This is a genomic window from Methylobacterium sp. XJLW (genome assembly GCF_003254375.1).
Classification (GTDB): Bacteria; Pseudomonadota; Alphaproteobacteria; order Rhizobiales; family Beijerinckiaceae; genus Methylobacterium; species Methylobacterium fujisawaense.
Genome location: NZ_CP016429.1, coordinates 5,193,284 through 5,306,425, shown reverse-complemented (window position 1 = coordinate 5,306,425; position 113,142 = coordinate 5,193,284). Strand labels below are relative to the sequence as shown.

Sequence of the window (113,142 nt, the reverse complement as noted above, 5' to 3'; positions counted from 1 at the left end):
CCATGACGCTGCCCCTCGCCCGGGAACTCGCCCGGCACGGCATCCGGGTGGTGACCATCGCGCCGGGCATCTTCGAGACCCCGATGATGGCGGGGCTGCCCCAGGACGTGCAGGACACCCTCGGCCAGAGCGTGCCCTTCCCGCCGCGCCTCGGCCGCCCGTCGGAATACGCGGACCTCGTCCGCCACATCTGCGAGAACCCGATGCTGAACGGCGAGACGATCCGGCTCGACGGGGCGCTGCGGATGCCGCCGCGCTGACGGCTCAGCCGATCGACACGCTGGTCAGAACCGCGGCGGCCCGGCGGACCTCGGCGGCGATCATCTCCTCGCTCGGACCGTCGATCGGCATATCCGACAGGATCGCCGCCACGTCGCGCTTCACGTCCTCGCGGATCTCCGGGTTCTCCTCGGAGAGCCGCCCGATCAGGACGCCGAGCACGATCTCCAGGGCGGACAGCTTGGCGTGCAGGCGCGTGAAATCGTCCAGCGGCTCGGGCTCGTGCGCGGTCATGGCCTGCTCCATCCGTGAGGGCTCCGCCGTCGCCGAGGGGCACGCCGGATCGTCAGCGTCTCATACAGGGGCCCCGGCCGCCCGTCTCGCGGGGCGCCCGGCCGCGCTCCGGGGCGACGGCGGCAGAATTTTTTCCGGGCGCGGGCAACCGGATTTCCGGACCCGACGTTTCACGCTCCCGTGAACGAGCCCGCAAAGGGACTACCCGCCATGATCACCCGCCTCACCGCTGCCGCTGGCCTGCTCGCTCTCTCCGCCAGCTTCGCCGTGGCCCAGACCCCCACCGCGACCCCCGCCGAACCCGCCACCAAGGCCGACAGCAACCTGAAGGAGTGGCAGGTTGCCAAGGTCGCCAAGGTCGGCCTCGCCCAGGCGCTCGCCACCGCCGAGTCGCAGGGCGACGAGAAGGGCGGCCGCGCCATCGACGCCGACTTCGAGAAGGCCGACAGCAAGGATCCGGCCCACTACGCGATCAAGGTCGTCTACCCGAGCGGCAAGCTGGTCGAATACGGCATCAACGCCGATACCGGTGCCCTCTACAAGACCGAGAACCAGCCGATCGAGCGCTACTTCACCCGGCTGAAGGCCTCCGACTTCCAGAACGCCAAGACCTCGCTGAAGGACGCGCTGGCCATCGCCGAGCAGAAGGCCGGCGGCGGCAAGGCCTACGAGGCCGAGGTCGAGAAGGACGGTTCCGCGGTTCAGTACGAGATCAAGGTCGCCGGCGCCGACAAGGAGCAGGAGATCAAGGTCGGGCCGGACGGCAAGGTCCTGAACTGAGGCGCCGGGCTGCGGCGCAGGCCGCCGCAGCCGGCCCCGTCCTCGCGCGGGGCGCGCGCAATCCGGGGGACGCCCGGCCGATCCAGGCCGCGCTGCCCCGAAGCGCTTCATGCGCGAGGACGGCTCGGCCGGAGCGGCCGCTGCAACCTGTCGCCCCGCGGCGAGCGGACCCGAACCACCGTCTCGTCCATTCCCTTCGTAAGCGGCGGCCGGAGCGGCCGCGGACGGGAAGGGCAGGATGGACGCACGCGCGCTGGACGAGGGTCATCTCGGACGGGCCCATACCCGGGTCGAGGGCCCCGACAAGGTCACGGGCCGGGCCCTCTACAGCTCCGACCGCATTGGCCCGGAGACCGCCACGGCCCACGCCGCCCTGGTGACCAGCAGCATCGCCCGGGGCCGCATCACCGGCTTCGACCTCGAAGCCGCCGGGCGGGTGCCGGGTCTCCTGGGGATCTTCACCCACCGGGATTTCGCGGGCGCGGTGGCGCCGGTGAAGCACCTGATGGCCGGCGGCTTCGCCAACAGCTCGCACCGCCCCCTCGACTCCGAGGCGATCGCCTATGCCGGCCAGATCGTGGCGCTGGTCGTGGCGGAGACGCAGGAAGCGGCCGCGGCGGCGGCGGGCGCGGTCCGGGTCGCCTACGCGGCCGAGCCCGCCGCCGGCGGCTTCGATGCGCCCGGCGCCGAGACCGTGCGGCTGGCTGACCTGAAGCCCCATCACGAGGACATCGCCCGCGGTGATGCCGAAGCCGCCCTGCATACGGCGGCCGTCCGGATCGAGGCGCGCTACGAGACCCCGGTCCAGCACCACAACCCGATCGAGCTGTTCACCACCCGGGCCGCCTGGGACGGCGACAGGCTCACGGTGCACGAGCCGACCCGCTACGTCGGCGCAGTCCAGCACGGACTCGCCACGCAGCTCGGCCTCGATCCCGCGCAGGTGCGGGTGGTGGCGGGCCTGATCGGCGGCCATTTCGGCTCGAAATTCGCGCTGTCGCAGCACACGGCGCTCGTCGCCCTGGCGGCCAAGCGCCTCGGCCGGCCGGTTTCCCTGGTCCCGAGCCGGCGGCAATGCTTCACCATCGCCAATTACCGGCCGGAATCCCGCCACCGCATCCGGCTCGGCGCCGACCGGACGGGCCGCTTCACCGCCCTGGTCCACGAAGCCGACACCGTGACCTCGCGCTTCGATCCCTTCGTCATGGAGGGCGCGGAGGTGACCGCGAGCCTCTACGCCTGCCCGAACATCCGGACCGAGGAGCGGGCCGTGCGGGTCGACCGCAACACGCCGGGGCCGATGCGGGCGCCCCCGGAGGTCCCGTTCCTGTTCGCCCTGGAGAGCGCCGTCGACGAGATGGCGGCCGCGCTCGGCATGGACCCGATCGAGTTGCGCCGGCTCAACGACACGGCGATCGATCCGGTCTCGGGAAAACCGTTCTCGACCCGGCCGCTGATGGCCTGCTTCGATGCGGGCGCCAAGGCCTTCGGCTGGTCGCGCCGGGTGCCGCGTCCGGGTTCGATGCGCGACGGTCCCTGGCGGGTGGGTCTCGGCTGCGCCACCTCGGTGCGGCCGGTGAAGACCGCCGCCGCGACGATGCGGGTCCGGCTGGGCCCGGACGGGTCCGCGGAGGTGGCCTGCGCGCATCACGAGATCGGCAACGGCATCACCACGCTGCTCGCCATGGGTGCCGCGGACGGGCTCGGGGTGCCGGTTGAGCGGGTCACGGTCCGGCTCGGCGACACGGAGCTGCCGGCCGCGGGCATCTCGGGCGGATCGAGCACGACCACCAGCCTGATGAACGCCCTGGCATTGGGCTGCGGGCAGATCCGCGAGACCCTCGCGCAGGCCGCGACCGGGCAGGGCGGCCGCCTCGCCGGCCATGATCCGGGGACGCTGCGCCTCGCGGACGGGCGGCTCGTGGCCCCGGACGGGGCCGGGATCGCGCTGGCCGAGGCGGTCGGACCGGCGGGCGTGGAGACCGTCGCGGCGTTCGTGCCCGAAGGCGGCGACCACGAGACGGCGCTCGCGGGCCTGCGGCAGGGCCATATCGGGCTCAGCCTCGGCGGGGGCGGGAAAGCCGTCTCCTGGGGCTTCGGCGCGCAGTTCGCGGAGATCCACGTCCATGCCGAGACCGGGGAGATCCGGGTGGCCCGGCTCACCGGCGCGTTCGCGGCGGGGCGCATCCTCAACCCGCTGACCGCGCGGAGCCAGCTCACGGGCGGGATGATCTGGGGCCTCGGCTCGGCGCTGCTCGAAGAGACAGTGCTCGACGGTGCCGCCTACCGCAACCCGGATCTCGCCGAATACCTCGTCCCCACGGCGGCCGACGCGCCGGAGGTCGAGGCGCTGCTGGTACCCGATCCCGACGACCGGGTGGACGCGCTGGGCCTGAAGGGTCTGGGCGAACTCGGCATCATCGGGGTGAACGCCGCCATCGCCAATGCCGTCCACCACGCCACCGGCCGCCGCATCCGCAGCCTGCCGATCCGGCTGGAGGACGTGGCGTAACGCCGGCCGCTTCTCCCTCCCCCTCTGCGGGGGAGGGAGGGCGCGCCTTTCTGCGACCCGCTCTACTCCATCGTCGGCGCGAGCTTCTTCACGCTTGCCACATCCTCGCCCAGCCATGCCGCGTTCTTGGCCGTGCCGTCGAAGGTCGCGCTCGTCTTGAACAGCTCGTACTTGCCCTCCAGCGCGTAGGGCTTCGACCGCGACAGCAGCTCGGCCACCGCCGCCTTGTCCATCGGCTTGAAGGTCTTCACCGCCTCGAAGGCCTGGTCGAGGTCGCGCTGGTTCTGGATGCCGGTGATCACCACCGAGACCGGCAGGTTCAACGAGAAGTGCAGGTACTCGATCGGCTTGATCGGCGCGTCCGCCTTCAGGATCACCCCGTCGCCAAAAGTCTTCATGGCGAGCGGCGCGATGCCGTTCTGCACGAGATAGGGCAGGACGAGGTGGCTGAACGAGCGGAAATGCGCGTCCATCACGTTGACGGGCATCTGCACGGAATCGAAGTGGAAGCCGCGCTCGGCGGCGACCTCCAGCATCTGCAGGTGGATGCGCGGGTCCTTGTGGCCGGTGAAGCCGATGTAGCGCAGCTTGCCGGCCTTCTTGGCCTCCAGGAAGCCTTCCATCGCCCCGCCCTCGGCGAAGACCCGGTCCGGGTCGTCGAAGCGCAGGATCTCGTGGTGCTGGACGAGGTCGATCCGGTCGGTGCGCAGGCGCAGGAGCGACTGGTCGATCTGCTTGATCGCCTCCTCCTTGGTCCGCCCGTCCATCTTGGACATCAGGAAGACCTTGTCGCGATAGCCGCCCTGGGCGAGGGCCGCGCCCATGCGCAGCTCGGAGCGCCCGTCGTTGTAGTCCCAGCAATTGTCCATGAAGGTGATGCCGCGATCGATCCCGGCATGGATCAGCCGCGTCGCCTCGTCGTCGGTCACGGCCTTCTTGCCGAGGTGGAACCCGCCCATGCCGATCGCCGAGATCTTTTCCGACGTCTTCCCGAAGGTCCGGTAGAGCATCTCGCCCCGGCGCTCGCCGGGATCGATGACGAAGGGCAGGTCCGCCGGGTCCTGCGGGCGGTTGCCCGGGAGCACGGGGGCGTTCACGGCCGCACCTGCGCTGCCGGCGCCCGCGAGGCTTGCGCCCGAAAGTCCTGCGCCGAGCACGGCGCCCTGGAGGAAGCTGCGGCGTTCCATCGGCTGTCTCCGTTCGAGGATGTGGGGATCGGTGCCGGCAGGCCCCGTGTCGGGGCTGCTGCCGTCGAAAAAGGCGGCGCGTGTCGCCTCTCCCGTGCGGGGGAGGGGGCTCGTCGCGCTGCCTGCCGTGTGGCGTGGGATAACGGTTCGCGCCGGCTCATCGTTCGGTCTCCGCGGCGAGGCGTCCTGCCGCGTGGAGCAGGCGCAGGGCGGCGCAGGCGGCGCCGTAGCCGTTGTCGATGTTGACCACCGTGATGCCGGGGGCGCAGCTCGCCAGCACGGCGTCGAGGGCGGCGCGGCCGCCCGCGGCGACGCCGTAGCCCACGGAGGTCGGGACCGCGATCACCGCGCCGGCCACGAGGCCGCCGACGACGCTGGGCAGCGCCGCATCCATGCCGGCGGCGACGATCACCACCGGATGCGCGCGGATCTCCTCGATCCGCGTGGTCAGCCGCCACAGGCCGGCGACGCCGACATCGGCGAAGAGCGCGGCAGCCCGGCCGGCATAGGCCAGCACCCGCAGGGCCTCGCGGGCGACGGGCACGTCCGAGGTGCCGGCCGCCACCACGGCGACCCGGGCCGGGCCCGTGATCCGGGGCGCCTCGCCGAACACCGCCGTCCGGGAGACCGGGCAATAGTCGAGGCGGGCCGCCGCATCGAGCCGGTCGCGCTTCTCCGGATCGAGGCGGGTGAGGAGGAGCGAGGCGCCCCGGGCGCGAGCGGCCTCCAGGATCGCGTCGATCTGCTCAGGGCTCTTGCCGGCGCAGAAGATCGCCTCCTCCAGCCCGATCCGCTCCGACCGGGCGAAGTCGAGGGTGAATTCTTCAGCGACGCTCACGAACGGGCCTCCCCCTGCTGCACCAGGAAGGCGCTGCCGACCCGGTAGGGCGCGAACCGGACCGGGCCGGCGAGACGCGCCGGCGCGATCTCCCGGATCCCGGCCCCGAGTTCGGCGCGGCTGTCCGCGTCGAGGGCCGCCAGGCTCCCGGGATCGAGTTCCACCACCACGCCCTCGGCGCGCACCCGGCAGCGGACCGCCCGCTTGGCGCCGGTCCCCGTAGCGAGGGCGCCCCCCACCAGCCGCTCGACGGCGTGGATGAAGCCCAGCGTCTCCGGCTCGATCGGGATGCCGGTCTCGACCCGGCTCGACAGGCACGGGGCCGCCGGCAGCTCCGCCACGGCGCCGAGGCCGAGGTCGCGGGCGAGCGCCCGCACGGAAGCCTTGTCGAACCCCGCCTCCACGTAGGGGTGGCGCACGCCGTGCTCCCGGGCGGCGTCGAGGCCGGGGCGGTACTCGCCGAGGTCGTCGCGGTTGGCGCCCGAGAGGATCTGCCGGTCGGTGACGGCCCGGACCGCCCCGTACAGGTTGGTCTTGCAGAAGAAACAGCGGTTGACCGGGTTGGCCCGGTAGGCCGGGTCGGCGAACTCGCCGGCCTCGATCACCCGCAGGGCCCAGCCCTCGCGGGCGCCCTCGGCGCGGACCCGCGCGGTCGCCTCCTCCGGCACGGCCGGCGAGACCGCGTGCACCACCAGGGTCGTGCCCGGCGCCAGCCGGTGGGCGAGGGTGGCGAGGGTCAGGCTGTCGACCCCGCCGCTCACCGCCACGGCGACGGGGCCGAGTCCCGCCAGGACGGCTTCGAGTTTCTGGCGCGTCACCGCTCCTCCTCCGGCACAGTCAGGGCGAGGCGCTCGGCCTCGCGGCGCAAGCGCGCCCGTGCGGCGTGACCCGCGTGGTCGCGGGCATCGTCGGCCTCGGCCTTGGCGGTGCGCCCGCCGGGGCGGTCCACGACCTTCACCCGGACGGGTCGGCCCGCATGATCCACCGTGCGGGCCTCGCGGTCGAGCACCGCCCCCTCGACCCGATGGTAGCGCAGGCCGATCGTGGTGGTCTCCCGGAAGCAGGCCGCGATCGCCGCCTCCAGGCTCTCCGGGCGGACCAGAACCTGGATCCGGGCCATCATCCGGCCCTTCTTGCCGAGGACCGGCGCCTGCACGACGTCCAGGATTCCGGGCTCACCCCGCAGCCGGTCGAGGCCCATGGCGAGATCCTCGCCGGACTGGTCGTCGATCTCGAAGGCGATCACCGCGAGGTCCCGCCGGCCGGGACGGGCGGCCGCCTCATCCAGCACCAGGACGCGCAGGCAGTTGCTCAGGCCCGGCAGGACCTTGGTGCCGAACCCGATGCCGGTGCGCCCGAGAATGCCCCGCGGACGGCCCCGCCCGGGGTCTTCGCCGCAGAGATGGCGCAGGATCGCCGCGCCGGTGGGGGTGACGCGCTCGCCGGGCACGCCGTCGTCGAGGGTCGAGAAGCCCTCGAGGAGCAGCGTCGTGGCGGGGGCCGGGACGGGGAGGGGACCATGCTGGGTCCGCACCCGGCCGGAGCCCAGCGGCAGGGCCGAAACGCTCCAGCTCCGCGCCCCCAGCGCGGCGATCAGGTGGGCGGCGGCGACGATGTCGGCGATGGAATCGAAGGCGCCGACCTCGTGGAACGCCACCGCCTCGACCGCGATGCCGTGGACCCGGGCCTCGGCCGCGGCGAGGTGGCCGAAGATGGCGAGGGCCTGCGCCCGGACCGCCGGCGCGAGATCCGCCGCCTCCAGCGCGGCGCGGATCTCCGACCAGGGCCGGTGTCCGTGACCGTGACCCTGATCGTGGCCATCGCCGTGACCGTGGCCGTCATCATGGGCGTGATCGTGGGCGTGATCGTGGGCGTGATCGTGGGGATGCGGATGGTCGTGGCGTGCCGGGTGGTCGTGTCGGTGCGGCGCGGGTCCGGGCTCCACCCCGGGGGCCGAAACGGCGAAGCGCGCGCCGCTGAGGATCCCGTCATTGTGCGCCCGGACCGCGCAGGCGATGCGCCCGTCGACCGCCCGGATGCTGGCGGAGACGCCGGCCTGATGCTCGGGGAAGGCGTCCAGCAGGGCGGCGGCGAACATGTCGCCGGCCACGCCGCCGAGCGCGTCGAGGTGGATGTGCATCGTGTGTCGCGCGGGCCCGTGCCGGGAGGGAGGTCCGCCTCAGATCGGCCGCGGCGGTTCCGCGGCAAGGTTCGGCCGGCCTGCGGGGCCGCGGCGTATCGCCCGCGCCGGTCAGGAGAGCTGCAGATAGGCCGGATCGAACAGCCCCCGCTCCATCAGCCCGTCGAGGTCGCGGATCGTCAGGCGCCGGCTGCGCAGGGCGACGAGGCCGCTGATGCGCAGCTCCTTCAGGGTGCGGTTGATGTGCACGCTCGTCTGGCCGAGGGCATCGGCGAGGTCGGGCTGGGTCACCGGCATCGGCAGCGTCATCCCGTCCGCGAGGCCGACGCGTGTCAGTCGCAGGTGCAGCTCGCAGAACAGGTGCGCCAGCCGCTCGATCGCCGAGCGCCGGCCGACGCTGGCGATCCACTCCCGGTGGAGGGCCGTGGTGGCGAGCATCTCCCGCCACAGGCATTCCTCCACGGCCGGCCGGCCGCGGATCGCGTCGCCGAGCTGGTCCGGCGCGATCCGGGCGACGGTGACGGAGGTCAGCGCACCGATGGCGTGGTCCATGTGCGCCCGGCGGAAGACGAACGGATCGCACAGGTCGCCCGGCAGGAGCAGCGCGACGATCGCCCGCCGCCCGTCCGGAAACTGCTTGTACCGGCAGGCCCAGCCGTCGAGGATGAGGTGCGTGTGGGACGGGTCGCTCTGCTGCCCTTCGATATCCTGACGGGCCGCGACATGGCGGACGTGCTGGCGCCCCAGCCCGTCGAGGACCGCGCGGTCCTCGGGTGCGAGCCGGACGTGCCGCTCCATCTTCCGCACGAACGGGTTCTCCACGTCCCCCTCCGGTCAGATCACCGCGACACCGGCGTGTCGGCGACCCTCGGGAGGGAGACGGGCCCGACCGGAGATTCGGCCGCGTCGCGGCCGGGTACACGGGACCGGGGGACGTCGCGCGCGTCCGAAGCGTCCCGCACGACGGTGCCGCCGGGGGTATCGGTGAAATAATGGGACAAGGATATTTCTATCGGCAGGGACCAAACCGTCATCCGAACATCGAAATCCGGATCATCTTGATCGGCTTGTGCCTGCAGCAGAAAAACGTGCGCCAACCTGTGTTAAGTCGTCGTTCCCGGGCTTGAGGATGGGGGACGCGTCGATCCGGTGCGCCCGCGCAGGTTGTTCGCGCAGATCGTACGCGCGGGTCGCTCGGAAAGGCCGTTCGCGCCGGACCGGGTGCGGCGCTAGTCCGCGGCGGCGCCCACCGTATCGGCCATGCGTGCCCGGCGCGTGCCCAGGGGCTGGGGCGCGCCGACGGTGGTGTCCTCGGCGGTCTGATGCTCCATCTCGGCGTTCACCTGGGCGCCGGCCAGCATGATCATGGTCGAGAGCCAGATCCACGTCATGAACCCGACCGCCGCACCGAGGGAGCCGTAGGTCTTGTTGTAGCTGCCGAAATGGGCGACGTACCAAGAGAACAGCACCGATGCGCCGAGCCACAGCACGGCCGCCAGGGCACCCCCGGGCGTGACCCAGCGCCAGCGCGGCGCGTCCCGGCTCGGCCCGTAGCGGTAGAGCAGGGCGAGCCCGAGCAGGACTGCCAGGAGCAGAACCGGCCACCGCAGCAGCGACAGCCACCACGCATCCGCGCCGAGCCCGAGAGACGCGAGAATCACCGGCACCGCCACCACCGCGGCCAACGCCAGGACGAGGAACAGCAGCGCGCCCGCCGTGAAGGCGAGGGAGACCAAGTTGAGCACGAAGAAGTTGCGCTTCTCGCGCTCGTTGTAGACGAGGTTGAGGGCGTCGAAGACGTGCTTCACCCCGCCATTGGCGCTCCACACCGACAGGACGACGCCGAACACCAGGCTGAGCCCGAGGGTGCTGTTGCCCTCCGCGTTCAGCCGCTTCACCTGGTCGCCGACGATCTCCAGGGCGCCCTGGGGCAGGATACCCTGGAGGCTGGCGAGCTGGTCGTTGATGGTCGCCGCATCCGCCACGAGGCCGTAGCAGGAGACCAGGGCCGCCACCGCGGGAAAGATCGCCAGGAGCGTGAAGAAGGTGACGCCGGCCGCGATCAGCGACAGGCGGTTCTCGCCGATGTCGTGATAGGCCCGCAGCGCGATGTCCTTCCAACCCTTGGCGGGGATCTCGGCCGGCGTCGAGGCCCCTCGCCCGCGATCGGCCTGGGTCCGGGCGACGGCCTGCGCCTCCTGGCCCGCGTGCGAGGGCGATGTCCGGCACGCCCCGTCCCGCCCGGCGGAGCGGTCTCCGGAGCGGTCGGCGGGGCGTGGGGCCGGCGGCCCCGTCCGGCGCGGAAGGGCGACGAGGCCGATCAGCGCGGTGGCGAGGGCGAGCGTCCAGACCGTCGAGGCGCTCCCCTCCGGAGCGGAACCTGCGGTGCGGGCTGGATCGGGGGCTGGCATCGGTGACCTCGGCGGGGTTCGGGCGGACGTGTCGGCGCAGGCCAGTCGGCCGCGCATGACGGCGCACCCGACCGGCTGCAGCTGCGAAGGCAAACACCGCGGCGCGGGCAAGGGTTCGCCGTCCAGTTGCAATACGACGGCAACGCGGGACGCAGGGACTGATCGGCGCGCCTGAGCGGCGGGTCGGCGGTCGTGACCGGCACCTCGGGCGGCATCGGCCGGCCCGTCCCGACGGCGCTGCGCGCCGGCGCGGCCCCGCGGCCGAGCCCCCTTCGGGAAAAGCGCTAACCCATGTTGCGGCATGGGCGGCCCGGGCACGCCACAAACAGTCCCATGGGCGCAACCGGCCCACTCGCCGACGACCGGACCGTATGCCCGACACCGAAGGCTCATCGCTCCTCGATCCCGTGACGGATCGTGCAGAGGAGGCCGGGGCGGAGACCCGCCACGGCCTGCCGGAGGCCGTGCGGGCCCATCTCGGCACCCTGCTCGGCCGCGCCTACGACCGGATCGGCCTCGGGTCGGAGCCCGCCTCGGACCCCTTCGCCGACCTGCTGGCGCGCCTGGAGACGGCCCTCGCGCAGGCCGAGGGCGAGCGGGACAAGCTGTTCCGGGCGGGTCTGCTGGAGGTGGTGCCGGCGCTGCACCGATTCGCGGTCTCGCTGACCCGCGACCCGGCTGCGGCGGACGATCTCGTGCAGGACACCCTGCTGCGCGGCTGGCGCGGCCGCGGCGGCTTCACCCCCGGCACCAATCTGGAGGCGTGGCTGTTCACGATCCTCCGGAACGTCTTCTACAGCCAGCACCGCAAGCAGGGCCGCGAGGTCGCCGACACCGACGGCACCTATGCCGAGCGGCTGACCAGCATTCCCGAGCAGGGGGGCCATCTCGATCTTCAGGACGTGCGCGCCGCCCTCGACCGCCTCGCCCCGGTGATGCGGGAGGCGCTGGTTCTCGTGGCGATCGAGAACCTGAGCTATGACGAGGCCGCCGCCGTGATGAACTGCCGGATCGGGACCGTGAAGAGCCGCGTCTGGCGCGCCCGCGAACAGCTCGCGCGGATGCTCGGATACAGTGGAGCCGAGATCGGCAGCGACGGGGTCATGCTGTCGGTGACCGGCAGCTCGGCCTGATCGGGACGATTCTCCAGGTCGAATAAGCCAATTCGACACTCAGACCGCCGTATTCGGCAGGAAATTTGACTTAGGTGAAAGCGTCCGGGCCGGCGCCTGGGCGATATGAAGCGGGTTGGGTCGATCCGTCGACTCGGCTCGGCTCCCATCGGTGTGACATCCCCCCGATCCACCGATGGGGGCCTCTTCCCGCATCTCCGGCGGATGTGCCGGGCAGAGGTGGGGCCCAGCCCAGACCTCAGTTCGAACCGCCGCCCCGGTCCGTGTCGAGCTGCTGCAGCAGCTCCGCCAGTCGGGGATCCAGAGCCTCGTCGATCACCGGATCGTACATCGCCCGCATCTGGTGGCCGAGGCGCAGGCGCGTCTGCGCGTCAAGAACCGGGCCGCCCGAGAGGGGAACCACGCGCAGGGCGGAGGGCGCCGGGCCGGGGCCATAGCGTTCGGTCGGTCTCGGGGCGGCGCGCCGGCGTTCGGGATAAGGCATGCCTTTTACATCGGCCCGCACCCCCGCGACGGCAACCACCTGCCGGCGCGAAGGCGCGCCCGGGTCGTCCGCCTCACGCATCGTCCTCCGGCGCGAACACCTCGCCCCGCTCGGCGAGCACGGTGTTCGCGGCGTCCTGGGCCAGTTCATCCTGGGCCAGCTCGTCCCGGGCCACCGCCGGATCGGGGCGGCCGAGGGCGCGCGCCAGGGCGCCCTCCCAACCGGCCGGAGGCGCGTGACCTTGGCCGGCGAGGATCTCGCCGGCCCGTCGGCAGAGCCGAGTCCAGTCCGGCGCGGCGAGGGCGGCCCAATCGGTGCCGAGACCCAGTTCGGCCGCGGCCTGCGTCGCGGCGGCGGTCCAGCCCGACGGCGGGGCGGGGATGTCGGTCATGGCGATGCGGCCTCCTGCCGGGATCTCGCGTCTCCGGCGGACGATAGCGCGCGCCGGCGGCCTGTCATCAGCGCAGGCCGTGGGCCGCGAGTTCCTCCGGCACGCCCGAGGCCGCCTCCTGGCGGATCAGGATGGCGTCGAGGGTGACCGGACGGTCGTTCCAGGCATCCACGCCGACATCGCAGGAGCGCGTGGTGTCGGCGAGGCAGCCGTGGCTGTGCCCATAGAGGTGGCGCGTCTCCCGCCACAGCCCCGGCCAGGCCCGATGCGCATAGTGCGACAGGAACAGGCGGTGCGGCCGCCCCTGCGCGTCCGCGACGGAGAGGCGGGCGCTCTCAACCGGCGGCTCCGCCCAGGGCAGGTCGAGAACGCGGTTCGAATCGTGATTGCCCCGGACCAGGCGCTTCGTGCCGTTCAGCCGCGCGAAGATCGCCGCGCAATGGGCGGGGCTCGCATGGGCGGCGAAGTCGCCGAGATGCCAGACGGCATCCTCCGGGCCGACCACGGCGTTCCACCCGGCGACCAGGGCCTCGTCGTGGGCCTCGAGGCTGCCGAACCGCGCCCCGCGGTGGCGGAGGATGTGCGGGTCGCCGAAATGCGTGTCCGCGGTGAAGAAGATCGCCATGCCGTCGAGACCTGGGCCGCCATCGCGTTCCGTCCAGACCGGCCGGAGAGGCCCGGACAAGATGGCGCTGCGCGGCATCCCGTCTGCCGGACTGGAAACGGGGCCGCGGCTCGGATACGGGTGCGGCGCGCGAGGCCGGCCGGCTCCCCGAGGGGCGGAGCGCCGTGCGGGCCGGATGGGCTGAGGCGATGCTCGATCCCGCGATCTACGCCCATCTCCTGGACGCGGCGCGCGCCCATCCGGCGCTGCAGGCCGCCCTCGTTCAGGCCGGTCCGATCCGGATCGAGCCGCCGGCGCATCCGCGCGTCGCCGACCGCCTGTTCGTCGAGGTGGTCAACCAGCAGCTTTCCACCCGGGCGGCCGGGGCGATCTGGGCCCGGATCGAGGCGGCCGCCGCGGCGGCGGATTCGAGCCCCCGGGGCCTGTTCGAGGCCGGCGACGCGGACCTGCTGCGGGCCTGCGGGATCTCGGGCAACAAGGTGCGGGCCCTCCAGGCGATCGTGGCGGCCGAGGCGGCGGGCCTGCTCGGCCCCGGCCTCGCCGGCCTGCCGCATCCCGAGCGGGCGGCGATCCTGTGCGGCATACGCGGCGTCGGCCCCTGGACGGCCGACATGGTCGGCATCTTCCATTTCCACGACCCCGACATCTGGCCCGCGGGCGACGTGGCGGCGGTGGGGTGCCTGCGCCGCCTCACCGGGCAGGCCGATGCCGGCGCGGTGGCGTCGGCCTTCGCACCGTACCGCTCGATCCTGGCGCGCTACCTGTGGCGCATCAAGGACGGGGCGCCCCTGCCGGGGGACGAATCAGCCCGTCAGGCCCCGGCCCCCCGGACCCGGCGCCTGCGCGGGGCGGCGAAATCCGGGTGACGGACGGCCGGGGATCGGCTATCCGTCGGCGCCTCCCGGGCCCGTAGCTCAATGGTTAGAGCCGGCCGCTCATAACGGTCTGGTTGCAGGTTCGAGTCCTGCCGGGCCCACCAGGCTGGCCGCGGGCAGCCGCACCACCCTCGCCGGCCCCCCGTATCCCGCATTCACGCGGTTCCGCCGACCCACAGGGGCCGAGCCCGGATCGGTCCCTCGCCCAGGAGCCGCTCACGACGGCGAGGCCGAACGCGCCCTGTGGCACGGCCGCGACACCGCCCGACACCGTGATGTGGACGGTGCGCATTGATCCCGATCGATCAAGCGCGAACGGGCAGTCTGCGACGCACCGAATCAGACCGAGTCTTCGCCGCGTTCGTCGCTCTCTCGCCTTCCTCCCCTGCCATCGCGTCGGTCGCACCGCGCCCGCCGCCACGCTCTCTCCCGCCGACAGCCCATGCTTCCGCACTACCGCTGGCTCTGGGCCCTGACCCTCCTCCTCGCCTGCGGCGGGGCGGGCCTCCTCTACAATGTGCTCTTCGTCGGCGGGGCCTCGATGCTCGCCGGCCTCGTCTACGCCCTGGCAGTGGGCGGGACGGTGCTGGCCTTCGTCCCCGCCCTGACCCTGTCGGGTCTCCAGCCGCGGATCCGCCGCCTGCCGGCGCTGGTCTACATGCTCGCGGCCGAGTTGCTCTACGTGGTGCTGATCACCCTCGGCTGCGCCCTCGGCGGCCTGGTCGTCTGGGGGTTCGGCCTCACCGGCGACAGCCTGTCCACGGCCGTGCGTATCACGCCGCGGTTTCTCGCCTACTCCCTGGCCGTGTCGGCCCTCCTCGTCTTCGCCATGCGGATGCGCGACCTGATCGGCGGCGCCGTGTTCGTGAACTTCATGATCGGCCGCTACCACAAGCCGGTTCAGGAGGAGCGGATCTTCCTGTTCCTCGACGTCGTCGGCTCCACCGCCTTCGCCGAGACCCACGGCGATCTGCGCGCCCAGGAGTATCTCGGGGCCGTGTTCGCGACGCTGGCCGAGCCGGTGCGGCGCAACGGCGGCTCCGTGGACGATTATGTCGGCGATCTCGCCATGATCACCTGGCCGATGAGGCGCGGCCTCAAGGACGCGCGCTGCGTCACCGGCCTGTTCGCGGTGCTCGACCGGATCGAGGCGGATGCCGCGGCCTGGACCGCCCGGTTCGGGACGGTCCCGCGGCTGCGGGCGGCGCTGCATGGCGGCCCGGTGGTCACGGCCGAGGTCGGAGTCGACCGCCACAAGATCGCGTATTTCGGCGACGCCGTGAACGTGACGGCGCGGATCGAGGCCCTGTGCCGCCCGCTCGGCGTCGGCATCCTGATCTCGCAGGATCTCCTCGGACGGCTGGACCCGCTGCCCGACGGCGTCCGCGCCCGCCCCCTGGGCCTGCACGCCCTGCGCGGCCGGGGGGCGCCCCTGGCGGTCGCCACCCTCGAACGCGGAGCCGCGGTGGCGGAGAGGCCGATCCCGGGGCGGAGGCCGGATCCGAGGGCGCCGGATCGCCCGGAGGTCGTCGCGGAACGGCGCTAGGAGGTCGCATGCCGCGCATCCCGGCCGGCGCCCGGCGCGGCGGCGTGGCCGGTCCGGGATCGCGTCTCAGCCGCGGCGGAAGCAGCGGTTCCAGAGGCGCCGCCCCCAGGCGACCGGCGCGCGCCGGGGGGCCGCCGCCTGGCTCGGCCCGTCGAACGCCGCAGCCAGCGCCGCCGGCAGGGTGTCGATGATCGCCGCCGGCCCCTCGATGTCCCAGCCGATCACGCAGCAGCCGCAGCCGGTGCTGCGCACGCAGGTGAGCCGGCCGGCATGGGCCAGCATCCAGCGCTCCGCTGCGGCGACGTCGTCCGCCTCGTCCACCTCCACGCACAGGCAGGCGCGCCTGAGGCCCGGGGCAGGGGGACCGGCCGGCCACGGATCGCTCCGCCCGTAGAGGGCCCGCAGGGCCTCGGGATCCTCCCCCGCCTCGCCGGACCTCACGGCGCGTCGTCCGCGCTGTCCGGCGGCGCGTCCATCTCGGCCACCTGCCGCTTGGCGAAGGCGCAGGCCGCGAAGTCCGGGTTGATCGCGCAGGCCATGTCGAACGCCGCCCGGGCGCGGGACGCCTCGGCGGGGACGCCCTCGCCCAGGCGGTAGGCCTGGCCGAGCAGGGCGCAGCCCCAGGCGCCGCGCCGGTCGCAATCGAGGCGGAAGCTCCGGGCGAGGCAGGCGTCCGTGTCCGCGCGCGGCGCATCGCGGAAGGGATCGGCCGCGTAACCGCCGTTGCGGATCCCGGCGGCCCGGTTGGTGCAGCCCGCCGGAAACCCGCCCGCGCAGGCGAGGGCGTAGAGGCGCTCCTTGTCGAGGATATCCGGGACGTCGAGGGAATGGTGCTCGAAGGCGAGGGCGAGGTCGAAGCAGGCCGGCGCGTTCGACCACCGGGTGCAGAGCACGAAGCAGGCCGCGGGTTCGCGCGCGCAGCGGCGCTCGGTGGGCCGCCGGGGCGCGAAGGCCCGCCGCCAGACCGGGCGCTCCCGCGCGAAGGTGTCGGCCGGGCAGGCCGGGAAGCTGCGCAGCAGCGCCGGGTCCTGCCGCAGCGGCTCCCCGATCCCCGCGGCCTCCGCCTTGTTGAAGATGATTGCGCCGGGCGCCTCCTCGGCCCGGGCCGCCGGTCCGCGCGCGAGGGCGAGGGCCGCAGCGAGGCTGGCCAGGATTCGCCCGGCCAGACGGCGCCGGGGCGGGCTCACCGGCGCCGGCGCCAGCGGCGCAGCAGGCGTCGGAGGCCGAGCACCAGGGCGACCACGAGGACGAGCAGCCCGAGCGCCGGATGCAGCAGGGCGCCCGCCTGGAACAGGACGAAGACCCCGAGGACCACCTTCCAGGGCTTCATGGGGGCGTCGTCGGCCTCCGCGACCGTGCCGGGCGCGGCCTGCGCGGGGGCGACCGGCTCGGGTGTACCGAACCGCGGGCGCCCGGAGGCCGGCACGCCGCTGCGGCCCGGCACCGGCGCGGCCGCGCGGGCCGCAGCCTCGGCGACCGCCCGCGCGGCAGCCGCCTCGGCCTCGGCCAGGATCGGGTCCGGCTCGGGCGCGGGACGGGGGGCCGGCGCCCACCAGCGGGCCAGGGGCATTGCTCCCCGCGCGGACCGGGCGCGGAAGTCCGGCTGCGGCCGCACCGCAGGCCGCAGCCCGTGGCGGTCCGCGAGGGCGCGGGCCTGCGCCACCAGCGGCGCACCGGTCTCCGGCGTGACCATCCGGACGAACTGCGCGAAGCCGACCGCGGCGCGGAGCACGTCGCCCTCGCCGGCCGCGCCCCAGCGCCGCCCGGCCGGCCCGTGCCGATCGAGCCCGTGCAGCAGCGCGCGGAAGCGGCGCAGGGTCTCCCGGGGCACGCCGACGCGCTCGTTGACGGTCAGCCCGGTCACCTCCTGGTGCCGGCCGCGGCGCATCACCCGGGTCTTGTCCGGATGGACGGTGAAGCCCTCCCCGGCGACGATGGCGTGGACGTATTTGAGCAGCGCGCCGACTTTCCCGGCGGCCGCGCCGGAGGCCGAGAAGGTCAGGTCGTCGGCGTAGCGCGTGTAGGTGAAGCCGAGGCTGGCGGCGAGGCCGGTGAGCCGGGCGTCGAGCCGGGTGCAGACGAGGTTGGTGAGCGCGGGGCTCGTCGGCGCGCCCTGCGGCAGCCGGCGGGGGCCCCGGGCGGCGTAGAGGCGCGCGCCGTCGATCTCGACCGCGTCCACGTCCGGCTCGGTGCAGAGCAGCGCCAGCACGGTGGCCACCGGCTCGGCGTAGCCCAGGCCCCGGAACTTCCCCTTGATCCGCCGGTAGTCGAGGCTCGGGAAGAAGTCCTTGAGGTCGAGATTGACCACCACGTCCCGCCCGACATGGGCGGCGGCGTTGGTGACGATCGAGCGGCCGGGCACGAAGCCGTGGGCCGCCCCATGCACGGGAACGTGGGCGAGGAGCGCGTCGAGGATCCAGTACTGCGCCCGCTTCAGCCGCGGCATCGGCGCCGAGATGCGGCGCAGGCCGCCCGCCTTCTTGGGGATGGTGAAGCACCGGTAATGGCTCACCGCACTGAGCGCCCGGTCGTAGGCGAGGAAGCGCAGCTCGCCGAGGCCGATCCCCATGGCCTCCGCCAGCGCCTTCGGGCTCGCCAGGGCGGGAAGACCGGGGGCGGGCCCCCGCGCGGGCGCATCCGCGTTCGCGAGGCCGGCCGAGACGCCACCGCCGAGATGGAGGATCTCCGCCTCCCGGCGGGCGTGCCACGCCTGCGCCCGGGCGTGGCGGTCGCGGGCGTTGCGCAGCTTCGTCTCGCGCCGCCGCTCCAGCGCCGCCGTCTTGCGGCGGCGATGCATCTCCTTGAGGGCGGCCTCGGGGTCGCGCCACGCCGCCTCCCGCCGGTGCAGATCGGCGAGGGCGCGGGCGATCTCGCCGCGGCGGCGGATCAGGTCCTCCGGCGGGTTGGGCTGCTCTGCCCCGTCCGGCCAGAATCCGAGCCGGATCATCTCCTCGAGGATGACCTCGTCCTTCGAGCTCTCGCGGATCCGGTCGTAGAGCTGCTGGCGGGTCAGGCTGCCGGGCTGCGGGCTCATCGGCGGCCTCCGGCGCGGGCGGCGGGAGGCGTGACGGGGGGAAGCGTGACGGGGGACGTCGGCCAGGATGCCTTCGTCAAGTCTCGGGACTGGCCCGGTCCACTCGACGCCGGCACGACCACCGGTGCGCGTTTGGGTTCAGCGAACCCAAACCGCGAACGCGCACCGGTGGTCAGTGCCGGCCCAGTGAAGAGCGGGCCAGTGACGCTTTGCCGGGCAGGGTGCAGGGACGGCGAATCGCCGCCCGAAAAGCAAGGTCCGCCCCGGCCGACGCCCCTCGTCACGGTCAGGATAGGCCAGGCTTGCGGCCGCATCAATCGGGTCTGCCTCACGCCTGCCACCGCGCCGGCTTGCCCTCGACCTGGGCGTGGAAGAAGCGGCGCACGGCCAGCATGTGCGCGCAGGGGCCGCGGGTGAGCCGGCTGTGGGTGTAGAAGCCGCACTGGCAGGTGCCGCCGACCATGCGGTCGTCGGAATCGAGCTCCACCGCGGGCGTCAGGCTCCGGCCGTCATCCAGCACGGTCCCGCTCAGGCGCCGCCGGTCCCCCGCCTGCTCGACGGGCCCGAGGGTGACGAGCCCGGCCGCCAGGAACCGGTCGGCCTTGGCCTCCTGCTCGGAGGCGAAGCGCAGGGCGCCCGGCGCTAGTGGCTCCCGGGTCAGCTCCCGCAGGCGGTAGACCCGCTTGTTGAGGTCGAACATGGCGCGGCCCGCCTGCACGTAGCCGCCGAGCGCCGCCTCCACGGTCGACCGGTCGAGGCCGGTCTCGGCGGCGAGTTGCCCGGTCCCGGCGGCGTGGTGGCGCCGGAGCGCCGCGAAGACGCGGGCGGCGGTGTCGGCCTCGACCTCCCCCCGGGGGGCGAGCAGGTCGAACTGCCCGGCCCGGGACCAGTCGTTGGCGGTCCAGCCCGACAGGCCGAGGGTGAAGCGCAGGCCGCCGAAATCCACCACCGCGAAGCTCGGCAGGCCGGTGCCGAGGAGGTGCAGCCGCACCGACCGGGCGAGCGGCAGGGTCCGGGCCAGGATGGCGAGGCGCCGCCGGCCCCACAGGCGGATCTCCGCGGCCTCGCCGCCGCGGTAGATCGAGCGCCGGAAGGTCAGCCGCTCGTTCCAGGGCTCGATCAGCACGCTGACCGGCCGGCCGGGCTCGAGCAGGAACCGCAGGGCGCGCGGGCCGTGGCGCTCCCGGCGCGCGGCGAGGCGGGTCAGGATCGCGTGCATGTCGACCGGGTGCAGGTCCACCACGTGGGCGGGCTGCGCCATGGCGCTCGACACCTGCAGGAAGCCCCGCATCCAGGAATCCGGCAGCTCGATCTTGTCCTCGCGATAGGCGGCCTCGCCGGAGGTCTGGACCGCGAAGCCGGTCGGGTCGATCGCCAGCTCGGTATCGCGGTAGCTGCGGATCTTCTGGAACTCGTCGTAGAGCGCGTGGCTGTAGTCGATGTTGGTCGTGCCGCAGGCCATGTCGCCGATCCGCGCGAAGGTGTCGTGGTCGCAGGACAGGCGCCCGTAGCTCGATTCGTCGAGGCTGAACGCTTCGAAGAAGACCTCGTCCGGATGGACGGTGATGACCGGGTCGAGGACGATCCAGGCGTCGAAATTCTCCCGGTAGAGGTAGTCGAAGTACCGCTTCCGTGCGTCGTAGAACGGCCGCATCACCGCGTCGGAGCGGGCCGCGATGTCCCGGTGTTCGGCGCGCAGCGCCTCGATCTCGGCGCGCAGGCTGTCCTTCTCGGCGAGGGCCTCGGCCAGGAGTTCCTGCTCGTGGGCCTGGAGCCACGCGAAATAGGCAGTGCGGTCCTTCGGCTTGAAGCGCAGGTCCGACACGACGACGTGGTGCAGGGCCGAGATCGCCTCCCGGAACGGCAGGTGCCGCGCCACCGTCCCGGCGAAGTAGGTCGGCTCGCGCAACGTGTCGGGGACGAAGCCGAGCCGGGTCGCGTCCGCATCCGAGACGGCCCGGCTCTCGCCGAGGTAGCGATGGACGAAGTTCATCGAGCCCCTTCCGAGACGGGTGCCGAGGGAGAGATGGGCCCCCGCGCCTCCGGCGGCCGCCGGACGAGGGGCACGGCGAGGCCGGGATGGGCCTCGGCGATGTCGCGCAGCGCCAGGATCGCGGCGCTGCGGTCCCGGGCCGTGCCGCTCAGGGTGAGATCGGCGAAGAGCGGCAGCAGCGCCTCGGCGCGGGCGCGGCTACGCAGGGCCTCGGCCCGGAGGAAGGCGGCCATCCGATCCTTGGCGACCCGGCCCCGCAGCACCTGCAGCATCACGATGCGGGCGAGGGGGATCAGCCGCGCGAAGGCCGCCTCGCTCGCCACGGCCTGCTCGGTCAGGAGTTCGGTGAGCAGGAGATGCATGGACGGAGCGGGGTGCTCCAGCAGGCGCAGCACCTGCCCCTCCGCATCCTCGGGCCGGAGCCGGCTGCGCAGGAGATGGCGGGCGAAGGCCAGAACCTCCGGCTTGACGCTGTCGGTGACCACGGCGAGCGCGCCGGGCGTCCAGGCAGCCTCCGGCCACGTTTCAAAAAAGCTGCGGGCGAAGGCGAGGGTGTCGGGCCAGTCGCTCTCCACGAGGAGCACGGCCTCGGCCGCCGCGGCCTGGAACCGGGCCGGGTCGGCCGCGAAGGCCGCCATCGCCCAGTCCCGCACCGCCCGGTACGGGTGGCCGCCGAGCCGGGCGATCTGGCGGACGCTGAAGGCCGCGGGGTGGCGGTCGGGCAGGAGGGCGGCGCCGAGGCGGCGGGCGCCGTCGGCGCGGGCCTGCAGCAGGCGCCACAGGGTGCCGTCGTCGAGGGCGGCGCATTCCCCCGGCAGGGCCTCGCGCAGCAGGGCCACGACGTCGGCGGCGTAGGCGTCGTCGGGGGCCGCGCGGAACAGGCTGCCGATCAGCTCCCGGGCGAGGCGGGGAGCGAGACCCGGATCCGCCGCCGCGAGGCGCGCCACCAGGGGCCGGGCGGCCTGCCGGACGGCGCTGCCGGGCCCGCTGGCGAAGGCGACGATCCGCTCGGCGTAGGGTCCGAGCCGCGCGTCGTCGAGACGCGCCAGCAGGACCAGGGCGGCAATCCGGATGTCCTCGGAGCCCGTGCCGATCAGCGCGTCCCAGCTTTCCGGGGGCAGGCCGTCGGCTCCGGCAGGAGACTGCGCCAGGAGCGCGAGTCCGGCCGATCGGACGGCAGCGGCCGGGTGCGCGATCAGGGCGGCGGCAGTCTCGGGCTGCACCGGCAGGTCGTGGCCCGGCCACAGGAGGGGCAGGGCGGCGCGCAGGCCCCGGATCGCGGCCGTCGCGGCGGCGTCGGGCTCCGGCGGCATCGCCCGCAGCCACGCCACCAGCCGCGCGACCAGGGGCGCCGCGAGCCCTGGGGGCAGCGCCCGGGCGAGCCCCGGGACCGCCGCCTGGACATCCGGCTCCGGGCTCGTGAGCAGCGCGGCGGCGAGGTCCGGATCCGACCAGACGACCGGCACCCCGGCCTCGAGGCGCCGCAGGGCAAGCGCCCGCGCCTCCGGCAGGGCTGCGGCCAGCAGCGCCGCCACCAGGGCGGCGAGGTCGGCGGAATCGGCGATCCCGGCGGCGAGGCGCGCCTGGGCGATCTGGAAGGCGAAGATCCGCACGGCGTCGTGCGGGGCCGCCAGAAGGCGCCCGATCGCAGCGGCGTCCAGAGCCGCGCAGGCCTCCGGGCCCGCGCGCAGCACCCGCAGGCCCAGCCGCGCCACCGGCTCGATCCGCCCCTCCGCGGCGAGGCGGAGCGCCAGGTCCGGACGGGCGCTCCAGAGATCCGGGAAGGCCTCGTCGCGCCGGTCGGGATCGACGGCGCCGGTCTCCAGGAAGGTCAGCGATCCCGTCCGCGGCCGGGCCTCCGGGGCGTGGCGGTACAGGAGCTGGCTCGCCGTCCAGTTGCGGCCGAGCGGTCCCCGTGCCCGCGCCTGCCGCCCCCAGGTCCCGTCCGGCTTGCGCCCCCAGGCGGTCCAGCGGGTCGGGGGGTCGAGATCCTCCGGCCCGAGGGCCAGCAGGAAGCCCGTCGCCAGCGCGGTGAAGGCCGGGTCCCCGACGGCGCCGCGCTTGCGCAGGGCGCGCCAGATCCGCCGCTTCATGTAGGCGCGGGTGGCCGTGGACAGGCCGAGCCGCGCCTCCGGGCCGTGGCGCGCCGCGTCCACCGCGACGTAGCGCCGGAGGTCGGGGACGTAGGCGTGGCTCCGGCCGGCCTGGTACATCGCCTGCGCGGTCTCGAAGCGCTGGGCGGCGGCGCCGAACAGGGCGGCATCGTCGGCCATCTCGGCGTGCTTGAACAGGCGCCGCAGGCCGATCAGGTAGGGCGGCCGCGCCGGCAGCCGGAGGAGGGCGGCGCAGAGCGTCGCGTGCAGCGCGGGCCGCCCCTGGGCAAGCCGGCCCAGCGCCACCAGGGCCGGCCCGACCCGGCCGGGATCATGCCGGGCGAGGCCGTCCAGCGCCCCGCACAGGCCGTCGACGTCGCCCGCCTCGGCCGGCCGGGCGACCATGCCGGGCAGGTCCGGCTCGGCCTCCGGCGGGCGATACGCCCCGGTGAGCGGGGCGGCCAGGGCGAAGCGGGCGAGGTCCCGGACGACGCTTCCGGGGGCGTCGGCGGCGATCGCGTCCAGGATCGGGCCCGCCTCCGCGCCGGCCGCCCGGGCGAGCGCCCAGACCAGAGCGTAGCTCGCCTGCGCCGGACCGAGGGCCCGCGCCAGGGCGATCAGGTCCGGGGCGGCCGCGGCCAGCCGCAGCTCGCCGATGCGCCAGAGCAGGCGGTCGCGCTCCCGCTCGGGCCAGCGCTGGTGCAGGCAGGCGGAGAGCCGCGCCCGCAGCACGGCCGCGCGCCCGTCGGCCGACGGCTCCGACGCGGCGGAGGGCTCCGGGCCGTCGATCCGCCGGTAGCCGCCGTTGATCTTCGCGACGATCACGCTGTCGAACACCCGGGCCGCCGCCTCGGCGGTGAGGGGCTGGGGTGTCTTCGAGCCCTCGCGCAGGGTCGCGCCGCGCCGGCCGTAGCGTGTGTTGACGAAGTAGCGCTCGGGCGTCCCGAGGGCCTCGTTCTCGATCAGATCGACGTTGTAGACCTTGTCGGAGGTGGCGTCCCGCAGGTGGAGGCGCGCCGCGCGGACGACCCTCATGCCACCGCGTGGGCGTGCGGGCCGCGCGCCGGACGAACGGGATGGCCCAGGCCTGGGCGACGATCGACGGATCCGCGCATTCGGGCTCCTCACGCAACGATCGGGACGGGACGGCCGGCGAATCACGGCGCCCGAAACCGCGGCAAGCTGCCCCAGGGCGCCGGATGGGGCAACCGCGTCCCCACGATTCCGTGATCAGCCCTCCGCCGGCCCGGGATCATCCCGCATGGCGGCGACCCAGAGGGCAGCCCGGGCGAAGGGATCGGGCTCCGCGCCCGGGGGGGCCAGGGCGGCGGCGAGGAAGGCCGAGAGCCGCGCGGCGGTGGCGGGATGCCCCGCCGCCGCGAGGCGCGCCACGAGGTCGGCCCCGCCGGCGCGGGCGTTCGCCGCGAAGGCCCGCCGCCCGGCATGGAGGGCGTTCGCCAGGAGTGCCGCCGCCTCGTCGAGGAGCGTGGCCGGCCCCAGGTCCGGTGCCGGCGGGATCGGGTGGCCGGCGCCGTCCGGGGCGGCGAGGTCGGGCACGACGAGCCGGTCGACCGACACCGACCAGGGATCGCAGACCAGGGACCCATCGGCGATCCGCACCGGGCCGGCGACCTGCCGCACCGGTCCCCAGCGCCCCGAGCAGGCGCCCGCGAGGGCGTCCAGGGCGTGCGGCGCGGCGGGGTCGTAGGCGCGGGCGAGATGCAGCGTGCCGCCCGCCTCCGGCAGTTCGACGGCGGCCTGCCACGTCTGGGCGCCCGGTGCCCAGGCCTGTCCCAGGACCGCGTCGACGGGGAAGACGTGGAAGGCCTCCAGCCGGTCGCGCGGCCGCAGGAAGGCCGGCGGCCGCTCGGCCAGACGGCGCAGGATCGACGGGACGTCCCGCGCCGCCAGGGGGGCCGGCACGGTCACGCGGGCGTCCCGCGGCAGCAGGGCCGTGCGGCCCTGCGCGCCCCGGCCGAGGGCGAGGAGCCCGTCCGCCCGGCGCCGGGCGACGCTGGTCAGGATCTGGCCCTGGCCGGTGCCCGAGACGGACAGGCCCGATCCCAGGAGCCGCCCGGGCAGGCTGCCGACGAAATCCACCTCGGCCTCGCCCGGCGCGAAATCGCGCTCCAGGGCCAGGAGCGCGCCGGTATCGGTGTCGGCCAGGGCCACCCGGGCGCTGGCGCCGCGCCCGCGGGCGAGGAGCCGGGCGCCCAGGGAAACGAGGCGCGTCCTGCCCATGGCGGTCTCGTAGGGCTGGCCGACGCCGAGGGCGGCCTCCCCGCCCCGGACGCGGCCGAGGAGTTCCGTGGCGAGCGCCAGGACCACGGCCGCGTCGTAGGCGGCGTGACGCCCGGCATAGGCCGCGAGTTGCCCGGCCAGGTCCGCCTCGGCCAGCAGGATCTGCGTGGCGCCCCGCCTCTCGGCCGCCCGCCGCAGCCGGACGAGGGCGGCGTCGTGGGCTTCCGGACCGGATACCACCCCGGCCTCCAGCAGGCCGGCGACCACCCGGTCGGCGGCCTCCGCGAGGCCCTCCTCCGCCGGCCCCGCCTCCGCTCCGGCCGGCGCCGCCCCGCCCAGGCGAATCTCGGCGGCGCCCCCGGCCGCCCGGAAGGCGCGGATCGCCAGGGCGACGTGGGCGCAGCCGCCCCCCGCCGCGCAGTCGCAGCGGGCGTAGCCGACCGCGTCGGGCACGAGGAAGCGCACGGTCGCGGTCGGGAGCCGCGCGGCCGGGACGGCGCCGCGCTCCAGCCCGACCGTGATCCCACCCGCCAGGAGGCGCCGCAGCTCCGCCGCCGCCGCGCCGCCGAGCCCCGCCTCGAAGGCGGCGCCGTCGAGGCTGCCGGGATCCCAGGCGACCGCCGCGGGTGCGGCTGGCTGCGCCGGTCCATCCGCGACCGCCGCGGCCCGGTAGGCGACGACGAGGGCGACCCGGTGGCGGCACATCCCGCTCGCCGGGCAGGTGCAGCTGGCCTCGCCCGGGGGCCGGCCGGGGCCGAGCCGCGTGACCGTGCCGTCGGCGAAGCGCGCCTCGACGGTGCCGTCCTCGGCCTCCGCGAGGGCGGGCCCCTGGCCGGCGGCCACCTCGCGCTGCGCGCGCTTCACCAGGCCGGCATTGGCGAGCTGGACGAGGCCGTCATCCGTGAGGGCGCGGAGGTCGGGGCGGGCCATCGCCGCGGCTCAGCTCCGGATCGCGGCGGCGAGCCAGCCGGCGAGTTCGCCGGGCGTCATCGCGGCGATCTCGGCACCGGCCGCCACGAGCCGCTGGGCCATCGCCCGGTCGTAGGCGGGCCGGGCCGCCGAATCGAGGGCCGCGAGCCCGAGCACGCGGGTGCGCTGGCCGGAGAGCGCCCGCACCTGAGCGACCAGGGCGGCCTCGCTCGCGCCCTCGTAGAAGTCGGAGACCAAGACCACGATCGCTCGCTCCGGCGCCGCGATCAGGCCGGCCGCGTAGCGCAGGGCCCCGCCGATATCGGTGCCGCCGCCGAGCTGGATCTTCATGAGCAGCTCGCAGGCGTCGTCGCAATCGCGGGTCAGGTCCACCACCGCCGTGTCGAAGGCGACGAGATGGGTGCGGATGCCGGGGAGCTTCCACAGGCAGGCGGCCATCACCGAGGCGTGGATCACCGAATCGAGCATCGACCCGCTCTGGTCGACGAGCAGGATCACCTGCCAGGGCCGCATCTGCCGCCGGTTCCGAGCGAAGAAGTGCAGCCGCTCGACGGTGATCCGCCGGCTCTCGGGATCGTAGTGGCGCAGGTTGTCGCGGATCGTCCGGTTCAGGTCGAGGTCGCGGGCGCCGGGCAGGCGCGTGTGCCGCCGCCGGTCGAGCACCCCCGAGAACGCCACCGCGAGGTCCCGGGCCAGCCGCTCCATCAGCTGCCGCACCACCTCCTGGACGAGCTTGCGGGCCATCACCAGCACGTCGGGCGCCATCAGGTGCTTGGTGCGCAGGACCGCCTTCAGCAGCGTCTCGTTCGGCGCGACCCGGGCCAGCACCTCGGGGTTCGTGACCACGTCGTCGATGGCGTAGAGCTCGATCGCGTCGCGCTCCAGCCGCTCGATGGTCTCGCGGGGGAAGAGCGTGTGGACCGCGTTGATCCAGCCCGGCACCGTCAGGGTCGAGCCCTCGCGGCCGCCCTGGCGCCGCTCCCCCCGCGCCGTCCCCTCGGCGTCGCGGCCGTAGAGCCAGTCGAGGGCCTGATCCATGGCGGCGGCCTCCCCCGACAGGGCGCAGCCGGCCCCCGCGCAGGCGGACTCCGCCGCCTCGCCCAGGATGAGCCGCCAGCGCGTGACGGGGTCGAGGCTCACCGCAGCCGCGTCCCGGCGAGGAGGCTCGGTCCGCGCAGGAGCTCGCTCGCCGTCACCGGCGCGAGCGCGCCGAAGGTCCGCTGGCCCGGCTCCGTCCGGTTGCTCCAGGGCGAGCCGAGGGTCAGGTCGCCGAGGGTCTGCTCCCGGTCCTCGAACTCCACCGCGCCGGTGAACAGGCCCTCCGAGAAGATCAGCGAGGCCTGGCCGGCGGCGCCCCCCGGGAAGGTGACGGCGCGCTCGATCCACCAGACCACACCGCCATCCTGCGGTGACCCGAGGGGCCAGCCCTTCGCGGCCATGCCGCGCAGGCGGTTGGCCTCCACCACTGTCCCGGCGAAGCGGCTCGTGGTCGATGCGGCCGCCTCGGCCTCCGTGAAGGCGTAGGTCTCGCGGGCGAGCTGCGGGAAGGGCTGGACGATCTCGTAGTCGCCGAACAGCGCCCCCCAGGCGGCCAGGGCCCCGGGGTCGAGTTGCAGGGGATGGACGAGGCCGATCAGGCCCGGGGCCGCCCCGGTCAGGTCGAGGTCGAGCGGCGCGTCGTCGGCATCCGTGAAGGTCAGGTCCTCGGCCACCCGGAAGGTCAGGCCCGGGCCGGTCCGCGGGTCGGCATCCGCGAAGGTGGCCCAGACGAGGCGCTGGGCGAGGTGGCGCACGAGCGGGTGGGCGGCGAAGCAGGGGCCGAACACCGTCGGCTGGACCCGGCGGGCGCCGGCGAGCATCGCCTCCAAGCGGGCCACCTGCAGGCTCGCCACGGCCCGCGCGTCCTTCTTCAGGGCACCCCAGCGGGCCACCGCCGCCGCGGCCTTGCCGGCATCGTCGGCCTTGGCGGGCTTGGGCAGGTCCTTGAGCCTCTGGCCGGCGGCGTCCCGGACCCAGGGCTTCAGGGTCTCGTCGAACCCGACCCGGAAGCCGCGGGGGCCGAAATCGAGGTCGAGGCCGCCGCGCTCGTCGAGGTCGAGGTCGGGGGCGAGCCGGTCGGCCAGCTCCTCGGGGGTGAGGCCGCGGGCCTCGGCGAGCTGGGCGATCTTCTGCCGGGCCTTCTCCTGGAGCCCCTTGAACTTCAGCTTCTCGGCGATGCCGTTGAGGTTCATCAGCGCGACGTCGGTGCCGATATCGACCAGCACGTCGAGTCCGGTGACCGCGCGGGCGTGGGCGGCCTCGCCGGGCCAGCGGCGGATCAGGCGGGTCAGGTCGCGGGCCGTGGCGTCGGTGCCGAACCAGCCCAGCGCGCGCAGGGCCCAGCCGTCCTTCGAGGGCGTCCCGGCGGCGATCCAGGCGGAGAACAGGTCCCACGCGAAGGCCGCGAGGCTCGCCTCGGTGCAGGCCTCGCGGACCATCGGCACGCCGGCATAGACGGCGTCCGGGTTGGTGAAGGACAGCATCTCGCAGAGGGTCAGGATCGCCGCGTCCGGCAGGGCGGTCCCGTCCCGCAGACGCGGGCGGGTCAGCATGGACGGCACGACCCAGGCGGGCGGCTTGCCGACCTTGGCGGGGACGCGGGCGAGGGGATCGCGGTCGAGCACCTGCGCGACCGCCTCCGTCACGTCCGGTGCCTGGTCCGCGTAGCGCGCAGCCACGGAAGTGATGATGGCGCGGCCGTCCGCCCGGTCCTGCGCCAGCACGCGCAGGGCGTGCTCGCCAGCGTCGCGCAGCGCCCCGGGCCGGCCCACGGCGTCGGGCAGCAGGCGGATGAGGGCGGTCTCGGGATGGCGGCGCAGCCACGCCAGGGCCGGCTCGCGGGCCTTCTTGAGCTTCGTGAGGGCGCGGGCGGCAGGCACGGCGAGACGGCCATCGTCCACCGCCAGGACCGCCGGCAGGAGCCCGACCGGATCGGCCTCGACCAGCCCGACGAGACCCGGCATCGCCCGCTCGCCGAACCGCGAAAGCATCTCCCACACGATCTCCGGCCATTGCGAGACGTGGAAGCATCCCGCAACGACGCGCGACTGGGCCCAGAGGGCGAGCGCCAGGGGTTCGGGCTGCCGCTCCAGGCTGCCGACCAGTTGGCGATAGGGCGAGTTCGCCCAGTAGCGGCAGGCCTCGTCGATCTGGGCGACGCGGGCGGCGACCCAGGCGATCAGGGCCGGCGGGTCGTCGCGCGGCGGCTCGGAGAGCGGGGGCGGGATCCGGCTCCAGCCCTGCGTCGGATGGGCCAGCTCGGCGGCCGTGACGAAGGCCGGCAGGGCCTCCAGGCCATTGAGGGTCACGGCATTCCGCTCCCGCCAGTAGCTCGGCGCCACCTCCGGCACCGCATGCGCGAACGGCGTCGGCAGCGGCGTGAGGGCGAGGACGAGGTCGTCCCGGGTCCGGGCCTTGGCCCGCCAGGGCGGGTCACGCAGCACCCGCGGCCAGGCGGCGGGCTCCGCGAGGGGCACGGCGCGGGCCTCCGCCAGGGCATCGAGGATCCCCCCTCCACGCCCGCCCGACGCCGCGAGCCAGCCGCGGACCCGGTCGATCCCGTGGATATCGAGCGCCCGGTTCACCCGGGCGCGCAGGGCCGGCTCCGATCGGCCGCCCGCGAGGGCGGCGAGGCAGCGGGGCAGGATCGCGGCGGGATCGGCCTCCAGTGCCGCGTCGAGGGCCGCCGCGACGGGCTTCTCGTGGAGATGGGGCAGCAGGGCCGGCAGCGCGCCGGCCTCCCCCGTCGACAGGATCGCCAGGGCGACCGTCCGGCGCTGGTCGTCGGTGGCGTAGTGCAGCAGCCAGTCGAGGGGCGGCAGGGCCGGCTGCCCGGCGGCGCGGGCCACCGCCAGCAGGGTCGCGGCCGCCTCGGCCGCGTCGACGGCGCAGTAGACGAAGTAGAAATGGTAGCTGCGCTTGGTCCGCCAGGGCGCCACCGCGTCCGGCGGCGCATCGGCGAGCAGCGGCACGAAGGCCGTATCGGCCGTCACGTCGATCCCCGCGGAAGCGGCGGCTTCGAGCACGGCGCGGGGCTGGAGCGGGTGCGGGGCGGGCCGGTCGTCGGCCAGGATGAACGCGCAGGCGCAGGCCGCCGGCCAGTCGTGATCCTCGGCGATCCGCGCATTCAGGAACGCGACCGCGGCGTCGTAATCGGCCTCCGGGGCGTGCACCAGGGCGGCCCGCAGGGCGAGGTGGAGCGGCTCCGCCCAGGACAGGCGCTGGTAGGGGCGCGGCGTCTTCGGGGTCGGGCGGCGCCGGTCGGCCAGCCGGGCGACGGCCTCCGTCCCGCCCCGGGCCACGGCGTAGCGTAGGATCGCCTCCAGCGCCCGCCGCAGGATGGCGTCGCCGGTGGCGGCCCGGGACGGATTTCCCTGTCGGCGCGCCTCCGCGGCGTCGACGATCGCGTCCAGCCAAGCGGCGAGGCCGTCCCGGTCCGGCGGCGCCCCGGCGAGGCGCGCGGCCTCGGCATCGCCGAGCGCGGCCGCCAACGGCGCCGCGATCGCCCGCCAAGCCTCCGCCGCGTCCGGGCGCGGACCGGGGCGCAGGCGGGTCGGCAGCGGCACCGCCTCGAAGACCGCGGCCGGGTCGGGGGCGGGACGGGCTCCGCCGGGGCAGCCGGCGGGGGCTCGGCGGGCGGCGGGGCGGCCGGCTCCGCGGCCCGCTCCGCGGCTGGCTCGACAACCGTCTCGCCGGCCGGCCCGGACGCCTGCGCCGGGGCGGGCTTCCTGGCGGCGGCGGTCGGTGCCGGGGCGGACGCCGCGGCCGGGGCGGGCGCCGCTCCGTCGGCGCGGACGTAGCCCTTGGCGGTCTTTTCGCGGACGAGCTTGTCCTTTTCCTTCACGGCCGCGGCCGCATCGGCGCAGGTCTTGTCCTTGCTCTGGCCCTGGGTGCCGAGGCGCCCGAAGCGGACGGTGAGCGTCGGGCCGGAGACACCGACCTCCCAAAATTTGGCCGCGCTGCCCTCGACCAGCTCGTAGCGTTCCATGGGCTGTCTCCCTCTCACGCGTCGCCGGCGGCGGCGAGCAGGCTCGGCGTGCGCAGGACCTCGCTGGCGGTCACCGGATCGAGGTCGCCGAACCGGTGGGTCGCCGCGGCGCGCCAGCCGGTCTCGGACAGGGTCAGGGTCCGCAGCGTCTGGATCCCGTCGCCCTCCGGGCCGGGCCGGTGCCAGAACCCGTCCTCGAAGCGCAGGACCGCGACGAGGCGGGTTCCGTCGGGCAGCGCGACCGGCCGCTGCACCGCATGGACGTGCTCGCCACCGGTGTCGGTCGACCAGCCCTGGGGCCGCAGGCCGCGCAGGCGGCGGCCGCCCACCCGGATTCCGTCGAAGCGCAGGGTCTCGGCGCCGCCCCGCTCGGCCTCGGTGAACGCGAAGGTCTCGCGGGCGAGTTGCGGGAAGGGCTGGGCGATCTCGTAATCGGCGAACAAGCCGCTCCAGGCCGCCAGCGCTTCCGGGTCGAGGTGCAGGGGATGGACGAGGCCGACCACGCCCTCGGCCGCCGCGACGTCGAGGGCGAGGGCGTCGTCCGCGGCGTCGGTCGGCGAGAGATCCTCCGCGAGGCGGAAGACGTGCCCCGGCGGCGTCGCGGGCGCACCGTCCGGATAGAACCCCCAGACGAGGCGCCCGGCGAGGTGGCGGATCAGCGGGTGGGCGGCGAAGAACGGCCAGAACACCCCGGGGGCGACGCGGCGCTGGGACGCCAGCATGGCCTCGAGCCGGGTGACCTGCAGGCCGGCGGCGGCTTCCGCGTCCTTGCGCAGGGCCGCCCAGTGCCGGGACGCCGCCTTGGCGGCCTCGGGATCGTCCGCCTTGGTCGGGCGGGGCAGGGCGGCGAGCCGCCGGCCCTCGGCGTCGCGCAGGACGGGCTTCAGCGTCTCGTCGAAGCCGACCCGGAACCGGCGCTCCCCGAAGGACAGGTCGAGCCCGCCCCGGGCGTCGAGGCCGAGATCGGGGGAGAGCCGGTCGGCGAGGTCGACCTCGTCGAGGCCGCGCGCCTCGGCGGCGTCGACGATGGCGGCGCGGGCAGCCTCGCGCAGTTGCAGCAGCGGGCTCTTCTCGGCGATGGCGCTGAGGTTCATCAGCGCCACGTCGGTGCCGATCCCGGCGAGCACGGCGATGCCGGCCCGGCCGCGGGGCTTCAGGCCGGCCTGCCCCCAGGCGCGGATCTGACGGGTGAGGTCGCGGGCGGCGTGGTCGCCGCCGATCAGGGCCAGCGCCTGCAGGGCCCATTCCCCCGTCGCCTTGGCGCCGGCGGCGATCCAGGACTGGAACAGCGCGACCGCGAAGGCGTCGAGGCTCTCCGGCGTGCAGGCGGCGCGGACCTGCGCGACGCCCGCGTAGGGCGTCAGTGGGTCCGAGAAGGCGAGCATCTCGCACAGGGCGGTGACGGCGGCGTCGGGCAGGGCGCCCCCGCTCCGCAGGACCGGGCGGGGCAGGGCGGCGGGGACCACCCAGTCGGGGAGCTTCGGCGGCTTGGCCGGCACCTGCTCCAGCGGGTCGCTGTCGACCCCGGCGGCCACCGCCTCGGTCACGCCGGGATCCCGCTCCGCATAGGCCGCGACGGCGGCGTCGAGGGCGGCGCGCCCCGCGGGCTCGGCGGCGAGGAAGCGCAGGGCCGCGTCGGCGGCGTCGCGGTCCGGGCCGGCGGGCCCGAGGGTCTCGGGCAGGAGCCGCAGCGCCGCGGTGCGGGGATGGGCGCGCAGCCACGCGGCCGCGGCCGGCCGGAGCTTGCGGGTGCGGTGGAAGACCCGGGCGGCGACCGGGGCGAGGTCGGCGGCGTCCACCGGCTCGACCTCCGGCAGGAGCTGCGCCGGATCCGCCGCGACGAGGCGGACGAGGCCGGGCACGGCCCGCTCGCCGAAGCGGGACAGCATCACCGCGATGGTGCGCCGCCACGCCACGTAATGGGCGCGCTGCGGCCCGGTCTTCTCCCACAGCATCAGCGCCAGGGGCTCGGGCTGCCACCCGACCATCCGGAACCAGGGCCCGTAGTTGAAGTAGAAGAAGCCTGTGAACTGCTCGCGGGTGAGGTCGAGCCGGCGGTCGAGCCAGGCCAGGGCCGCCGCGGGATCCGCGTCAGCGGCGGGCACGGGCTCGGCCGGCGGCGGGATCGGCATGTCGTAGAGGGCCTCCGCCTCGGTGGCGCGGATCCGCGCCGCGAGGTCCGTCATGGCCTCCACAAGCGTTCCGGCCTGGAAGTAGAAGGTGCTGCGGTCGAGGGCCTGCTCGGGGTCGAAGCCGTGCGCGAAGGGCGTCGGGATCGGCGCCACCACCCGTTCCGGCCGGGCGCGCGCGGCCCCGCGCCGCCGCCAGGGCGGGTCCCGGAGCACGGGCGGCAGGGCCTCCGGCGCCGCCTGCGGCCCGCTGCCGGCGGCGAGCAACCGGTCCAGGCGCCCCGCGCCCCGGCCCCCGTCGGCCGCCGCCCAGGCGCGGGCGGTCTCATGTCCGTGGCGCTCGGCGAGCGTGACGACCCGCGGGCCGAAGGCGGGCTCCCCCTTGCCATGGAGCGCCCCGAGATAGGCCCGCAGCATCCAGTCGGGGAAGGCCGCGTCTGCGGCGTCGAGGGCGTCGCGGACCAGCTTGGTGCCCACGAAGGGCAGGAGGGCGTCGAGGGCGTCGGCGGCCCGGGTCTCCAGGAGCGCCCGGGCGATGAGCGTGCGCTCGGGGCCGACCGCTCCCTCCAGGAGCCAGACGAGGGCGGGGGTGGCCGGCTCGCCGGCCGCGTCGGCGACGGCGATCACCGTGGCGGCGGCCTCCTCGGCCCCGACATCGCAGGTCGCCAGGGTCGCCCGGTGGAACGGCGCGGCGTACCAGGGCGCGGCCTGGCTCGGCGGCAGGTCGACGATCAGCGGCAGGGCGGCGTGGGAATTGCCGTAGGCCTTGGGATCCGGCGGGTCGCAGCGCGCGAGCACCGCGCGGGCGCAGAGGGCATGGTCGGCGCCGGGCCGGTCATCCGCGAAGACCGCCGCGAGCCAGCGGGCGAGGGTCGGCTCCGGCTCCGCGGCGGCGAGCCGGAGGGCTGCCTCCAGGGCCTCCGCGTATTCCGCCTCGGGGGCGGCGGCCAGGGCGGCCCGGATGCCGAAGGCGGTGGGCATGTCCCAGGCCGAGACCGGCAGGGAGCCGTACCGGCCGGAGGGGCGGGGCTGCAGCCGGTCGAACAGGGCCACGAGCGTCCCGGTGCCGGAGCGGGCCACGAGCCAGCGGGCGAAATGGGTGAACGCCGCCCGGGCCGCCGGCCCCTGCGGTCCGGGCTTGGCACCCCAGAGGCGCTGGTTCAGCGCCGGGCAGGCCGCCTCGAGCTGCTCCAGCCAGTGCCGGGCCTCGGCGTGGTCGGGGGCCGGCGGCGCGCCGTCGAGCCGGGAGGCGAGGGCCTCGGCCGGCGCGCGGGCCTCGTCGGGAGCGGTTTCCAGCAGCGGGCGGATCCGCGCCGCGAAGGCCGCCCAGTCGGCGGCGGCGTCGAGGGGCGGGCCGGGGCGGGTGCGCGTGGGCAGGGGCGTGCCGGAGAAGATCGGGGCGCCGCCGGTTGCCGGGGTGCAGCGCGCCTCCGCCCGGGCGGCGGGGGCGGGCGAGGCCTCGGCGGTTTCGGAATCGGCGGCCCGGGCAACCGTGGCCTGGGCAACCGTGGCCTGGGCTGTCGCCCCGGCGGCCGAAGCCGGTGCGGCGTCGCCGGCCGGGCGATAGCCCTTGGCGGTCTTCTCCCGCACCAGCCGGTCGAGCTCGACCCGAGCCGCCTGCGCGCTCGCGAAGCTCTTGGTCTTGGACTGCCCCTGCGTGCCGAGCCGGCCGAATCTCACGATGAGAACGCTGTCCTCGGTCCCGGCCTCCCAGAACTTCGCCGATGATCCCGCCGTCAGCTCGTAACGCTGCATGCAGTCCTCTCCCCCGTGGCGCGGCGGTAAAATTTTCCTTGTCGCGTCTCAGGTCAACCCGTAGCGGGCGAGCCGCGCGGCGACCCGCGCCTCGCGGGACAGGGCCTCGGCCTGATCGGCCGGGCGGGCGCGCTGGCGCATCCAGGCCAGGGCCTCGACCTCGGCCCGTGCCTCGCCGAGGCCGCTCCGGCGCAGGATCGCCACGGCGATGCGCTCACGCTCCCGGGGCGGGAACCACGCGAAGGCCATCCGCAGGGACGGCAGCGCCCGCAGGAAATCCTCATCGCCCCAGGCGGCCACCAGCCCCTCGACGGAGGCCAGGGTGGCGTCGGCGGCGATCTCCTCGCGGGCGAGGGCGAACAGGCCGGCGAGGAAGTCGCCCAGCGTCGCGGGCAGGCCGAAGCGGCGCAGCCGGGACAGGGCGGCCTCCGGGTCCGAGCCGGCCGCGCCGCAGGCGACCCGGAAGCCGAGGGCCGCCCCCGCGAGGGCCGGGGGCGTCTCCGGGTCGGCGAGGCGCCGGCCGAGCATGGCGGCGAAGGGCCCGCGCAGCTCGTCGAGGCCCGCAACCTCGGCGCCGACCTCGCGGAACAGGTCGCGGCAGGCGAGGAGCAGCGGGATGGCGCCGAGCCCCGCGCGGGGCTCCCGGATGCCTTCGACGACGAAGAGCGCCCGGGCCGCCAGAGCGGCGCAGAGGCGGGCGAGGGCGGGCCGCGAAGGCGCGAAGGCGTCGCCGAACCGATACAGCCGCACGATCCCGGCCCCGGCGGCGCCCAAAGCGGCCACGTCGTGTGCCGCCGCGATGCCGGCGCTCAAGCGGGCCAGCAGATCGCCCTCCAGGGTCAGCCCGGCGAACAGCGCGTCGGACAGGGCCCCGGTGAGAACGGCGAGGGAATCCGGCGCCGCCTCGACCCGGGCGGAGATCCGGGCGGCGGCGGCCATCTCCAGGGTGCCGCCCCAGAGCGAGGCCTCGATCAGGGCGCCGAGCCAGTGCGGGTGGCGCACGAGCGTGAAGCGCTCCCGCGGCAGGCCGGGCTCGGCGCGGTCCGGCCCCTCGCGGGCGATCCCCGGCAGCCCGAGCAGCGCCAGCCGGTGCAGCAGGTGCGCCCGCGCCCGGTCGCCCGGCTCGGCCCAGTCGAGGTCGATGCTGCGGCGCGCCGGCCCCGGCTCCAGATCGGCGGCGCGCAGACGCTCGGCGACGTCGGCCACCAGGGGCGGCTGCCGGGTGCCGGGAGCGAGGCGTCCCTCGCGCCGGCCGGTGAGCGCCCGCAGCATCGCGGCGAGCGCGGGGTGGCCGGGCGCGGCGCCGCCGGCCGCCCAGGCGGGCGGGCGGTCGAGGGCGTCCTTCACCAGGGCGGCGAGGGCCGCGTCGATCAGGTCGGCGCGCAGGATCGCCGGATGGGCGCGCAGCCGGGCGAGGGCCTCGGCATGGACCCGCCAGGCGATGCGGTCGGCGGTGGAGACGACCTGCCCGGCCTCGCGCAGGGCCGCGGTGATCGCCGTCATCGCCCAGTCGGCCGCGGGGGCGAGGCCCGCCTCGGCCACGCGCTCGTAATAGCCCGGCGCCGGCATGCCGGCCGCGTAGCCCGAGAACCGGTCGAGCCGGAGATAGGCGTAGGGCACCACGTAGCTGCCGGTGCGCAGGTCCGGCTCCGGCGGCACCGGCTCGGGCCGGGTCCCGTCCGCCTGCGCGGCGTGGCGCCGGACGGCGTCCGCGTGCCAGCCGCCGCAGACGAGGACCACCGGCCGGTCGCCGGCCGCCCGCAGGGCGTGGGCCGCGTAGGCGCCCATGAAGCGCTCGCGGGCCGCCTCGGCGGGATCGTCCGTGCCCGGCGGGCGCAGCAGGGCGAAGTAGCGGTCGAGCCGGGCCGGCAGCTCCGCCTCGGAGGCCGCCTCGGCGAGGACGTCCCAGAGGGCGTCCTGGTCGGCGACGCCGAGGGCGGCGGCCAGCGCCCGCTCGGCGGCCTCGGCGCGGGCCCCGTGCGGGTCGGCGTAACGGTTGGCGCGGCGTCCGAAGGCCGGGTCCCAGGCCGGCAGGTCGCAGAACAGCGTCTGCGCACCCACCGCCCGGCCCGCCTCCAGCGCCTGCCATTCCGGCGAGAAGGCGCAGAACGGCGTGTAGGAGGCGGCGCTGCCGGTCGCATCCGACCGGAACGAGAAGATCGCCACCGGCAGGTCGTGGCCGAGGGCGAGGTCGGGCAGGTGCGGGTTGAAGTCCACCGGACCCTCGATCAGCACGAAGGCCGGCCGCAACGCCGCGATCCTGCGCCGGACGAGCCCGGCGCAGGCCGGGGAATGGTGGCGTACGCCGATGACGGTCAGGCGGCCGGAATCCGGCGCGGGACCGCTCATTGCGGGGTGAGGAGGTGCCGCGCCGCGTAGAGCTGGCGCCACGCCGCGCCGGAGCGGCGGCTGACGCGCTGGTCGAGATAGCGGCGCAGGCGGGCGAGATCCTCCGCGTCGTCCTTGGCGGCGGTGCCGGCGAGGCAGGCGACGATGTCCTCCGGCTGGCCGGCATCGCCCCGCAGGAAATGGCCCTTCACCCCGATGGCGTGGGCGACGCTGACCGCCTCCGCGGTGCTCATCACGGAGGAGAGCCGCTCCATGCCGGTGCCCTCCGTATCCACGGCCTCGCGCAGCTCCCGGAAGCAGGTCACGAGGAGTTCGAGCACCTCCGGATCCGGGCTGCGGGGCACGCCGGAGCGGGCCAGAAGCGCGGTGGCCTCGCGCTGCACCAGGGCGAGTTCGGCCTCAAGATCGGCGATCGGGAACACGGTCTCGAAGCCGAACCGGCGCTTGAGGGCCGCCGACATCTCGTTCACGCCCCGGTCGCGGGTGTTGGCGGTGGCGATGAGGTTGAAGCCGTCGCGCGCGTAGACCATCCCGTCCGCGTCGGTGAGTTCCGGCACGGCGAGCACCCGGTCGGACAGGACCGAGAGCAGGCTGTCCTGCACCTCCAGCGGGCAGCGGGTCAGCTCCTCGAAGCGGACGATCCGCCCCGCGCTGAGGCCGGTATGGAGGGCGCCCGGCACCAGGGCGCGGGGGCTCGGCCCCTCGGCGACGAGCAGCGCGTAGTTCCAGCCGTAGCGGATCTGGTCCTCGGTCAGCGACGCACCGCCCTGGATCGTCAGGGTCGAGCACCCGCTGATCGCGGCGGCGAGGAGTTCCGAGAGCAGGCTCTTGGCGGTCCCGGGCTCCCCGATCAGCAGGAGGGCGCGCGAGGTCGCCAGGGTGACCATGGCCCGCTCCACCAGCGCGGGCGCGCAGACCACCTTGGCGGGGGTCGCGCCGTCACCGCAGATGAAGCGCCGCACGGCCTGGAGCGAGAGCTGCCAGCCGGGCGGCCGCGGCGCCGAATCCTCGGCCCGCAGGCGGGCGAGTTCCGCAGCGTGGACGTCCTCGGCCGGGGGTCTCTGACGCGCCTCGCGATCGCCGCCCGCCCGCACCGCCTTCGCCATGCACCCGTCCCCTGCCGTCGCGCCGATCCTGTCGGCGTGTCCTGCGATCGGCAGAGCATGCCCCGGCACGGGCATGTCTCTCAAGCGCCTCCGAGCATCTCCAAGCATTGGTGGCCCAGCGCATGCGTACGGCCGGCCCGCACGGCACCGGACGGGCCAGAACGGATGTCTTTCCGAGAGCGTCTACATCGACACCAAGCACAACGTCAGGATCGCGATCTCGAAGACGATCCAGCCACCGAAGACGACGACCAGCTCCCAGTCGGTTCTCTCTTTGGTCTTGGCCAAAGCGTACATGTTCGACCTCCTCGCGCAGCCCGAGAGGCCACAAGCGAATTCAGTCACCACGATAGGACGCGACGTATACGAATATTCAATCAGATTTTGCCGTGGATTGCAATTGTTCGAACCCGCCCAAGCCCGAAGATAAATCAATACATCACTCCGCGAAACGCGCGCCGCGCCTTCTCGGACGCGGAAATATTGCATCGCAGCAAGTATTTCCCCGCAGGCCCGGCGCTCGCGCAACCCCGATCCCGGGAACGTGAACGGGATCCGTCCGGCCGCGTTGCTCCCGACAGGCCCGGTAGAGGCAGCCTGGGGAAGCGTTCCGAGGATTCGCACATGAAGACGTTGATCAGCCTGACCGTCGCGGGCCTCCTGGCGACGGGCGCGGCCGCCACGGCCGCGGAGAATACCGGCCCCCGCATGCAGGGCTCGCCCAATGCGGCCGGCTATACGGGCAAGGACGAGACGGGGAAGGGCGCAACGACGGGGACGACGACCGGATCACCGGGCTCGGAGATGCCGCAACAGGACGGCCGGATGAAGGGACCGCCGAATGCGGCCGGCTTCCAGCCGGGCGGCGACAAGGCCGGCGGCGCGGCCGGAGCCCCGGACCGTCGCTGATTCGCCTCATGCCGGGGCGGGATCCGGCCCACGATCCCGCCCCTGAAGCCGGAGCCCCAGCCGCGACAGGCGGGGGCGGCAACCGGACGGGCCGCGCAATGCGGCGGCCCCATGGAGCACGGCGCGCGCAACGATATCCCCGCCACGGCGACGGCGATCGAAGGGCGGGGCCGCGATGGCCCAGGTCGAGGCGGAGCCGGTCGCAGGGCCCTGACGAAGGCCGTCGACCTGCCGGAGACGCCGGGATTCGAGGACGGCGGCGCCGTCCCCCTGCGCGCCCGGGCAGCGAACGTTCTGCTCGTGAAGCCGTCGCGGCACCGCGGCGGCGCACCGCGGCGGCATCGCGGCGGCATCGCGGCAGCATCGCGGCAGCAGCATAGCCGGGACCTGTGCCGCTGCGGCGGCCCCGTCATCCAGCCGTCATCGGGCCGGCCTAGGGCGGCGCCTCCCGCCCACCCGACCGGCTGTACTCACCTGATGGATTGGTCCGACCTGCCCGAAGACATCCCCCCGTCGTCGGCCGCCGACGCGAGCCGGATGCGGCTGTACATCACCGTCGGGCTGATCGGCATGGGGGCGCTCGGCATGGTCGGCGGGATGCTGCACATCCTCCCGGCCTGAGCGAGACCGCCGCCGCCCCGGCCCGGCCCGTTCGGTCGCCGCCCGGATCGCGGCGATCCGGCCGCCGATCTCGTCCGTCGTCCGGGCGGTCTGTCCGGCGGTCACCTTCACCGCCGCGGCGACCACGGCGAAGCCACGGCCCGCCTCACCGGCGCGGGCGGCCTCGATCGGGGCGACGCCGCATCATTCAGCGAACCAGGATCGATCCCACGCACCAGACCGGCGCCCCCCTGCCGCAGGAACCGGAAGGTCCCGGCGGGCGGTGCGTCGCAGCGCGGCTCCATCGGCTGGACGACGCTGCCGCCGGGCCGGCGGCAGGCTACCGGACGGGATCGGGCAAGGCTGAAGCCGCAGCGCCGGGGAGGCGATCCCGGCTGCTTCCATGCGGATCGCCCGATGGCAGCGCCACGGGAGGTGCCCTGAGAGGCCGGGATCGACACCCGCGGGTGCCGCTGCCGAATCCCGGAGGTCATCGCGGCTCCAGAGCGCCCGCCGGAGCCGGGGCACGCGGTTCGGAGCCCGAATCCGCTCAGGCCGCCAGCTTGAGAACCCAATCGTAGAAGTCGGTCCAGGTCTCCGACGGGGCCGCCGGCTCTGTGCCCGACGATTTCCCGGGTTCGATCGCGACCTGCGCGCGGACATCCCGAGGGGCGCAGCCGAACTCTGCGCGGAAGGCCTGGGTAAAATGTGCGGGGCTCTCGAACCGCCAGCGATACGCCACATCGGAGATGCGGGCGAAGCGCCCGTCGCCGGCGGCGAGGTCCCGATAGGCGCGGGCGAGCCGGCGCTGCCGGATATAGCCGGACACGCCCCCGAGGGGGACGAACAGCCGGTACAGGGCGCTGCGCGAGACGCCGAACCGCTGCCCGATCGCCTCGGCGGTCAGGTCCGTGGACGCAAGCTCGGCCTCGATGAAGCGCCGGATGGCGACGAGCAGGGGGGCCCGCTCGAGTGGCTGGACGCCCCCATCCTCCTGCGTCAGGCCCAAGGCCGCCACACCGAGAAGCGCCGCCGTGGCCTCAGCTGCCGCAGCGGCCTCCGGCTCCGAGAACCCGGTCGCGTGCGTGCTGAGGGAGCGCAGGTGGTCGGTGAGCATCCGGCCGAACGGCGTCGCACCCCGGATCACCGCCCCGTGCAGGGTGTCGAGCGCGCTTTGCCGGACGCCGAAGAGCGGCCGCGGCAGGACGACCGTGATCGCCTCGTAATCCGTGGAGGCGGCGGAGAGGGGCCGCGACAGGTCGAACAGGCAGATGTCCCCCGGCGCGCAGTCCTGCTCCCTGCCGCTGACCGCCACCCTCGATTGTCCGGAGACACGCATGTGGGCGACGATGTGATCGACGCCCATCCGGGCCACCAGGCCACGCTCGCGCACGAACCGGAGCCCGGAGGCGCGGGCGCTGCAGACGATCGCGGTGCCGAGGTGCCGAACCCGCGACTGACCGCGGAAATCGGACAGATCTTCCTTGCGGATCGTGAAGTCCCAGAACGGCGCGACGGCGTCGCGCCAGTCGTCGGCTTGACGATGACCGGGGCTCTCACCCGTGAGCAGCAGGATCGGTTTTGGTCGCATCGCCCGTGTTGTGGTCCGGACCGCGCACATGGCATCGGCCCCGCCGCCAGTATGGCGATTCCTGCTGCTTAGAAAAGTGGCACTCCGTTCCAAACACCGGACTCTGCGCTCCGGGCTCGTCCTGTCCTGCGGGATCCGGTGCCGGATGCGGAACGTCCCGCAGGCCGGTCGGCCGCGGGACGGGACGGGACACGGTTGTGAGGATCGCGGACTGCGATCCTGATGGTCGAGCCCCGTTACCGTCCGCTCGGGGCTGCGCCGCTGCCGGTGGCACCGTTGCCGGTGCTGTTGTCGCCCGCAGGGGCGCCGGGGGACGAGGTGTTGCCGTTGGGCGTGCTCTGCGCGGCGGCTATCCCGGCGCTGCCGGCGACGAGGGCGAGAGCGAGCAGGGCGGATTGAACGGTTCGGCTGGTCATGGCTCTCCTGGATCCCGATCGGATTCTCGACGTGCCGGCCCATGCCGGCTTGCCTTCGAGAACCGCCCCCGGCCCGCCCTGTTCCCGCCCGGACGGGAGCGGCGCGAATCGGCCGCGGACCTCGGGCATGCCCGTGCAAGCATCCAGACCCGGAATGCGGCCGCGCTGCCCGGCTCGTGGATCGGGCAGCCGTTGTGCTCGGCCCGGAAGCCGGCCGAGCGGGGATAGACCACCCGGCGCGCGCATGAGGGCGCCGAGCGGACGATGGGCGGCGAGGCCGTGCCAAGGACTGAGGACGAGGCCGTCATCGCGAGCCCGCGCCTTCGCGTCGCTCCAGGCCTCCTGACGCGGCACGGTGATGCGCGCCACAGGGCGATAGGGGCTCTCGGCCTCGGGCCAGGGGACCGAAGCGTCCTCGACCGGCATCGTCTCGCGATTGGTGAGGAGTTGAGCCCGGATTTCCCAGACGCCCGCCTGCGCGGCGAAGAAGGCCGCGACCGCCTCGCGCAGGCCGTTCGGCTTGCCGTTGACGTTCAGGGCGGCGCCCGTGAGCGCGGTCAGTTCGGGCGAGACCGGCGCCACCGCGACCTTCGCGACGTAATCGCCCCAGCGCAGGGGCGCCTGGCTGTAGAAGGTCTCGCCCAGGATGTGGGTTTCGGGATGACCGCCGAGGGCGATGACTGTCGGGCTCTTCGTGCCGAGTCCCTCAAGCACCGCCTCGACGCCGCGCAGCAGGGCCGAGAAGCCCTTCTTGAACACCTGCGGGGTGTCGGTGGCGCTCGCCGGCAACGCCGAGATTCCTGATGGCGAGGCCCCGGGGTGTCGACACGCTGTCGTCGAGGATGTCGCCGGGATTGGTCGAGAAGCGCAAAACCACATCGTGGCGCCCCGGCGCCGCGAAGGCGCCCTGGGCGAACGCGGGGGACAGTCCGGGCAGCACCTCCAGGGAGCCGACCAGCAGGCCGTGCGCCTTGGCATGAACCCCGCGCACCGCGTGGCCGTCATCCTTCAGGGTGGTGCCCTGGATCTTGGCGAATTGCTCGACCATGCCCGCATGGACCGCCGCCTCATCGGGCTGCGGAGCCTCCAGGTCGGGCGTGTAGCGAATGAAGTCGGTCATGGGCCTCGGGGAAGACTCGGGGGCGCCGGGCAGCGGATCCGAGCCGCAAACCGTTCGGATGCAGGCCGTTCCGGGCATTTAGGGCGGCGGGAGCTGCGGGCCGCGCCGTTTCCGCCGGGAACACCCGGCAGCCCCCCGAGCTTGTCCGAAGGTCGAGACTTGGGGCGTGGCGTGAAGGTGTTCCGGATCATGCAGGCGGCGACGGGGGCGATCCTCTGGATCGGCTCCGCGCTCGATCCCCTTGCAGCCCTCGACGCGATGGCGCGCGCAGCCGGCTTCCGCGACAGCACCCGGATCCCGAGCCACCTGCGGGCCGGAGGCCTCCATGTCGAAGAGGTGGAGGTCTGAATCCGCGCCGCGCCGAGCAACGGGCCGGGCGGCTGGACGTGCGGCGCCGATATCCCATCCCGGGCTGGCGGATCGAGATGCGCTCGCCGGAACCGACCACAGCGACCGCTGTGTGCATCGGGGAGAACAGGGGGGTTGCCGACAAGTGTAGCGATGCCGTTCACGCGTCTTCAGGGAACGCCACGGAGGGTACGGCATGAACTCCGCCGATCCGACACCGCGCCTGCTCGCGGCCGGGGCGTCCCTCACCGGGACCGGCATCCTGATGTGCCGGACCGAGCCGTCCTGGGACGGGATCCTCATCGGCCTGCTTTGCCTCGGGCTCTGGGCCCTCGGAACCCTCGCGACACGTCCGGGGCCCGTGACGCGGCCCACACGGACGATGCGGCCGGTCCTGCTTGAGGCGGTCGTCGTCGAGCGCCCCCGACCGCCGCCCCTGTTGCTGCCCGCGCCCCGGACGTCGGCCGACGACCGGGCCGGATCGAGCCCATCCCGCCTGCCGGACAGGCCGACGCACCGCCCACGCGTCATCGGGCGCCGGCGCGGCTAGGGCCCCATGGCCGGCCCGGGATGCCGCTGACCCGGCAGGCGAGCAGGGGCGAGAACCGCGCTTCGAGAGCCTTGAGACGTGTCACCGGGGTGCCCCGGCGACGGCCGGGGCGGCCGCGAAGACCGCGGCGGGGAGCCCCGCCCGCGCCGAAGGAATCTGGTAAGGAGGTGAGCCAGTCATCGATCCCAGGCCGGCCGGATGTCCTGCGGCGTCCTCGCCATCCGGACCGACAAACGGCCGCCGTCCGGAATCCTGCGTCGCCGCGCCGGCTCTGGCGGCGCGCCGCCCTCATGACCGGCCAGGAGATCGCCATGGCCCCGATCGAGACCCCGGTGCCCTACCGGCTGCAATGCATCGTCCACCGGGAGAGTGCCGGCGGCATCATTATCCACGACGAGCAGATTCCCGGCGCCACCGACGAAGCGGCGGTCGCCACCGCGAAGGCACGCTTCACGCAGCTGCTCTCCGGCCGGTCGGGCTCGGCGGCTCTGAGGGACCCCGCAGGCCGGGTCGTCTGGTCTGCCCGGCAGACGCCGCCGCCCGGCACGGTGGAATCCGGCATCCCGTAGGTTACCTCCCGGCGAGGTCAGGGGGTGTGGCGCGCCTCGAGATCGATCACCGGGCCGCCCAGATCGAAGAACTCATCCTCGTACGGGAGCAGGTCCTGCGGTTCCTCAGCCTCCCGCCCCCCGAACGGCAGGAGCGCGGACAGGACTCCGAGGCAGAGCGCTCCGGCAACGAGGGCAATCATAATCGCGAAGCTCATCACGGAACACTCAGGCGAAGCCGACGGCGGCATCAGGCCGTCGGAAGATTAAGGCCCGGTTCCCGCACGCCGCAATCGTTCATGGCCGTCCGCGCGACCACGGATCGACCGTTCTGCACTCTGAACGGCGCCCCGCACGCCCCGAAGCGCCACGGGGGCACCGCTGGCGCACCGTTGCGGGGCGCATTCGAGGATTGGACCGGCCCCGGCGCGGCCCGGGTGATTCGGATGCGGAATCACCGTGGCGTCGTGACCGCATCCTGACGGTGCTCGACCTCGTCGCGCACACCGCGGCCGGCCATGAGGATCTCGGTCATGAACGCCGCGATCGCCGCCACCGTGCAGATCAGCGCCGCGCCGAAGCAGGCGAACAGGACGGAGGCGGTCGCCGCGTCGCGCAGGGCCCCGACGAACAGGGTCAGCACCGCCAGGCCGATCAGCCCGCCTCCGAGCGAGGCCAGGACCACCGCCACGTCCAGCACGAAGGAGCGCCGCCGCAGGAAGGTCAGACGGCGGGTGAGGCGGACAGCCTCGGCGGCCGTGGCCCGGGCGGTCTCCGCCGAGAGGCTGTCGACCTTGTCGGAGATCCGGCCGAGTCGGGTCGAGAACACGTTGAGCAGCGTCGCCAGGGCCGACAGCAGGAAGGCGGGCGCGAGCGCCACCTGGATGATGTGCGCGACGCTGTCAGGCTCGGTCGCATTGAGGGAGAAGCCGAACATCGACGCGCTACGCTCGCGGACATGTCATGTCCCGGCGCGGCCGGGCATCGGTGCGGATGGAGGCGCGGGTGCGCACGGGTCCCGGGCGGAGCAGCCTACCATAGGAGCCCCTCCGCCTGCAGCCCGGCCACCAGCAGGAACAGCGCCGAGAGGAACGCGACCGCGATGTAGGGGGCCGGCGTGTCCGTCACCGAAGCCTCCCGGCGGGCGTGGGGCACAGATGCCCGATCCCGATACGGGCCGGGAGGACCGGCATCGAAGGCAGCGCGACGGGTCCCATGCGCGTCTCCTGAACTCTCCACCGATGACGAGGCCGGGCAGATAGGGCCTGATATGCGCCGGGAAAGCCGCGGCCGTTCGGCCGTGCGGCGGCCGCAGGTTCTTCCCCACAGGCCGGGCGGAGCGGGTCCGCACCGGGAGCCGGCACCGGGTCTTGCGCGAGATCTGCGGCGTCCCGGGAGATCGATCGGTCCAGGAGATCGATCGGTCCATGGGGCCGCGGCCGGACTCACGGTCGTCCGCCCGAGATCCGGATCCGGCCGGGCCCCCTATTCGCGCGGGCGCATCCGCCGTCGGACGCCGGAAGATCAGGGCCGGGCCGGCGCGAACCCGACGGGCAACGATCCGATACGCTCCCGGACCGGAGCAGATCTCCTGCCTCGCGCAAGCGGGCAATCCGGGGGACCGATCTGGGCTGTTCGTAAATTAATGTTAACCGCTCTTCGGGTCGCAGACGGACTTGCGGGCCGCCTGCCGGTAGGCTCTAGTGAATGTCGAAGCTTCCTGGTTGGTCCTGGGAACGTTTACGAACGAACTTCAGCCCCGTCCGCACCGCGCGGCGGGGCTTTTTGTTCTCGGAAACACTCCGATACACATGGTCGAGAGCGCTTCGACCAATCCCGATCGGGATGTGCCCCAGCACACTTGGCTGTCTTGGCGGGAGGGCCCGTATCCGGGCTGTTGCGGCGACGCACTATCGCCCTGGCACGCCCTGTCGTTCTGTCCGCCCCGCACACATCCCGCACAACGGGAGACAGAGGACCAGATGATCAAGAAGCTTCTTCTCGCGAGCGCCGCCACGGCCCTCCTGACCGGCGCCGCCTCGGCCGCCGACCTGCCGCGCCGCGCCGCCCCGCCGCCGGTCTTCACCCCCGTCCCGGTCTTCACCTGGACCGGCGCCTATTTCGGTATCAACGCCGGCTACGCCTTCGACGCCAGCAGCAACAACACCAACAGCTTCGCCGTGCCCTTCCCGTACGGCAACGGCACCACCGCCTTCTTCAACCAGCGCAACCAGGAAGGCTTCTCCGGCGGTGGCCAGGTTGGCTACAACTTCCAGTTCACCCCCGGCTCCGGCATCGTCGTCGGTATCGAGGCGGACGCCCAGTACCTCGACTTCGGTCGCAACCGGAACAACGCCTTCGTCGTCGGCCCGCTGGCTCCCGGCTACTACGTCACCGACCCGCGCGGCCTCTCCAGCCTCGACTTCTTCGGCACCGTCCGCGGCCGCATCGGTTACGCCTTCGATCGCGTGCTGTTCTACGGCACCGGCGGCTTCGCCTACGGCTCGGGCAGCGCCGACCGCTCCTTCGGCGGCTACGCCGGCAATGACAGCTTCCGCACCGGCTACGCCGTCGGCGGCGGCATCGAGTATGCCCTGCCCACCGACTCCTTCCTGAACTTCTTCCGCTCCTCGGCCGTGACGCTCAAGGTCGAAGGCCTGTACGTCAACCTCGACCGCAACACCCGCAACCAGGGCGCGTTCGTCATCAACGCCGCCAACAACTTCCCGGTGGCGTACAACACCATTGGCCGCCGCGATGACGAGTTCGCCGTCGTCCGCGCCGGCCTGAACTACAAGTTCGGCTCGTACTGAGATCCTCGCGCGATCGCGCCCCCCGCGCCGCGGGGGGCTGCGTCCCGGCCACCGGGACAGCGCGAGGCCCTCTGAGCAGGCCGTATCCTTTCTCGACCTGAGCATCCCCAGCCCGATCAAACTGGCCGCTTGAGCCGAGGAGCGTCCCGGGAGTCATTCCCGGGACGTCTTGCCCGGGACGTCTTGCCCGGGACGTCTTGCCCGGGACGTCTTGCGTCCTGGCGATGGCCCTCCGCGTCACGCCTCAGGCGTGGACCGCGTGTTCCAGTTGCGCCTTCGACATCCGCGACCGGCCAGGCACGTTCTGAGCGCGGGCCTTGCGCATGAGCTCGGCCTTGGTCGGCTCCGACCGGCTGGAGCCCTTGCCGGACGTCTTGCCCTGTCCGGCAGACCTGCCGTCCTTCCTGCCGTCCTTGCGCGCCGCGGCAGCCTTCTCGGCGGCGGCCTCCGGCTGCTTCGAGAACTGCTTGCCCTTGCGGGTATCGGCCCGCTTCTTGGCCGTGCTGGCGGCATATTCCTTGTCCGTCAGACTCTCGCGGGCCTTCTTGGGCAGGTATCGTTCACCGGTCTTGCCGCTCTCTTCGCCCGATTTCGTGCCCCATTCCTCGTCGGTCCATTGCCGGAGATGGTTGTCGGCCGTCTTCTTGCCGGCATAGCCACCGCCTTCCTTCTTGTATTCGGCGGTCGCCATCTGCGCCTTGCGCGCCGACCACTGCCCAGGCTTGCCACCCTTGTCCGATTTCGTGACTTGCGTCTTGACCTTCTCCCACAGCTTGGGGTCGGTCTTCTTCGCTGTACCCGACATCGTCGCGCCTCGTGAAAAAGATTTGGCAGACAACACGAGCCCTGCGGCTCTGTTCCTGCGGCGCGTTCACTCCCCGCGCCCCGCCCGGTACGGTCCCGCGCCCCGGCGCCCCGCGATGCCATCCCCGGGGAGGGGACGCGTCTCGGAGCGGAGCGGGATCGGCCCGACGGCGGCCAGGATTGAGCGCCTTTCAAGGCGCGGGAACGGGGGCCGGAAGACGCAGCAGCCCGATCCGGCGCAAGCCCCTGCGCGCGCCCCTGCGCGAGCCGAAGGGCGTCATCGTCGGCGGCCGAGGCCCCCCATCCGCAGCGCCTCAGGAGCCGTCGATCACGCCGGTTCGGACCGGAAGTCTGCTCTCGGCAGTCGCCGCCGGAGGGTTCCGGAATGTTTGTTTCTGGACGGTTATGGCGGAGGTCAGCCCACATTCAGGCGAGACGACCATTCTATCGTGGCCTTGTGTCGGTCCCGACCGGCACAAATCGAACAGAAGGTCAGATCATGATGCACGTGAAGATGTTCGCGGCGACCGCGGCCGTCATCGGCGGCCTCGGCCTCGTCTCCGCCAGCGCGGCGCCCCTGGCACCCGCCGGAGCCGCCGCGATCACCGGCCCCGCGTCTGTCAGCACCGTCGCCTTCGGCTGTGGACCCGGCTGGGCGCCCGGCCCGTACGGGCGCTGCCGGCCGATCTACCGTCGTCCGCGCTTCTACGGCCCCCGCTGCTTCTTCCGCCCGACTCCCTGGGGCCCGCGGCGGGTCTGCCGCTAATGATCCGACGGCTCGGGATCGATCGCGGCACCGAACCGTGACGCGAGCCGCGAGCTGATCCAGGGGCAGGCGCCGTCTCCGAGGAGGCGGCCCTGCCCCTTCCCGTTGGAAGGGACGCGAACGCCCGGGATCGCGCATCCGGCCCGTGCCGCCAGGCAGGTCGGGGCCCGGCCGCAGAGCCGCGCGCCGTCGGACCGAAAGTCCCGGCGCGGGGCGGGAATAAATCCCGCCGCCCACCGGTTCCTGATCGTGTGGCACAACGCTGCGGTCTGGAGCACGAGGGTCGGGACCCCATGGCTTCGCAGGCTCTCGACGGGGCGGGCCCGGCCCGGCCGCCGACATGACGACCCTGGCGCGGGCGCGCTTCAGCCAGTTCGTCCTGCCGCGCCTCGACGAGGGTTACCGGCTCGCGCACTGGCTCACCGGAAATGCCACCGACGCCGAGGACGTGATGCAGGAGGCGTGTCTGCGCGCGTACCGGGCGATCGAGGGGTTCGCCGAAGGCAATGCCCGCGCCTGGTTCCTGACGATCGTCCGCAACACCGGCTATTCCTGGCTGCAGCGGCACCGGCCGCGGGCGGTGGTCTTCGCCGACGACCTCGCCCCCGAAGCCCGCGCCGAACTGGAGACCGGAGGCGCCCTGGCCGAGGCCCCGGAGACGCCCGAGTCGACCCTCATCGCCCGCGACGAGGCGGGGCAGCTCGCCCGGGCGGTCGGGTCCCTGCCGGTGGCCTTCCGGGAGGCGCTGATCCTGCGCGAGTACCACGGCCTCAGCTATCGGGAGATCGCCGCGGTGACCGGCGTCCCGATCGGAACCGTGATGTCGCGCCTCGGCCGCGCGCGGCAGCATCTGCTTGTACGGCTCGCGAAGGACGGGCGATGACCGACGACGAGACCCTTCAGCTCCTCAGCGCCTACGCGGACGGCGAACTGTCCCCTGGCGAAGTCCTGGCCATGGAGCGCCGTCTCGCCGCGGACCCCGCGGCGCGGGCGATGGCAGAGCGCCTCCGCGACCTCTCGCGCGCCCTGCGCGGCCCTCTGGCGGGACCGTCGGCCCCGGAGACCCTGCGGGCGGGCGTGATCGAGCAGATCGGCTTCTCCGATCCGCCCCCATCCCGCACCCGGCTCGGCTCCTGGCAGGTGCTGGCCGCGACGCTGCTCCTCGGTCTCGCCGGCGGCGCCGCGCTCGGCGCCGGGGCCGTCTATCTCGACCGCCCCGGCGGCGCCCCCGATACGGGCGCGTCCGTGCTCGCCGGCCACCTCCGCGGCCTCGCGGCGCCCCAGCCCTTCGACGTCGCCTCCTCGGACCGGCACGTGGTGAAACCCTGGTTCAACGGACGGACCACCATCGCGCCCGAGGCTCCGGACCTGTCGGACCGGGGCTTCCCGTTGATCGGCGGCCGGGTCGACATCGTCGCCGGCACCCCCGTGCCGACCCTGGTCTATCGCCGCGACCGGCACGTGATCAGCGTCACGGTGGTCTCCGCCGCCGACGGGGCTGCGGACGGCGAGGGACGGCGGGACGGGTCCACGATCGAGCGCTGGCACCTCGGCGACCTCACCTACTGGGCGGTGTCGGACCTCAACCCGCGCGACCTGCGCGCCTTCGCCGACCTGTTCCGGTCTCGGGCCGGCGGGCGCCCGAGCTGAAACGGGAATAATCGGCATTTCCGACGGGTTGTTACTGATATCGGGGAGTCGATGCGGCGAGGAACCTGGCGTGATCAGTCAATCGCACATGAACATCCGCAGAACCGGGGGCATGCCGGAGGCCGGCCCGGTGCACGCGCGGCGGTCCCAGTCCGGCGGCGCCCCCACCGTCCCGGACGCGTTCGTGGTGGAGGCCGCACTCCACCTCCTGGCGGAGCATCTCGAACAGGGGCTGGCCGTGACCGACCGGAGCGGTCGGCCCTATTTCCTGAACCGGGCTGCGCAATCCCTCATCGACCGGGGCCTTCTGCGGCTCGAGCACGGCGGCCTGCGCGGCGCGGGGCCGGAGGACAGCGCGACGCTCCGCCGCGTCATCGACCGCTGCGCCGCCGGCCAGCGCGGCGCCGCGGTGCGCCTGGACGGCCCCGACGGGACACTCCTGGTCGCCGCCTGCGCGATCCCCGGGGCCTTCCGCCCGATCGCCGAGGGCGCGGTTCTCCTGCGCCTCATCGACCCCGCGGCGCCACGCCTGCCGGATCCCGGCGTTCTGCAGGACCAGTTCGGTTTTACCCCCGCGGAGGCGGCCCTGGCCATCGACATCCTGGCGGGGAACGACCTCGCGGCGAGCGCGACGCGCCGCCAGATCACCCGGAACACGGCACGCGTGCACCTGCGTCACCTCTTCGAGAAGACGGGGACGCGCCGCCAGGCCGAGTTGATGCGCCTGCTCCTGCTCTGCCCGCAGCCGATCGCGGGTGTGTAGAGCCGTCCTCGGTTTCCCGTGCGGGACGGAGGGGCGTCGTCTGGACCGGCAGAGCCTGCCCTGTCAGGCGGCAGGCCGCAACAGGCTCGCCCCCGGCAAACAAGTCTACTTCGACAACACGCAGTAACCTGAACAGATGATGCGAGAAAGAGACGATTCATCGACACTGATCCGGCCGAAATTGGATAAAGAACCGATTTTTTGGCACAACGGAGACCAGATCATGATCCTCTCGTTCGTTAAATACATTCGAAAAAACCGCATCACCGCGCGAAACATGCGCATCTTATCGGCCCTCGACGACGATATGTTGAGCGATATCGGGCTCGACCGGCGCACGCTCCGCGCCTTCTGCGAGAACGGCTGTTCGCACATGCTGGCCCGGCCGGGCCAGCCGGAGGCATCCCGGACGGTCGCGCTGCCCAGGACGCTCGGGATCGCCGTCCGCTGAACCGGCCAGACCCCTTCAGTCCCGCTCAGATCGCGATGCAGATCTTGCCGAAGTGGCGGTTGCTTTCCTGGTGGCGGAACGCCGCCACGAGCTCGTCGAGGGGGTAGCGGCTGTCGACCACCGGCCGCAGGCCGCAGGCTTCGATGCCGCGGACCATCTCGATCTGGTGGCGGCGGCTGCCGACCAGCACGCCCTGCAGGCGGATCTGCTTCAGGAGCGCCGGCACCAGGGGCAATTCCCCGGCCACGCCCGACAGGATGCCGATCACCGAGATGTGGCCGGCGACGCGGACGGCGGCCATGGACTGCTCCAGCGTCGCCGGACCGCCGACGTCGACGACGTGGTCGACGCCGCGCCCATCGGTCAGCCGCCGGGCGGTCTCGCCCCAGGCCGGGTCGGCGCGGTAGTTGATGACGTGGTCGGCGCCGAGCCCGCGCAGGCGCTCCAGCTTGTCGTCGCTGGACGAGGTGGCGATCACCGTGGCCCCCGCCGCCTTGGCGAATTGCAGGGCGAACAGCGACACGCCGCCGGTCCCCTGCACCAGCACGACGTCGCCGCTCTTCAGGCCGGCATCGGCGTGGAGCGCGCGCCATGCGGTGAGCGCCGCGGTGGTCAGGGTCGCCGCCTCGGCGTGGTCCCAGCCCTTCGGCGCGTGGGTGAAGGCGCTGGCCGGCGCGGTGACCCGCTCCCGGGCATAGCCGTCGACCCCGTCGCCCGGCACGGTGGCGAAGCCCTCGACCCGCGGCGTGCCCTCGGTCCAGGTCGGGAAGAACGTGCTGACCACCCGGTCGCCGACCGCGAAGTCGTTCGGGCCGGGTCCCACGGCCTCGACCTCGCCGGCGCCGTCCGACATCGGGACGCGCGGCTCGCTCGGCCCCCACATCCCGCTGACCACGGCATAGTCGTGATAGTTGAGGGAACTCGCCCGCAGGCGGACGGTGATCGCGCCGGGCCCCGGCTCGGGCACCGGCCGCTCCCCGAAGGTCACCTTGTCGAAGCCGCCGCCCGGCTGGACGATGACGGCCCGGGCTGTCGATCCGGTCATGATGCACCTGTCGCTCCGCGGCCGCGGCCGCCGGGAGGTGGACACTGGCAGGCCTCACGCCCGGCGTCGAGACGACGGACGGGGACCGTCCGCCGCGGGGGCCGGGGCGGACGGCCCGCAAAGGGCGCTCCGGTCCGGGACCGGCGCGCCCAGGAGCCGCGCGCAGGAGCCGGGCGCAGGAGCCGGGCGCATGCCCCTCCCGACCTTGCCGCTCCGCGACGCCAGCGGCAAGGTCGCGGATCGCATCCCGTCCGTGGAAGGAGCACAGACCGTGTCGACCGAGCGCGTCGTTCTGACCGAAAGCATAGCGCCGACGGCGTCCAGGATCTTCACGCAGGCCGGGATCGGCGACATCCGCCAGCTGCCTCGTGCCGTCAGCCCCGATGATACCCGGGATCTGGCCGACGTCACCGTCCTCGGCATCCGCTCCCGCACGCACGTCACCGCCGCGCTGCTCGACGCCCTGCCCGATCTCACCGCCATCGGCTGCTTCAGCGTCGGGACCAATCAGGTCGACCTCGAGACGGCGCGCGCCCGGGGCGTGCCCGTCTTCAACGCGCCGTTCTCGAACACGCGCAGCGTCGCCGAACTCACGATCGGCGAGATCGTGATGCTGCTCCGGCGCATCCTGCCGCGCTCGATCGCCGCCCATGCCGGCGGCTGGGACAAGTCGGCCTCCGGCGCCTTCGAGGTGCGCGGCAAGACGCTGGGGATCGTCGGCTACGGAAACATCGGCGCGCAGCTCTCGAACCTCGCGGAGGCGATGGGCATGCGCGTGATCTTCTACGATCTGACCGACAAGCTGCGTCACGGGAACACCGAGCCGGCCGAGAGCTTCGACGCGCTGCTCGCCGCCAGCGACGTGGTCAGCCTGCACGTCCCGGAGACGCCGCTGACCCACGGGCTCATGGGCGCGGAGCGCATCCGCGCGATGAAGCCCGGCGCCTACCTCATCAACAACAGCCGGGGCACGGTCGTGGACCTAGACGCCCTGGCGGCGGCCCTGCGCGACGGCCATCTCGCCGGAGCCGCGATCGACGTCTTCCCGGTCGAGCCCACCTCCAACGCGGAGCGCTTCGTCTCGCCCCTGCAGGGGCTGCCGAACGTCATCCTCACCCCGCATATCGGCGGCTCGACGGAGGAGGCGCAGGACCGCATCGGCGCGGAGGTGGCCCGCAAGCTGGTCGACTACGCCCAGACCGGCTCGACGCTCGGCGCGGTGAATTTCCCGCAGGTTCAGCTGCCGCCGCGCCGGTCCGGCGCCCGCTTCCTCCACGTCCACCGGAACGTGCCCGGCGTGCTCGGGCAGATCAACGCGGTCTTCTCGGGCCGGTCGCTCAACATCGACGCGCAGTACCTGCAGACGGACGGCGAGTACGGCTACGTCGTGGTGGACGCGTCGGTGGGGCCTGGCGAGGCGGACGCGGTACTCGGCGCGCTACGGGCCATCGACGGTACGGTGCGGACGCGGCACCTCCGGCCGGCGGTGGCGTGAGGCTGACGCCGACGGCTGCCCCACCTCGTCGCCCCGTGCGGGCGACGAGGTCCACACCGCTGCGCGTGCGCCTCCCACAGAGCTCGGGCTCGCCCGAGATCTGTTCCTGGCAAGCCCGCACGGGCGAGGGGACCCGCGCCCCGTCCTGAGACCCATGGGCAAGACCCGAGATCGCGTCGCCGCCCTGCAGAGGACGAGCGCGGCACGGATCCGATCGCCCCCGGGGTCAGTGCCGCGGCAGGGTGTGCAGCGCCGTCAGGAAGGCGTCGACCTCCGCGCGGGTGTTGTAGAAGGCCAGCGATGCCCGCACCGACTGGTCGACCCCGAACCGGCGGAGCGCCGGCAGGGCGCAGTGATGGCCCGAACGGACCGCGATGCCGCGGGCATCGAGGTGGTGGGCGACCGCCTCGTTCTCCTGGCCTTCGATCACGAAGGACATCACGCTCGCCTTCTCCCGGGCCGTGCCGATCAGACGCAGGCCCTTCACGTCGGCAAGACCGGCCTGCGCATAGTCCAGCAGGTCGTGCTCGTAGGCGGCGATCGCCGGCAGGCCGATCCGCGCGAGGTAGTCGAGGGCCGCCCCGAGCCCCACCGCCCCGGCAATGTCGGGCGTGCCGGCCTCGAATTTTTCCGGCGCGCCCTTGTACACCGTCTTCGCGAAGGTGACGTCCTCGATCATGTGGCCGCCGCCCTGCCAGGGGGGCATCGCCGCGAGCAGGTGCGCCTTGCCGTAGAGCGCGCCGATGCCCGTCGGCCCGAACACCTTGTGGCCGGAGAAGACCAGGAAGTCGGCGTCCAGCGCCTGCACGTCGAGCGGCATGTGCGGCGCGGATTGCGCCGCATCGACCAGCACCGGCACCCCGTAGGCATGGGCGAGCTGGATGATCTCCCGCACCGGGTTCACGGTGCCGAGCGCGTTGGCCACCTGCGTCACCGAGACGATCTTGGTGCGGCCCGACAGCAAGGCCGCGTATTGCTCGAAGATGATCTCGCCCCGGTCGTTGACCGGGATCACCCGGAGCGTCGCCCCGGTCTGCTGGGCCAGCATCTGCCAGGGCACGATATTGGCGTGGTGCTCGATGGTCGAGACGATGATCTCGTCGCCCGGGCCGATCTGCGCCCGGCCGTAGGAATGCGCGACGAGGTTGATCGCCTCCGTGGTGCCGCGCAGGAAGACGATGTCGTCCTTGGAGGGCGCGTTGAGGAAGCGGCGCACCGCCTCGCGCCCGCCCTCGAACAGGTCGGTGGCGCGCGCCGCCAGGGTGTGGGCGGCGCGGTGGATGTTGGAATTGTGCCGGGCGTAGAACGCGTTCGTCGCGTCGATCACGGCTTTCGGCTTGTGGGTCGTCGCGGCGTTGTCGAGCCACACCAGCGGATGGCCGTTGACGCTCTGGTGCAGGGCCGGGAAGTCCCGGCGGATAGACGCCACGTCGAAGGGCGCCGCGACCGGGCTCGACCCGTGCGAGAGCGCCCGCGGCGCGGGGCCCGGCGCGCGGCTCGGCTCGACGCGCGGCGTCGCGGGAGCCGTCCGGGCCGGGCGGGGGCCGAGGGTCAGGAAGTAATAGTCCGACAGGTTGTCGGCGGCCGGTTCGGGCGCCCGCGAGAGGCGGCCGGTCCTGCGAAAGCTCTCCTGCGCCTCGTCCACGCCCGCCTGCGACGGGTCGGCCGGGACGAGGTGCGGGGCGAGCGCATGCGCGAAGGCCTGGGCGCGGGGGTGATCCGCCGCGACCTGCCGGTGCAGTTCAGGGCCGCCCGGAAACGAGATGTCCGGCAGTGCCGGAAGCGGGCTCACCGGGTGGACCGGCGGGATCGTGGCGGTCCCGGCGAAGGCCGGGCCGGCGGGGGCGAGATTCGGCAGGCCCGGGCCGGTGAGGCCCGGGACGCCGGCCGGCGACGCGCCGAAGGCGCGGGCCCCGAGGGCGGACAGGTCGGGCTGGATCCCCGCGGGCAGCCCGGCGGCCGGTGCCGAGGGCACGCCCACGGCACCGCTCGGCAGCGGAGCGCCGCCGAACCCCTGAGGCACGCTGTCGAGCGCCTGCGGGCCCGCGGGGAGGGTGGGGGCGAAGGGCTGGCTCGCCGCCTGCCCCTGACCGTAGATCTCGCGGGCGAGGCGCCCGACGAGATCCGCGTGCGCGAGGTCGCCCGGGCTCGCTCCGGGCACCGCGAGGGCCGTCGCCTCAGGCGTAGTCATGGTAGTTGCCCAGGAGCACGTTATCGAGGCGGGCGATCGCATCCTCGACCAGCACGGCGGCCGAGAAGTAGCGGGTCACGAGGTGCGAGGCGATCGAATGGTCGTTGGTGCCCATGTAGCGCACCGACAGGCCGGGCTCGATCTCGCCGGTCACCCCGGATTTCTGCAGGCCGACCACGCCCTGCTCGCCCTCGCCGACCCGCAGAAGCAGGATCGAGGTGGTCTGCGCGCCGGTCACCGGGTCGATGTCGATGGGCAGCTTGTCGCTCGGCACCAGCGGCACGCCGCGCCACGTGATGAACGGCGCGCCGAACAGGTGGACGACGACCGGCGGCACGCCCCGGCGGGTCGCCTCCCGGCCGAAGGCCGCGATGGCGCGGGGATGGGCCACGAAATAGGCGGGCTTCTTCCAGACCAGCGTCAGCAGCTCGTCGAGATCATCCGGGGTGGGCGGGCCGCCGCGGGTCGGGATGCGCTGGCGCGGACCGACCTCGTGGAGCAGGCCGAACTGCGAATTGTTCAGGAGTTCCCACTCCTCGCGCTCCTTCACGGCATCGACCGTGAGACGGATCTGCTCGCGGAGCTGGTCGATCTCGTTGGAGTAGAGGTCGGTCACCCGTGTATGGGTGTTGAGGATCGTCTGGATGGTCGAGAGGTGATACTCGCGCGGATCGACCTCGTAATCCACGAAGGTCGTGGGCAGGCGCGGCTCGCCGGTATGGACAGCCAGCAGCTCGATGCCCTGCTCGCCGTAGGAGTTGGTGTGGCCCGTGAGGCGGTCGCGCTCCTCGCGGTACTGGGCGATCCTGGCGCGGATCTCCTCGCTCTCCACCGCGGCGGCGTCCAGCGTCAGGAGGGTCACCGCCGACAGGGCCTTCACGGCCGGGGCGGGCGCACGCTCGCCGGCCAAGCCGGCATCGCCGAAATAGTCGCCCTTCGTGGCCAGGCCCTGCCGCAGGCGGCCCTTGTAGGGGCCCGACAGGGTCAGCTCGACGGTGCCGTCGGCGACCACCGTGAGGCTGCGGCCGGAGGCGCCCTCCTCGTGGATCACATCGCCGGCCTTGTGCCGGCTCTCGGTGAACTGAGCCGCCAGGGCCGCGAGCTCCGCATCGCCCAGCCGGCTGAACAACGGCACGGCCCGCAGGGAGGCGGGGCGGATCACCCGGCGCTTGCCGTCTCCCTTGCCGTCTCCCTCTCCCTTGCCGTCTCCCTTCTCCTCGGCGGCGAGATCGATCCGGCCGGGGCGCGCCAGCACGACGGCGCGGCGGTTGACGCGGTAGACCCCGCCCGCCACGTCAACGAAGGGCAGAAGCCGGAGCAGCCAGCGCGGCGTATTGGCCGCGTTCTGGACCGAGGTGACGGTCGCCGTCGCGAGATTGCGTGCCGCCGTGGCGCTCACGCTCAGACCCGGTCCGCTCATCGTTCGTCCTCACTCCATTCAGGGTTGCAGGCGCGCCGCATCCATCCGCAAGCAGCGGTTCGTCCCGCAGCGTATGCGGGGTCGGCGCGAGACGTCTTGATCAGGACTTGATGATGATCACGGGCCGGCAGACCGCCTGATCGTCAGTCGAATGATGTATTTTCCAGCGCTCGGACAATCCTTGTCCGCCGCTTATCCGGACTCAGTTCTTGTTCGGCCCGACAGGATCTGGATAAGGTCCGAATCGCCCAAGGGTCAACGGAATTATTTCCCTATTTTAGGCCGCTTCATAGGAATTGCACCTTTGGCATACCCGACGCAAAGGACATAGCGATCGTGCGATCGCCGGATCGAAGAATTTAGTTTCATCCCATCGGGGCGCGCGGCGCAGGCCGGGCGACTTTGTTTCACGGGAAGGATTTTCCGGCGCGCCTCAGATGCCGTCCCCGTAACCGAAGGACTGGTCCATGCTGAGCGCCGGCTCCTCGCCGACGGGCAGGCGCGAGACGACCCGGGCCGGCACGCCCGCCACGGTCGTGTGGGGCGGCACGTCCTGCAGCACCACCGCGGCGGCCGCCACCTTGGCGCCCGCGCCGACCCGGATATTGCCCAAAACCTTGGCCCCGACGCTCAGCAGCACCCCGCGCTCGATCTTGGGATGCCGGTCGCCGCTCTCCTTGCCGTTGCCGCCGAGCGTCACAGACTGGAGGATCGAGACGTCGTCGGCGATCACCGCCGTCTCGCCGATCACCACCCCGGTGGCGTGGTCGATGAACACCCCCGAGCCGATCCGGGCCGCCGGGTGGATGTCGCAGCCGAACACCTCCGAGATCCGGCTCTGGACGTGCAGCGCCAGGGTCGCCCGGCCCTGGTGCCAGAGCCAGTGGCCGACCCGGTAGGCCTCCAGCGCCGCCAGCCCCTTGTAGAACAGGAACGGATCGAGGAAGCGGCGGCAGGTCGGGTCGCGCTCGCGGATCGCCACGAGGTCGCGCACCGCGTGGGCGCCCGCCTGCGGATCCGCCTCGAAGGCCGAGAGACACAGGTCGCGCATCGACAGCCGGGCAAGGTCGCCGTCCCCGAGCCGGTGCGCGAGGCGGTAGGCGAAGGCCTGGGCCAGGGAGCGCTGGTCGAGGATCGTGGCCTGGATGATGCCGGCATAGAGCGGCTCCTCGATCAGGGCCGCCTCGGCCTCGGCGCGCAGGCCCGCCCAGACCTCGGCCTCAGCCGTGCCGCGGCTCGTGACGCGCAGCGGCGGCTGGACCACGGCCATCGTGGCCCCCGCGGGGGGCAGGGCGGCGTGATGCATCGGGCGCCGCCGGTCACCGCACGGGGCGGAACAGGTCGGGCAGATAACGTTTCAGGGTGTCGTGCCCCTGGAACTTCACGTCCACGGTGGCCGGGGCATTGCCCGGGGGGTGGATGCCCACCACACGGCCCCGGGCATGCCGCCAGATCCCCAGAATCTCCGCGAGGTCGATCCGCGCGAACACGACCTCGTCGCCCTGCATCATCCGCCCTGGGGTCATGGTGTCGGCTCTCCTTGAACGGCCGGTCGCGGCGGCCTGATTCGGCGGCCAACGGCGCCGGAACCGGGCCGGCGGCGTTGGCGGGAAGTCTTTTCCGGGCACCCCGGTCCGGCGGAGAAGGTTTCGACCGTGCGCGGGCGAAACGGGAGCATCATCTTCGCTAAGCCCTTGTTATATATTGATATTTACGCATCGCCCCTGCCTTGGCAAGCCCCGCGCGCCCGGCCTCGGGCCGGAACGGGCGTCCTCGATCGCGGCCACGATGCCGGCCCGCCCGGGCCGGACCTGAGCTTCTGCTCCAGGATGCGCCTTCGACGAACGACCTGCGCTGCAAGTCCTCGTCAATTTGGCAGCACATTCTCGGCCCCGGCCTCTAGATTGACGGTGTCGGCGCGCAGTCGACGCAGAGCCGAATGGAGGTTTGCCGTGATCGTGAGCAAGAAACGGATCGCCGGGACGACTGCGCCGTGTCTGCCGTGTTGCCGCATCCAGGACGAGGAGAGCGCACGACATCAGACACGAAAGGCGAACACCGATGCTGACCTATGACACGAGCCGGAGCACCCAGCCCGACCTGAGCGCCGAAGCGGCCGTTTCCCTCGGCCGAATCCTGACCCGGAGCGTCCGCTCCCATCCCTCCCATGAACGCGCCGCCCTCGCGAGCGCCCTCGACGACGGCCTGATGCCCGACGAGGTCGACCGGATCCTCGCCGGCCGCCGGGTGGCCGAGGCCTTCCCGATCCGCCGGGGCGAGAGCCCGGAAGCCTACGCGTCACGGGCCGTGTCCGAGATGTTCGTCGCCTACCTCCAGTAGGCGCGCCGCGTCCGGCCACGCCGGCCTCCCCGAACACGAACGATGGACACCTGTCATGTCGGTCTTCCCCCCCGGGTGGAGGCGCCGGACGGGGACGGCTGCCTGCGCCCTCGCCCTGGCGCTGGGAGCCGCCGGCCCGGCCGCCGCGCACCCGCCGAAGGGCCGCGGCGCGGCCTCCGCGGCGTCTGCCGCCGATGGGCCGGCCGTCCCGGCCCGGCTCACGGTCGGGCCGGGCGGCCGGGACCTGCGACTCGCCGGCGATCTCACCGAGGGTGTGGCCGCACGGGTCGCGGCCCTCCTCGCCGCGCACCCGCAGATCGCGCGCCTCCATCTCACCAGCGACGGCGGCCTGGTGGAGGAGGGGGCGGCGATCGGGGCGCTCGTGGCGGCGCGGGGGCTCGCCACCTACGTCCCCGACGCCTGCGCCTCAGCCTGCACGCTGATCTTCGTCCGCGGCCGGACGCGCTACCTCGCGACCGGCGGCCGGCTCGGCTTCCACGCCCCCTACGAGATCGGGGCGCAGGGCCGGATGCGCCCGGTGAATTCCGCGCCGGAACGGGCGGCCTACCGGGCCGCCGGCCTGCCGGCGGCCTTCGTGGCGCGGGCCCTGGCGGTGCCTCCGGCCGGGATCTGGATCCCGGCCGCGGCCGAGCTGCGCGCGGCCGGCATCGTCACCGAGGTCGTCGGCCCGGACCGCTTCCCCGATTCGACCCTGGACGCGGATCCGAGCGCGGCCGGGGCCCGGGCCGCGATCCTGCGAACCCTGCCGATCCTGCAGCAGGCCGACGCGGCGGGGCTCGACCCGATCACCCGGTGGTACAGGGACGGCTACGCCGCCGGCCGACCCGAGGCGGAGGCCGCGGCAGGCCTGAGGCGGATGGCCGCCAGCTACCTGCAGCGGCGCTTCCGGGCGGCCGATGACGGGGTCGTCCGGGCCCTGGGCCACCGGATCCTGGCGATGATGCGAAGTGCCGGATCGCAGGATACGGCCGCCTGCGGCATCCTCGCGGCCGGCGACCTCGTGGCGCTCGATGCGCGGCTGCGGGCCGAGCGGCCGGCGTCGCGCGGGCTCGCACCGCTCCTCGCCCGGACGCAGGCGGGGCGGCCGGACGATGCGGAGGCGGCAGCCCCGGACGCCGCCCGGTCGGCGGATTGCGCCGCCCGGATCGCCGGCACGCGGCACGCCCTCGGCCTGCCGCCCCACGCGGCGGCCGCCGCGCTGCGGGCGCTGTTCCTAGCCGCGCCGCAGCAGATCCTGGCGAACGGCGCCGGGCCGTAGCGGCCCGCCCCCTCTCGACACGCCGCGCAGGCGCCTATCTTCGCATCCGCCGCCAAACCTCAGGCAGCCTGGTCGGAAACGGGAGTCGATGGATGCCGGATTATCGCCTGCGCGGGGCGGTTCGTGGCGCGGACGGGGAGATCGGCGCGCCGCGCCTCGACGAGATGCTCACGGCCGCGGACGCGAAGGAAGCGGTACGCCTCGCCAACAGACGCTCACTGACGATCGAGGACGATGCGGTGAATGCCCTGTGGCTGGTCGACGCGAACGGGACCATGCTCTGGTCCCTGCGCCGGGCCGATCTGGAATCCTGACGCAGTCCCCACGGAAGGCCGGAGCCGTCAGGCCGGCGCGTGGCGGCGCGCCTCGGGCGCCGCCGCCTCGGGGCGCTCGGCCCCCCCGAGATACAGGGACCGGACATCGTCCCGCGCCCGCAGGGACGCGGCACTGCCGGCCAGCGCGCTGCGTCCGCTCTCCAGCACGACGGCGTGGTGGGCGTGGCGCAGGGCGAGACGGACATTCTGCTCGGCCACCAGCAGGGTCAGGCCCTCGGCCCGGTTCAGGCCGGCGAGCACCCGGTAGATCTCCTCCACCACCCGGGGCGCGAGCCCCATGGACGGCTCGTCGAGGACGAGGAGCCGGGGCCGTCCCATCAGGGCCCGGCCGATCGCCGCCATCTGCTGCTCGCCGCCCGAGAGCAGCCCGGCGGCGACCTCCCGCTTCGCGGCGAGGCGCGGGAACAGGCCGTAGACCCGCTCCAGGTCGGCGCGCACGTCGCTGCGGCCCGAGCCGCGCCCGAGTCCGCCCGCGACGAGATTCTCCTGGACGCTCAGTCCCCGGAAGCAGTGCCGGCCCTCCAGCACGCCTACGAGCCCGGCGCGAACGAGGGCGTCGGTCCGGGTCCGCGTCACGTCGCGTCCGTCATAGGCGAGGCGCCCGGCCGTGACCTGGCCGCGCAGGGCCGGCAGCAGGTTCGACACCGCCCGCAGCAGGGTCGTCTTGCCGGCGCCGTTGGCGCCGACCAGGGCGACGATCTCCCCCGCCCGGACCGCGAGGTCGACGCCGTGCAGGGCGTGCACCGCCCCGCCGTAGACGACCTCCAGGGCCTCGACCTGCAGGAGGGTCGGCGCGGCGCTCATCGGGCGCTCACCGGGCCGCCGCGGCGGCCTGCTTGCCGGCCGCGTCCGCGGCCTCCTCCGCCGCGCAGTCGCGCGGGGTGAGGCCGTGCTCCTTGGCGTAGGCGGTCGCGGAGGCCTCGATGATCGGGCGCAGGCTCGCCCAGTCGGGGGCGAGCCAGTCGGACACCACAGTCCACTTCGCCCCGTCCCATTGCTGGAAGGTGACGCGGCCCTCGCCCTCGTGGTTGGCGCAGGTGACGTTGATCGAGTGGAACAAGCCCTTGGCGCCGAGCGCCGCCACCCGGGCCTCGTCGAGGCGCAGGTGCTCGAAGCCCCAGCGCACCTCGTCGCCGGTGAGCGTGCGCGCACCGAACTTGCCTTGCGCGATCCGCACCGCCTCGACGTTGAGGATGCCGTTCAGCACCCCGAGATTGTGGTAGACGCTGCCGATCCGCTTCCTGTCGGCGAGGTTGCCGTTGCCGGCCCCGTAGACCTTGCCGACGACCTCCTGGATCACCGGATAGGCGGTCCCCGAGGCCTGGGTGGTGATGGCGACGTAGCCCTTGGCGGCGTCGCCTGCCGGGATCACGTCCTCCTCCGAGTTCGACCAGACATTGCCGACGATGCGGTCGGCCGGGAAGCCGGTCTTCTGGGCGGTCTTGAGGGCCACCGGGTTCATCACGCCCCAGCCCCGCAGCACCACGAAATCGGGCCGCAGGCGCCGGATCGTCAGCCATTGCGACTGCTGCTCGTTGCCGGGATGGGGCACCTCGATCTGCGCGACCGTGAAGCCGTACCGCTCGGCGAGCTGCGCGTAGATCGGGATCGTCTCCTTGCCGTAGGGCGAGCCATGGTAGAGCACCGCGATGGTCTTGCCCTTGAGCTTGTCGAGGCCGCCCGCGCGGGTGCCGAGATACTGGATGATGCCGCTCGTCTCGCTGTAGGGGTTGAGCAGCAGCGGGAAGACGTAGGGAAAGACGCGCCCGTCGGTGGAATCGGTGCGGCCGTGGTTGATCGTGACCAGCGGCACCCTGTCGGCGGTGATGCGGTCGATCATCGCGTAGGCGATGCCCACCGAGAGCGGGTTCCAGGCGGCGATGCCGGGCCGGGACTTCAGCCGCTCGTAGACCTCGACCCCGCGCTCGACCTCGTACTGGGTCTCGCCCTCGCTCCAGGTGAGCTTGACGCCGTTCACGCCGCCGTCCCGGGCGTTGATCAGATTGAGATAGTCGATGAAGCCGCCGAAGAAGCCGGTCCCGCCGGCCGCGTAGGGGCCGACCCGGTAGCTCTGGAGCGGGAAATACTGCTCGTCGGCCCATCCGGCGCGCGGCGCGGCGGCGGCGAGCATCACGGTGCCGGCGAGGAGCGCGGCGCGGAGGCGGGTCGTCAGGGGCATGGTCGTCCTGGGGTTGGTCAGACGGGGAGGGGATCAGGCGGCGCGGCGGCCGAGGCGGCGGCCGGCCCGGTCGAGGAGGGCAGCGAGGCCCGCGGGCTCGCGGATCAGCACGGCCACGATCAGGGCGCCGAGGACGATGCGCTGGACCATCTCCAGGGTGCCGAAATCGAAGCCGTCGCCGAGGAGCGCCGCGCCGAGGCGGGCCAGCAGCAGGGGCAGCACCACGATGAAGCCCGCGCCCAGGAAGGCGCCGCGCAGGGTGCCCAGGCCGCCGATGATGACGATGAACAGGATCTGGAAGGAGCGGTCGAGGTTGAACCCCGCCGGCTCGACGGTGCGCAGATACGCGAAGGCCCACAGCGCCCCGGCGATCCCGATCACGAAGGACGAGACCGCGAAGGCCAGGAGCTTGGTCCGGGCGACCTTCACGCCGACGAGGCGGGCGGCGGTCTCGTTGTCGCGGATCGCCACGAGGTTGCGGCCCGTGGGGGAGCTCACGAGCCTCCACGCGACGAGGGTCAGCAGCGTGACCACCGTGAGCGAGACCAGGTAGCGCCCGCGCGGATCGTCGAAGGACAGGCCGGCCACCACCAGCCGGGGAGCGGTGATGACGCCCGAGGGGCTGTCGTCGGAGATCCAGCCGATCCGGTTCAGCGCCCAGGCGACGAAGAACTGCACGGCGAGCGTCGAGACCGCGAGGTAGAAGCCCCGCAGGCGCAGGGCCGGCAGCCCCGCCGCCAGCCCGGCGAGCGCCGCCACGAAGCCGGCGAGCAGGAGCGACGCCGGGAGCGGCAGGCCGGGCAGGCGCAGCGACAGGTTGAAGGCCGCGTAGGCCCCGACCGCCATGAAGGCGGCCGAGCCGAGGGAGAGCAGCCCGGCATAGCCGGTGAGCAGGTTGAGCCCGAGGCCGGCCAGCGCCAGGGCCAGGAACGGCGTCAGCAGCGCCTCGAACAGGTAGCTCGTGCCGGTGAGCGGCACGATCCCGTAGGCCAGGACCAGCAGGGCGCCGAGGCCGAGGGCTCCGGCGGGCAGGTGGGGGCGCGGCGCGGCGCGGGGGAGGGCGTCCATGGCGTCTTCAGACCCGCTCGACGGCGCGCAGGCCGAACAGGCCCGACGGCCGGACCAGCAGGAAGCCCAGCGCCGCCACGTAGGCGATCCAGCCCTCGATGCCGCCGCCGATGACGGGCCCGAGATAGACCTCCGACAGCTTCTCCACCGCGCCGACGATCAGCCCGGCCACGATCGCCCCGGCGATGGAATCGAAGCCGCCGAGCACGAGCACCGGCAGGGCCTTCAGCACCACCAGCGACAGGGAGAACTGCACGCCGAGCCGCGCGCCCCAGAGCAGCCCCGCCACCAGCGCGACGATCCCGGCGGCGATCCAGACCGCCGACCAGATCCGGGGCAGGCGCAGGCCGGTGTTGAGGGCGGCCAGCGGATCGTCCGCCACCGCCCGGAAGGCGAGGCCGGTGCGGGTGTAGCGGAAGAAGGCGGAGAGGAGCGCCACCATCAGGCCGGCGGTCGCGGCGGCGAACAGGTCGAACCGGCTCATCAGCACGCCGCCGAGATCGATCGGCGTGTCGTCGATGCCGAGGTCGAGCCCGTGGACCTGGGTGCCCCAGGCGAGCTGGGCCGCGCCCTCGATCACGTAGGCGACGCCCAGCGTCGCCATGAACAGGGTGATCGGCGGCTGGTTGACCAGCGGCCGCAGCACCGTCCGCTCCACCGCGAGGCCGACCACCACCATCGCGGCGAGGGTCGCGGCGAGCGCTGCGGGAAAGGGCAGGCCGCGCTCGGTCAGGCTCACGAAGGTGAGGGCGGCGAACAGCACCATCGCGCCCTGCGCGAAGTTCAGCACGCCCGAGGTCTTGTAGATCAGCACGAAGCCGATCGCCACGAGGGCGTACATCACGCCCGACAGGAGGCCGCCGACCACGACCTCGATCAGGAAGGCGAGATCCGGGCTCATGCGGCGGCCGCGCCCGTGTCGGCATCCCCGTCCGCATCCCCGTCCGCGAGTCCCAGATAGGCGGCGATGACCGCCGGGTCCGCCTGCACCTCCGCCGGCGTGCCGGTGGCGATGCGGCGGCCGTGGTCGAGCACGGTCACCCGGTCGGAGAGGCGCATGACGACGCCGATATCGTGCTCGATCAGGACGATCGCGGCCCCGGACGTCTCCCGCGCCGCCCGGATGAAGCCGGTCATCTCGGCCTTCTCGGTCGCCGTCATGCCGGCCATCGGCTCGTCGAGGAGCAGGAGTCGCGGCCGGGCCACCAGGGCCCGGCCGAGTTCGACCCGCTTCTGGAGCCCGTAGGGGAGGCTGCCCGCCGGACGGTCGGCCACGGCTCCGAGGCCGAGGCGGCCGATCACGGCCTCGGCGGCGTCGCGGTGCGCCCGCGCCTCCCGCCGGGCCGACGGCAGGCCCAGGATCTGGGCCCCGAGCCCGGCGCGCCGCGCCGCCGCGAGCCCCGCCAGGACGTTGTCGCGGACGCTCAGGCCCGTGAACAGGGCGAGGTTCTGGAAGGTCCGGGCCACGCCCAGTGCGGCGAGCCGCCCGGCCGGCACCCGGGCGAAGGATTCCGCGCCGATCCGCACCCGCCCGGCCTGAGGCGCATAGAGGCCGGTGATCGCGTTGATCAGCGAGGATTTGCCGGCGCCGTTCGGCCCGATCACCGCATGGATCTCGCCGGCCCCGACCGCGAGGTCGATCTCCGCGAAGGCCACCGTGCCGCCGAAAGCGAGGGACAGCCCCTCGACCGACAGGACCCGTCCCGCCCGGTCCCGATGCGGGCTCCCGCCGGGGGCGGGGACGGCAGCCGGGCGGGGGGCGGGCCCCGGGAGGAGGGGCCGATTGCCGTCCCGTCCCGTTCGAACGAGGCGCAGCGCAGGCTGCATGATCCGGATTCCGTTCAGGACAGGCCGCCCGCTTCGGCGCGAACCGGCGGCACCCGTTGAGAGAAGACGAGACGCAAGACGATGATCCGTCCCGGGAGGACAGTTCGACGCTCCTGCTGTTCAAATCCTGCTGCTCAGGGCGAATGAAGTCAAAAGCACAGTCTTTCCAATTTCAGGACGACACGCGAACATTCTCCCGCTGGGGAGCCGCGGCACGAGATCGCCTCCATCGTCGCGCCGACGGGCCGCACGGGACGGTCAGATCTTGCCCTGCCGGCGCGGCGACAGAGCCCGGACATCGCTGAATCAGCCCGGCAGCAGGGGCGGAAAGACACCTTGTGGTAGCATAAACTAATCCATGTAAGTATTCATGCGCGGAAACAAAATGTAGGGTTGCACGCTCAGGCCGTTGCGGAGATGCAGCCATGCCAAGCCCGCTCGCGCACAAGCTCAATTGCTACGTCCGGCTCTCGGAAGACGACCGGATGTGCTTGGCCGACGCCATGGGCCCGAGCCGCATGGTCGCCCCGCGCACCGACATCATCCACGAGGGCGACGATCCCCGCGCCATCAACGTGATCCTCGACGGCTGGGCCTGCCGGTACCGGCAGTTCGCCAACGGGCGCCGCCAGATCGTCTCGCTCCTGCTTCCGGGGGATCCGTGCGATCCGCATGTGTTCCTCCTCGACGAGATGGATCACACGATCGGGGCGATCACGCCCGTGCTCCTCGGCCAGATCTCCGGCAGCGCGATGCGGGATCTGACCGCCCGCAGCCCGCGGCTCGACCTGGCCTTCCATCGCGAGAGCCTGGCCACCGCGGCGATCCAGCGCGAGTGGACCGTCAGCCTCGGCAGCCGGACCGGCATCGAGCGCCTCGCCCACCTGTTCTGCGAGCTGCATGCGCGGCTGACGGCGATCGGGCTGGCGGACGGCAATACCTGCGCGATGCCGATGACGCAGAACGATCTCGGCGACGCCATGGGCCAGACCAGCGTGCACATCAATCGGACGCTTCAGGAGCTGCGCGGCCTGGGGTTGATCACCCTGCGCAGCCGGCGCCTGACCATCCACGACCCGGCGGCACTCGCCCGGCTCGCGCATTTCGACGCCGCCTATCTGCACCGCACGGAGGTCGACCGCATCGTCGCATGCTGAACCCTGCCGGCCCCGTGGCGATTGAGGCAGGTTGAACGACATCCGGAGTGGCCCGGCATGACAGACCCTCGCGACCCGGCGGAGCGACTCTCGGCTCTGGAGGCCGACAACGCACGCCTGCGCCGGCTGCTCGACGAAGCCGGCCTTCCGGACAGCCTGCGCCACGGGATGCGCAACACGATGGCGATGCTGCGCACGGTCATGCACCGGTCCGCCGAGAGCGCCGCGGATGTCGAGAGCTACGTGGCGCATCTCGACGGACGGTTCGGCGCGATCATGCGCGTGCAGGCCGCGACGGACGCGTTCGGCGATGCCGACCTGCACACCCTGATCTCCGACGAGTTGATGTTCCACCTCGCGCGGGAAGGGGAGCAGGCGACCCTCGCCGGCCCGCGGGTCCGCCTCCGCCCCAAGACCGCCCAGGTTCTTGCGCTGGCCCTGCACGAACTGACCAGCAACGCGGTGGAACACGGATCCCTGGCGCTCCCGCAGGGCCGGATCCGCGCCACGTGGCGGGTGAACCTGGAGGTCGAGCCGCCTGTCCTCAGCCTCGCCTGGGCCGAGACCGGCGGCAGCGGGATCACGGCCCCGTGCCGGCGCGGCTTCGGCACGGACGTGCTGACGGAGATGCTGGCCTACGAGCTCGGCGCGGCGGTCGATCTGCACTTTGCGCCGGATGGGCTGCGCTGCGCGATCCGCGTGCCGCTCACCGCCCGGATCGGGCGCCACGTCGCCGAGGATCCCGAGACGGCGTGGGACGGCGACAGCCGGTGAGATCCGGGCCCGGGAGGACGATGCGGGCCCCCACCGGCCCCGGCGGCGCTCACGGTCCCGATGCCGCCCGCACCTGCCCGGTCATCTGGGGGAGCGCGCCGAGCGCCTCCGGGGTCTGGGTCGATCCGGGCAGCAGGAGGTAATCCGGCGTGAAGCCGGAAAAGTCCTGCAGTCGCTTCAGGTTCGGCACGCGCACGCTCTTGCGTCCGCTCTCGATCAGTCCGGCCCTGCGCAGATCCGAGAGGACCCGCGAGAGGTGGACGTTCGAGAGCCCCGCCGTGTCGGCCAGTTCCGACTGCGCCAGCGGCAGGCGGTAGTCGGGCTCCAGGCCGAGGCCGACGGCATTCAGGCGGGCGAAGAGTTCGCAGATGATATGGGCGACCTGCCGGTCGGCGGACCGGCGCCCCACCCCGACCAGCCATTCCTGGAGCACGGCTTCGTCGACCAGAACCGACCACCACAGGGCGCGGTAGATGTTGGGCCGGCGGGCGGCGAGCTCCTTGATCGTCCGGTAGGGCACGGAGGCGACGGTGCAGGGCGTCAGCGTCGCCACGGAGTGGATCGCCCGGTTGAGGAGGGAGGCGTGCAGGTCGCAGCCGTCGCCGGGCACCAGATAGGCGAGGATCGATCGCCCCCCGTCGGGCACGAGCTTGTAGCGGCAGGCAAATCCCTGAAGGATCACGTAGGCGGCGTCGGGCCGCTCGCCTTCCGAGACCAAGTCGCGCCCCGCCTCGACCTGCGCGGTCGCGCTGGTCGCAGCGTCCAGCGCGGCCATGTCGGCCTCATCCAGGTCTGCGCGCAGCGCCAGCTTGCGAAGGAAGGGGTTCAAGGGATGTTCCGGAAGGACCGCGCCGCGTCACGAGCCGCGCCAGCGTAAACGCGCGACCGCCTATTCCTACTCCCTCGGGTCATCACATCACCGTCTCGTCCGGCCCCGGATGCCGACGGCCTCGATCCGCCGGACCATTGAACGGCCGGGCATACCGCTGCCCGGATGCGGCGTTCAGCAGAACCGGGCAAGAGCCGGACCGTTTGGGATCCACAGCCTGCGCCGGGACGAGCCACGCGACGGAAAGGCCGTGCAGACCCGCCCGTCAGGCCCAGGCTCGGCCGGATCGCGCGGGTGAGCCCGGCGCATCAGGAAAGCTGAAGCGTGCGCAGGACGGTGCCGGCCCCGTCGTGGATCTCCATGCGCCAGCCCTCCCCGGCGTCCGGCAGCTCGCCGGCGCGCCGGAACTCCTCGATCAGCACCAGCGCCTCCGCTTCCGCTTGCGCGATCGACGCGGCCAGGACGCCCACCTCGTCCTCGATCGTCTCGCCGTCGCTGCTCAGGCGAAAATAGTAGCGCTCTGCCATATCATCCTTCTGCACAGGCCCGGACCCGATTTCGACCCGCCCGCGGGCTGCCGCCCGTCGGGCGACGCGTCCGCGCGCCGCGGGTTGAGGTAAGTGGCATCGATCCGCGCCCGATCAACGTGTCGGCGAAAACCCGATGGCAGATGCCCACCGGTTGATCCCGCCGCCGCCCGAAGCAGCATGAAGCTGCCGGTCTCGCGGGCGAAACGCCGCCCATCTGTGCGCCGCTCCGGCCGGGCCGCCGCGCGATGAGGCATGCCTAAATATGTGGCATACGATTTGCGAAGCCCCGAACCGTCGCAAGGAAGACGACGCAGGGGACCGCCATGAAGGCATTTGGAACTTGGGCTTCGGCCGCCGCGCTGGCCGCCGGGCTCGCGATGGGCGCCCTGGGGGCAGGCCCCGCGCGGGCTCAGGAGACCATCAAGGTCGGCATCCTGCACTCGCTGTCGGGCACGATGGCGATCTCGGAGACCACCCTCAAGGACGCGATGCTGATGCTCATCGCCGAGCAGAACGCCAAGGGCGGCGTGCTCGGCAAGAAGCTGGAGCCGGTGGTGGTCGACCCGGCCTCGAACTGGCCGCTCTTCGCCGAGAAGGCCCGCGAGTTGATCAGCAAGGACAAGGTCGCGGCCGTGTTCGGCTGCTGGACCAGCGTGTCGCGCAAGTCGGTGCTGCCGGTGTTCAAGGAACTCGACAACATCCTGTTCTACCCCGTCCAGTACGAGGGCGAGGAGAGCGAGCGGAACGTGTTCTACACCGGCGCCGCCCCGAACCAGCAGGCGATCCCGGCCGTCGACTACCTGATGTCGGAGGATGGCGGCGGCGCCAAGCGCTGGGTGCTGGAGGGGACCGACTACGTCTATCCCCGCACCACCAACAAGATCCTCGAAGCCTACCTCAAGTCCAAGGGCGTCAAGGACGAGGACATCCTGATCAACTACACGCCGTTCGGCTTCTCGGACTGGCAGACCGAGGTGTCGAAGATCAAGGCCTTCGGCTCGGCCGGCAAGAAGACCGCCGTGGTCTCGACCATCAACGGCGACGCCAACGTGCCGTTCTACAAGGAGCTCGGCAACCAGGGCATCAAGGCGACCGACATCCCGGTCGTCGCCTTCTCGGTGGGCGAGGAGGAGCTCGCCGGCATCGACGCCAAGCCGCTGGTCGGCCACCTCGCCGCCTGGAACTACTTCGAGTCGATCAAGACGCCGGAGAACGAGGCCTTCATCAAGAAGTGGCAGGCGTTCAAGAAGAACCCCAAGGCCGTCACCAACGACCCGATGGAGGCCCACTATATCGGCTTCAACATGTGGGTGAAGGCGGTCGAGAAGGCCGGCACCACGGACCCCGACAAGGTGATCGACGCCCTGCCGGGCATCGAGCAGAAGAACCTCACCGGCGGCACCGCCACGATGCTGCCGAACCACCACATCACCAAGCCGGTCTTCATCGGCGAGATCGAGGCGAACGGCCAGTTCGACGTGGTCTGGAAGACCGACAGGCTGATCCCCGGCGAGGCGTGGTCGAAGCAGCTCGAGGGCTCGAAGGACCTCGAGGCCGACTGGGTCAAGCTCAAGTGCGGTAACTACAACACCAAGACCAAGACCTGCGGCGGCGCCTGAGGGGCCCTCCCGCTGAACGGAGGTGCCGGACCTCCAGTTCGGTCCGGCACCTTCGGATCGCGGTGAGGCGCGGGTCCCCTCACCCGTGCGGGAGAGGGACAGGGTGAGGGATCGGGTCCTTCCGGACAGCGCGCACCCCTCACCCCAACCCTCTCCCGTGCGGGAGAGGGGGCCTGTCGCGCCTCGCATCGACCGATCCGTGCAGACCGCGGCCGCCCGTTGGCGAACTCAGGTGCCGCACGCGTCCCCGTCCCGCTTCCCAGGCGCAACGAAAGTCTCGATGCTCCGTCTCCTCACCCTCCTCGTCCTGCTGCTGGCCGCCCCCGCGCTGGCCCAGGCGCCCGATCCCTACGGCCAGCTCGCCGGGGACGGCTACGCCGAGATCGAGGCGGGCGTCTCCGGCCTCGCCGCCAGCGGCGACCCGCGCGCGGACGCGATCCTGTCGGCCCTGTCGGACGGACGGCTGCTGGTGCGCCCCGCCGACAGGACCCTGCTGATCCGGCAGGGCGGCACTCTGGTCGACGCCCGGACCGGCGCCGCCGCCGCCGACAGTCCCGACCTCAAACCCGTGCGCGCCAACAACCGGGTCCGCCGGGCGATCGAGGCCGCCCGCGGGCAGCTCGACCTCGCGAGCCCCGATCCGGGAAAGCGGCGCATCGCCGCCGACGCGGTGTTCAAGGCAAGGGACGCGGCGGCCCTGCCGGCCCTCGACGCCGCCCTGGCGCGCGAGACCAGCGCGCCCGTCCGGCAGGCGCTGACCGAGGCCCGCGCCGCCGTGCTGCTCGCCAGGCCCGGCACCGCGGAGACCGACCGGATTGGCGCAATTCCCGCCATCCAGGCCCGGGGCGATGGCGACGCGATGGGCATCCTGCGCGGTCTGGCGGCGGATCCGAGCGAGGCGGTGCGCAATGCCGCCGCCCGGGGCATCGCGGCGATCGAGACGCGGCTCGCGATCCTCGGGGCCCTCCAGAACGTCTGGTACGGGATCTCGCTGGGCTCGGTCCTGCTGCTCGCCGCCATCGGACTCGCCATCACCTTCGGGGTGATGGGCGTGATCAACATGGCCCACGGCGAGATGGTGATGCTCGGCGCCTACACGACCTATGGCGTGCAGGAGCTGATCCGCACCCAGGCGCCGTCCCTGTTCGGCTGGTCGCTGGCGATCAGCATCCCCTGCGCGTTCCTGGTCGCCGGCCTCGTCGGCGTGCTGATCGAGCGGTTCATCATCCGCTTCCTCTACGGGCGCCCGCTGGAGACGCTGCTCGCCACCTTCGGGGTCAGCCTCGCGCTGCAGCAGGGCGTGCGCTCAATCTTCGGTCCGACCAACCGCGAGGTCGGCGCCCCCGCCTTCATGAGCGGCGCCTTCGATTTCTACGGCCTGTCGATCACCTGGGGCCGGATGTGGATCATCGCGTTCGCGCTGGCCGTGTTCCTGGGCCTGCTGTTCGTGCTCAGAAAAACGTCGTTCGGCCTGAAGACCCGGGCGGTCACCCAGAACCGGCGCATGGCCGCCGCCATGGGCATCCGCACCCCCTACGTCGATGCCCTGACCTTCGGGCTCGGCTCCGGCATCGCCGGCATCGCCGGGGTGGCGCTGTCGCAGATCGACAACGTCTCGCCCAATCTCGGCCAGGGCTACATCATCGACTCGTTCCTCGTGGTCGTGTTCGGCGGCGTCGGCAACCTCTGGGGGACGCTGGTGGCGGCGCTGACACTCGGCGTCGTCAACAAGCTCGCCGAGCCGTATGTCGGCGCGGTGCTCGCCAAGATCGGCCTCCTGGTCTTCATCATCCTGTTCATCCAGAAGCGCCCGCGCGGCCTGTTCGCGCTCAAGGGCCGGGCGGTGGAATCGTGAGCCCCATGCCGTCCCGCCCCCCTCTCATCGACCTGAAGGGCTGGATCTTCCTCGCCGTCCTGGCCGCCTTCTGCGGCGCCGTGCCGGTGCTGAACCTCGCGGTGCCGGAGGGCTCCGGCCTGCACCTGCCGACCTACCTCGTCTCGCTGTTCGGCAAGTACCTCGCCTACGCGCTGCTCGCGGTGAGCCTCGACCTCGTCTGGGGCTATTGCGGCATCCTCTCGCTCGGCCACGGGGCGTTCTTCGCGCTGGGCGGCTACGCGATGGGCATGTACCTGATGCGCCAGATCGGCTCCCGGGGCGTCTACGGCAACCCGGTCTTGCCCGACTTCATGGTGTTCCTGAACTACAAGGCCCTGCCCTGGTACTGGCTGGGCTTCGACCACTTCGCCTTCGCGGCCCTGATGGTGCTGCTGGTGCCGGGGCTGCTCGCCTTCGTGTTCGGCTGGCTCGCCTTCCGGTCGCGGGTCACGGGCGTCTACCTGTCGATCATCACACAGGCGCTGACCTACGCGCTGATGCTCGCCTTCTTCCGCAACGACATGGGCCTCGGCGGCAACAACGGCCTCACGGACTTCAAGGATCTTCTGGGATTTTCCGTCCAGTCCCAAAACTTCCGCGTCGGCATCTTCGTGGCGACCGGCGTGGCCTTGGCTTCGGGCTACCTGATCGCCCGGGTCATGACGGTCTCGGCGTATGGAAAGATCCTGATCGCCGTGCGCGATGCCGAGAGCCGCACGCGCTTCCTCGGCTACCGGCCGGAGCACTTCAAGACGCTGGCCTTCACGGTCTCGGCCATGATGGCCGGCGTCGCCGGCGCCCTCTACGTGCCGCAGGTCGGCATCATCAACCCGGGGGAGTTCGCCCCCACCAACTCCATCGAGACGGTGATCTGGGTGGCGGTGGGCGGGCGCGGCACGCTGGTCGGCGCGGCTCTGGGCGCCGTGCTGGTCAACTACGCCAAGACCGTGCTCACCGGCGCGATGCCCGACGCGTGGCTGTTCGCGCTCGGCGGCCTGTTCGTGGTCGTGACGCTGTTCCTGCCGCGCGGCCTCGTCGGCACCGCGATCGAGCGTCTCGGCTCCCGGCGCGCCGCCGCCACGCTGCCGCCGGAGCCCGACATCGCCCCGAAACTCGCCGAAGAAGGGCAGGGCTCGTGAGCACCGACCTCGTTGAGCGCCCGGACGCCCGGGGCCCCGCCAACCGGAAGCGGGAGACGGACGCGCTCCTCTACCTCGACGACCTGCGGGTCACCTTCGACGGCTACAAGGCCCTGCGCGGCCTGTCGCTGACCCTGGCCCGGGGCGAGTTGCGGGCGATCATCGGGCCGAACGGCGCCGGCAAGACCACCATGATGGACTGCATCACCGGCAAGACCCGGCCGGACAGCGGCATCGCGCTGTTCGACGGCACCCACGACCTGCTCAGGAGCGACGAGCCGGCGATCGCCGACCTCGGCATCGGCCGCAAGTTCCAGAAACCGACCGTGTTCGAGAGCCACACGGTCGCCGACAACATCCTCCTCGCCCTCAAAGGCCCCCGCGCGGCCTTCGCCTCCCTGTTCGGCTGGCGCAACCGGGTGGAGGCCGCGCGGATCGACGCCCTCTTGGAGACCGTCGGCCTGCTGGCCCACCGGGGCCGCCCGGCCGCCGATCTCAGCCACGGCCAGAAGCAGTGGCTGGAGATCGGCATGCTCCTCGCCCAGGCCCCCAAGCTCCTGCTGGTCGACGAGCCTGTGGCCGGCATGACCGACGCTGAGACCGCCGAGACCGCCCGGCTGCTCCGGCGGATCGCGGGCGAGCACGCCGTCCTCGTGGTGGAGCACGACATGCACTTCGTCCGCGACCTCGGCTGCCGGGTCACCTGCCTGCACGAGGGCGCGGTGCTGGCCGAGGGCTCGATCGACGCGGTCTCGGCCGACCCGCGGGTGGTCGAAGTCTATCTGGGACGATGACCATGCTCAGTGTCGAAGGCATCGATCTCTATTACGGCGCCGCCCAGGCGCTCCGCGGCGTCTCCCTGACGGCCGAGGCCGGGCAGGTGACGACGGTGCTCGGCCGCAACGGCGTGGGCAAGACTTCGCTCATGCGGGCGATCGTCGGCCAGCAGCCGGTGCGCTCCGGCGCGATCCGGCTCGACGGCCGTCCCATTCAGAACCTCGCCCCCTACGACCGGGCGCGGGCCGGGATCGCCTTCGTGCCCCAGGGCCGCGAGATCTTCCCGCTGCTCACCGTCAAGGAGAACCTGGAGACCGGCTTCGCGCCGCTGAAGCGCCGCGACCGCCACATCCCGGGGGAGATCTACGACCTGTTCCCGGTGCTCAAGGACATGCTGCACCGGCGCGGCGGCGATCTCTCGGGGGGCCAGCAGCAGCAGCTCGCCATCGCCCGGGCGCTGGTGACCCGGCCGAAGCTCCTCGTGCTCGACGAGCCCACGGAGGGCATCCAGCCCTCGATCATCAAGGATATCGGCCGGGCGATCACCTATCTCCGGTCCAAGGGCGAGATGGCGATCGTGCTGGTCGAGCAGTATTTCGCGTGGGCGCGCGACCTCTGCGATTCCTACGCGGTGATGGATCGCGGGCAGGTGGTGCTCGCCGGCCCCCGGGCCGGGATGGTCGAGGCCGACGTGCTCCGGTGGATGTCGGTGTAGGGCGCGCCGGTCGCCACGCCCCTGCCGGTGCTGCGCCGGAGGCACTTGGGAATCCGGACCTCCGATCCGATTATTTGGACGGATGTTCAGCAATCAGACGATGGGCATCCGAAATTCCGGTCACGAAATCTGTGTTCACCGCCTCGTTCGGCCAAGGTTAAACCACAATTTGGGTTCGCCATGGGGGTCAACCACGGGGGCGCCCATGACGATCCTGGATCCGATCACCGGCGAGCTGGTCACCATCTCCCTACCAAGGCCGCGTCCGCAGACCGGTCCGCGCTGACAGGCGGTGGGGCCTCATGACGAACGCGACCGATCGAAGAACCGGACGCCGCGGCGGTCGTAGCGGCCGCCCCCAGATCCGGACGATGCCGCCGGGCCTGCTGCTGGCCGGCGGCACGGGGGCGAACGCCGCGCTGACGGCCATCGACCTCATCGCCCAGGCCCGCGCGGCCCGCCGAGAGGCCGAATCGCGCGACGGTGCGGACCGCGCGGAGCAGGGCTGACGGCGGCGACCGATTCGGTCACGCCATCGCCCGCCTGTGAGAATCGGGCTCCGCGCGACGCGGGCGTCCCGCCGGCTGCCGGGTCGGCACGGTCCGGCTTGAAAGCACCCGCGCAGGAGCGTCAGAAGGCGCCAGCCTCGCAACCGCTGACGGGTGACTCATGAAGATCGGTGTCCTGATCCTGGCTGGAGCCTGCGGCGTGATCGTCGGGATCGTCATCGGATACGTGGCGGGCACGCGCGTCAGCCAGGCCTTCGCACGGCTGCCGGTGACCGACCGCTCCCCCGCCGCCCAGGCGCTCCGGATCGTCTCGCAGATCGCCACCGAGCACGGCCTCACCCGGGACGCGCTGCTGAAGGCGATGATCGACCCTCAGGCCGGCGGGGAGGGGACGGAGCGTCTCGGCAAGGGTACCGGCAAGGACCGGCGCGATCTGGCCCGGTAAGGGGAAATCCGCGACCGCATGCGCGCCGGCCTCACGCGACCGGCACCGGCCGCGGGCGCAGCCTGATGCTGGCGGCGATGAGGACGGAGCGCAGCTCGGCCGGCCGAACCGGCTTCGAGAGGATCGGGATGTCCGGTGCGCCCAGATCCTCGCGCACGCGCGCCTCGTCATGGCCGCTCATCACCACCGCCGGCAGCGCACGGCCCGCCAGGCCGCGGACCGCCGCGATGCACTCCGTTCCCGTCACGCCGCTCCCGAGTTCGAAGTCGGTGATGAGGAGGTCGATCTCGGGCAGCGCAGCGGGGATCCCGGCCTCGGCCTGAACGCGGCATCCCCATTTACGCAACAGGCTGGCCGTCGCCCGCAGGACGGCGCCGTCATCCTCCACCAGCAGCACGCGCAGCCCGCCGATCGTCGCCGGCGGGTCGAGGGCGTCGCGCGGGGCCGCGGGCACCGGAGCCTCGGCGAGGGGGAGGTCGCCGATGGTCACGCAGGTTCCGCGCCCCGGCACCGAGCGCAGCGTCACCGCCAGGTCCAGCAGCGCGCCGAGCCGCCGGACGATCGGCAGGCCCAGGCCCACGCCCTCGACGTCCCGGTCGCCGCGGCGGCGGATCTGGTAGAATTCGTCGAAGACCCTGTCCTGATGCTCGGCCGGGATTCCCGGGCCGCGATCGTAGACCTGGATGGCGAGCCGACCGCCCCGCCGCCGGCACGCGATCAGGATCGGCCGGCCGGGCGCGTACTTGATCGCGTTGTTGACGACGTTCTGCAGCATCGTCGTGAGCAGCGCCCGGTCGGTGTCCACGACGCTGGCGCAGGCACGGCGGCGCAGGACCGTCCCGGCAAGCTGGGCGGCCTCCGAATTCTGGCGCCACACGTCGTCGAGGATGTCGTTGATCGGGACAGGCTCGGGGCGGGGCACCACCCGGCCGCTGTCGAGGGTCGAGATATCCAGAAGCGACTTGAACAGGCGCGAGACGCTCTGCAGCGACCGGTCGATGTTCTCGACCATCTGCAGTTCCTCCCGACCCAGCGCGGCGTCCCGCAGGCAGGCGGTGAACAGGCTGATGGCATGGATCGGCTGGCGCAGATCGTGGCTCGCCTGAGCCAGGAAGCGCGACTTGGACAGGTTCGCCTCCTGCTCACGCTCATAGGCGCGGCGCAGACGCTCCAGGAGGCTGTAGATGTAGGTCGGCACGAGGACGGTGATGGCCGCCAGCGTCAGGACGAGAAACGGATTGCCGCGCCAGTACGCGTTGAAATACGTCGTGACCGCGAGCGAGACCAGGGCCGCGGCCGTGGACGCCTTCAGGGAGGTGCACCCGTAGCGCAGGCCGTTGCCGACGATCAGCCGGATGACGATCGCGTAGAGCGGCAGGAACGGCGCGCCGCCCACGGCCATCGCGTAGGTCATTCCGCCGAGATCGAGGGCGAAGGTGACGACGCGGCGCGGCGTGTTGCTGCCGGGATGCCGGGCGATCCAGCCGTACAGCGCGACGGCGAAGACCCAATGGCCGGTCACGAGATAGGCGACGAACCGGGCTTCCGGCGGGGCGATGCCACCGTAGATCTGGGGCAGGAGATACAGGCAGGCGCAGCCGATGACGACGGCTCGGATGAGGGCCTGCGCCTTCTCGTTGTCGTACGCCTCGTCCCGCTGGCGGCGCGGCTGGAACATCGGCGATCAGGCCGGGCCGGAAGCGAACGGCACGGCCCCGACGCCGTCCCGGGACTTCACGGGGGCTGCGCCTCCGGCATACGGCCCGCCCCCCCTCCTGCCGGCCCCGGTATCCTGCTGTCGCGTCATCGTGCGAACTGCCCAGCCGTATCACCGCCCGGACCCGGGCAACGGCCGCAACCGTCGCCGACCGAGGACAGATCTCTCAAGCCTACCTGAGGGTGAGCAGCACTACCAGGGGTAAAAAGAAGGGGCGATCGGGCGACGCGGACGGCATTTCCGGGCGCCGGGCGGCTATACAATCCTCGACAATCCTCGAAAGTCCTCGGCACAGCCCAGTCCGATCATCGCAACAACATCGATTTGGAAAATATTCAGTGTGATCTTGTTTACGACACTGCAAAAATAGTCTCGCTCCACGGCCGAGTGCTCCCGGCGACCGGCACCCCGTGGCGTGGCGGGTGGCCCTCCGGGAGGCCGGCCGGGTGGCCGGCCTCAGCGGTAGGTGCCGGTGGCCGGGTCGAATCGATAGAGGCGGGCATCCCGGTCCGTGGCCGGACGCAGGCTGCCGTCCGCGCCCAGCACGGTGCCGCTGAGGGTGACCCGGACCGGGGGCCACGCGGCGGGATCGCGGGGATCCTCCGGCCGGATCTCCAGCCGGCCCTCGCTCGTGCCCATCCGGCAGGGCTCCTCCTCGACGCAGGCGGCCGAGCCGTCCGAGCCGGCCGAAACCTCACCCGCCAGCACCCAACGCGTCGGCGCCCCGTAGAACTGCAGGAGGAGGAAGGAGAAGTCGCGGGCCCCGGCCGCACCGGAAGCCGCAAGGCGCAGGCCCATCAGGAGGCGCCCCCGGCTCAGCGGCTTGAACACCGCGCCTCGCTGCTCGTCCACCGCCGGGGCGCTGCCGTTGCGGTTTCCGGCCCCGATCCGCCCGGACAGGGTCTGCACCCCCGCGAGACGCCAGCGCATGTCCTTGAGGGCGTAGGTGGCGGCCGCGACGCTCCGCCGGTTGGGCGCGGCGGCATCCTCACCCGGCGCCGGCATCGTGACGAACCCGGTGAACCAGCTCCCGGTCTCGGTGGAGAACATCGCGGCGGTCCAGAACTCCGCCGTGCGGCCGTCCTTCATCCGGCAGGTCTCGGCTTCCTTGTCGGCGGGCCGCCCGCAGATCGCCGCCAGCACCGTGGCATGCGGCAGCATGGCGAGGTCGGGATCGGCCGCAGCGGGCCGGGCGGCCAGTCCGGACAGCCCCGCCAGGCCCAGACCCGCCAGACGCCGCATGCGGGCCGGACGCCCGACCCCGTGTCCCGATCGCCTCATGCCCCGGCCCTTGCCACGGGGTCCGCGACGGCGACATTCGGACAGGTGTACGATCGGACGCGCCGCAGCCGCCGCCCCGCCCCCCTCATTCGCCGACACCGGCCGTAGCGGCTTTCGCGGCCGCCGCGGAACGGGAGGTGACGTCGAGGGCCCGCAGGAGCGCCGAGACGTGGATGCGGACGGTGAAGGGCGAGATGTCCAGTTCCCGGGCGATCTCCTTGTTGGTGTGCCCCCGGGCGACGAGGCGCAGCACGTCGCGCTGGCGCTGCGTCAGGGGCGGGAGCGGTCCGCGCGGTAGGGCGAGGCCCGAGACGGGGCTTCGCCGGATCACGAACTCCCCGTCGCGAATCGCCGCGATCGCCTGGGCGATCTCCGCTGCCGGCAACGCCTTGCCGATGAAGCCGTCGGCGCCCTCGGCCATGACGGTCCGGATCAGGCCCTCGTCGTCGGTCATCGACACGACGACGATCGAGGCCCGCTCGAACTCGACGCGCAGCGCTCCGATGGAGTGCCGGGGATCGAGGCCGGGGAACAGAAGGTCGAGGAAGAACGCCCGGGGCGGCGGCCCGGTGCGGGCCATTGCCAGGACCTGCTCCATCGTGGCGGCCTCCCGGACGAGGGCCTGGGGATAGAGCCGTTCGGTGATGCGCCGCATGCCCTCGCGGAACAGCGGATGATCGTCGGCGACGATGAGGGTCTCGCGCGCGGAGCCGTTCATTCCACTCCCGATCGCAGCATCGGAATCTTTCCCCACGACGTCCCCAGCACAGGGCCATGCCGGATGAAATCCAGGCCCTGTCAAGGGTGCGACGATAGGTCAGATACACTAGTAGACCGGTTTTTTCCGCATGCCTAGAAGTCAGCCCGTCATGATGACAGGCATCGGCCGCCGGTTCTTTTGAATCTTTCCAAAAACATCAAGGCTGTTTGTCCTGTCGTGCGTGCCGATGCGGCGCACGAATTACGTCGTTCCATGTTCGGGGGCCTGCTGGATGTCGGAAGTCGAGCGCCAGAATGCTGAGCGGCAGGCTCAGGACAGGCTGTCCGGTCCCCACGCGGCCCCGAGCCCGGCGGCATCCGCCAAGCCGGCCCTGTCGCCGAGCCTCATCGCGATCGTGGGCGGGCTGGTGGCAGCGGGCGCCGTCGCGGGCGTGCTGCTCTCGGGCGGCGGCGAGACCGCCGGGACGGCCGAGCGGCCGGCCCTGAACCTCGTCAAGACGGGCCAGATCGACAAGGCCGCCGAAACCCTGCCCGCCGACGAGAAGGACAAGATCGTCGCCGAAGCCAAGGCCTGCCGGGCGCCCCTGGGCCTGATGCGCCTGTCGAAGACGAAGGCCGATGCCGGCGGTGTGGTGCGCATCCGCGCCGGGAACTACCTGTCGCCGGCCTTCAACATCACCGACGGGCCGATCAACATCGCGGTCCCGTTCCCGGCCCCCTACGAGGCCGGCAAGGGCGAGATCGTCATCGAGGGCGCCGCCAAGGACGTGTTCGTCGAGCTGACCCCGGGTTTGACGGTCGATACCACCGCGGGCGTCAAGCGGATCCCCGTGATCTGGAACACCAGCAAGCCCTGCGGAGGCTGACGGATGTCGAAATCCGCCATCCTCCCCTTCGTCGTCTCCGGCCTCGTGGTCGCGGTCCTCACGCCGCTCCTGCTGAGCACCGATTACGGCCCGGTCGCCTGGTGGAACGCCGCCGGAGCGGAGCTGCGGTGGAGGGCGGCGATCGGGATCGCCGTCGCCCTGCTGGCGGCGCTGGGCCTCGCCGCGACCGCGACGGCCGCCCGCAAGGCGGAGGCCGGCCTCGGGCAGCCGGCCGGGGGCCTGCTCGCCCTGCCGCGCCTGATCGTGGCGCCGCGCCGGGTCGTGGAGGCCCGGTCTCCCGAGGCCGTGATCGCGAATCTGGAGAACATGGTCGGGCTCGCGCCGGTCAAGCGCGAGGTCAACGCCCTGATCGCGCGGCTGGAACTGGAGCAGCGGCGGCGCGCCGAGGGCCTGCCGGTGGCGGCGATCAGCCAGCACATGGTGTTCACCGGGCCTCCAGGCGTCGGCAAGACCGAGGTCGCCCGGGCGATCGGCGAGATCTACCGGTCCCTCGAGGTGCTGCGCCGCGGGCATCTCGTGGAGGTCGACCGCGCGGCCCTGGTGGCGGGCTATGTCGGCCAGACCGCGGCCAAGACCCTGGAGAAGTGCCACGAGGCCCTCGACGGCATCCTGTTCATCGACGAGGCCTACACCCTGGCCGCCGGCGGCGGCGGCGGGGGCGACTTCGGCAAGGAGGCGATCGACACCCTCCTCAAGTTCATGGAGGACAACCGCGACCGGATCATCGTGATCGTCGCCGGCTACACCAACGACATGCGCCGGTTCATCGACACCAATCCGGGACTGGCCGGCCGCTTCACCAAGACCGTCGAATTCCCGCCCTACAGCCCGAAGGATCTCTGCGAGATCCTGAAGCGCATGGCGGCCCGGCAGCAATTCGCGCTCCCCGAGGGGTTCGAGGCGGCGCTCACCCCCTGGCTCGCGCAGCGGTCCCGCGCCGAGGACTGGTCGAACGCCCGCGAGATGCGGACCCTCCTGGAGAAGGCCCGCGAGGCCCAGGCCGCCCGGGTCGCCCTGCAGGGCGGCGACCTGCGCCGCCTGGAGATCGTCGATCTGCTCCGCGCCACCGGCGAGGACGCCTGACGGCGAGACGATCGCGGGACGCCCCGCGCCCGCTCAGCACCACGGCCAGCACCAAGGTTTGTCACGTCCATGGAACGCCTCGACAAGCATCCGGTCGCGCTCTTCGCGGTCATCGTGCTGGGTGCCACCGGCCTGCTGGTCGCCCTGCGGCCGGACCTGCTCGGGCCGCTCGCCGCGACGCCCGCGGCCCTGCTGCGCAACGGCCTGATCCTCGGCGGCCTCGTCGGGGGCCTCCTGGCGGCGAGCTACATCCCGGCGCGGATCGAGGCGACGCGGCGCGCCCTGGACCAGGCCCGGGCGAGCCGCAGGATCCGCCCGATCCGCTTCGTGGACGACGGCGCGGGCGCGGAGAAGAAGGACCTCCTGGCCACCGCGCTCGCGACCCTCGACGGCATGGTCGGCCTCGACCCCGTGAAGCTGGAGGTGAAGGGCGTCATCGCCCGGATGCAGGTGGAGCAGCAGCGCCGCGCCCAGAACCTGCCGGTGGCGGCCATGAGCCAGCACATGGTGTTCACCGGGCCCCCCGGCGTCGGCAAGACCGAGGTCGCCCGGATCCTCGGCAACGTCTTCAAGGCGCTGAAGGTGCTGCGCAAGGGCCACGTCGTGGAGGTTGACCGGGCCGGGCTGGTGGCGGGCTATGCCGGCCAGACCGCGATCAAGACCCTGGAGCGCTGCCGCGAGGCCCTCGACGGCATCCTGTTCATCGACGAGGCCTACACCCTGGCCGCCGGCGGCGGCGGCGGGGACTTCGGCAAGGAGGCGATCGACACCCTCCTCAAGTTCATGGAGGACAACCGCGACCGGATCATCGTGATCGTCGCCGGCTACACCAACGACATGCGCCGGTTCATCGACACGAATCCGGGGCTTGCCAGCCGCTTCACCAAGACCGTCGAGTTCCCGCCCTACAGCCCGCCGGAACTCGCCGAGATCCTGAAGCGCATGGCGGCCGGCCAGGGCTTCGTCATGCCGGAGGGGTTCGAGAAGGACCTCGCGGCCTATGTCGGCGCCCGGTCCAAGGCCGAGGACTGGGCCAATGCCCGCGAGATGCGCACGGTGCTGGAGAAGGCCCGCCAGGCGCAGGCGCTGCGCCTCGCCGCCAGCCCCGGCGGCGACATCAACCGGCTCGAGCCCGCCGACATCGCCGCGGCCCTCGGCCGCCAGGCCGGCGGCGCGGTCGACATGGACGCGGCCCGGAAGGTCATGGCCCGCCTCGACGCGATGATCGGGCTCGCGCCGGTCAAGGAGCAGGTGAAGACCGTGGCGGCGCGGGTGCTGGTCGATGCCCGGCGCCGCGCCGAGGGCATCGAGGTCGGCGCGGTGAGCCAGCACATGGTGTTCACCGGCCCGCCCGGCGTCGGCAAGACCGAGGTGGCGCGCATCATGGGCGACATCTTCCGGGCGCTCGGCGTCCTGCGGAAGGGGCACGTGGTCGAGGTCGACCGGGCCGGGCTGGTGGCGGGCTATGTCGGCCAGACCGCGGCCAAGACCCTGGAGCGCTGCCGCGAGGCCCTCGACGGCATCCTGTTCATCGACGAGGCCTACACCCTGGCCGAGGGCGGCGGGGGCGGAAGCGACTTCGGCAAGGAGGCGATCGACACCCTCCTCAAGTTCATGGAGGACAACCGCGACCGGATCATCGTGATCGTCGCCGGCTACACCGGCGACATGGCGCGGTTCATCGACACGAATCCCGGCCTCGCCGGCCGCTTCACCAAGACCGTCGAATTCCCGGCCTACGATCCTTACGACCTCGTCGAGATCCTGCGCCTGATGGCGTCGCGGCAATCCTTCCGGCTGCCGCCGCGCTTCGAGACCCTGCTGATCCCGTGGGTCGAGCAGCGCGCGCAGCGGCACGACTGGGCGAATGCCCGCGCGATGCGCACCCTCCTGGAGCGCCTGCGCGAGGCCCAGGCGATGCGGCTCGCCAGCGATCCCCTGGGCGATTACGGCCAGTTCGAGCTCGTGGATTTCGAGCGGGCGCTCGGCGGCGGCGCCCCGCGCCCCGCCGCATTGTCGTGACGGCCCGGGAGCCGTCGCGGCCATGAGCATCGCACGCGAGGACTGGCTGCGCGCGCACGCGACCCTCTGGTACGACGATCGCCGCTACCGCCTGGCCTGGCTCGCCCTGCCGCAGGCCGTGACCTGCGCGGTGGCGGGCCTATGCATGGCGCTGGCCGCGCAGGGCGTCTGGGGTCAGCCGGCCACCGCCTCGAAGGCGCGGATCGCCGAGCTGAGCGCCCTGCGCGACCGGGCCGGCAAGGACGGCGACCGCACGGCGTTCGACGCGCTGACCGCCGCGGCCACCCGGGGCCAGATCGACGCCGCGACCAAGCTCGGGACGCTCTACGACCCGCTGACCGCCGCCTACTTTCCCAGCAAGCCCGCGCCGAACGATTTCGCCCGGGCGGCCGCCCTCTACGGACCGGGCGCCGCGATCGGCGACCTCCTGGCGGTGGCGCGCCTCGCGGACGTGCTGCTCGATCCGGCCAACCCCAACCGCGACCTCCGGCGCGGCTGCCGCCTCGCCCAGACCTGGTTCGACGATCCCGAGACGCTCGAGCGCACGATCACCGGCGAGGAGCGGCTCACCGTCAAGCTCGCCACCTGCTACGTCGAGCCCGAGAGCGGCCTGCCGCAGGACCCGGTCCGGGCCGGGGGGCTGGTGACCGCGGTGCTGTGGCGCAAGCACCGGCCGACGATGGACGCCTTCATCAACAATCTCGGCCAGCAGAACCCCGCCCTGGTGTCGGGCCTCCAGCGGCATCTGGCCGAGCAGCGTCGCTATATCGGCCCCGTGGACGGGCGGCCCAATCCCGGGATCATCACGGCCCTCCAGGTGGAGGCGGGGATCACCAACACGGTCGCGACCCCGCGGCCCGAGCCGCGGCGGATGGCGCCCAAGGGCCCGGATCCGGAGGTGATCGCCCTCGCGACCGCCGCCCGGGCCGGCGACCGGCGGAAGCTGGCCGAGCTCAAGGGCCGGGCCGATGCCGGGGACGCGGACGCGCTCACCGCCTATGCGCGCCTGTTCAACCCGGTGATGAACAAGGGCGACGTCTTCGCGCCGGACGCGCAGGTCGCCGTGGCCGCCTACGAGCGCGCCGCGGCCGCCGGGAACGGCATGGCGGCGGGCGAGGCCGCGGTGCTCTACGATTCCGGCTACGGCAACGTCGCCAAGGATCCCCGGAAGGCCGCGGCCCTCGCCCTGCGGGGCATCGACCTCAAGGACGACCAGATCACCTTCTGGCTGCTGTTCCCCGAGGCGGGGCACTGGAGCGACGGGTTCTGGGGCGCCCTTCAGGCCGAACTGACCACCCGCGGCTTCTACACGCTCCCGGTCGAGAACACGCGCAATCCGGCGGTCATCACGGCCCTGCGCGCCTACATGAAAGCCAAGTCATGAGCGGCGTCTTGATCGGGACCGACCGGCTCCGGGCGCACGCGACGCTCTGGTACGCGGATGCGCGCTACCGCCTCGCCTGGCTGGTCCTGCCCCAGGCCGCGGTCGCGCTCCTGGCCGGCCTCGCCCTCGCGCTGCTGAAGCCCGCGGGCGAGTGGGGCAAGCCCGCCGACAGCAAGGAGAACGAGAAGCTCTATCTCGACCTGCTCGACAAGGCCGGCAAGGACGGCGACAGGGCCGCCTTCGAGAAGCTCAAGGCGGGTGCCGAGGCCGGCGACGTCAGCGCCCGCTCGTTCATGGGCGCCCTCTACAATCCCGAATGGGCCGCGCTCTACGCCAAGAATCCCGTCAAGCCCGATGCCGCCAAGGCCCTGACCTACTACCAGAAGCCCGCCGACCTCGGCTTCCCCGGGGCCCAGCGCGGCATGACCGAGCTCCTGCTCAACAGAGGCCGCGGCCAATACGATCTCAAGCGGGGCTGCCGCTACGGGCTGGCCTTCCACGCGAACCCGGTCGCCGCCCGGAACGCCTATCTCGATTCCTGGTCGACGCTCTACTGGATCGCCGGCTGCTACACCGATGCCGAGAGCGGCGTCCCGCGCGATCCGCAGAAGGCCGCCGATCTCTACATGGACACGGTGGCGGCCAAGCTGCCGCTGGCGGTCACCACCTTCACGGACGAGCTCGGCCGCCAGCCCCCCGACCTCGTGGCGGCGATCCAGCGCAATCTCGCGAAGCGCGGCTTCTACACGGGCCCCGCCGACGGGTCGGCGACGCCGCAGACGCGCGCGGCCGTGCAGGCGCTGGCCGGCAGGGCCGCCGGCCCGCAGACCAATCCGGGGACCGGCAATCCAGGGGCGGGCAATTCCGGGGCGGGCAATTCCGGCCCCGGAAAGCCGGGCACGCCGCCGCCCGCGACACCGCCCGCGACACCACCCGCCTCCGCACCGAGCGTCGAGGCGTTGATGGCGCTGTTCAAGAGCGCCACCACCAACGCCGCCGACGAGGCGAAGCTCAGGAGCCTGGCGGAGAGCGGGGTCTCGGTGGCGCAGTATCTCTACGCGCTGCTCCTGTCGCCGGCGAACACGGAGCAGCGGATCACCGCCCCCGACGGCCTCTTGGCGCGGCGGTATCTGGAGCGCCTCGCGGGCGAGGCCTCCTTCGCCCCCGCGGCGGCCTCGGCGGCGTTCCTGTTCGATATCGGCGGCGCCGGCCTGCAGCGGGATCCCGGCAAGGCGGCCGACATGACGATCCGCGCCCTCGAACTCAAGTCCACCGAGATCCTGCAGAACCTCGAGCAGGACAAATGGGGCGTCGGCTTCTGGGCCGCGCTCCAGCAACGCCTCGCCGACCGGAATCTCTACCAGGGCCGCGTCGTCGACCAGCGCAACGACCGCACCATCCAGGCGGCCCGCCGCCTCCTCGGCAATCCATAGGAGACGGCCATGGCCCCCCGCCGCCGTTCGAATCCTGCGCGGTTCCCGGCCCCTCGGGCCGGGCGCCGCCTCGCCCTCTTCGCCGCCGCCCTGTTGGCCGGCCTCCTCCTGCCCGCCGCCGCGCAGGCGCAGATCAAGGTCCGCAAGGCCGATTGCTTCTTCGCGGCCGACGGCAGGACCGTCATCGACGGGGTCTGCGAGTTCCTGACCGATGCGCGCAGCTACGGCGTGGGCGGGTTCCGCCTCGCCACCTACGACAACGGCTACCTGCGCGACGGGGTGGTCGTGTCGGTGACGGCGCCGGGCCGGGGCACGGCCACCTGGAACCGGGAGCCCGGCGGCAAGCCCGAGGACGGCCCCTCCGACGGCGTCACGTCGGAGGGCGCCTGCTGGACCGGGTCCCGGAGCCGGGTCTGCGCCTGGAAGGTCGGCGAGGGCCGCCCCGGCTTCGGCGGGGCTCCCGCGGCGGCGCCCGAGGCCGGCGCGCCGCGGGCCGCCGATTGCTACCTCGAGGTCGCCGGCGATGTCCGCCTCGACGGGGCCTGCCAGTTCCGGGCGGAGACCGGGCAGACCGGTGCCCGCGGCTTCGAGATCCGCTCCTATTCCGGGAGCAAGCTCGACGTCGTGGCGCAGCTCGTCCGAGACCCGCAGAACCCGCTGAAGGCCACCGCCTTCTGGAACGGGTCGTCGGGTGGCCTGCGCGCCGCCGAATCCCTCGGCGCCCTGTCCCCGAGCGGCCCCTGCTGGGACAATGACGGCGTCCGTCTCTGCGTCTGGCAGCCCGGCCAGCCTCGCGGCGGCTGGGACCGGCGGGACGGCGGGACCGCGCCTTCCCGCGATCGGCCCGCCGAAGCGCGGGCTCCGGCCCCGCCCGACACGCCGCCGCCGCCGTCGCAGTCACCGTCTCCACCGCCCGCGCCCCGCGACACCGCGGAGGCGCGGGACCCGCCGCCGGGCACGTTCCTGAAGCTGTCCTTCAAGGGCCGCTGCGAATCCCTGGTGATGGACGGGGAGGATCTCACCGCCCTCTGCGCCTCGGGTGCGGTGAACACCTCCGTCGTCGGGAGCCCGAAGGCCGGGTTCATCTTCGGCACCACCGACGGCAAGGCCATGGCGTTCCTGGCCTCGGCGAAGGGCCTCGTCGCAGGCGGCACCCTGCGCCAGCCCATCGACGAGCTGATGTACGCCGAGCGCGACCAGTCCACCATCAAGGTGAAGGGCACCTGCGAGTTGCCCAACCCGATGGGCGGCCCGGTGGTCATCACGTGCAACGCCCAGTCGACGAACAGCACCTACGCGGTCCGGTTCCGCACCGATGGCGGCAAGCCGGTCCTGGAGCGCTCCGACCCGAAGTGAGCGTCCCGCCCGCGGTCCACGACCGCCCGTCCCGCAGGCCGAGGAGGAGTCCCATGGCACACAGCGTCCCGAAGACGAGAGCGGCCGGGGTCGTGCGGCCTGGGCGGCCCGGCTTCGGCTTCCTCTTCGGCCTCCTCGGGCTCTGCCTCGCGGGGCCGGCGCTCGCCGGATCCACGAGCGTGACCGCGCGCCCCGGACAGCGGATCCGCCTCGACGGCTACGCCACCCACGAGACCCGGCCGGGCTGCCCGTCGGTTCCGGCGGCCGCGGTCGAACTGGTCACGCCGCCCCGCGGCGGACGCATCGAGCAGCGGCGCGAATTCCTGGTCCTCGGCCGGAACACCGACGGCACCCCGTCGCGGGACGGCTGCCAGGATGTCGAGCGGGACGCGCGGGCGCTCTACTACACGGCCCGGCCCGATTTCTCCGGCCTGGACACGGTGTCGGTGATCGTCACCTTCGTCACCGGCGAGGAGGCGACCTACACCTACAGGATCACGGTGCCCGAGGGCGAAGGCCGGCGGGCGCCGGCGGTGTCCCAGGCACCCGCCCCCCGCGACGCGGGCCTCTCGCGGCCGGCCCCGACGGCGCGCGCCGCTCCGGCCGAGCGAGCGGCTCCGGCTCCGGCTCCGGCGCCCCAGGAGGCCAGCACCGGCGACTTCCTGCGCGACGCGGTCCGCGGCGCGGTCCCGGCCGGCCGGCCGGCACCGGCTTCGCCGCCCCCGAAGGCTGCAGAGGCCGCGGCGCCCGTGTCCGGCACGCCCGCACCGCCCGCGCTGCCGCCACAGCAGCTGGCACCGCCGCGCCCGCCCGCCGCGCCGCAGCTCTGACGCGCCGCGGACGGTCAGCCCTGCGGCGGAGGCCGCGCCCCCCATCGCCAAGCCGAGGACGAGTCCCGTGCATCAGCACCTTCCGAACGCTCCCCGATCCGCAGCACCGACCCGACCGCGGCGGCGCACCGGCGCCGGCGTCCTGGCCCTCGGGTCGGCGCTCGGCTCAGCGCTCTGTCTGCCGCTCTGCCTCGCCCTGCCGGCCCGGGCGGAGGTAGAGAACAAGACCGCGCGCCCCGGCCAGCGGATCTTCCTCCAGGGCTTCACCTACTACTTCGCCACGCAGGGGTGCCGCTCGCGCGCGGCCACGATCGAACTCGTCAGGCCGCCGCGCGGCGGGCGCATCGAGCAGCGGCGGGAATTCCGGATCCTCAGCGGCAAGGTCGACGAGACCGGGGCGCAGATCCGGCAGCCGGACGGCTGCGAGGACGCCAAGAAGGATGCGATGTCGCTCTACTACACGGCACGCACCGACTTCTCCGGCCTCGACACCCTGTCGGTCGCCGTCACCTTCGGGGACGGGTCCACGGTGCCGTACACGTTCCGGATCACCGTGCCGCCGGGCGAGCCCCGCCGGGCCCCGGCGGTGTCGCAGGTGCCGGTGCCGCGCGACGGCGGCAGCGGCCAGGCCGCACCGGTGGCCCGGGCGGCGCCGGCTCCGGCGTCCCGGGAGGCCGGCACCAGCACCGGCGATTTCCTGCGCGACACGGTCCGCGGCTCGGTCGCGGCCCCGCGGCCGGCGCCGGTCGCTGAGCCTCCGAAGGCGGAGGCGGCCGCGTCCGGCGCGGTGCCGCGGACCGAGCCCCCGGCACCGCGCGAGATGGCGCCGCCGCCGCGCCCCCGGCCACCGGCCGCGCCGCAGCTCTGAGACCCTGCGGGGGGCCGGCCGGCGCGGACCGGCCTCCCGCACCCGTACGGATCGACGCCCGACCGGGACCCGGCCGCGCAGGTCCGCCAAGTCCACGCCAGAACGAAGTGAGAGGCGCCCCATGGGATCGATGCAAACCGCGTTCGTCCACGCGGCAATCCTGTCCACACTCGCGCTCCCGGCGGCCGCGGCGGAGACATGCCGCGACCATTACCGGAGCGAGGGGACGCCGATGCTTCAGGCCATCACCTACAAGACGTGGATGATCTTCCCCTCGGTCAGCCCCAAGGCCGCGTTCGACCGGGTGACGCGGGCGGTCCTGGCCGAAGGCTTCGTGGGCGTGCACGTCGAGAAGCAGCTCGGGACCCTGACGGCCCAGCAGGAGACATCGGGCTCGGGGCGACCGCAGACGCTGCGGGTCGTCGTGCGCAAGGCCGGGACGGGCAGCCGGGTCGACGCCCTGTTCATGGTGCAGGCCGGGCAGATCGGTCAGGACGTCGACCAGAACCTGTGCCGCGTCGTCGATGCCGCGGCGCAGTAGGGCCCGGATGGCGCGCGGCTGCGGGCGTCCGCCCGAACCCCGCGGCCTGTCACGGGGGAGCGGCGTGGCTCCGCGGCGCTGCCCGGGCGCGCGGTCCGGATGCGAGGTTCAGATGCGCCGTTCAGTGCGAGGCCGGCCGTGACGCGGCTCCTGGTGGCGGCCGTCGCCGCATCCCTCCTGGCGCCGTCTGCGGCCCGGGCGATCGACTGCCGCAGGGCGGCCAGCCCGCTCGAGCGCATGATCTGCGCCGACGCGGCGCTCCGAAAGGCCGATGCCGCCCTGGGTTCGGCCTATGCCGGCCTCCTGCACGGCACGGACGACGCCGAGATCCGGGCGATGCTGATCGCCAGCCAGAAGCGCTGGGTGGCGGCCCGGGACACGTGGCTCGGCGACCTGGACGCGGCCGACGCGCGCACCATCGTGCTGGGGGCGATCCGGGCCCGGACCGAGGACCTGTCCGGCCGCGCGAAGAGCGATCCGGCCCGGCCGCACTGGATCGCGGCGGCGCTGCGCCAGCGGGCCTTCGCGGCACGGTTCACCGGCGGCCCCTTCGCGGGGTTCGACACGGCCTGCTATTTCCTGCCCGTCGGGCAGGACCGGGTCTACGGCTGCTTCGGCAGCCGGCGCTTCCAGAACGGCGACCGGGTCTGCACGCTGTCCGACGACTGGGCGAGCGGGCACACCACCGAGACGCGCACGGTCGGGCGGGTCGTCGACGGCGCCGTGCGAACGGTCGCGACCTGCACGATCGGCGGGGGCGACGACGCGGAATGCCCGGGTCCCGAAAACCCCGCCGGCCGCTGGACGCGGCCTGCCGCCCCGGCGGCCGCGACTGCCAGCGCGACGACGGCGCCCGCAGGCCCTCGGGCCGTCCTCGATGTCGAGCTGGCCTCGGACGCCGAGGCCGAGACCTGGCTCTCGACCTGCCTGACAGACCCCGCCTATCCGCCGCCCGACCCGGTTCCGGCGGCCGGGACGGAACCGGGGTCGCGCCCGCCGGCGCGCGCGGGCGACCCGAACGGGAAGTGACGATGAGACCGGACGCCCCCTTGCCGGACCCGGCCCGCAGCCGCCTTCCGGGTGACGCCGGCCTTCGGCTGCGCGCAGGCCGTGGCGCAGCCGGGGAAGCTCCTCGGCGCCCGCGCATCGGCCGAGCCGGCCGGGCACCCGCCTTGGCCCTCGGCCTGATGCTCGGTCTGATGCTCGGCCTGCCCCTCGCCGAGCCGGCCGGGGCGCAGGACGGGCCGCCGGCGCCGCGGGTCGCCTCCGCCGTGAAGAACCTGCGCTTCGTGCCCCTCGCCGCGCTGCCGCGGGCCCCGGGCGGGGCGGGCCGCCAGGCCGGCTGCCCGGGCGAGGTCGTCCCGGCGCAATCGGAAGCGGCGCAGGCCGTGGCCGCCCGGGACTGGTTCGTCACCGGCGAAGCGGCGCTGGGCCGCTACCGGGCCGTCAGCTTCGCCAGCGACCTGCAGCAGGGGACGAGCGGCACCTGCTTCATCGCGGACGGCAATGTCGGCCTCTTCGAGGGACCGCGCCTCGTCGCCCTCGTGTACGGCGCCGGCCGGACCGGCGCGGTCGGCCGGATCGCGGCGCGCGCCGGCGGCGTGCGTCTCTGGGACGGCGATCTGCCGCCCTCTCCGGTGGGCGACCTGACCCTGCGCCCGGACGGGACCCTGTCCCTGGAGCCGCTTCCCACGGTCGAATCCGTCTGCGGTGGCCGCGGAGCGGTCCCCGCCATCCGCGGCCAGCCGATCGACACGGCCCGGGCGGCGCTGATCGCCGCGGGCTGGACGCCGGTGAAGGGTCCGCCGAGCGACGATGCGCGGGAGCGGGACCTCGCCCGGCGCGGCGTGATCGAGGTCGACGGCTGTTCCGGGACGGGCCTCGCCTATTGCAGCTTCCGGTATGCGGGGGCCGCTGGCGCGCTCTCGGTGACCACGACGGGCGACGGGGACCTGCCCGAGGTCCACGAATACGGAGTCACGTGCCGATGAGACGGATCCTGCGGGCGCTGGCGCTGATCGCGGCGACGGGGCCGGCCGCGACCGCCGCGGTCGCGGCGCCCGCGCCGTCCTGCGCGGCCGAGGCCGAGCGGCAGGCCCTCAAGCTGCTGCGCTTCCACAGCGACGGCGACGCGCGGGCCACGGTCGATCCCGCTTCCGTTCGGTCCGTCGGCACCGTCGCGTCCCTGGTCGGGACGCGGCGCTTCCAGGTGATCGAGGCGGAGGGCAGCATCGACAAGGGCGATTATCGGATCCGGCTGATCTACGCGCCGATGCCCGGGAGCTGCGTGCTGATGGGGCAGGAGATCCTCGAGCGGTCCGATCCCTACTGAGCACCGCCCTCAGCGCGCGCCGAGGCAGCCGGTCCCGGGCGCCGGCAGGACCAGCCAGGCGCCCCCCGCGTAGAGGCGCCGGACCGCGCCCGGCGCGGCGGGCCGGATCACCAGATACGCGCGGCCGGCCGAGACCAGGGCCCCATCGTCGGCGGCCGCCAGGGCGGCGGGGTTCCCGAGCGCCACCACGGTCTCCGGCTGGACCGCGAGGGCGGTCAGCGCGGTCACGCCGAGCCACCCGGCGAGCGCCGCCGCCGCCGGGGCGACCGGCAGGCGGCGCCGTCGGCGCCGATCAGTAATCGTAGGCATGCTCGAACCGGCCCCCCGCGGCCTCGACGGCGCGGATCTGTTCGACGAGCTGCTCCACCGCGGTGTCGTAGCCGACGCGCTGCCAGCCCGGCTCGGACTGGATCGGCATCGCGAACAGCGGCTCGGCCCCGGCGAGGGCGACCGTCCGGCCCGGCGGCAGGAGGACGGTGGTGAGGATGCGGTCGTTGCCGGCGATCTCCAGCACGGTCCGGCCGCGCGCCCCCAGGCCCCGCAGGATCTCCGTGAAGGCCCGGTAGCGCGGCGTCTCGATCAGGGCGGCCGGTCCGCCATCGCCGGCCGGGACGGGGCCGAGGCGGGTGATGCGCGGGTCGGCGGCCGCGTCGGCGGCGTCGAGCCCCGCCACGACGCTGCGGATCGTCAGGCCGGCCGGGTCCATCCCGGCGAGCCACGCGATCCCCTGCGCGTAGGCCCATTTCACCCCGTATTGCAGCGAGAGCGCGCCGCGCCGCTCGACCGCCCGCAGGGACGGCGTGAACGGGACATCGCGCCAGAGCCGGGACAGCTCCGCGTCGAACGGGTAGCGGTACCAGGGGGTCTGGCGCAGGAACACGGCGTAATCCGCGAGCAGCCGGGCGTTGAACCGGTCCTCCTCCGTGGGCTCGGGCCCCCGCCACCACGCGGTCAGCGCCCCGACGGTGCGCTCGTAGGCGCCCTGGATCAGCATCTCGGCCGTGAAGCTGAGGCCGATGACGTAGTTGGTGACCTTCTGGCCCGCGGTGACGTCGCCGGTGCGCCCGGCCGCCCGGGTCGCCCCGCACAGGCTCGTCCAGAAGCCGGTGGTCGCCGCCCAGTAGTCGAAAGCCGATTCCGAGGCGGATCGCGTCACCCCGGCGAGGTCCGCGTAGGCGTGGACGATGTCCCATTCGGGGAAGGTCAGGTAGCTGTCGCCGGCCGCGCGCTTGTAGCCGTCGGGGGCGATCCCGAAGCGCGAGCCGCCCCCCGCACGCCCCTGCAGGGTGGGATCGGGCGCGACCGCGCAGCCCCCCTCGATCGCCGCGACCGGCAGGGCGCAGGCGAGCGCGAGGAGGGCCAGGCCGGCGGCCGCCCAGCGGGCGGCCCGGCGGCGGCGACGGGCGGGACGGGGGCTCACGCCGCGCCCGCCGCGGCGGCGCGCCACGGCCACCAGCCGAGCACCACGCCGGCGAGCCCGAGGCTCAGGTGCGGGCCGTTCGAGAGGAGCGGGCTGTCCTGGAAGCCCTTCAGGAACAGCGACAGGTCGAGGAAGCTCGATCCGGTGATCACCCCGACCACGCCGTCGAGGAGGTAGATCGCCCCGAAGGCCCGCAGGAAGGTCACGGCGGCGTGCCGCGACCACAGGGCGGCGGCGAGCGCCCACAGGCCGGAGGCGAGGTGGAGCGCGTCCTTGTAGACGTCGAGCCGGAACAGGCCGAAGACGCGGCCCTCCGCGTCCCGGAAGGCCGGGATGTAGTCGGTGGCGGCGGCGAACAGCAGGATGGCCGCGAAGGCGAGGGCGGCCGCCTGTGGGGGCGTGGGTCTCATGAGCGGATCCTTGCGCGGTCAGGCCATGGAGGTCGACCAGAGGGCGTTCCGGAACAGCAGCCCGGGATCGTACCGGCGCTTGGCCGCCACGAAGGCGTCGAGCCTGGGATAGGCCCGGGCCATCTGGTCGCGCCGGGCATGCAGGCGGTAGGGCAGGTAATAGGCCCCGCCGAGCGCCACGACGCGCTCGATCAGGGCCTCGGTCATGCGCATCATCGCGGCCTCGTCGCCGGGGGTGAGCCCCTGCGAGAACGACATCACGGCACCGATGCGGGGAGAAGGCGCGTAGGCCAGCGTCGAGTCCGGGTCCGCCGCCACGTAGCGCAGGGTCACGTTGAGGCAGTCGCAGCCCGAGCCCGGGATGATCTCCCGGCAGGCGGCGCGGAACGCGTCGAACCGCTCGGGCGGGACGAAATACTCGTGCAGGATGTCGGTGCGGTTGCGGTCGCGCGAGGCGAGGTTCGCCACCGGCTCGTTCATCAGGCTGTTGCGGGTGGCGAGGCCGGGGTCGAGCGTCGGGTTGAGCCGGGTCTCGGCGATCCAGCGGGCGCGCTTGCCGAACTCGCTGCCGACCTGGGCGCGGTAGATCTCCCGCGAGACCGCCGAGAACGCCCCCTGCGCGGCCGCGGCGGGCAGGACCTGCGGCGGGTGCTCCGCCTCCGCGTAGGTGACGAGGATCGCCTCCTCGAAGAACCCGGCCTGCGCCACCGAGAGGCGGCCGTAGGCCATGCGCAGCCGCGGGTCGCGCTCCACCGCCGCCACGAAGGCCGGCGCGAACTCCGCGGCCGGCATCACCGCGAAGGTCGGCGTCAGGAGGCGGTTCGGCACCATCTCGACCACCAGGTCGACCACGATCCCGAACAGGCCGTAGCCGCCCATCGCCAGCCCGAACAGCTCGGCGTTCTCGGTGCGGGAGCAGGTGACGAGGCTGCCATCGGCCAGGACGAAGCGGAGGGCGCGGACGGTGGAGCCGAAGGGCCCGCGCGGGGCCGGCCAGCCATGGGCGTTGACGCTGAAGGTCGAGCCGACCCCGAAATCGCTGTTCGACTGCATCACCGCGGGCGAGAACCCGATCCGGTCGAGCTGCCGGATGACCTGCGACCAGCGCGCGCCGGCCCCGACCCGGTAGAGGCCGGCAGCGGTGTCGGGCTCGATCGGGCCGCCCTCCAGGGTCACGGCCGTCCCGTCGCGGGCGAGGCTCTGGCCGCCCATGGAATGGCGGGCGACGCCGACCGCCACCGGCCGCCCGGCGGCGGCGGCGTCCCGGATCTCGGCGCGCAGGGCCTCGATCAGGGCCTCGGTCGACCCTGTCGGGAGCACGGCGTGGCGGGCCACCGGGGTCGGGTTGAGGCCGCTCGCATCGTTCAGGATGATCCGCGGCGCGGCCCGGGCCGCCCGCGGCAGCAGCGCGGCGGCCGCCAGGGCGCCGCCGCCCGCGAGGATCCTGCGCCTGCTCGGTCGTATCCCCGCCATGACCGTCGCCCCCAGCCCTCGATTCGCACCGGCGGGGCGACCGGCTCGCCCCGCCGGCCTACCCTGCGACGGGTCCGGGCCCGCCGGCGTGAGATCGCGCACGGAGCGCGATACGGCCAAACAAACCGACCGGCCCTCTTCGCACGCGGCGGCTCGTTCGCCCCTACCAGCGGCCGGCCGCGCGGTTAACCGCACGCCTGCGCGGGTCCTGCGCCTGCTCAAGGCTCGCCAGGATGCCGTCTTGCGTGACCTGCTGCCCGCGGGCCTGCCCACAGGCGCCCGTGACGGCGAGCCTGCCGCCTTATGAGGTCCGCCCCGTCCAACGGGAGGACGAAGCCCTGCGGGGCGCGCGGGGTAAGACGGGTGCCGCATCGTCGGTCGGCCGCCCGGCCGGCCAGGGCCCGTGGCGACACCCGATCGGCCCTGTGACGCCCGCCTGTCCCGAGAGCGTGATTCTGGCCGGATCCGGCGCATGTCCGGCTCCGGGATCGGAGTGTTCTGCGTGCGCGGAGATAACCGGCCGTCGCCCCCGCAGGACTTCCGAGATTCTTCGTGCCGCCCGGCGGCCGAAGCCGTCTCAAGGCACGCGATTGTCCATCGCGGCTTGACACTGACCTTCCGCCTTGTGGCCACTCGCCGGCCTTCATCCCCTGCGCTGGAGCGGATATCGGCCGCGGCGGGACCAGCGGCGCCTGCAGATCCGTTGCCGGAGGCGGATCCGACGCGACGCCACTCGGGCGCTCGCTTGCGCGCGGGTCTCGCGGGTTGCTGCCGAGCGCGGTGGCGCGTCGTCCGTGAGCCCTTCGGCCTCTTAAGCATGCCCGAGGCGGCGCGCGCGCCGTGCGGAACGGTGTCGTGAGCTTGGCTGTTGCCTCCCTGCCGACCAGTCCTTGGCCGGCACCGAGCCGCCGGCGATGACCGGCGCGCCGACACCCTGAGAGGAACGCCTATGAGGAAATCCCTGCTGGTCGTCGCCGTCCTGGCCGCCTTCGGCGCGGCCGGCGCCGCGACCTCGGCCTCGGCCGCGCCCGGCCTGCCCGGCGCCGTGAGCGCCCCGTCGGACGTGGTCTCCGTCCGCATGGACCGGATGCACGGACACCATCACCACCGGATGATGCGCCATCACCGCCACGGGCACATGATGCGCCATCACCATCATCGCGGGCACATGACGCGGCATATGCACCGCCATCACCGCATGTGAGCTGGTCGGGGCCCCCGAGGGGCCCCGTTCCCCGGAATCCGGCGTGCGGCCCGGCCCTGCGACCGGCGCGACATGAGCCGGGCCAGGCGGCCCCAGCGGGAGGACTGACCGCACGCCTCTACTCTGCGGCCTCGCGGTGGACCGGCTCCGGCTGGCGCGCCCGGGACGTGGCCGTCGCGGGCCGGACCCTGCCGAAGCGGGCGTAGAGGGCCGGCAGCACCACCAGCGTCAGCAGGGTCGCGCTGATCAGGCCGCCGATGACCACGGTGGCGAGCGGCCGCTGGATCTCGGCTCCGGTCTCGGTGGCGATGGCCATCGGCACGAAGCCGAGCGAAGCGACCAGCGCCGTCATCGCCACCGGCCGCAACCGGATCATCGCGCCCTCCAGGATGGCCTCCCGCTTCGGGCGCCCCTCCGCCACGAGCTGCTTGATGAAGGTCAGCATCACGAGGCCGTTCAGGACCGCCACGCCCGACAGCGCGATGAAGCCGACCGCCGCCGGCACAGAGACCGGCATGCCGCGCAGCCACAGGGCCACGATGCCGCCGGTCAGCGCCAGCGGCACCGCGCTGAACACCAGCAGTGCGTCCCGCGGCGAGCCCAGGGCCGAGTAGAGCAGCAGGAAGATCAGGAAGAAGCACGCCGGCACCACCACCATCAGCCGCTGCTTGGCCGAGGCGAGGTTCTCGAACTGGCCGCCCCAGGTCACGAAGGAGCCCGGCGGCAACGGCACTTGCCGCCCGACCTCGGCCTGCGCCTCCGCCACGAGGGAGCCGATGTCGCGCCCGCGCACGTTGGCGGTGACGACCACCCGGCGCTTGCCGTTCTCGCGGCTGATCTGGTTCGGCCCCTCCGTGACCGAGAAGCCCGCCACCTGCTTGAGCAGGACCGAACGCGCACGGCCGTTCGGGCCGGGCGGCAGGGGCACCGGGATATTCTCCAGGGCCTCGCGGTCCTCGCGCACCGTGTCGGTGAGGCGCACCACGATGGGAAAGCGCCGGTCGCCCTCGAAGACGACGCCGGCATCCTTGCCGCCGATGGCCGCGCCGATGACCTCCTGGATGGCGCCCGTGCTGAGGCCGTAGCGGGCGGCCTCGGCCTTGTTGATCTTGATCTCCAGGAACGGCAGGCCCGCCGTCTGCTCGACCTTCACGTCCTCGGCGCCGTCGATGCCCTTCAGGACCGCCGCGATCTGGTTGGCGGTCTTCAGCATCGGCTCGAACTCCTCGCCGAACACCTTCACGGCGAGGTCGCCCCGGGTGCCGGCGAGCAGCTCGTTGAAGCGGAGCTGGATCGGCTGCGAGAACTCGTAGACGTTGCCGGCGAGCGCCCCCACCGCCGTCTCGATCTGCGCCTGCAGGTCGGCCTTCGACAGGCTCGGGTCCGGCCACGCCTCCTGCGGTCTGAGCATGACGAAGGTGTCGGAGGAGTTCGGCGGCATCGGGTCGGAGGCGACCTCCGCCGTGCCGGTCTTCGAGAACACGTAGGCGACCTGCGGGAACTTGGAGACCACCTGCTCGACCTTGAGCTGCATCGCCTGCGACTGGGTCAACGAGGTCGAGGGGATGCGGGTGGCGTTGAGCGCGATGCTCTTCTCGTCGAGTTGCGGGATGAACTCGGTCCCGAGCCGGGTGAACAGGACGCCCGCCCCGACCAGCAGCAACAGGGCCGCCCCGAGAAAGGCGAGGGGACCGCGCACCGCAGCCCCGAGCACCGGCCGGTAGGCCGCCTTCAGCGCCCGGATGATGAGGTTGTCCTTCTCGGTGACCGTGCCGGTGATGACGATGGCGATCAGCGCCGGCACGAAGGTCAGCGACAGGATGAAGGCCGAGACCAGCGCGATGATGACGGTCAGCGCCATCGGCGCGAACATCTTGCCCTCGACCCCGGTGAAGGTCAGGAGCGGCACGTAGACCAGGATGATGATGGCTTGCCCGTAGAGGGACGGCTTGATCATCTCCTCGGCCGACGCCCGCACCGTCTGAAGGCGCTCCTCGGTCTCGAGGGCCCGCCCGAGGGCGTGTTGCTTCTCGGCGAGATGGCGCAGGGCGTTCTCGGTGATGATCACCGCCCCGTCGACGATGAGGCCGAAGTCGAGGGCGCCGAGCGACATCAGGTTCGCCGAGATCTTCGCCTCGACCATCCCGGTCAGGGTCATCAGCATCGCCACCGGGATGACCAGCGCCGTGATGACGGCCGCCCGGATGTTGCCGAGCAGCAGGAACAGGATGACGATGACGAGGGCCGCGCCCTCGGACAGGTTCTTCACCACCGTCCTCACCGTCGCCTCGACGAGACGGGTCCGGTCGAGGACGGTCTGGACCGCGACGCCGGGGGGCAGGCTCCTGCGGATCTGGTCCATCTTGGCGTCGACCGCGGCGGCCACCGTGCGGCTGTTCTCGCCGATCAGCATCAGGGCGGTGCCGATGACGACCTCCTGGCCGTCCTCGCTGCCCGAGCCGGTGCGCAGGTCGCGCCCGATGCGGACCTCGGCGATGTCCCGGATCCGGACCGGCACGCCGCCGCGGGTCGCGACCACGACGTTGCCGATGTCGTCCATGTCCTCGAGGCGTCCGGCGGCGCGCACGACGTAGCCCTCGCCGTTATCCTCCAGGTAGCGAGCGCCCTGGTTGGCGTTGTTCGCCTCCAGCGCCCGGGCGACGTCCGAGAAGGACAGGTCGAGGGAGGCGAGCTTATCGGGGTCGGGCTGGACGTGGTACTGCTTCTCGAAGCCGCCGATCCCGTCGACGCCGGCCACGCCGGGCACGGTCTTGATCTGGGGCCGGATGATCCAGTCCTGAACCGTGCGCAGGTACGCGGTCTGCTCCAGCGCGGTCCTGAGACGCTGGCCCTCGGGGGTCAGGTAGCTTCCGTCGGGCTGCCAGCCCGGCGCGCCCGCCTTCGAGAGCGTTCGCTCGCCGGGCTTCGCGTAGTGGATCGACCACATGTAGATCTCGCCGAGGCCCGTGGAGATCGGGCCCATGGCGGGCTCTGCCCCGGGGGGCAGAGCCCGCCTCACCTGGGCGAGGCGCTCGGCCACCTGCTGGCGGGCGAAGTAGATGTCGAGCGTCTCGGCGAAGACGGCGGTGACCTGCGAGAAGCCGTTGCGCGAGAGCGAGCGGGTGTATTCGAGCCCCTTGATGCCGGCGAGGGCGGTCTCGACCGGGTAGGTGACCTGCTTCTCGATATCGACCGGCGCGAGCGAGGGCGCGGTCGTGTTGATCTGCACCTGGTTGTTGGTGATGTCCGGGACCGCATCGATGGGCAGCTGCGTCACCGCGTAGCCGCCGAAGCCGGCGGCGAGCAGCGACAGCAGCAGCACGAGCCAGCGCTGGCGGACCGAGACGTCGAGGATGCGGCTGATCATGTCTCGGCCCCTCAATGCTCGTGGCCGGCTTCGCTCTTCCCGAGCTCGGCCTTGAGGAGGAAGGTATTGGCGACCGCGATGTCCTCGCCGGCCTTGAGGCCGGAGACCACCTCGTAGGCGTCGTCATCCGCGCGCCCGAGCTCGACCTCGCGCTTCTCGAAGCCCTCGTCGGTGCGCACGAAGACGACGCGCTTGCCCTCGACGGTCTGGAGCGCGGCCTTGGCCACCCGGACGGGCACTCGATCCGTCTCGGTCTCGACCTCGGCGGTGACGTAGGTCCCCGGACGCCAGGCCATGTCCTGGTTGGGCAGCGAGACCACCACCCGGGCGGACCGGGTGTCGGCGTTCAGCAGCGGGCTGACGAACACCACCTTCCCCTGCACGCTGCGGCCGCCGCGGTTCACGGTGACCCGGGCGCCTTCCCGGACCTCGTCGAGGTCCGAGGTCGGCACCGCGAGCTCGATCCAGACGGTGGAGAGGTCGGCCACGGTGTAGACGTCGGCCGGGTCGCCCTCCTTGCCGACGGCGGTGCCCACGTCGACCTTGCGCTCGACGATGCGGCCGGAGATGGGCGCCCGCAGCTCGTACTGGCGCAGGGTCGAGGCGTTGGGCGTCGCCTCGTCGCGTTTCTGCGCGGCGGCGACCTCGGCGGCGTTCAGGCCGAGCGCCGAGAGCTTCTGGCGGGCGAGGTCGACGCGGAGCTGGTTCTCCTGGAACACGGCCTTGGCGTTGTCGAACGCCGCCTGGGATGCCGCCGCGGATGCCAGCAGCCTCTGCTGGCGCTCGAAATTGACCTTCTGGAGGTCGGACTGGACCATGGCGGTGAGGTACTCGCTCTTGGCGTCGGCGACCTCGCGGCTGTCGAGGACGGCGACGACGTCCCCCTTCCGCACGTCGTCGCCGAGGCGCTTGCGCATCTCGGACACCGTGCCGACGACGCGGACCGGGACGCGGGCGATCCGGTCCGTGTCCGGGGTGATCGTGCCGGGGACGAGGATGTGCCTCGACAGCAGGCCGCCTTCCGCCTTGGCCACCTTGATGTCCTGGTTCTCGATCTGCTCGGCGGTCATCGTGACGTGCCCCTCCGCGCCCTCGGCTTCGGAAGGCTCGTGCGCTCCGTGAGCGTGGCCTGCGCCCGCCTTGGGGGCGGCGGCCTTGCCGTGGTCGTGGCCGCCGCCCGCTTCGTGGCGGGGCTCGCCCGGCGATGCTGGGCCAGGCCCGGCGGCGAAGGTGTGGAGGGCCGGCGGCAACCCGGCCGCGGCGAGGAGGCCGCGAACGAAGCCGGACACGGCGGGAACGGCGGCGCCCACGAGGACGCCGGCGGCCACCAGGGCCGCAGTCAGGAGAATGCGCATGATGCCTGCTCGTCGGGGCGCCGGTGCCGTGGCGGCTTCCGGGCCGGTCCCGTTGCGATGACGTGAGGAAGCGGCCCCGGGGCCTCGGACCCGGGGTTCAGGACGCGCGCCGTCGCGGCGTCACCTCAGGCGCGCGGCGGACGCGGCAGGCGGTCGGGGGAGATCGAGGCGCGCGCCGCGTCGACCGGAGCGTAGCAGGGTCGGGACGGCAGGGCGGGCGGAACGGGGGCGAGGCCGTCCGACGGCATGGCCACGTGGCAGCCGCAATGGACGTGGCAGGCGATGCCGGGATCCGCCGCCCGGGCCGAGGCCGGCGTCAGGTCCGACGCCATGACCAGCTCCGTCCGGTCGTGGCCCGGATGGTTCTGATGATACGCCAGGTCCTCGGCGAGGCCGGCGGTCGGGAGAGCGACGGCCAGCGCCAGGACGAGCGCGAGCGCGCGGGCGACGGTCGCCCACCACCCCGTCCAGGCCCCGAAGGCTCGCTGGCGTCCCGCCGACTTCATCGTGCTCCTTATGGGCGATTCGGGCGTCGGGCCACAAGACGCGGGGGTGAAACGCCGGGCGGTCAGGTCGCCGGTCCGGCCGACGGAGTGCGGAATGTCACCGTCCGTCGCGGCTCAACGCCGTCGCGACAGCCTGGCTCGGCCGGCATCGGGAGAGACCCGACAGGAGACGACACCTCTTCGCCCTGGCGCCAGACGCCCAATCCTCCGCGGGCGGCTCCGGCGACTGGCGGCCGCACGACCACGTCGACGACCACGTCGGCCGGCATCACCATCCGCGCCGCGACGAGGACAGGTCGTTCTTCGATGAACGGGGCCCCCATCCCCCCAACCACGACTTCGCCGACGCAACGGACCGCCCCGGACCGAACGACGGTCCGGGGCGGTCGGCGGAGGCTCAGGCGCCCCGCGGCCCGAACAGGATGAGGGCGCTGCCGAGCACGCATACGAGGCCGCCGGCGATGTCCCAGCGGTCGGGCCGGTGGCCTTCGAAGCCCCAGAGCCACAGGATGGCCGCGACGACGTAGATGCCGCCGTAGGCCGCATAGGTGCGTCCCGCCGCCCCGCTCTCCACGACGGTCAGCAGGGAGGCGAACAGCGCCAGCGAGGCCATCCCCGGGACGAGCCACCACGGGGATCTGTCGAGGCGCAGCCACGCCCAGAAGGCGAAGCAACCGGCGATCTCGGCCAAGGCGGCCGCGGCGAAGGCGGGATAGGTGAGCATGGGCGCGTGTTCGCATGCGCCGTGCGTGCGGCAAACCGGCGACACGGGCCGGAGGCGCCGGTCCTGACCACGCGGCGGGCCGGCGCCGTCTCGACCTCCTCCCGTCCCGGCTTGAGGCGGCCGAGCCGTGCGGGCGCCGCCGGCGCCAAGCTGCGCCCGGGCGCACGCTGCCGTCCACGCGCCACGTCAGGTCCTGTCGGGACCGGCTTGGGCCTGTACGGCGGCGATCTGCCGTATCCGCCGCGGCAGGTCGCGAACGAGAGCGGTCTTCCGGTAGGGCGTCATCTTCCGCCACGCGCGGATCTCCGGGACCGTGCGGCCGCATCCGAGGCACCAGCCGGTCCGCCCGTCCCACTGGCAAACCCCGATGCAGGGGTCGTCCGTCTTCATGTTAGGGCTCCGTACGCCAGGCGGCCCGTCCGCCGCTGGACACATATAGGGTACCCCCCTATACGTCACTACGACGAGGAAGCCCGCGATGGCCCACACGGTCAAGGAAAAGGCCAAGCTCCTGGCGCGGGTGCGCCGGATCAAGGGACAGGCGGAAGCCGTCGAGCGGGCCCTGGAGGCCGAACTCGGCTGCGCCGACGTCCTGATGCTGGTCGCCTCGATGCGGGGGGCCATCAACGGCCTGACCGCCGAGCTGATGGAAGACCACATCCGTCACCACGTCGTGAACCCGGACGCGGAACCGGACGCCGAGCGCGCCCGGGGCGCCGCCGAGCTGATCGAGGTGGTCCGGACCTACCTCAAATGAAGGCCGCCCCATGACGCCGTTCGCCGACCTGCTGCAGCAGGGGACCGCCCATGCCTGGCTGTTCGTGCCGAGCGCGATCCTGCTGGGCGCCCTCCACGGCCTGGAGCCCGGTCACGCGAAGACCATGATGGCGGCGTTCATCATCGCCGTGCGCGGCACGGTCCTGCAGGCGGTCCTGCTCGGGCTGGCGGCGACGCTCTCCCACACGGCGGTGGTCTGGACCATCGCGCTGGGCGGCCAGTACCTCGGCCGGGAATGGGGCGGCGAGGCCGCCGAGCCGTATTTCCAGCTCGCCTCGGCCGCCCTCATCCTCGGCGTCGCGTTCTGGATGGCGTGGCGGACCTGGCGCGAGCAGCATCACGCCCACGACCATCACCACCCTGACGCGCATCGGCCCATCGTCACGCGCGACGGTGCGCTGACGCTGGAGGTGTTCGAGGACGGCGTGCCGCCGCGCTGGCGCCTGCGGGCCGAGGGCGGATCGTTGCCGGTCCCCGCGGCCGTCACGGTCGAGACGGTGCGCCCGGATGGCGCCCGGCAGGCGTTCGGATTCGTCGCGCGCGAAGGCTTCCTGGAGAGCCGGGACGAGATCCCCGAGCCCCACGCGTTCACGGCGCGTGTCCGCCTCGACGGCCCGGCCGGGTCGGAGATGCACGAGGTCGCCTTCGCGGAGCACGACCACGACCACGACCACGATCATATGAACCTCGGCGACGAGGACGACGCCCATGCCAGGGCGCACGCGGAGGACATCCGCCGCCGCTTCCAGGGCCGCACCGTGACCACGGGGCAGATCGTGCTGTTCGGCCTGACCGGCGGGCTCATCCCGTGCCCAGCCGCCATCACGGTGCTGCTGCTGTGCATCCAGCTCAAGCAGTTGAGCCTCGGCTTCGCGCTGGTCGCCTGCTTCAGCATCGGGCTGGCGCTCACGATGGTCTCGGCCGGCGTCGTCGCGGCCTTGAGCGTGCGGCACGTGGCCGGCCGCTGGTCCGGGTTCGGCGCGTTCGCACGCCGGGCGCCGTACGCCTCGGCGGCGCTGATCGTGCTGGTCGGCCTCTACACCGGCTGGCTCGGCTGGGACGGCATCCGCCACGCCGCCGCGGCGCAGGCGGCCCAGTCCGGGACATCGGTCGGGTGAGCGACGACTGCCGGGTCTGAAACGCCGGCGGCGGCCTCGACCTTCCGGCCCAGGGCTGAAAGCCTATCGCACGGCCGGAAACGGACGGGCTCGGGCATGGCAGGCGATTCCCCCGGAAGGTCTCAGCAGGCGGCCGGATCGCGCACGGCTGCCCGAGGCCTCGACAGCGATCCGTCAGAGCAGGGCCAGGGCGACGCCGCCCAGGGCCGTGAGTGCGACGACCATCCAGGGCGGCGTCCGGCCGACGGTCAGGAGCCCGAAGGCGAGCACGGCCACCGCGTAGTCGCGCGCGTTCCCGACCGCGCTGGTCCAGACGGGATCGTAGAGCGCGGAGCCGAGGATTCCGACCACCGCCGCGTTGGTCCCGCGCATGGCCGCCTGGGCCAGCGGTCGCGTCCGGAGCGCGTCCCAGTAGGGCAGCATGCCGTAGACCAGCAGCAGACCGGGCAGAAAGATCGCGACCAGCGCGATGGCCGCACCGACCACGCCATGGGGTGCCGGTCCGGCGACGGCTCCGAGATAGGCCGCGAAGGTGAACAGCGGCCCGGGCACGGCCTGGGCGGCCCCGTAGCCGGCGAGGAAGGTGCCGGGGCCGACCCAGCCCGGGGCGACCACCTCGGCCTGCAGCAGCGGAAGGACCACGTGGCCGCCGCCGAACACCAGAGCCCCGGAGCGGTAGAAGGCATCGAACAGCGCCAGAGCCTGGGATTGCAGACTGGCGGCCAGCAGGTGAGGGACGACGAGGAGCAGCGCGAAGGCGACCAGGCCGATTGCGCCGGCCCGTCGGGACACCGGGAAGGCGAGAAGCCCGGCCTGCTCCTGCGGCGGCAGCCGGCAGAGCACGAGGCCGGCGAGGGCACCGAGCGCGATGGCCCCGACCTGACCGACCGACCCGGTGACGAACACGGTGAGGAACAGCGCCGCCACCGCGATGCCGGCGCGCGGCCGATCCGGCGCCAGCGCGCGGGCCATGCCCCAGACCGCCTGCGCGACCACCGCGACGGCGACCAGCTTGAGCCCGTGGATCGCGCCCTCGGCCACCGGGCCGGACAGGGCGCCGGCGCCGGAGGCGAAGGCCAGAAGCAGCAGGGCGGAGGGCAGGGTGAAGGCCGTCCAGGCCGCGAGGCCGCCGAGAAGCCCGCCGCGCAGAACCCCGAGCGAGAACCCGACCTGGCTTGACGCCGGCCCAGGCAGGAACTGGCACAGCGCCACGAGGTCGGCATAGCCACGCTCGTCCAGCCACCGGCGCCGGATGATCAACTCGTCGCGGAAATAGCCGAGATGCGCGACCGGGCCGCCGAACGAGGTCAGGCCGAGCTTGAAGAAGGCGCGGAACACCTCCCCGGCGGAGCCGGACGCGCCCGCCGAGGCGGGATCGGTACGCCGCGCCTCGGCGGCCGCGGGGGCTTCGGTCATGGGCGGCCTCGCTCCGTCGTGCCGGCGGGGGGACGGCCGGCCATGCGTTCGCGAGCGGCGTCCCGCATCGGACGGCCTCCGACGGCGCCCCCGCGAAGCCCGCCGCGCCCTGCGGTCGCACCCGCCGGGACCGGGGCGCCATCCTGCGGTATCGCATGTCGGTATCGGGATCGAGGGACCGGTACAAGCCACCCGCGCAGGCCTGTCTCGCCCCGGTCCCGCAGGGGATCGCCCCCCGGCAAGGTCATCGGCAAAACGGCCGACAACGGCCCGGGACCGGCCACCGGTCTACGCCGTCACGCCGAGGCCCGCCGGCACGCCGAGGCCCGACGATCCCGGGGGCTTGACCTTCCAACGGTGGGAAGCCCCATCTCGTCGGGACGGCATCCGAAGGAGAACGTCATGGTCCGCTTCAAGGTCGACAGGATGGGCTGCGGTGGCTGCGCCGAATCCGTGACCCGCGCCGTTCAAGCCATCGATCCCGGCGCCCATGTCGAGGTCGACCTCGGTGCGAAGCGCGTCACCGTGTCGAACGCCTCGGCTCCGGCCGAGCGGATCGCCCGGGTCCTCGTCGCCGCCGGCTATCCGGCCGAGCCGATGCTCGCGGCGGCCTGATGCTTCGGGCCGCCAACCCAACCTGCGCTGTGCATGGACGTCCCATGCCCGACATGGTCCCGCCACTCGAACCGGTGTAATCCTGATTCCATGTGCTTCGACCGGCAGATCGCGCGCCTGATGGCGGCGATGATCCTCGCGATCATCGCCTACGTCGCGCCGTCCGCCGCCCAGGCCCATGGGGGTCATGGCGGCCATGGGGGCCACGGCCGCCACATGGCCGCGGCGCAGCCACAGCCGAAGGCGGCGGCGGCGGTGGCGGCGAAGCCGACGGTTCGCGCCGCGGCGCCCACGTGGTCCAAGGTCGTCACCACAGCCGTCGAGGCGGCGTACATCGCGCCGACCGGGGATGCGTGTTGCCGGCCCGGTTGCAAGACCCGCTGCTGCGGGACGATGTCCTGCTGCGCGACCGGCGTCCTGTCCGGGTTCGACGCCCTCGTCCCGTCCCTGTTCCGGACCGGCACGCTGATCCCGGGGGACGTCTCCGGCCGCGCCGGCACCGACCCCGAGACCCTGCCCAAACCCCCACGAACCCTCGCCTGAGATGAGGCGCGCCCGAGGCGCGCGACGCCCGAGCTGCGCCCGCGAACGGCCGCGCCCGGCATCCCCACCGCGAGGAATACCGTTTCCATGTCGACCCGTCTTGCCGCCGCCCTGGGCGCGATGGCGCCGCTTGCCGCCGTTCTGGCGGGATCCGCGCTCGCCCACGAGGGCCATGACCACGGCGCGGCCCCGCCGCCCGTCTCGAAGACCATCGCCCCCCGCGGCGAGGCCCTCTCGGAGACCTTCGAACTGGTCGCCGTCCCGCGCGACGGTACCCTGACGCTGTTCCTCGACCGCTTCCGGACGAACGAGCCGGTGACCGGCGCGACCATCGATGTCGAGACGCCGGACGGCCCGAAGACCGCGACCGCCACGCCGGAGGGCGGCTACGCGCTCACGGCCCCGTGGATGTCGGCGCCCGGCCGGCACGAATTCGTCGCCACCGTCACGGCGGGCGGGGACGTCGACGTCCTGACCGTCGCGGTCGCCGTGCCGGACCCCTCCGGCCGCGCGGCCGCGGCGCCCGCCGAGCCGTCACCGGGGCGGGCCGCCCTGTCGCGCGTGTCCGAGGTCGCCCAGGGGGTTCGCGCGCGCCTCGGGCAGAAGGATCCGACCCTGGTCGGCGCGGTCGTCGTCGCCTTCCTGCTCGGCATGCTGGTGACCGGGCTCGCGCGCGGGCGCCGCAGCGTCCCGGCGGTGGCGTTGCTCGCCATCGGCATCACCCTCGTCCTCGGCACGGCCGCCTTCGCGCATGGCGACGAGGACCACGGCCCGGCCGTGCAGGGTGCCGCGCTGACCGAGCCGCGCCCGTCCGGATCCTCCGATCTCGCCCAGCGCCTGCCCGACGGCTCCGTCTTCGTGCCCAAGCCCACCCAGCGGTTGCTGGTTCTGCGCACGACGATGACCGAGCAGGGCCGGTTCCACCGCGCGGTGGAACTCCCCGGCCGCATCATCCCGGATCCGAATGCGAGCGGCGTCGTGCAATCCTCGGTCGGCGGCCGCCTCTCGCCTCCGGCCTCGGGGCTGTTTCCCCGCCTCGGCACCCGGGTGCGCCGGGGCGAGGTGCTGGCCACCGTCACCCCGCCGATCCAGGCCGTCGACCTCTCCGACATGCGCCAGACGCAGGGCGACCTCGACCAGCAGATCTCCATCGTCGAGCGCCGGGTCGACCGCTACAGGCGTCTCGCCCTGACGGGGGCGGTGGCCCAGACCCAGCTCGACGACGCCCTGGCCGAGTTCAAGGGCCTGCAGGACCGGCGCGCGGCCCTCGACCGGATCCGCCGGGAGCCCGAGCCGCTGGTTTCCCCGGTGGATGGCGTGGTCGCGCAGGCCGCGGCGGTCGCCGGGCAGATGGCGAGCCCCGGGCAGATGGTCTTCCAGATCGTCGACCCGAACCGCCTCTGGGTCGAGGCGCTGAGTTTCGATGCCCTCACGGCGGCGCAGGACGCCACGGCGCGGCTCGCCGACGGCCGGCTCCTGACGCTCGCCTACCAGGGCTCGGGGCTCGCCGACCGCAACCAGGCCATCCCGGTCCAGTTCGCGGTCCAGGGCGACGCGTCGGGCCTGCGCGTCGGGCAGTTCGTCACCGTGCTCGCCGGGACGGACCGCGAGCAGGTGGGCTTGGCCCTGCCGCGCGCGGCGGTCGTGCGGACCGGCAACGGGCAGGACGTCGTCTACGAGCACACCAGCGCCGAGCGGTTCGAGGCGCGGCCGGTGCGCGTCGAGCCGCTCGACGGCGGCCGCGTGCTGGTCGCCGAGGGGATGGGGCCCGGCCGGCGGGTCGTGACCCAGGGTGCCGAACTCCTCGACCAAGTGCGCTGAGGAGGCCCGCGATGTTCACCGTCCTCGTCGGCCAGTCGGTCCGCAACCGCCTGCTCGTCCTCGCGCTCGCCGCGGCGCTGGTGCTGTACGGCGCCTTCGCCGCCACCAAGCTGCCGGTCGACGTCTTCCCCGATCTCAACAAGCCGACCGTCACCCTCATGACGGAGGCGGAGGGGTACGCCCCCCAGGAGGTCGAGCAGCTCGTCACCTACCCCATCGAGACCCGGATGAACGCACTCCCGGGCGTCACCCGGGTGCGCTCGGTCTCGGGCGTGGGGCTGTCCATCACCTATGTCGAGTTCGACTGGGGCACCGACATCTACCGGAATCGCCAGCAGGTCGCGGAGCGTCTGGCGCTGGTGCAGAACCAGCTGCCCCGGGGCGTGACCCCGGTGATGGCCCCCATCTCCTCCATCATGGGCCAGATCCTGCTGGTGGCGGTCACGAGCGCGACGGCGAGCCCGATGCAGGTGCGCGAGGTCGCGGACTTCACCCTGCGGCCGCGGCTGCTGACCATTCCGGGCGTCGCGCAGGTCATCCCCATCGGCGGTGAGGTGCGCCAGTTCCGGATCGGCCCGAACCCGGCCGCCATGCGCGCGCTCGGGGTGACCAACGCGCAGCTGGAGACCGCGCTCACGCAGTTCGGCACGAATGCCGGCGGAGGCTTCACCGACCAGAACGCCCGCGAGTACCTGATCCGGAACATCGGCCGCACCCTGAGCCTCGACGACCTGCGCAACCTCGTGGTCGCGACGGTCAACGACGCGCCCGTATCCCTGCGCCAGGTTGCCGAGGTCTCCTTCGCCGCGAAGGTGAAGCGCGGCGACGCCGGGTACATGGCCAAGCCCGCGGTCATCGTCTCGGTGGAGAAGCAGCCCGACGTCGATACGGTGCGGCTGACCCGCAGGATCGAGACCGCCCTGAAGGAGATGGCGCCGACGCTGCCGGCCGGCATCCGGGCCGACCGGATCCTGTTCCGGCAGGCCGACTTCATCGAGACCTCGATCCGCAACGTCGAGGGCGTCCTCGTCGAGGCGGTGCTGGTGGTGGCGGTGGTGCTGTTCGCCTTCCTGCTGAACGTCCGGACCACGGCCATCTCGCTGCTCGCCATCCCGGTCTCGGTGCTGACGACCGCCGCGGTGTTCCACCTGTTCGGGCTCTCCATCAACACGATGACGCTCGGCGGCCTCGCCATCGCCATCGGCGAACTCGTCGACGACGCGGTGGTCGACGTCGAGAACATTTTTCGCCGGCTCGGCGAGAACCGGAAGGCCGGCAACCCGAAGAGCGTGTTCCAGGTGGTGGTGGAGGCCTCGAACGAGGTCCGGTCCGGCATCGTCTACGCGACGCTGATCATCATCCTGGTCTTCGTCCCGCTCTTCGCGCTGTCGGGCATCGAGGGCCGGCTCTTCGCCCCCCTGGGGCAGGCCTACATCATCTCCATCCTGGCGAGCCTGCTCACCTCCATCACCCTGACCCCGGTGCTGGCCTCCCTGCTGCTGCCGGGGCTCAGGAACCTGGAGCAACACGACAGCCGCTTCCTGGCCCTGCTCAAGCGGGCCAACGCCGCCCTGCTGGGGGCCGCCTTCCGGCACCAGGGCCGGCTCGTCGGCGCCGTCGCCGTGGCGGTGGCGGCCGCGAGCGTGGCCGCCTGGAACCTGCCCCGGGCCTTCCTGCCGCCGTTCAACGAGGGCTCCTTCACGGTCAACATGACGTTCCGTCCGGGCATCTCCCTCGCCGAGAGCGACCGGGTCGGGCTCATCGCCGAGCGGCTGCTCCTCGACATCCGGGGCGTGAAGGCGGTGGGCCGCAGGACCGGCCGCGCCGAACTCGACGAGCACGCCGAGGGGGTCCACGCCTCCGAGATCGAGGTCGCCCTCGACGCGGACGCCGCGCGTCCGAAGGAGGCGCTCGTCGCCGACATCCGCGGACGCCTCGCCGCCCTGCCGGTGGCGGTGAATGTCGGCCAGCCGATCGCGCACCGGCTCGACCACATGCTCTCGGGCGTCCGCGCCGAGATCGCCCTGAAGGTGTTCGGCGACGACCTCGACGGCCTGCGCCGGGTGGCCAACGCCCTGCGCGACCGGCTGGCGGCGATTCCGGGCCTCGCCGACCTGCAGGTCGAGCGGCAGGTGCGCATCCCGCAGCTGGAGGTGCGGGTCGACTATACCCGGGCGGCCCTCTACGGGGTTCAGCCGGCCGCAATCGTCGAGCAGATCAGCCGCCTGTCGAACGGGCGGGTGGTCTCGACGATCGTGGATGGCGTGCGCCGCTTCGACGTGGTGCTGCGCCTGTCCGAGGACCGGCGGACGACCGCGGGGCTGGGCGATCTCCTCCTGGAGACACCGTCGGGCTGGGTGCCGGCGCGGCAGCTGGCCGACATCCGCGAGACGGACGGGCCGAACCAGATCCTGCGCGAGAACGCCCGCCGCCGCATCGTCGTCCAGGCCAACACCGACGGCGCAAGCGACATGGCGACCGTCGTGGCGGCCATCCGCGAGGCCGTGGCCAAGGAGCCGCTGCCGCCCGGCTTCTTCACCAGCCTGGAGGGCACCTTCCAGGCGCAGGAGGAGGCGAGCCGGACCATCGCGGCGCTCTCCGCGCTGTCCCTGGCCCTGGTCTTCGCCATCCTGTTCAGCCGCTACCGCTCGGCCGCCCTCGCCCTGATCATCATGGGCAACGTCCCGCTGGCGCTCATCGGCTCGGTGGCCGCCCTCTGGCTCGTGGGCCAGCCGCTCTCGGTGGCGTCGATGATCGGCTTCATCACGCTGACCGGGATCGTCGCGCGCAACGGCATCCTGAAGATCAGCCACTACCTGAACCTGTCGCTGCACGAGGGCGTGCCGTTCGGGCCCGACCTCGCGGTGCGCGGCAGCCTGGAGCGGCTGACCCCCGTGCTGATGACGGCGCTCTCGGCGGGCGTCGCGCTGGTGCCGCTGCTCTACGATGCGGCGAGCCCCGGCAAGGAGA

100 protein-coding genes, 1 tRNA gene and 3 pseudogenes (2 of these 104 only partly in view) are annotated in these 113,142 nt (G+C 73.1%); 50 read left to right on the top strand and 54 right to left on the bottom strand.

All coding sequences use genetic code 11. The annotated features are described in order from the left end of the window. A protein-coding gene (locus tag A3862_RS24485; protein ID WP_236952901.1) for a 3-hydroxyacyl-CoA dehydrogenase crosses the window boundary here: on the top strand, positions 1-260 show its final stretch. The gene continues 505 nt to the left of window position 1, outside the view; the window shows 260 of its 765 coding nt (coding positions 506-765); its start codon lies beyond the left edge, outside the window; its stop codon occupies positions 258-260. Between the two features lie 4 nt (positions 261-264). Here the strand turns inward: A3862_RS24485 and A3862_RS24480 are convergent, their stop codons facing one another. Continuing rightward, on the bottom strand, positions 265-513 hold the full coding sequence (locus A3862_RS24480; protein ID WP_043355542.1) for a hypothetical protein: 249 nt from the start codon (positions 511-513) through the stop codon (positions 265-267). Positions 514-723: 210 nt separating this feature from the next. Between A3862_RS24480 and A3862_RS24475 the strand changes: the two genes are divergently transcribed. Both A3862_RS24475 and A3862_RS24470 read left to right on the top strand, forming a co-directional pair. Then, the gene (locus A3862_RS24475; RefSeq protein WP_043382364.1) at positions 724-1,293 is read left to right on the top strand and encodes a PepSY domain-containing protein; all 570 of its coding nucleotides are present in this window, start codon (positions 724-726) and stop codon (positions 1,291-1,293) included. Positions 1,294-1,531: 238 nt separating this feature from the next. Beyond that, positions 1,532-3,805 carry a xanthine dehydrogenase family protein molybdopterin-binding subunit gene (locus A3862_RS24470; protein WP_043756525.1) on the top strand — a complete coding sequence of 758 codons (2,274 nt, stop codon included), beginning with the start codon at positions 1,532-1,534 and terminating at the stop codon, positions 3,803-3,805. A 62-nt stretch (positions 3,806-3,867) separates the two neighbouring features. On the opposite strand, the gene A3862_RS24465 is transcribed toward A3862_RS24470, so the two are convergent. The 6 genes from A3862_RS24465 to A3862_RS24440 all read right to left on the bottom strand — a co-directional run bounded on the left by A3862_RS24465 (position 3,868) and on the right by A3862_RS24440 (position 10,381). Next, a complete protein-coding gene (locus A3862_RS24465; protein WP_111474056.1) occupies positions 3,868-4,992 on the bottom strand; it encodes an aldo/keto reductase in 1,125 nt (374 codons plus the stop codon). Between the two features lie 157 nt (positions 4,993-5,149). Continuing rightward, positions 5,150-5,830, bottom strand: a complete 681-nt coding sequence (gene larB, locus A3862_RS24460) for a nickel pincer cofactor biosynthesis protein LarB (protein WP_043756527.1) — start codon at positions 5,828-5,830, stop codon at positions 5,150-5,152. After that, on the bottom strand, positions 5,827-6,648 hold the full coding sequence (locus A3862_RS24455) for a potassium ABC transporter ATPase (protein ID WP_043756528.1): 822 nt from the start codon (positions 6,646-6,648) through the stop codon (positions 5,827-5,829). The genes larB and A3862_RS24455 overlap by 4 nt, the downstream gene beginning before the upstream one ends. Then, the gene (locus A3862_RS24450) at positions 6,645-7,970 is read right to left on the bottom strand and encodes a LarC family nickel insertion protein (protein ID WP_111474055.1); all 1,326 of its coding nucleotides are present in this window, start codon (positions 7,968-7,970) and stop codon (positions 6,645-6,647) included. Before A3862_RS24450 ends, A3862_RS24455 begins: the two co-directional genes overlap by 4 nt. Positions 7,971-8,081: 111 nt before the next feature. Continuing rightward, the gene (locus A3862_RS24445; protein ID WP_043355518.1) at positions 8,082-8,792 is read right to left on the bottom strand and encodes a Crp/Fnr family transcriptional regulator; all 711 of its coding nucleotides are present in this window, start codon (positions 8,790-8,792) and stop codon (positions 8,082-8,084) included. A gap of 407 nt (positions 8,793-9,199) precedes the next feature. After that, complete coding sequence (locus A3862_RS24440; RefSeq protein WP_111474054.1) at positions 9,200-10,381, bottom strand: YihY/virulence factor BrkB family protein; 1,182 nt, start codon at positions 10,379-10,381, stop codon at positions 9,200-9,202. A 371-nt stretch (positions 10,382-10,752) separates the two neighbouring features. Here A3862_RS24440 and A3862_RS24435 point away from each other — a divergent pair, with 371 nt between their 5' ends. After that, entirely contained in the window at positions 10,753-11,514 is a 762-nt protein-coding gene (locus A3862_RS24435) for a sigma-70 family RNA polymerase sigma factor (RefSeq protein WP_043382349.1), read from the top strand. A gap of 238 nt (positions 11,515-11,752) precedes the next feature. Here the strand turns inward: A3862_RS24435 and A3862_RS24430 are convergent, their stop codons facing one another. From A3862_RS24430 to A3862_RS24420, 3 genes are all read right to left on the bottom strand, one after another. Further along, complete coding sequence (locus tag A3862_RS24430; protein ID WP_043756531.1) at positions 11,753-11,998, bottom strand: hypothetical protein; 246 nt, start codon at positions 11,996-11,998, stop codon at positions 11,753-11,755. Between the two features lie 73 nt (positions 11,999-12,071). Then, complete coding sequence (locus A3862_RS24425) at positions 12,072-12,389, bottom strand: hypothetical protein (RefSeq protein WP_043756532.1); 318 nt, start codon at positions 12,387-12,389, stop codon at positions 12,072-12,074. 67 nt (positions 12,390-12,456) lie between these two features. After that, positions 12,457-13,014 carry a metallophosphoesterase gene (locus A3862_RS24420; RefSeq protein ID WP_043756533.1) on the bottom strand — a complete coding sequence of 186 codons (558 nt, stop codon included), beginning with the start codon at positions 13,012-13,014 and terminating at the stop codon, positions 12,457-12,459. A gap of 188 nt (positions 13,015-13,202) precedes the next feature. Between A3862_RS24420 and A3862_RS24415 the strand changes: the two genes are divergently transcribed. The 3 genes from A3862_RS24415 to A3862_RS24405 all read left to right on the top strand — a co-directional run bounded on the left by A3862_RS24415 (position 13,203) and on the right by A3862_RS24405 (position 15,435). Then, positions 13,203-13,880 (top strand): DNA-3-methyladenine glycosylase family protein, encoded by a 678-nt coding sequence (locus A3862_RS24415; RefSeq protein WP_111474053.1) that lies wholly within the window; start codon positions 13,203-13,205, stop codon positions 13,878-13,880. Between the two features lie 37 nt (positions 13,881-13,917). Next, positions 13,918-13,993, top strand: a tRNA-Ile gene (locus A3862_RS24410). Between the two features lie 338 nt (positions 13,994-14,331). After that, positions 14,332-15,435 carry an adenylate/guanylate cyclase domain-containing protein gene (locus A3862_RS24405; RefSeq protein ID WP_043355495.1) on the top strand — a complete coding sequence of 368 codons (1,104 nt, stop codon included), beginning with the start codon at positions 14,332-14,334 and terminating at the stop codon, positions 15,433-15,435. Between the two features lie 66 nt (positions 15,436-15,501). Here the strand turns inward: A3862_RS24405 and A3862_RS24400 are convergent, their stop codons facing one another. The 12 genes and pseudogenes from A3862_RS24400 to A3862_RS24350 form a co-directional block, all read right to left on the bottom strand. Beyond that, positions 15,502-15,876 (bottom strand): hypothetical protein, encoded by a 375-nt coding sequence (locus tag A3862_RS24400; protein WP_111474052.1) that lies wholly within the window; start codon positions 15,874-15,876, stop codon positions 15,502-15,504. After that, entirely contained in the window at positions 15,873-16,622 is a 750-nt protein-coding gene (locus A3862_RS24395) for a sel1 repeat family protein (protein ID WP_043756535.1), read from the bottom strand. Before A3862_RS24395 ends, A3862_RS24400 begins: the two co-directional genes overlap by 4 nt. Further along, a complete protein-coding gene (locus A3862_RS24390) occupies positions 16,619-18,469 on the bottom strand; it encodes a reverse transcriptase family protein (protein WP_043756536.1) in 1,851 nt (616 codons plus the stop codon). The genes A3862_RS24395 and A3862_RS24390 overlap by 4 nt, the downstream gene beginning before the upstream one ends. Positions 18,470-18,797: 328 nt before the next feature. Then, positions 18,798-20,462: an SWIM zinc finger family protein gene (locus A3862_RS24385; protein ID WP_111474051.1), complete on the bottom strand. Its 1,665-nt coding sequence runs from the start codon at positions 20,460-20,462 to the stop codon at positions 18,798-18,800. Next, a complete protein-coding gene (locus A3862_RS24380) occupies positions 20,459-23,590 on the bottom strand; it encodes a hypothetical protein (RefSeq protein ID WP_111474050.1) in 3,132 nt (1,043 codons plus the stop codon). Before A3862_RS24380 ends, A3862_RS24385 begins: the two co-directional genes overlap by 4 nt. A gap of 195 nt (positions 23,591-23,785) precedes the next feature. Further along, positions 23,786-25,726: an SWIM zinc finger family protein gene (locus A3862_RS24375; protein ID WP_111474049.1), complete on the bottom strand. Its 1,941-nt coding sequence runs from the start codon at positions 25,724-25,726 to the stop codon at positions 23,786-23,788. Positions 25,727-25,735: 9 nt separating this feature from the next. Then, complete coding sequence (locus A3862_RS32455; RefSeq protein WP_111474048.1) at positions 25,736-26,866, bottom strand: VWA domain-containing protein; 1,131 nt, start codon at positions 26,864-26,866, stop codon at positions 25,736-25,738. Next, a complete protein-coding gene (locus A3862_RS24365; RefSeq protein ID WP_236961480.1) occupies positions 26,863-30,330 on the bottom strand; it encodes a DUF4132 domain-containing protein in 3,468 nt (1,155 codons plus the stop codon). Before A3862_RS24365 ends, A3862_RS32455 begins: the two co-directional genes overlap by 4 nt. Positions 30,331-30,611: 281 nt before the next feature. Beyond that, positions 30,612-30,752: pseudogene (locus A3862_RS32190) on the bottom strand (WGR domain-containing protein); the annotation flags it as partial. Between the two features lie 14 nt (positions 30,753-30,766). Further along, on the bottom strand, positions 30,767-34,636 hold the full coding sequence (locus tag A3862_RS32450; RefSeq protein ID WP_043756549.1) for a DUF4132 domain-containing protein: 3,870 nt from the start codon (positions 34,634-34,636) through the stop codon (positions 30,767-30,769). A gap of 48 nt (positions 34,637-34,684) precedes the next feature. Next, positions 34,685-36,985 (bottom strand): DUF5682 family protein, encoded by a 2,301-nt coding sequence (locus tag A3862_RS24355; RefSeq protein ID WP_043756551.1) that lies wholly within the window; start codon positions 36,983-36,985, stop codon positions 34,685-34,687. Further along, a complete protein-coding gene (locus tag A3862_RS24350) occupies positions 36,982-38,091 on the bottom strand; it encodes an ATP-binding protein (protein ID WP_043756553.1) in 1,110 nt (369 codons plus the stop codon). The genes A3862_RS24355 and A3862_RS24350 overlap by 4 nt, the downstream gene beginning before the upstream one ends. A 624-nt stretch (positions 38,092-38,715) precedes the next feature. On the opposite strand from A3862_RS24350, the gene A3862_RS24345 reads away from it, so the two are divergent. Together A3862_RS24345 and A3862_RS31855 are read left to right on the top strand one after the other, a co-directional pair. Beyond that, positions 38,716-39,000: a hypothetical protein gene (locus A3862_RS24345; protein ID WP_043756556.1), complete on the top strand. Its 285-nt coding sequence runs from the start codon at positions 38,716-38,718 to the stop codon at positions 38,998-39,000. 111 nt (positions 39,001-39,111) lie between these two features. After that, positions 39,112-39,621 carry a hypothetical protein gene (locus A3862_RS31855; RefSeq protein ID WP_193376733.1) on the top strand — a complete coding sequence of 170 codons (510 nt, stop codon included), beginning with the start codon at positions 39,112-39,114 and terminating at the stop codon, positions 39,619-39,621. Between the two features lie 24 nt (positions 39,622-39,645). Here the strand turns inward: A3862_RS31855 and A3862_RS24335 are convergent. The 4 genes and pseudogenes from A3862_RS24335 to A3862_RS24320 all read right to left on the bottom strand — a co-directional run. Beyond that, positions 39,646-39,795, bottom strand: a pseudogene (locus A3862_RS24335) (methyl-accepting chemotaxis protein); the annotation flags it as partial. Between the two features lie 355 nt (positions 39,796-40,150). Next, on the bottom strand, positions 40,151-41,191 hold the full coding sequence (locus A3862_RS24330; RefSeq protein WP_043756557.1) for a helix-turn-helix domain-containing protein: 1,041 nt from the start codon (positions 41,189-41,191) through the stop codon (positions 40,151-40,153). Positions 41,192-41,427: 236 nt separating this feature from the next. Continuing rightward, on the bottom strand, positions 41,428-41,607 hold the full coding sequence (locus A3862_RS24325; RefSeq protein ID WP_043355788.1) for a hypothetical protein: 180 nt from the start codon (positions 41,605-41,607) through the stop codon (positions 41,428-41,430). 158 nt (positions 41,608-41,765) lie between these two features. Beyond that, positions 41,766-42,727, bottom strand: a pseudogene (locus A3862_RS24320) (catalase family protein); the annotation flags it as partial. 171 nt (positions 42,728-42,898) lie between these two features. On the opposite strand from A3862_RS24320, the gene A3862_RS31660 reads away from it, so the two are divergent. The 3 genes from A3862_RS31660 (at position 42,899) to A3862_RS24310 (ending at position 44,194) form a co-directional block, all read left to right on the top strand. Continuing rightward, complete coding sequence (locus A3862_RS31660; RefSeq protein ID WP_159020300.1) at positions 42,899-43,075, top strand: hypothetical protein; 177 nt, start codon at positions 42,899-42,901, stop codon at positions 43,073-43,075. 196 nt (positions 43,076-43,271) lie between these two features. Then, positions 43,272-43,625, top strand: coding sequence for a hypothetical protein (locus A3862_RS24315; protein WP_043382308.1), 354 nt, complete (start codon positions 43,272-43,274; stop codon positions 43,623-43,625). 311 nt (positions 43,626-43,936) lie between these two features. Next, complete coding sequence (locus A3862_RS24310; RefSeq protein WP_043756558.1) at positions 43,937-44,194, top strand: hypothetical protein; 258 nt, start codon at positions 43,937-43,939, stop codon at positions 44,192-44,194. A gap of 17 nt (positions 44,195-44,211) precedes the next feature. On the opposite strand, the gene A3862_RS24305 is transcribed toward A3862_RS24310, so the two are convergent. Together A3862_RS24305 and A3862_RS24300 are read right to left on the bottom strand one after the other, a co-directional pair. Then, the gene (locus A3862_RS24305; RefSeq protein ID WP_043355784.1) at positions 44,212-44,391 is read right to left on the bottom strand and encodes a hypothetical protein; all 180 of its coding nucleotides are present in this window, start codon (positions 44,389-44,391) and stop codon (positions 44,212-44,214) included. Positions 44,392-44,627: 236 nt separating this feature from the next. Beyond that, positions 44,628-45,110 carry a DUF2721 domain-containing protein gene (locus A3862_RS24300; RefSeq protein ID WP_043355782.1) on the bottom strand — a complete coding sequence of 161 codons (483 nt, stop codon included), beginning with the start codon at positions 45,108-45,110 and terminating at the stop codon, positions 44,628-44,630. A gap of 1,045 nt (positions 45,111-46,155) precedes the next feature. Between A3862_RS24300 and A3862_RS24295 the strand changes: the two genes are divergently transcribed. Further along, positions 46,156-46,986: an outer membrane protein gene (locus tag A3862_RS24295; protein ID WP_111474047.1), complete on the top strand. Its 831-nt coding sequence runs from the start codon at positions 46,156-46,158 to the stop codon at positions 46,984-46,986. A 244-nt stretch (positions 46,987-47,230) separates the two neighbouring features. Here the strand turns inward: A3862_RS24295 and A3862_RS24290 are convergent, their stop codons facing one another. Beyond that, positions 47,231-47,791, bottom strand: a complete 561-nt coding sequence (locus A3862_RS24290; protein ID WP_043389277.1) for a hypothetical protein — start codon at positions 47,789-47,791, stop codon at positions 47,231-47,233. A gap of 498 nt (positions 47,792-48,289) precedes the next feature. On the opposite strand from A3862_RS24290, the gene A3862_RS24285 reads away from it, so the two are divergent. The 5 genes from A3862_RS24285 to A3862_RS24265 all read left to right on the top strand — a co-directional run bounded on the left by A3862_RS24285 (position 48,290) and on the right by A3862_RS24265 (position 51,420). Beyond that, on the top strand, positions 48,290-48,556 hold the full coding sequence (locus tag A3862_RS24285) for a GCG_CRPN prefix-to-repeats domain-containing protein (protein WP_043354130.1): 267 nt from the start codon (positions 48,290-48,292) through the stop codon (positions 48,554-48,556). A 340-nt stretch (positions 48,557-48,896) separates the two neighbouring features. Continuing rightward, on the top strand, positions 48,897-49,439 hold the full coding sequence (locus tag A3862_RS24280) for a sigma-70 family RNA polymerase sigma factor (protein ID WP_043389281.1): 543 nt from the start codon (positions 48,897-48,899) through the stop codon (positions 49,437-49,439). Further along, positions 49,436-50,206 (top strand): anti-sigma factor family protein, encoded by a 771-nt coding sequence (locus A3862_RS24275; RefSeq protein WP_043354133.1) that lies wholly within the window; start codon positions 49,436-49,438, stop codon positions 50,204-50,206. Before A3862_RS24280 ends, A3862_RS24275 begins: the two co-directional genes overlap by 4 nt. A 70-nt stretch (positions 50,207-50,276) precedes the next feature. After that, complete coding sequence (locus A3862_RS24270; protein WP_043389287.1) at positions 50,277-50,969, top strand: helix-turn-helix transcriptional regulator; 693 nt, start codon at positions 50,277-50,279, stop codon at positions 50,967-50,969. A gap of 223 nt (positions 50,970-51,192) precedes the next feature. After that, positions 51,193-51,420: a DUF1127 domain-containing protein gene (locus A3862_RS24265; RefSeq protein WP_043756561.1), complete on the top strand. Its 228-nt coding sequence runs from the start codon at positions 51,193-51,195 to the stop codon at positions 51,418-51,420. A 25-nt stretch (positions 51,421-51,445) separates the two neighbouring features. On the opposite strand, the gene A3862_RS24260 is transcribed toward A3862_RS24265, so the two are convergent. Beyond that, positions 51,446-52,465, bottom strand: a complete 1,020-nt coding sequence (locus tag A3862_RS24260; RefSeq protein ID WP_043354137.1) for a zinc-dependent alcohol dehydrogenase family protein — start codon at positions 52,463-52,465, stop codon at positions 51,446-51,448. 271 nt (positions 52,466-52,736) lie between these two features. Between A3862_RS24260 and serA the strand changes: the two genes are divergently transcribed. Next, entirely contained in the window at positions 52,737-53,960 is a 1,224-nt protein-coding gene (gene serA, locus A3862_RS24255) for a phosphoglycerate dehydrogenase (RefSeq protein WP_081948924.1), read from the top strand. Positions 53,961-54,186: 226 nt separating this feature from the next. On the opposite strand, the gene A3862_RS24250 is transcribed toward serA, so the two are convergent. From A3862_RS24250 to A3862_RS24235, 4 genes are all read right to left on the bottom strand, one after another. After that, positions 54,187-56,151, bottom strand: a complete 1,965-nt coding sequence (locus A3862_RS24250) for a family 2A encapsulin nanocompartment cargo protein cysteine desulfurase (RefSeq protein WP_053609769.1) — start codon at positions 56,149-56,151, stop codon at positions 54,187-54,189. Then, complete coding sequence (locus tag A3862_RS32445) at positions 56,138-57,571, bottom strand: family 2B encapsulin nanocompartment shell protein (protein ID WP_043389294.1); 1,434 nt, start codon at positions 57,569-57,571, stop codon at positions 56,138-56,140. The genes A3862_RS24250 and A3862_RS32445 overlap by 14 nt, the downstream gene beginning before the upstream one ends. Positions 57,572-58,004: 433 nt before the next feature. Then, positions 58,005-58,877, bottom strand: coding sequence for a serine O-acetyltransferase (cysE, locus tag A3862_RS24240; RefSeq protein ID WP_043354143.1), 873 nt, complete (start codon positions 58,875-58,877; stop codon positions 58,005-58,007). Between the two features lie 13 nt (positions 58,878-58,890). Further along, entirely contained in the window at positions 58,891-59,097 is a 207-nt protein-coding gene (locus tag A3862_RS24235; RefSeq protein ID WP_043354144.1) for a hypothetical protein, read from the bottom strand. 535 nt (positions 59,098-59,632) lie between these two features. Here A3862_RS24235 and A3862_RS24230 point away from each other — a divergent pair. The 3 genes from A3862_RS24230 to A3862_RS24220 all read left to right on the top strand — a co-directional run bounded on the left by A3862_RS24230 (position 59,633) and on the right by A3862_RS24220 (position 61,504). Then, positions 59,633-59,911, top strand: a complete 279-nt coding sequence (locus tag A3862_RS24230; RefSeq protein WP_043389298.1) for a hypothetical protein — start codon at positions 59,633-59,635, stop codon at positions 59,909-59,911. Positions 59,912-59,966: 55 nt separating this feature from the next. Then, positions 59,967-61,190 (top strand): hypothetical protein, encoded by a 1,224-nt coding sequence (locus A3862_RS24225; protein WP_053609770.1) that lies wholly within the window; start codon positions 59,967-59,969, stop codon positions 61,188-61,190. A 92-nt stretch (positions 61,191-61,282) separates the two neighbouring features. Beyond that, positions 61,283-61,504 carry a hypothetical protein gene (locus tag A3862_RS24220; RefSeq protein ID WP_043389304.1) on the top strand — a complete coding sequence of 74 codons (222 nt, stop codon included), beginning with the start codon at positions 61,283-61,285 and terminating at the stop codon, positions 61,502-61,504. Positions 61,505-61,531: 27 nt separating this feature from the next. Here A3862_RS24220 and A3862_RS24215 read toward each other — a convergent pair whose 3' ends face one another. Genes A3862_RS24215 through A3862_RS24195 form a run of 5 tightly spaced genes read right to left on the bottom strand, consistent with a single transcriptional unit; the run spans position 61,532 to position 66,599 of the window. Then, complete coding sequence (locus tag A3862_RS24215) at positions 61,532-62,329, bottom strand: ABC transporter ATP-binding protein (RefSeq protein ID WP_053609771.1); 798 nt, start codon at positions 62,327-62,329, stop codon at positions 61,532-61,534. Positions 62,330-62,336: 7 nt separating this feature from the next. Further along, on the bottom strand, positions 62,337-63,704 hold the full coding sequence (locus A3862_RS24210) for an ABC transporter substrate-binding protein (protein WP_111474046.1): 1,368 nt from the start codon (positions 63,702-63,704) through the stop codon (positions 62,337-62,339). A gap of 33 nt (positions 63,705-63,737) precedes the next feature. Further along, positions 63,738-64,772, bottom strand: a complete 1,035-nt coding sequence (locus A3862_RS24205; RefSeq protein ID WP_111474045.1) for a branched-chain amino acid ABC transporter permease — start codon at positions 64,770-64,772, stop codon at positions 63,738-63,740. A gap of 7 nt (positions 64,773-64,779) precedes the next feature. Further along, positions 64,780-65,673, bottom strand: a complete 894-nt coding sequence (locus A3862_RS24200) for a branched-chain amino acid ABC transporter permease (RefSeq protein WP_043756570.1) — start codon at positions 65,671-65,673, stop codon at positions 64,780-64,782. After that, positions 65,670-66,599: an ABC transporter ATP-binding protein gene (locus tag A3862_RS24195; RefSeq protein WP_043756571.1), complete on the bottom strand. Its 930-nt coding sequence runs from the start codon at positions 66,597-66,599 to the stop codon at positions 65,670-65,672. Before A3862_RS24195 ends, A3862_RS24200 begins: the two co-directional genes overlap by 4 nt. Before the next feature lie 425 nt (positions 66,600-67,024). Between A3862_RS24195 and A3862_RS24190 the strand changes: the two genes are divergently transcribed. Beyond that, complete coding sequence (locus A3862_RS24190) at positions 67,025-67,756, top strand: Crp/Fnr family transcriptional regulator (RefSeq protein ID WP_043389316.1); 732 nt, start codon at positions 67,025-67,027, stop codon at positions 67,754-67,756. A 57-nt stretch (positions 67,757-67,813) separates the two neighbouring features. Continuing rightward, on the top strand, positions 67,814-68,530 hold the full coding sequence (locus A3862_RS24185; RefSeq protein ID WP_043355062.1) for an HWE histidine kinase domain-containing protein: 717 nt from the start codon (positions 67,814-67,816) through the stop codon (positions 68,528-68,530). 49 nt (positions 68,531-68,579) lie between these two features. Here the strand turns inward: A3862_RS24185 and A3862_RS24180 are convergent, their stop codons facing one another. Continuing rightward, positions 68,580-69,359 carry a Crp/Fnr family transcriptional regulator gene (locus A3862_RS24180; protein WP_043756572.1) on the bottom strand — a complete coding sequence of 260 codons (780 nt, stop codon included), beginning with the start codon at positions 69,357-69,359 and terminating at the stop codon, positions 68,580-68,582. A gap of 308 nt (positions 69,360-69,667) precedes the next feature. Next, positions 69,668-69,886, bottom strand: coding sequence for a DUF6894 family protein (locus tag A3862_RS24175; RefSeq protein ID WP_043756573.1), 219 nt, complete (start codon positions 69,884-69,886; stop codon positions 69,668-69,670). Between the two features lie 326 nt (positions 69,887-70,212). Between A3862_RS24175 and urtA the strand changes: the two genes are divergently transcribed. The 7 genes from urtA to A3862_RS24140 all read left to right on the top strand — a co-directional run bounded on the left by urtA (position 70,213) and on the right by A3862_RS24140 (position 76,969). Then, entirely contained in the window at positions 70,213-71,508 is a 1,296-nt protein-coding gene (gene urtA / locus A3862_RS24170) for an urea ABC transporter substrate-binding protein (protein ID WP_043756574.1), read from the top strand. A 280-nt stretch (positions 71,509-71,788) separates the two neighbouring features. Next, complete coding sequence (urtB, locus tag A3862_RS24165) at positions 71,789-73,363, top strand: urea ABC transporter permease subunit UrtB (RefSeq protein ID WP_043756576.1); 1,575 nt, start codon at positions 71,789-71,791, stop codon at positions 73,361-73,363. Positions 73,364-73,368: 5 nt separating this feature from the next. Continuing rightward, positions 73,369-74,523: an urea ABC transporter permease subunit UrtC gene (gene urtC / locus A3862_RS24160; RefSeq protein WP_043756577.1), complete on the top strand. Its 1,155-nt coding sequence runs from the start codon at positions 73,369-73,371 to the stop codon at positions 74,521-74,523. Next, complete coding sequence (urtD, locus tag A3862_RS24155) at positions 74,520-75,317, top strand: urea ABC transporter ATP-binding protein UrtD (RefSeq protein WP_043389328.1); 798 nt, start codon at positions 74,520-74,522, stop codon at positions 75,315-75,317. Before urtC ends, urtD begins: the two co-directional genes overlap by 4 nt. A gap of 2 nt (positions 75,318-75,319) precedes the next feature. Further along, positions 75,320-76,015, top strand: coding sequence for an urea ABC transporter ATP-binding subunit UrtE (urtE, locus tag A3862_RS24150; RefSeq protein ID WP_043756581.1), 696 nt, complete (start codon positions 75,320-75,322; stop codon positions 76,013-76,015). A 371-nt stretch (positions 76,016-76,386) separates the two neighbouring features. Then, positions 76,387-76,524: a hypothetical protein gene (locus tag A3862_RS24145; RefSeq protein ID WP_236952905.1), complete on the top strand. Its 138-nt coding sequence runs from the start codon at positions 76,387-76,389 to the stop codon at positions 76,522-76,524. A 160-nt stretch (positions 76,525-76,684) separates the two neighbouring features. Further along, positions 76,685-76,969 (top strand): hypothetical protein, encoded by a 285-nt coding sequence (locus A3862_RS24140; RefSeq protein ID WP_043756588.1) that lies wholly within the window; start codon positions 76,685-76,687, stop codon positions 76,967-76,969. A gap of 31 nt (positions 76,970-77,000) precedes the next feature. On the opposite strand, the gene A3862_RS24135 is transcribed toward A3862_RS24140, so the two are convergent. From A3862_RS24135 to A3862_RS24125, 3 genes are all read right to left on the bottom strand, one after another. Then, complete coding sequence (locus tag A3862_RS24135) at positions 77,001-78,647, bottom strand: hybrid sensor histidine kinase/response regulator (protein WP_111474044.1); 1,647 nt, start codon at positions 78,645-78,647, stop codon at positions 77,001-77,003. 495 nt (positions 78,648-79,142) lie between these two features. Then, positions 79,143-79,967 carry a hypothetical protein gene (locus A3862_RS24130; RefSeq protein WP_111474043.1) on the bottom strand — a complete coding sequence of 275 codons (825 nt, stop codon included), beginning with the start codon at positions 79,965-79,967 and terminating at the stop codon, positions 79,143-79,145. A gap of 85 nt (positions 79,968-80,052) precedes the next feature. After that, complete coding sequence (locus A3862_RS24125; protein ID WP_043389341.1) at positions 80,053-80,685, bottom strand: LuxR C-terminal-related transcriptional regulator; 633 nt, start codon at positions 80,683-80,685, stop codon at positions 80,053-80,055. Positions 80,686-80,959: 274 nt separating this feature from the next. On the opposite strand from A3862_RS24125, the gene A3862_RS24120 reads away from it, so the two are divergent. The 12 genes from A3862_RS24120 (at position 80,960) to A3862_RS24065 (ending at position 93,423) form a co-directional block, all read left to right on the top strand. Further along, positions 80,960-81,553 carry a hypothetical protein gene (locus A3862_RS24120; protein ID WP_043389344.1) on the top strand — a complete coding sequence of 198 codons (594 nt, stop codon included), beginning with the start codon at positions 80,960-80,962 and terminating at the stop codon, positions 81,551-81,553. Positions 81,554-81,556: 3 nt separating this feature from the next. Beyond that, entirely contained in the window at positions 81,557-82,657 is a 1,101-nt protein-coding gene (locus tag A3862_RS24115; protein WP_043355315.1) for an AAA family ATPase, read from the top strand. A gap of 69 nt (positions 82,658-82,726) precedes the next feature. After that, positions 82,727-84,679, top strand: a complete 1,953-nt coding sequence (locus tag A3862_RS24110; RefSeq protein WP_043756593.1) for an AAA family ATPase — start codon at positions 82,727-82,729, stop codon at positions 84,677-84,679. Between the two features lie 22 nt (positions 84,680-84,701). Beyond that, the gene (locus tag A3862_RS24105; RefSeq protein WP_043756594.1) at positions 84,702-86,063 is read left to right on the top strand and encodes a hypothetical protein; all 1,362 of its coding nucleotides are present in this window, start codon (positions 84,702-84,704) and stop codon (positions 86,061-86,063) included. Continuing rightward, positions 86,060-87,496, top strand: a complete 1,437-nt coding sequence (locus A3862_RS24100) for a peptidoglycan-binding protein (protein WP_043756595.1) — start codon at positions 86,060-86,062, stop codon at positions 87,494-87,496. Before A3862_RS24105 ends, A3862_RS24100 begins: the two co-directional genes overlap by 4 nt. A 9-nt stretch (positions 87,497-87,505) precedes the next feature. Continuing rightward, the gene (locus A3862_RS24095) at positions 87,506-88,852 is read left to right on the top strand and encodes a hypothetical protein (protein ID WP_111474042.1); all 1,347 of its coding nucleotides are present in this window, start codon (positions 87,506-87,508) and stop codon (positions 88,850-88,852) included. Between the two features lie 53 nt (positions 88,853-88,905). Beyond that, a complete protein-coding gene (locus A3862_RS24090; RefSeq protein WP_043756600.1) occupies positions 88,906-89,682 on the top strand; it encodes a hypothetical protein in 777 nt (258 codons plus the stop codon). A gap of 67 nt (positions 89,683-89,749) precedes the next feature. Further along, positions 89,750-90,550, top strand: coding sequence for a hypothetical protein (locus tag A3862_RS24085; RefSeq protein ID WP_043756601.1), 801 nt, complete (start codon positions 89,750-89,752; stop codon positions 90,548-90,550). Between the two features lie 121 nt (positions 90,551-90,671). Continuing rightward, entirely contained in the window at positions 90,672-91,091 is a 420-nt protein-coding gene (locus tag A3862_RS24080; protein ID WP_052083589.1) for a hypothetical protein, read from the top strand. Between the two features lie 138 nt (positions 91,092-91,229). After that, positions 91,230-92,120 carry a lysozyme inhibitor LprI family protein gene (locus A3862_RS24075; protein WP_236961477.1) on the top strand — a complete coding sequence of 297 codons (891 nt, stop codon included), beginning with the start codon at positions 91,230-91,232 and terminating at the stop codon, positions 92,118-92,120. Between the two features lie 143 nt (positions 92,121-92,263). Next, complete coding sequence (locus tag A3862_RS24070; RefSeq protein WP_236961475.1) at positions 92,264-93,082, top strand: hypothetical protein; 819 nt, start codon at positions 92,264-92,266, stop codon at positions 93,080-93,082. Further along, complete coding sequence (locus A3862_RS24065; RefSeq protein WP_043756603.1) at positions 93,079-93,423, top strand: hypothetical protein; 345 nt, start codon at positions 93,079-93,081, stop codon at positions 93,421-93,423. The genes A3862_RS24070 and A3862_RS24065 overlap by 4 nt, the downstream gene beginning before the upstream one ends. Before the next feature lie 9 nt (positions 93,424-93,432). Here A3862_RS24065 and A3862_RS24060 read toward each other — a convergent pair whose 3' ends face one another. The 4 genes from A3862_RS24060 to A3862_RS24045 are packed head-to-tail and all read right to left on the bottom strand — an operon-like array spanning position 93,433 to position 96,726. Then, positions 93,433-93,732, bottom strand: a complete 300-nt coding sequence (locus A3862_RS24060; RefSeq protein WP_043756605.1) for a hypothetical protein — start codon at positions 93,730-93,732, stop codon at positions 93,433-93,435. After that, on the bottom strand, positions 93,716-94,843 hold the full coding sequence (locus tag A3862_RS24055; RefSeq protein WP_043356642.1) for a hypothetical protein: 1,128 nt from the start codon (positions 94,841-94,843) through the stop codon (positions 93,716-93,718). The genes A3862_RS24060 and A3862_RS24055 overlap by 17 nt, the downstream gene beginning before the upstream one ends. Next, positions 94,840-95,253, bottom strand: a complete 414-nt coding sequence (locus A3862_RS24050; RefSeq protein WP_043356619.1) for a DUF4383 domain-containing protein — start codon at positions 95,251-95,253, stop codon at positions 94,840-94,842. Before A3862_RS24050 ends, A3862_RS24055 begins: the two co-directional genes overlap by 4 nt. Positions 95,254-95,271: 18 nt before the next feature. Then, on the bottom strand, positions 95,272-96,726 hold the full coding sequence (locus tag A3862_RS24045; protein WP_043756607.1) for an FAD-binding protein: 1,455 nt from the start codon (positions 96,724-96,726) through the stop codon (positions 95,272-95,274). A gap of 949 nt (positions 96,727-97,675) precedes the next feature. Here A3862_RS24045 and A3862_RS24040 point away from each other — a divergent pair. After that, entirely contained in the window at positions 97,676-97,930 is a 255-nt protein-coding gene (locus tag A3862_RS24040) for a hypothetical protein (protein ID WP_043356624.1), read from the top strand. A 118-nt stretch (positions 97,931-98,048) separates the two neighbouring features. Here A3862_RS24040 and A3862_RS24035 read toward each other — a convergent pair whose 3' ends face one another. The 5 genes from A3862_RS24035 to A3862_RS24015 form a co-directional block, all read right to left on the bottom strand. Continuing rightward, positions 98,049-101,297: an efflux RND transporter permease subunit gene (locus A3862_RS24035; RefSeq protein ID WP_111474041.1), complete on the bottom strand. Its 3,249-nt coding sequence runs from the start codon at positions 101,295-101,297 to the stop codon at positions 98,049-98,051. Between the two features lie 11 nt (positions 101,298-101,308). Beyond that, a complete protein-coding gene (locus A3862_RS24030) occupies positions 101,309-102,652 on the bottom strand; it encodes an efflux RND transporter periplasmic adaptor subunit (protein ID WP_043756612.1) in 1,344 nt (447 codons plus the stop codon). 125 nt (positions 102,653-102,777) lie between these two features. Next, complete coding sequence (locus A3862_RS24025; protein ID WP_043756614.1) at positions 102,778-103,158, bottom strand: hypothetical protein; 381 nt, start codon at positions 103,156-103,158, stop codon at positions 102,778-102,780. A gap of 397 nt (positions 103,159-103,555) precedes the next feature. Beyond that, entirely contained in the window at positions 103,556-103,882 is a 327-nt protein-coding gene (locus tag A3862_RS24020) for a YnfA family protein (protein WP_043756616.1), read from the bottom strand. Positions 103,883-104,068: 186 nt separating this feature from the next. Beyond that, a complete protein-coding gene (locus A3862_RS24015) occupies positions 104,069-104,272 on the bottom strand; it encodes a DUF1289 domain-containing protein (protein WP_043756617.1) in 204 nt (67 codons plus the stop codon). A gap of 88 nt (positions 104,273-104,360) precedes the next feature. Between A3862_RS24015 and A3862_RS24010 the strand changes: the two genes are divergently transcribed. Then, positions 104,361-104,639, top strand: a complete 279-nt coding sequence (locus A3862_RS24010; RefSeq protein ID WP_043389372.1) for a metal/formaldehyde-sensitive transcriptional repressor — start codon at positions 104,361-104,363, stop codon at positions 104,637-104,639. A gap of 10 nt (positions 104,640-104,649) precedes the next feature. Beyond that, complete coding sequence (locus A3862_RS24005; RefSeq protein ID WP_043756619.1) at positions 104,650-105,777, top strand: nickel/cobalt efflux transporter; 1,128 nt, start codon at positions 104,650-104,652, stop codon at positions 105,775-105,777. A 174-nt stretch (positions 105,778-105,951) separates the two neighbouring features. On the opposite strand, the gene chrA is transcribed toward A3862_RS24005, so the two are convergent. Then, entirely contained in the window at positions 105,952-107,193 is a 1,242-nt protein-coding gene (gene chrA, locus A3862_RS24000; protein ID WP_205782301.1) for a chromate efflux transporter, read from the bottom strand. Between the two features lie 402 nt (positions 107,194-107,595). Here chrA and A3862_RS23995 point away from each other — a divergent pair, with 402 nt between their 5' ends. From A3862_RS23995 to A3862_RS23980, 4 genes are all read left to right on the top strand, one after another. Continuing rightward, on the top strand, positions 107,596-107,808 hold the full coding sequence (locus A3862_RS23995) for a heavy-metal-associated domain-containing protein (protein ID WP_043389375.1): 213 nt from the start codon (positions 107,596-107,598) through the stop codon (positions 107,806-107,808). Between the two features lie 120 nt (positions 107,809-107,928). After that, entirely contained in the window at positions 107,929-108,351 is a 423-nt protein-coding gene (locus tag A3862_RS23990; RefSeq protein ID WP_335645385.1) for a hypothetical protein, read from the top strand. An 87-nt stretch (positions 108,352-108,438) separates the two neighbouring features. After that, complete coding sequence (locus A3862_RS23985; RefSeq protein WP_111474039.1) at positions 108,439-110,172, top strand: efflux RND transporter periplasmic adaptor subunit; 1,734 nt, start codon at positions 108,439-108,441, stop codon at positions 110,170-110,172. An 11-nt stretch (positions 110,173-110,183) separates the two neighbouring features. Continuing rightward, positions 110,184-113,142, top strand: the 5' portion of a protein-coding gene (locus A3862_RS23980; RefSeq protein ID WP_111474038.1) for an efflux RND transporter permease subunit. The gene runs 191 nt beyond the window's last position; only the first 2,959 of its 3,150 coding nucleotides appear in the window; it begins with the start codon at positions 110,184-110,186; the stop codon falls past the right edge of the window.

Coding starts and splice junctions, on each gene's coding strand:
- A3862_RS24385 (WP_111474051.1), bottom strand. CDS start 20,462: ATGAACTTCGTCCATCGCTACCTCGGCGAGAGCCGGGCCGTCTCGGAT.
- A3862_RS24050 (WP_043356619.1), bottom strand. CDS start 95,253: ATGAGACCCACGCCCCCACAGGCGGCCGCCCTCGCCTTCGCGGCCATC.
- A3862_RS24250 (WP_053609769.1), bottom strand. CDS start 56,151: ATGACTACGCCTGAGGCGACGGCCCTCGCGGTGCCCGGAGCGAGCCCG.
- A3862_RS24030 (WP_043756612.1), bottom strand. CDS start 102,652: ATGCGCATTCTCCTGACTGCGGCCCTGGTGGCCGCCGGCGTCCTCGTG.
- A3862_RS24475 (WP_043382364.1), top strand. CDS start 724: ATGATCACCCGCCTCACCGCTGCCGCTGGCCTGCTCGCTCTCTCCGCC.
- A3862_RS24300 (WP_043355782.1), bottom strand. CDS start 45,110: ATGTTCGGCTTCTCCCTCAATGCGACCGAGCCTGACAGCGTCGCGCAC.
- A3862_RS24375 (WP_111474049.1), bottom strand. CDS start 25,726: ATGGCCCGCCCCGACCTCCGCGCCCTCACGGATGACGGCCTCGTCCAG.
- A3862_RS24350 (WP_043756553.1), bottom strand. CDS start 38,091: ATGGCGAAGGCGGTGCGGGCGGGCGGCGATCGCGAGGCGCGTCAGAGA.
- A3862_RS24330 (WP_043756557.1), bottom strand. CDS start 41,191: ATGCGACCAAAACCGATCCTGCTGCTCACGGGTGAGAGCCCCGGTCAT.
- A3862_RS24095 (WP_111474042.1), top strand. CDS start 87,506: ATGGCCCCCCGCCGCCGTTCGAATCCTGCGCGGTTCCCGGCCCCTCGG.
- A3862_RS24315 (WP_043382308.1), top strand. CDS start 43,272: ATGAACTCCGCCGATCCGACACCGCGCCTGCTCGCGGCCGGGGCGTCC.
- A3862_RS24175 (WP_043756573.1), bottom strand. CDS start 69,886: ATGGCAGAGCGCTACTATTTTCGCCTGAGCAGCGACGGCGAGACGATC.
- A3862_RS24260 (WP_043354137.1), bottom strand. CDS start 52,465: ATGACCGGATCGACAGCCCGGGCCGTCATCGTCCAGCCGGGCGGCGGC.
- A3862_RS24065 (WP_043756603.1), top strand. CDS start 93,079: ATGAGACGGATCCTGCGGGCGCTGGCGCTGATCGCGGCGACGGGGCCG.
- A3862_RS24115 (WP_043355315.1), top strand. CDS start 81,557: ATGTCGAAATCCGCCATCCTCCCCTTCGTCGTCTCCGGCCTCGTGGTC.
- A3862_RS24110 (WP_043756593.1), top strand. CDS start 82,727: ATGGAACGCCTCGACAAGCATCCGGTCGCGCTCTTCGCGGTCATCGTG.
- A3862_RS24345 (WP_043756556.1), top strand. CDS start 38,716: ATGAAGACGTTGATCAGCCTGACCGTCGCGGGCCTCCTGGCGACGGGC.
- A3862_RS24185 (WP_043355062.1), top strand. CDS start 67,814: ATGACAGACCCTCGCGACCCGGCGGAGCGACTCTCGGCTCTGGAGGCC.
- A3862_RS24435 (WP_043382349.1), top strand. CDS start 10,753: ATGCCCGACACCGAAGGCTCATCGCTCCTCGATCCCGTGACGGATCGT.
- A3862_RS24430 (WP_043756531.1), bottom strand. CDS start 11,998: ATGCCTTATCCCGAACGCCGGCGCGCCGCCCCGAGACCGACCGAACGC.
- A3862_RS24230 (WP_043389298.1), top strand. CDS start 59,633: ATGCTGACCTATGACACGAGCCGGAGCACCCAGCCCGACCTGAGCGCC.
- cysE (WP_043354143.1), bottom strand. CDS start 58,877: ATGCATCACGCCGCCCTGCCCCCCGCGGGGGCCACGATGGCCGTGGTC.
- A3862_RS24015 (WP_043756617.1), bottom strand. CDS start 104,272: ATGAAGACGGACGACCCCTGCATCGGGGTTTGCCAGTGGGACGGGCGG.
- A3862_RS24465 (WP_111474056.1), bottom strand. CDS start 4,992: ATGGAACGCCGCAGCTTCCTCCAGGGCGCCGTGCTCGGCGCAGGACTT.
- A3862_RS24125 (WP_043389341.1), bottom strand. CDS start 80,685: ATGAACGGCTCCGCGCGCGAGACCCTCATCGTCGCCGACGATCATCCG.
- A3862_RS23985 (WP_111474039.1), top strand. CDS start 108,439: ATGTCGACCCGTCTTGCCGCCGCCCTGGGCGCGATGGCGCCGCTTGCC.
- A3862_RS24325 (WP_043355788.1), bottom strand. CDS start 41,607: ATGACCAGCCGAACCGTTCAATCCGCCCTGCTCGCTCTCGCCCTCGTC.
- A3862_RS24130 (WP_111474043.1), bottom strand. CDS start 79,967: ATGAGGCGATCGGGACACGGGGTCGGGCGTCCGGCCCGCATGCGGCGT.
- A3862_RS24425 (WP_043756532.1), bottom strand. CDS start 12,389: ATGACCGACATCCCCGCCCCGCCGTCGGGCTGGACCGCCGCCGCGACG.
- urtA (WP_043756574.1), top strand. CDS start 70,213: ATGAAGGCATTTGGAACTTGGGCTTCGGCCGCCGCGCTGGCCGCCGGG.
- A3862_RS24470 (WP_043756525.1), top strand. CDS start 1,532: ATGGACGCACGCGCGCTGGACGAGGGTCATCTCGGACGGGCCCATACC.
- A3862_RS24025 (WP_043756614.1), bottom strand. CDS start 103,158: ATGAAGTCGGCGGGACGCCAGCGAGCCTTCGGGGCCTGGACGGGGTGG.
- urtE (WP_043756581.1), top strand. CDS start 75,320: ATGCTCAGTGTCGAAGGCATCGATCTCTATTACGGCGCCGCCCAGGCG.
- A3862_RS24420 (WP_043756533.1), bottom strand. CDS start 13,014: ATGGCGATCTTCTTCACCGCGGACACGCATTTCGGCGACCCGCACATC.
- A3862_RS24275 (WP_043354133.1), top strand. CDS start 49,436: ATGACCGACGACGAGACCCTTCAGCTCCTCAGCGCCTACGCGGACGGC.
- A3862_RS31855 (WP_193376733.1), top strand. CDS start 39,112: ATGGAGCACGGCGCGCGCAACGATATCCCCGCCACGGCGACGGCGATC.
- A3862_RS24220 (WP_043389304.1), top strand. CDS start 61,283: ATGCCGGATTATCGCCTGCGCGGGGCGGTTCGTGGCGCGGACGGGGAG.
- A3862_RS24140 (WP_043756588.1), top strand. CDS start 76,685: ATGAAGATCGGTGTCCTGATCCTGGCTGGAGCCTGCGGCGTGATCGTC.
- A3862_RS23995 (WP_043389375.1), top strand. CDS start 107,596: ATGGTCCGCTTCAAGGTCGACAGGATGGGCTGCGGTGGCTGCGCCGAA.
- A3862_RS24415 (WP_111474053.1), top strand. CDS start 13,203: ATGCTCGATCCCGCGATCTACGCCCATCTCCTGGACGCGGCGCGCGCC.
- urtC (WP_043756577.1), top strand. CDS start 73,369: ATGCCGTCCCGCCCCCCTCTCATCGACCTGAAGGGCTGGATCTTCCTC.
- A3862_RS24035 (WP_111474041.1), bottom strand. CDS start 101,297: ATGATCAGCCGCATCCTCGACGTCTCGGTCCGCCAGCGCTGGCTCGTG.
- A3862_RS24225 (WP_053609770.1), top strand. CDS start 59,967: ATGTCGGTCTTCCCCCCCGGGTGGAGGCGCCGGACGGGGACGGCTGCC.
- A3862_RS24295 (WP_111474047.1), top strand. CDS start 46,156: ATGATCAAGAAGCTTCTTCTCGCGAGCGCCGCCACGGCCCTCCTGACC.
- A3862_RS24090 (WP_043756600.1), top strand. CDS start 88,906: ATGGCACACAGCGTCCCGAAGACGAGAGCGGCCGGGGTCGTGCGGCCT.
- A3862_RS24480 (WP_043355542.1), bottom strand. CDS start 513: ATGACCGCGCACGAGCCCGAGCCGCTGGACGATTTCACGCGCCTGCAC.
- urtB (WP_043756576.1), top strand. CDS start 71,789: ATGCTCCGTCTCCTCACCCTCCTCGTCCTGCTGCTGGCCGCCCCCGCG.
- A3862_RS24020 (WP_043756616.1), bottom strand. CDS start 103,882: ATGCTCACCTATCCCGCCTTCGCCGCGGCCGCCTTGGCCGAGATCGCC.
- A3862_RS24210 (WP_111474046.1), bottom strand. CDS start 63,704: ATGCCCCTGACGACCCGCCTCCGCGCCGCGCTCCTCGCCGGCACCGTG.
- A3862_RS24120 (WP_043389344.1), top strand. CDS start 80,960: ATGTCGGAAGTCGAGCGCCAGAATGCTGAGCGGCAGGCTCAGGACAGG.
- A3862_RS24205 (WP_111474045.1), bottom strand. CDS start 64,772: ATGGACGCCCTCCCCCGCGCCGCGCCGCGCCCCCACCTGCCCGCCGGA.
- A3862_RS24105 (WP_043756594.1), top strand. CDS start 84,702: ATGAGCATCGCACGCGAGGACTGGCTGCGCGCGCACGCGACCCTCTGG.
- A3862_RS24440 (WP_111474054.1), bottom strand. CDS start 10,381: ATGCCAGCCCCCGATCCAGCCCGCACCGCAGGTTCCGCTCCGGAGGGG.
- chrA (WP_205782301.1), bottom strand. CDS start 107,193: ATGACCGAAGCCCCCGCGGCCGCCGAGGCGCGGCGTACCGATCCCGCC.
- A3862_RS24195 (WP_043756571.1), bottom strand. CDS start 66,599: ATGCAGCCTGCGCTGCGCCTCGTTCGAACGGGACGGGACGGCAATCGG.
- A3862_RS24190 (WP_043389316.1), top strand. CDS start 67,025: ATGCCAAGCCCGCTCGCGCACAAGCTCAATTGCTACGTCCGGCTCTCG.
- A3862_RS24060 (WP_043756605.1), bottom strand. CDS start 93,732: ATGCCTACGATTACTGATCGGCGCCGACGGCGCCGCCTGCCGGTCGCC.
- A3862_RS23990 (WP_335645385.1), top strand. CDS start 107,929: ATGGCGGCGATGATCCTCGCGATCATCGCCTACGTCGCGCCGTCCGCC.
- A3862_RS24235 (WP_043354144.1), bottom strand. CDS start 59,097: ATGACCCCAGGGCGGATGATGCAGGGCGACGAGGTCGTGTTCGCGCGG.
- A3862_RS24310 (WP_043756558.1), top strand. CDS start 43,937: ATGGCCCCGATCGAGACCCCGGTGCCCTACCGGCTGCAATGCATCGTC.
- A3862_RS32445 (WP_043389294.1), bottom strand. CDS start 57,571: ATGAGCGGACCGGGTCTGAGCGTGAGCGCCACGGCGGCACGCAATCTC.
- A3862_RS24045 (WP_043756607.1), bottom strand. CDS start 96,726: ATGGCGGGGATACGACCGAGCAGGCGCAGGATCCTCGCGGGCGGCGGC.
- A3862_RS24200 (WP_043756570.1), bottom strand. CDS start 65,673: ATGAGCCCGGATCTCGCCTTCCTGATCGAGGTCGTGGTCGGCGGCCTC.
- A3862_RS24135 (WP_111474044.1), bottom strand. CDS start 78,647: ATGTTCCAGCCGCGCCGCCAGCGGGACGAGGCGTACGACAACGAGAAG.
- A3862_RS24380 (WP_111474050.1), bottom strand. CDS start 23,590: ATGAGGGTCGTCCGCGCGGCGCGCCTCCACCTGCGGGACGCCACCTCC.
- A3862_RS24390 (WP_043756536.1), bottom strand. CDS start 18,469: ATGAGCCCGCAGCCCGGCAGCCTGACCCGCCAGCAGCTCTACGACCGG.
- A3862_RS24215 (WP_053609771.1), bottom strand. CDS start 62,329: ATGAGCGCCGCGCCGACCCTCCTGCAGGTCGAGGCCCTGGAGGTCGTC.
- A3862_RS24100 (WP_043756595.1), top strand. CDS start 86,060: ATGAGCGGCGTCTTGATCGGGACCGACCGGCTCCGGGCGCACGCGACG.
- A3862_RS24145 (WP_236952905.1), top strand. CDS start 76,387: ATGCCGCCGGGCCTGCTGCTGGCCGGCGGCACGGGGGCGAACGCCGCG.
- A3862_RS24355 (WP_043756551.1), bottom strand. CDS start 36,985: ATGAGCGGTCCCGCGCCGGATTCCGGCCGCCTGACCGTCATCGGCGTA.
- A3862_RS32450 (WP_043756549.1), bottom strand. CDS start 34,636: ATGCAGCGTTACGAGCTGACGGCGGGATCATCGGCGAAGTTCTGGGAG.
- A3862_RS24080 (WP_052083589.1), top strand. CDS start 90,672: ATGGGATCGATGCAAACCGCGTTCGTCCACGCGGCAATCCTGTCCACA.
- A3862_RS24010 (WP_043389372.1), top strand. CDS start 104,361: ATGGCCCACACGGTCAAGGAAAAGGCCAAGCTCCTGGCGCGGGTGCGC.
- A3862_RS24290 (WP_043389277.1), bottom strand. CDS start 47,791: ATGTCGGGTACAGCGAAGAAGACCGACCCCAAGCTGTGGGAGAAGGTC.
- A3862_RS24405 (WP_043355495.1), top strand. CDS start 14,332: ATGCTTCCGCACTACCGCTGGCTCTGGGCCCTGACCCTCCTCCTCGCC.
- A3862_RS24305 (WP_043355784.1), bottom strand. CDS start 44,391: ATGAGCTTCGCGATTATGATTGCCCTCGTTGCCGGAGCGCTCTGCCTC.
- A3862_RS24450 (WP_111474055.1), bottom strand. CDS start 7,970: ATGCACATCCACCTCGACGCGCTCGGCGGCGTGGCCGGCGACATGTTC.
- A3862_RS24280 (WP_043389281.1), top strand. CDS start 48,897: ATGACGACCCTGGCGCGGGCGCGCTTCAGCCAGTTCGTCCTGCCGCGC.
- A3862_RS24285 (WP_043354130.1), top strand. CDS start 48,290: ATGATGCACGTGAAGATGTTCGCGGCGACCGCGGCCGTCATCGGCGGC.
- A3862_RS24005 (WP_043756619.1), top strand. CDS start 104,650: ATGACGCCGTTCGCCGACCTGCTGCAGCAGGGGACCGCCCATGCCTGG.
- A3862_RS24040 (WP_043356624.1), top strand. CDS start 97,676: ATGAGGAAATCCCTGCTGGTCGTCGCCGTCCTGGCCGCCTTCGGCGCG.
- A3862_RS24265 (WP_043756561.1), top strand. CDS start 51,193: ATGATCCTCTCGTTCGTTAAATACATTCGAAAAAACCGCATCACCGCG.